We start from the raw sequence: 113,562 nt of genomic DNA on the forward strand, positions 1-113,562 counted from the left end.
GACCGACCTCAGTATCGGCACGAACGGCGGGTCGGGCACCGGCGGGCACATGGCAAGCACCCTGGGCGATCTCAATGTCGAGAGCTCTGGCACGGACGGCGTCGAGATCGGTTCGGCCGCGCAGGGCGCGGCCGATTTCCCGTACAAGTGGCATTGGCCGATCGGCGGCAACCCGCTCAGCAGCGGAGTCGGCACCGGTGGCGCGAGCGCGGGCGGTTCCGGCGGTCTCGGGTCCGGTGGCACTGGCGGCGGGACCGGCGGCACCGGCACGAGCGACGGCGCGAGTTCCTCGGGCAGCACCTCGCGGCCGTCGGGCACCGCCGTGCCGGTATGGGTCGACAACTGGCCGTCGTCGATGACGAGCAGCTCGTCGGCGAGCACCGCGGCGTCGGACACAACCACCTCGGCGGCGCCGTCGAGTGTGAGCCCGACGGCCGACAACACCGACGGCTCGTTCGACCAGACGGGCGCGGTCAATGCGGCGTTCTCCAAATTCAACAGCGCCATGTCCGACGCCGGTTCGGCGTTCGTCAAGGGCCAGCGGTCGAGCATCCCGGGCATTGGCGGCTACGCCGACGACATCGAAAAGACGGTCAACAACTGGCAGATCGTGGTCGCCGACGTCTACGAGGCCGTCAACGCGATCACCCGCGAGCAGAAGCGCCAGACGGCGGGGAAGTAGGCGACGTGGGCGTACATGCAACCGTCGAGCTCTACGGGTGCGATGACTCGTATTTCTGCCTGTCGGGCGCCGATGCTGGCGATCAAGGCGTGGTGCTGGGCACGAATCCGCAGGGCCTGTACGACGCACCGGTCAAGGTCGCGATGAAGCGCGGCGCGTTCGAGGTCGGCGGCAAACCGAGCAAGGTCGACCGCCCGTACCGCGAGCTCGACCTCGGCCTCGGCGCCTACTCCGACGAGGAGGACCCCGAGCTCTGGGCCGACATCGACTCGCGCCTGCGCATGGCGTTCGACTACGAGCTCGATCCATGGGACCCCGAGGCGAAACCGGCGCGGCTCGCGATCACCACCGCGCGAAGCGGTACCCGCTGGCTCGACGTGCTGCTCATGGAATCGCCGATTATGGCGATGGATACCGACCCATGGGACTACGGGCACTCGCTGCTGCCGGTCAAGCTCGTTGCGCCGCAACCAATGTGGTACGAGCCGGATTGGCTCGGCGACGACGAGCATCCGGCCGGATGGCAGACCGAGGGCGCCTCGTCCGGGTCGGGCGAGGTGTGGGTGTGCAACCCGACCGATCGGCCGATGGCGCACACGGTCGTCGTCACCGGGCAGGGCCGCGCGCACATTCCCGATGTGTCGTGGACGGGACCCAAGGGAGCCCGCGTGATCGGCGTCGACTTCCGTTCGGGCCGAGACGATTCCGACCGCGCAATCGTCACTATCCCAATCGGCGCGGTGCACGGGTCCGGCCTCGTCGCGCACGTCGACCGGATGCGTATCCCGTGGGAAGACTTCACCGGGACCAACGTCACCGGGTTGTTCGGCGGTAATCGCCTGCTCTACGTGATCCCGCCGTACACCCCGTGGACGGCGCTACCGGTCGCTGCGTCCGAGGTGACTTCGCCGACGTTCGGAATCCTGTTCCGTCAACCGCGGTTGTGGTCGCGGCCCTGGGGATTGGAGCGGTTCTAGCCATGGCCGCGATGACTGCTGACCTGCTCGCCGAGTGTGAGGCCATCTGGCAGGTAACCGAGGAACGCGAGCGCCAGCGGGCCGCGCAGCGTCTCGAGCCGCCCGAGGTCGGCATCTACGACGGCGAGATGCGCCCGCAGGGGTGGCTCGACGCCGCCTACCTCGGCGATTTCGAATGGGTCGACAACGACACCGGCGCGGGAATTACAGAGATCCCGTGGGACCACTATCTCGCGCAATGGATTTGGGACGAGCACGGGCGTATCAAGCGTGGCGAGAAGCGCGTCGTCGTGATCGTCGTCGAGTGCCGCAACGGCGCGCGGTGGTCCGGTCGCCTCGATTCAGTCTCGGCCGAGAAGCGTGAGGACGGCTCGAAAGTCCTTGTGGTCGAGTGGCTTTCAGATTACGAGACCGTCAAGTGGTACACCGTTTGGTCCAACCCGTTTTTGCCCTCGATCCTGCAATTCCCGCGGGTTTTCATGCTGGCGGGCGGGGCGCGCTGGTGCCTGCTTACCGCGCTCCACCTGCAAGTTATGCGGGAGCAACAAAATTGGTGGAATCTTCCGGATGATCCGATGGACCCGGGTTCGTGGGTACCGGCCGACGTCGCCGAGTGGTCGGTCGTCGTCAAGCCGCACTCGTTCGCTGACGACCTCGCCGACGGCATCCTGTGGTGCCTGCTCACGTCGCGGTTCAAGAGCTGGCACAACGTTGCCGCGCCGATCCTCGCAGACGCCGAGCTCTCGCTCACCTGGCGGCGGTACATGCCCGACCTCGGCGACGAGCAGCCGATACCCGGCATGGCCCTGCGTCCAGGCGCCCTCGTGATCGACATCGTCGACAAGAGCGGGTACTACAACCAGGGCACGAGCAACGGCGGCACATTGTGGGACGGGTTGATTCGCACCGTCGCGTCGTTCGTCGCTCCGTTCATCGACCCGGTTGTGCAAGAAATTGCCGACATCGACGAGCCGACGTACAAGATTCCGGGCCTGCTCGGCACGTCCAAGACCACGCCGTATGTGGTGTGGCTCGAGGGCGAAGAGACCGGGATTCAGTCGAGCAAGAACAAGCGGTGGCCGAGCAAGGGTGTCCAGGTCCTTGTCGGTGGCCACAGCGCCTACGGTGTGAACGAGGCCATCTCAGCATCGATTCAGCTATCTTTTGACCTCCTGTCGGCTGCATTGTTCGTTCCGGCGCTTGGGGGCACGGCGGACCGGCTGCTTTCCGTGCTGTACACCGACACCGTGCTCAGCTGGATGAACGTAAAGTCATTGGCTCGCAGTCAAACTGACGGATGGGTCGGATACTTCGAGTATTTCCAGGACGGTGCCGACCGCGCGTTCACCATCGAGAGTCTGCTTGTCCTGCGTGCTGGATTCTGGGCAACTCGAACGAAGTTCGCCGCCGAGGTAAACGTTGCTGATGGTTCGCCCTGGGTGATCGGCGATCAGGGCCGCGGGCACTGCTGGGTCGGCGACCGCGTCGGTTTCGGCATCCTCGGCGACCGCACCGGCCGGATTCATGTCGACCGGATCAAGTCGATTCGCTTGCGCTACAGCGACTCTGAGCCGCTGTCGTGGATACCGGTAATCGGCGACAACAGCGAAGACAAGGACCCGGCCGTGCGCGCCATCGAGCGGCTCGAGGGCGTGTTCTCCGCGCTGCACGACCTGGGCGTATTCAGCTGAAACATCCACCACGCCAACATGATTGGAGGGCTGACGTGTCGCAGCAGCTCGTCTATTTCCAGATCCGGCAGCAGGCGCCCGGCCTATGCCGCCCGTTCGTCGAGCTGCGCTCGGCCGTGCCGCCGCCGGTGTCGGCCACCGCTCGGTGCCTCGTCGGCGAGGTCGCGCAGTTCGACGAGTGCGAGGACGACGTCGAGGAGGACACGCAGGTGCCCGTCCGGTACCGCGGGCGCGTCATGGCCGCCCCGCTGCACGCGATTCGGCCGGTCCTGTGAGCGAGGAGACCGCGCCTCCGCAGGCACCCGGCGCGGACCTACCGCCGCCGCTGCGGCGCGCGTGCAAGGTGTGTGGCACTCGTCGGTGCCCGTGCGAGTGGTGCCATGTCGTATGCGGTCTCGATCATTCGCCGTGGCTCGCGGCCGGGACGTTCCCCACGATCGAGGTGTGCAACCCGAATTGCCCGGACGAGGCGTTCCTGCCGTTCCTGGTGGGCCTGCCCGGTATGCGCGGTGCGTCTATGGCCGTGCCGATTTCCGGCTTGAAATCGTGGTCGGTTCGCCTGTGGAACGGCGGCGCTCGCCGCGTCGCCGAGCAGCGCGAGTGGTACTGGCCGCCGAAGGCTGGCGAAATCAATCCGCTGTTCGCCGCAGGTGAGTGGAAGGACGAGCCACCGCCGCCTGACTGGACGACCGAGGTCGACGCGCAAGCGCTGGCGAGGGTGATGCGCGAGGAGATCGACCGCCAGCTCGAGCAGCGCGAGGCAGTCGCCGAGGCCGCCCGTCCCGCCGAGGTCGCGCGCGGTTACGTCACGCGCATAACCCGGTTCGACCCGACCGAGCACACGGTTACCGAGGTGCTCGCCCATCTGCGCACCGCGAGCGAGGCCGAGGTGCAGCGCGTGATCGCGATCGAGGCCGAGGCCAGCAAGCGCGCCGGAATTCTCAAGCGCTACAAGGAGGTATGAGTAATGCCTGATCCCGTATGGCTCCCCGACGTACTGCGTGCCGAAGGGCTCGAGGTGCGCGAGTTCCCCGGATGGCGCGACCGCGGGCACGGCGATTTCGGGTCGATTTGGGGTGTCGTCGCCCACCACACCGGCTCGTTCGGTGCGACCGCCGACAGCATCGCCAATCACCCGCAGCTCGGGTTGTGCTCGCAGCTCTACCTCGGCAGCGATGGCGTGTACACCGTCGTCGGCGCGGGCATCGCATGGCACGCGGGCTCGGGGTCATACCCCGGCCTGCCCGCCGACGCAGCGAACAACTACACCATCGGCATCGAGGCCGCCAACGACGGCGGGGGTGTGCCCGGTCGGCCGCATCGGGCGTCGTGGTCCGACGCGCAGTACGACGCCTATGTGCGCGGTGTTGGCGCGATCCTGCGCCATCTCGGGCACAACAGCTCGCGTGTGATCGCGCACCGCGAATGGGCGGGGGCCGCGCAAGGCAAGTGGGACCCCGGCGCAATCGACATGAACATTTTCCGCCGTGACGTGCAGGCGGTAATCGACCGTAAGCCCAACACAGGAGGTACCGACATGCCCAGCGCGAACGAGGTCGCCAAGGCCCTGCTCGAGACCCGACTACTCCGCCCGGACGGCACCGTGGGCGAGACCGTCGGCAACATCTTGTCGTGGGTCGACCAGCACGCCGCGCAGCTCGTCGTCGAGCAGCTCGGCCCCGGGTCCGAGGCGATCCGCGGCCCCGTCGTCAACCCGAAGCGGTGGGACATCCTCGGCGACCGGACGCAGGTCGAGGCGCTCGCCGCGCTGATCGAGGCCGCAGGAATCGGCCCCCGGTCGGTGAAGTGATGGGGCGCCACTCGGTGCCGGACGCGCCGACGCAGGTTCGGTTCCCGTGGCGTGCGGCGACGCGCACCGTGTTTCAGCTCGGCATCGGCGCCGCGGCGGCAATGCCGCAGCTCGTCGAATCGTCCGGCCTGCCCGATACCGCGTGGGGAATCGGCACGGCGCTGGCCGTGTCTGCGGCCGTTACCCGGGTGATGGCGATTCCGGGTGTCGACGCCGTTATCGACCGGTGGGCGCCGTGGCTATCCGCGACGGGGTTGAGGGAGTGAGCGCCCGTGGTCTACACGGTGAGAGGGGATGACGTGTTGAACGAGATGATCGTCGCGGCGGGCGGCGCGCTCGGCGTCGGCGGCCTCGGCGGCGCACTCGTCGCCGCCGTCGTCGGCCGCCGCGGGCGCAAGGTCGACGCCCTCGAGAAAATCGAGGGCATAGCGACCCGTCTCGCCGACAAGGCGACCGAGGCCGCAGACAAGCGGGTCGCACAGGTCGAGGCGCAGCTCGCCGCCTACGAGGTACGCGACCACGAGCGCGAGCAGCGGCGGCAGATGGCCGCCATGCTGCATACCCAGTGGGATAACGCCATCGCCGACCAGGTGCGCCAGCTCGGCGGGTCGGTTCCGCCGCCCCCTCCGCTCGAGGTGGTGTGAGGTGACACAACCCGACGGCGCGAATCCGAATGGTGCGCTCAACCCGACGCGGCCCGGCGCGTTCTATGACTGGCAGCACGAGACTGAGCAGTCAATCTACGACAAGTCCAAGGCGCCCATTGTGGGCACGACCGGCTCGGCAACCAGAGCCCAGCAAGACATAGCGGCGACCGACCGCAACGTCCTGCCTAGCGGTACCGGGTTATGGAATTCGTTCGTCCGCAACTCCGACGCGACCTTTCCTCGAATCCTGCTGACACCGACCGCGACAAGTACAGGGTCCGGTGGCTCGGGGGACAGCTCGCATAGTCATTCGATTTCATTCGACGACCCACCCGATTACCAACCGGCCGGGCACGGCAGCAACTACACCGAACTCGGGTTCGTCGAGTGCTCCAAAGATCGCAAGTACAGCCGGGTTACGTTCGGCACCGGCAACAGCGCTACCGCGTTCGGCATTCAAGCCATGTACGCCATGGCCTATCTGATGAACCCCAACACCGGCGACCTCACCCTCATGGCCGCCACTGGCGATATCAAGGCGTCGATCGCCTCGACGAACCGTGAGTACACGATCACCCTGCCTGGCAGCTTCGACGCACTCAAAAGCGAGATATGGGCCGTCGGTCTGTTGCAGGTGACCGCGGTCGGGCAGACGTGCAAGTCGGTCTTGGCTCGGTCGGTGTGGCCGATGGTTCCGCCGCCGGGTGTGCGTCCGTCTGCGCTCTACGCCTACGCGCCCTCGTCGACGGTGCCGCTGGCGACGATCGCGTACTCGTCGTTGACGTTCGACGCCGGGTTGATCCCCTACTACGCGCTGAGCTAGCTGAATCGGAGGTACGGCCATGGGCATGGGATGGCGAGCGATCCGGGACGATATCGAGCTCACCCGCGGCGATTTCATCATGTCGCGCACCAACACCGGCGGCGCGCTCCCGCCCGGCACTTCCGCGGAGATCGTTTGGGCCAACGGCCAAACCTGGCCCGCGACTGTCGACGGCGCAACCGTCGCGTGGCGGGTTGAGTCGACCGTCGTCGCGCTGGTCCCGGCGGGTACGGCGTTCGTCCTGTGGATTCACTATCCGAACCAAATCACGTCCACCACAGACGATTACGAATGGATCAAAGGCGTAGCCCGCCGCTGATGCGGAGACAGGAGAATCACCAATGTCATCTACAGCCGTCGTCAAGAACTCCATGGCTGACCACTGGGCCAGTCTCGGTGCAACCTACAGCCTGCACACCGCCGACCCGGGCGCGAACGGCACTGCCAACGAGGCCACCGGCGGCGGTTACGCGCGCCAGACGACCACATGGGGCGCTGCGGTCGCGGGCACCGTGACCGGCACTCAACTCGTTTTCAACGTGGTAGCGGGCAGTTATACCCATATGTGCCGCTGGAACGGAACGACGCTGCTCACCGTGCTGGACACCACCGACGCCGTCGTGTCGCCCGCCGGCGAGGTCAAGGTAACCCCGTCCTACACCTACAGCGGCACTGCCGACTGATGCCCCGCCCGTGGCCCGGTCCTGACGCCCGATGGATGCCGACGCCTCGGCCGGATTCCCGCACAACGGTTTTCCCCGTGCCGGACGCCCGCACTGTGAGGTTTCCACCCGCACCCAAGTTCGCGGTTCTGCTGCTCGCGCCTGCGACCGGCACCGGCTCAGCGAGCGCGGTGGTGGTGCTGATTCCGTGGCGCAATGCCCCGGCCATGGGTGCCGGGACTGGCACGGTCGCCGCTGCTGTGGTTGCTGTGGCCGAGGCTGGCGCTCGCGGTGCTGGCATTGCTGCGGGCGCGGTCATCAACACGGAAGTGAACGCCACCGCGAGCGGGGCAGGCCGAGCCGACGCAATACCGATTGCCTCATTAGCGGTCGCGGCGAACGCGGCCGGTGGTGCGCTCTCCGGTATCGCGGGCCGCCCGATCGCGGTCGTGGAAGCGCTCGCCGCGTCGACCGGCGCCGGTAGCGCGATCATTGTGCCGGGGGTACTGATCGCAGCACACGCGGCGGCGACAGCAACCGCGTCCGCCTCCGCTGTACCTCGGCCACTCGTGGCCGCCGCTGCGGCCGGTGCTGGAACCGCAGGTGCCGCCGTGGTCGTGTTCCGGCCCTCGGGTATGACCAAGAACGGCACACAGAATTGGGCCGTCGGCGCCGACGGCTGGCTCGACATCACCGACTGGACACCCAACACCGGTAGCTATCCCGGCTCGTCCATCTCCGCGAACCGCCTCGTCGTGCAGGGCACCAAAACCAACGCGGCACTATCGGCGAGTGTCGGATTCTCCGGGGCCTCGTTCCCCGCTGAACACCTGATACGCCTGGTCGACCAGAGCGGCACTGTCCTGGTCACGGGTGCGCCGGTGAGCGCATCGTCGGGCACCTGCACGGCCTCGCTCACAGGAGTGAACCTCGCGGGAATCACCGCGGTTGGCGTACAGATGTTCTGCTCCAGCAGCTTCGGAAACGGCTCAGTCTCCGCCGGTACGGCAACATCGCTGACCATCACCTGATAGAGGGGCTGCGGCGATCGCGAGCGACGCCTACGACCTGTAGCCGGACCGGAAACGACCGTGCCCCCGCCGAATCGGCGGGGGCACGTTTGGTCATTGTAGAGCTTGCGCCCCCTCAGCGACCGCCCAAACCCTGCTTTTGCAGCCATTTGTCAACCCACACGGTCGCCGCCTGCTTATCCAGCGTCGGCCAGTTCATTTGCATGAGCTGAACCACCACAAGCATTTTCGTATCATCGGCAGTAGACCGGGCCGATGCGGCAGCACCTGAGCTCTCAATGTTCTTCATATCCCGCATGATTCCCATGGCGGTCCTATCTATGGGTTGTGTCGAGGGTCGTTATGGCGGGCACGTTACCCCCGGCACCGCGGCCCGGCAGCCGGTTACACATGGGTAGTTCGGCGGATGGCTCGTGCGGCGTGACCACGTCACACGCCAGCGGTCTGCACGGTGAGGTCGTCGGCACCAGAGACGCGAACGCCCCGACCCTGTGAGGCCGGGGCGCTCTTGGAACGTCAGCCCGCGTCGTACTCGCCATAGCTTCGCGGGACAGGCGCGGCGGCAGCCAGTTCGTTTACCGCCTTCTGTAGAGAGACCGCCGCAGCGTGCTCGGCACCGAGCAGCGCGACGGTTTCCTCGTAGATTGGTTGGATCTTGTCTCGCAGTTCTCTGGACTTGCTCACGTCGATAGGGTCTGGCACCAGAGTTCCTTTCATCGATCCGACTCGTCTTGCGAGTCGGGCGCTTTGGTCGTTCTCTAGAGATCGCTCGGGGGCTGCCCAGATGAGCGCGCCGTACATCGGATGTCACCTGCCTTTTCGTTTCAGGTGGGACCGGTGGTCGACGCTCAGCATGGCGAAAAACGATCCCACGTGACCGATGGCCACCGCCTTGGCTTTGTCCATGCCAAACCCGGTCCGGCGCAGGACGTCAATCGCTGCGTTGAGTGTGGCCATGTAGCGCGCCTGATCGTCACGGTTGCCGAACTCGACCGCGCGCGTGAGGAGCAGGGTGTACTCGCCACCGAACTCCCTGGTCAGTTGTTCGATCAATGCGGCGGTTCGCGGTATGGGGATGTCGGAGGGGGCTTCTGGTCGGTGATCGGTCATCCCCACTCGTCCAGGTCCATGTTGGTCAGTCGTCCTTTGATGAAGGCCACTGTTTCGATCAGAGCGCGCTTGTGTCCGTCGGCACGGAGGGTGTTGTGGTCGATGTCGAGCCTGTTGAGCACCTTCTCCACATGCCGGTCAGCGAGCGCGCGGAACTCGATGTCAGTGTCCCGTGGCTTTGAGACGCCCAAGGGAAGGCATGGATCGAGAATGGTTCGCAGTGTCAGGTCGTAGTTGAAGCAGTGGTTTGCGACGAGGTCTTCAAGGTGCTCGATGCGATGCGGGTCGGCGGGTTGGCCTCGGTATTCCAACGCGGCTTCGTAGTAGGCGAGTGCGTCGGGCACGCTGCGGTCGATCAAGACGACGTCAGCTTTCGTCCACGCTTCGATTTCGTTGCTGATGCCGCGGGTGATGATCCACAGTGTCGAGGCCCAGGTGTGGTCGAACAGGATGGGTAGTCCGATGCTTTGCGCATGGATGCCAAGGTCGGCGACCATGGCGACCTCGATCCTGTCGCGGCGCAACTCGCTTGCGAGGCGTTTGAGCCAAGTCGTCTTACCGGTCGAATGGGTGCCGGTCAGCGCAATCGTGACCGGACGCATCACCTCGGGTCGGGTCTCGCTCACCACAGACCACCCTCCGGTTCCGCTTTGGGCACGAATTCTTTCGGCGCCGCTGCGCTGACGAGCCCGGTCCAGTCCAGGTCGCCGTCGTCGACGAGCTTGCACAGCAGTTGCCACGCTGCCCACGCGTCGTAGCCCGCACGGTGGTATCCCTGCGTGGTCACCGATGAGGTGTCAAGATTTCCGTGTTCGATGAGCTTGTCGAGGCTGTAGCTGGGCAGGCCGGGCCACACCACCTTTGCCAAGCGCAACGTGTCGAGGACCATCGGCGGATTCCAATAAGGCAGGTGCGAGGCAAGCACTCGCTGCTCCACCCCAGCGTTGTGCGCGACCAGTGTTCGCGCGGCAAGGGCAGCGTCCACATCTGGCGCGACCTCCTCCCACGATGGGGCATCCGAGACGTAGGCGTTCTTGATGCCGTGAACCTTGCGGGTGACGATTGGCGTGATCGGTTGCCGCGGCTTGATCAGCCACGCACGCATGTTGTCGACGCTGACCGTCTCCCCGGAGACGGACAGAATGGCAATCTCGATAATCTCTGGTGGCGTCTGCCCGTTGCCTTCGACATCAACGACGGCGATATCTTTGCCGCTGAGCGTGTTCGGGATCTCGGTCACAACGTCTCCTTGATCGTGGGCCAGCCGAGGTCTGCACGGCCGTGCCGGTTACGGTGGTGTGGCTTGCTTGCATCGTGAACCTGGTAGCCCAGGCTGTGTTGCATGAGGTAGCGCGGCTGTTCGGACAAGCCATCAACGACGACGGCGCGGTCGTTGATCTCGACCAAGCTCCCGCCAAGCTGTGCGGCGAGCGCGGCAACTCGCTCAGTATCGGGACGGTGCCAAGCGGTCGCGCAACGCTGGATCTGCGCGGACGGGCAGATGTCGCACAATTCGCGAATACCGTAGTGGCCGTTGTAGTCGGCGACACTGTGGGCGTACGTGATCGCACAGCTGGTCTTGCGGAATAGCGGCGATCCGGTCCCATGTTCGGTGGCCGCGGTCAGGATTCGCTTTTCGAGGTCTTCGGGGAACACCTTGCGACGAGTACCCTCCATGTACGGCTCGGGAAGCCCGTGCGCCTGGTAGTAGTCGCGGATCTGGTTCTTGTAGAACAAGCCCGTGAAGACTGTTGCGTGTGCGTGATAGCTCAGCTCGAACGCCCTCTGTAGGTGTTCGTCGGAGTCATTGAGCACAGGCACGATCGGCCGCCAGTACAGGATGACCCGGTACCGCTTCGCGTGTTCGAAGGCTGTGCGCAATGAGGTTGCGGCGATGTTCGAGTCGACCGGTTCGATGCGGTCGTCATCAATACCGGAGTGCGTGACCAGCACGGTAAGCCGAATATTGGTGTAGCTGTTGAGGATCGCGCAATCCTCCGGCTCGATGCGCCACCGGGTGATGACAAGGACATGATTGGTTAGCCCCCGCTGATCGAGTAGGCGCAGCATCTCGAAGGTGTGTGGTTTCACCGGCGGTAGCATCGGGTCGGTTGCTCGGTTGAACAGCTGTACCGGCGTGACGTGCGGCTGAAAGTAGCGGTGCTCGAACAGCGTTGTGGCCGCCTCAGCGTCGGTCATCAGCGCGCGCGGCACTTTCATCTCGAAATTGTCGAACACATGGCGGATGCAGTAGCCGCAGTCGAGCGGACAACCGACAATGTGGTTTACGCTCAGACCGGATTTGCGGTACTCGATCACCTCGCGTAGTTCGGGTCGCAGCCTTTCCTGCTGCGCGACAGTGAGGATCGGCAGTCTCCGACCGCCTACGGGTATGGGCACTAACTGGTCCTGATCGGCCATTCTGGCCACCTTCCAATAGGGGAAACTTCGGTCAGCGGTGTTCGGTCAGGTAAGTCCGACCGCGCACCTGACTCCCGCCGCCGATGCGCGGCAAGCCTTCGATTGATTGCGCGCTTCTTGTGGCACCGCGCGACACTGCACTCGCGGTGCTCCGGCTCCTCGGCTATCGCCTGCTCGACGGACAACGGCCGAATCGGCTTCTCATGTGATAGCCGTCGTTGAATGTCAGAGACAGTGACCTTCTTGGACCGCCGCTCCTCCAGCAGGTTGAGAACGACCCATGCGGACCCGAACAGGCTCGCCACCAAAGCGATTCCGCCCAGAAAGAACGCTAGGCCGATCAACATTGCAAATGCCATCGCTACTCCTGGACGACCGCACTGCGGGGACGCCATCGTCCAGGGTTCTGGGCAATCAGGTCGTTCCAGCGGCACGCCAGATCCGCCACTCGCTGCCAGGCCGCATGGACCGCACCGTCTGATGCACTTTCGGCGGTCATCAGGAGGTATTCGGCAGTTACGTACGCGGCTGCCACTTCGTCGATACATGCTCCAACCGACTGAGTCGGCGAACGTCTGTGCTTGCTTGCGGTTACGTGGGTTTCGGTCCAGCCGTCCACCAGAACGACGATCTGCACTCGGCGGCAGTCGATTTCAGCGGTTCGCTTCGGGCTGAGGTGACGTTCACGGTGCAGATTCGCGAAGTCCTTTGCCCACCGGGTAACGAGGTGGTCACCCGGCGACCCGCCAACCTCCCCACGGAATGCCGCTAGAAGTTGATGCCAATCGGGCAACGTCTCCTGGCCCGAGCCGGTCTCGGCGAGCGCCGCGCCGCGTCGGAGTCTGTTAGCCACCATGTCGGGCTCAGCACCTGACGGTGGATAGCGCAGACATGGCGGCTGAGTACTGCCCGCACCTCCACCCGTGTTCTTGATGCAGGGTGAGTACGAACCGGGCACGGTCAGGGTCCTCGATAACGGGCTTCGCGCTGCAATTGCGATGCTCGTTCGCCCATTGCTGTCTGTAGTCACGCATTGTCTGCATGGCGCGCCTTCCCCTTGATGGAGACCGGAGCCCGACACCGGAAATACCAGCCGACAAGATCACTGACGATGTGGTGAGCCGTATCCGCAATGAGGGAGCGGGTCCGGCGCCGGGCACCTCTAACCCTCCCGTCCAGCAGAACGTGACGGGAGTCACTGAGGGGCTACGCCCGGTGTACGCTCGGTGCACGCAATCCCGGCTAGCAGGGGCAAGGCCGATGAACACCGTGAACCAATGGACCGGCGTCGAAACCACGGCACTGCGCGAGGCGCTGCGTCAGACACAGGAAAAGTTCGCTGAGACGCTGAAGATGTCGCTTGGCGGCGTCAAAAAGTGGGAGCGACTGAAGTCCGCCAGCGTGCTATCTGCGTACTACGCAGCCAAGCTGGACCGACTCCTTGAAGAGACCCAGCGCGTCAATCCTGGCGCTGCCGCACGCTTCTGGTCGACCGTCCATACAACGCCTACTACCGTCGAGGGCGATGCACTCCTACAGTCGGGGGTGTCGGCTGAACTGGCCGCCGCGGACGATGATCAGGTTCTGGTATCGGTGCGGACACTCACGGGAGAGGTCGTACTCGTGTCGCTACCACGTCGCGCAGTCGTGCTGGGCATGGGAGCTGGCATGCTGGCCGCTGCCACTGGGGCATCAAACGTTCGTGCGATAGCGAATTCACGAATCGACCATGTCCAGCATTTCCGCGAACTCCGACTCTCCCTGATCGAGAGCGATAACCTGTTCGGCTCCGGCCGCGTCCTCCCACTGATGGAGGACAACGTGCGGGTTATGCGCGAGCTGCGGCGTGGCGGCATTGGCGACTCTGCCGGTCTGCTGCGAATGCAGATCCTCTACGCGGAAGGCTGCGCATGGTTGCATCAGGACGGCCGACGTTTCGACGAAGCGCAGTACTGGGGTGATCGCGCAGTGGAGTGGTCTCTTTCATCGGGGGACAATTACTTCCTCGCACTCAGCTTGATCCGAAAAGCACAGCTGGCTGACGACATGGGCAACGGACTCGATGCGGTCGAGTTGGCGGAGGCAGCCGAACGCGCCGCGCCCGCCGGAACCCGGTTCCCAACAGCAGCAGCGGTTTACGCTGGCCTCGGCTACGCCATGAGCGGTCAAAGGTCCAACAGCGAGCGAGCATTCGACCGAGCACGCACTATCGTCACCGACGCTGAATTCGATTCGACTTGGGGATTCTTCCTCGACATGTCCTACATCGACGTCCACCAGGCCCTCGGCCGGATGACGCTCGGTGACCACCGTGCCTCGACTAATCAGTACGCCGCCGCGATCGCTCGAATGCAATCCGGCTATCCCCGCGACCACGGCGTCTACCTGGCGCGAAAGGCTCTCGCGCACAATGCAGCCGGAGAGATCGAACCCGCGGCCGCAGATGGACTGGAAGCTCTACGTATCGGCGTCGAGACCGGTTCCGCTCGGATCATCCACGAGGTCAATCAACTCGCCGCGGCCATCGACATCACAAGCAAACAGCCAGGGGTCGGCGAATTCCGAGCCGCCCTTGAAACATGGAAGGAACACGCGTGACCCGACCGTACGTGTTGCTATCCGTCGCGGTCAGCGTCGACGGCTACATCGACGACACCACCCCCGAGCGGCTCCTACTGTCGAACGCAGCCGACTTCGATCGTGTGGACGAGGTCCGTGCCGAATCCGACGCCATCATGATCGGTGCCGAAACCCTGCGGCACGACAACCCTCGGTTGATCGTCAAGAGCGAAGTCCGCAACGCGGCCCGCGTTGCCGCAGGCAAACCACCGAACCCCCTGAAGGTCACTGTCACCGCAAGCGGGAATCTCGACCCAGAGTTCAAGTTCTGGCATCACGGTGTTGAGCAGAAGCCCGTCATCTACACGACTGACGCCGGTGCCGAGAAGCTTGCGCGGCCGTTCGCCGCGCTCGCGGACGTGGTTGCGCTCGGCGACGATGTCGACTTCACGGCGATGCTTGACGACCTCGGCGAGCGCGGCATTGGCAGGCTGATGGTTGAAGGCGGCTCCCACATCCACACAGCCTTTCTTTCCGCGGGCCTTGCAGACGAACTACACCTCGCGGTCGGCCCGACTGTGGTCGGAGATCCAGCCGCGCCGCGCTTCCTCAACCCGGCCACCTACCCCGGCGGATCAACGCGTCGAATGCGCTTGGTCGACGTCACCCAGATCGGTGACGTCGCGCTCCTGCGCTACATGCCCAAGGAGACCAGCAAGTGACCGAGCTCGATCACCACCACTGGATGAACCGAGCCATCGACCTAGCCGCACTTTGCCCCGTTGTGGAGGGCGCGTTCTCGGTGGGCGCGGTGATCGTGGTCGATGGCGAGGAGATCGCCACCGGGTACTCTCGCGAGTCCGACATGAAGGTGCACGCCGAGGAGTCCGCACTCGACAAGCTCGACGCAGACGATCCGCGACTGAAGCGCGCAACGATCTACAGCACGCTGGAACCGTGCTCAGAGCGCGCCACGAAAACCCGCCTGCCGTGCACGGACCGGATCTTGCAGGCCGGTATCCCGGAAGTGGTCATCGCGTGGCGTGAGCCGCCGACCTTCGTAGAGGACTGCATCGGAGTGGAAAAGCTTCAGCAGGAGGGTGTGACGGTGACCGAGCTTCCAGAGCTGGCGGACGCCGCAATGTCGATGAATCGACACCTCGACCTGTCGTAGCGCAGGACGGTTCGTAGCCGGGCTCTAGTCGGCTTCGATCCCACCGAGGCGCGGACAGTTGGCCCAGTAGGTCCCCGCCATCCACTCGTGCCATAGTTGGCACTGGCTCAAGAGGCCCTCGGCGGTGTAGCCCTCGAACAGCGGATTCCAGTCGTCATCTGAGTACGGATGTTCGGTCATGCCCTGTTGGACGCGCCATTCGACCTTGTCGGTTCCGGCGGCGGCGGGGTTGTCCGCAGCTGTCCCCGCTCCGCAGGACGCCTCTCATACCTTCGGGCGATCAGCTCGAAGCGCGGTGGTCCGACTGCCTGTACGTAGCCGATTACAGAGCCCGTCGCGCGGCCAGCATCTCGGCGTTCACCTGCTCGCTGACGGCCCGCGATGCGATGATAGTGATGCGTCGAACGTCGGCGTGTTCAGGCCACCAGAACGAGGATACGAAGTGACCAACACAGAGCCGACCGGATCCCTGCCGGAAGATTCGGCCACGCCGCCGACCGCCGCCTCCGGCAGCATCGATGAGAAGAAAGAAAGCCATGCCAACCTGGCGTTCGTAGCTGACGAGCCCATCTACACACTTCCCCGATAGCGGCAAAATCGGGTCCGCTAGCTCGATTTTGGTTTGGTCGGGCGGTCGCTTCGACTCAGAGTCTCTGACGTCCGCTTATCGAGCGATCACGCGGCAGAGGTTGGCGAGCGGTGGCGCGGTTCGCGGCGGGATGTCGTGACCACGGACGAAACGTGTGGAAATGCCACCGAATTGGGACTGGCAACGTCCGCCATGGCGTGAGACAAACCGGAAACGGCCAGGTCAGTCAGCCGGTGGTCCGCCACGACTTCCAAGACCCTACAAGGCGGGGCGCGCGTTCAGACCTGTGGACCGCGTCCACAAACGGGGCTATTCTCGGCTCAATCAATTCCGAGGAATCCCGAACTACCCCAAGGTTTCCCAAGGTCGCAGGCTGTGAGCTGGGGCGATACAACGGTTCAAGTCCCCCTTCGCCCACCGTTTCACTCGTGGAAGGCTCGTGCTCGCAAAGAGCGCGAGCCTTTCTCGTTTCACTCGTGTTGTGTGGGGGCGCGGCCCCCACGCCCCGCCCGGCGGGGCTTTGCCCCCCGGACCCCCCATGACGGGGCTGTGCTCCTCCAGGCGGGCTTCTCTGTCCTGGGGCTAGCCCATTGGTTGGCTGCCTATTCGGCTGACTGCCTATTTGGTGGCTGCACCGTTCTGTCTGCTTGCCGTGTGGCTCGCCTTCTCTGTCCCCTGGGTTGCCTGGGTGGATGGCTTTCTGGCGCTGCGGGTTTCCGGGTCAGGGTTTTGCGGCTATGCCGCCTAGTAGGGATTGGACTGCGCGGTCGGCTATTACGTGGGTGGGGGTGTCGCCTGGTTGGGCGGCTTCGGCGGCGACGTAGATGTGGGCGTTGAAGACGGCTTCGATCCAGGTGGCGGGGAGGGACTGGTCCAGGGCGCCGTCGGCTTGGGCGGCGGTGATGAGGGTGTTCAGGGATTGGTTGCCGACGGGGCGCCAGTGCGGGTTGCCGGTGAAGCGGTCGGGGTCGGCGTACAGGAAGATGAGCCGGTCGCCTACCTCTACGAAGGAACGAAGCAGGTAGATCAGGCGGTCGAAGGGGGTGGGGGCGTCGGTTGCGGCCTTGGCCGCTATGGCGTCGAGCACGGTCAGCGATTCGAGCAGGACGGCGTCGAGGAGATCTCGGCGTTCGGGGAAATAGCGGTGAAGGGTGCTGCGGCTGACGTTCGCGCGGTCGGCTATGTCGGCCAGCGGGGCGGTGTATTCGCGGGCCCAGATCGACAGTGCCGCAGCCAGAATCGCCGCTCGGGTGCGGTTTCGGACGCCGGTGGGAGCTGCCGTCGCGTCGGGTTGCCTCGCCATGTCGGGGACGGTAACACCAGGAAGCTCGTAGAAGCGCTAGACATTCAAAATGGTACATGACTGTGTTATTTTGATAACTCTAGTGTCCTATCCGGGGAGGGTTCGCGATGCAGCACACTGAGGTTTCGGAGGACAAGCGGTCGACTCGGCGATCGCGGCGTCGGATAGTCGCGAGTGTGCTGGGCGTTGTGCTCGTTGCCGCGCTGATCGCTTGGCTCGCGGTGCGGGACAACTCACCGGTCGGTCACTTCACCTCGGCCGCGGCATACGACGAATTCTTCGCCGCCTATCACCGGGCGTTCGCGGAATTACCGTCGCCGAGCGCGACGCTGGACCTGCGTACCGAATACGGCGTGGTCCGGATGTATCGGTTCGATGGCGCGAATCCGACAGCGCCCCCGCTGCTTTTGCTCCCGGGGCGGGCTGCGGCGGCACCGATGTGGGCCGACAACCTGGCCTCGCTGACCGCACTGCGAACGGTGTATCTGGTCGATCTGCTCGGCGAGCCGGGTGCGAGCGTGCAGAGCAAGCCGATCGGGGACGACGAGGCGCAGGCCGCGTGGCTACATCAGGCCATCGAGCAACTTCCCGATCGGGAAATAGTCCTCGTCGGACTATCCATCGGCGGCTGGACCGCTACCAATCTCGCTATCCGCCAACCACAGAAGATCGCCGGTGTCGTCGTTCTCGATCCGGTCATGACCTTCGCCTCGATGTCCTGGCGCGCCATTGTCCGGTCGATTCCGGCTTCGGTGCGCTGGTTTCCGAAGAGTTGGCGCGAAGACTTCAACAGTTGGGTGGCGGGCGGCGCGCCCGTCGAACAAGTGCCGACGGCGGACATGATCGAAGCGGGCATGCGCCATTACGCCCTTGCTTTACCCGCGCCGACGCGGTTCGACGATGCCGAACTGCGTCGTCCGGCAATGCCGTTCCTGGTGATCATGGCGGGGCGGTCGGTCATGCACGACAGCGCGAAGGCCGCCGACCATGCCCGGCACACTCTTCGTGACGGCACAATCCTCGTCTACGACAACGCATCCCACGCCCTCAACGGCGAATATCCCGAACGCATCGCCACCGACATCGCGACATTCCTGGCCCGCGTCGGCTGACCCAACGCCCGAAAAGGCCGCTGAGCCTGCGTAACACATCGGGCAATCCGGACTTCACTTGACGCGGAAATGATTCCGATGGGTAGTAAATTCGGGCGCCCGAGACAACGTCTACGTCGAATCGATCTGTTCACTCGCGTTTCCTCCGGTGTTTCGCGCTGGATTATTCAAATGTTCATCTACGCTTGCGGCGGCTCACACCGGAGTGGTCACTTCGCAAAAACCTGCATTAGCCAGGGATTTGGTGCTGCTGCTCTCGGTCAACGGCTTGTCATGCACCTTTCCCTCAGCTGAAGGATCAGGTATGAACATGTTCAAAACACGGCACCGCCGATATGGGCGGACAACGATGTTGGCCGCCAGTGCAGCGGCCGTGATTCAAGTGGCAGGCGCCGGCTTCGCCAGTGCGGATGATTATGTACCGATTCAGCCTGCCCTGACTCCGCCCGCAATGCCCGCGGACGATCAGGTGTTTTTGAATCCGCCGCGTGACGTGGTCGCGGCGAAGGAGCCGGGCGAGATCATCGCCGCTCGCGAAGTGCATCCCGCTTTCCAGTCGGTCATCCAGCCCGATGTCGACGCATGGCAGCTGTCGTACCGTTCGACGAATAGTCGGGATGAGCCGATCGCCGCGGTGACCACGGTCATGAAGCCGCGCGGTGCCAGCCCCTCGAACCTGCTCTCGGTCCAGATCCCGGAGGACGCCGTCGCGGCGCACTGCGCGCCGTCGTACACCAGCCAGCTGTTGGCGCTGCCGCCGAACTACGCGGGCACGATGGGCCCCAACTTCATGCTCCCGATGGCCCTTTACGCGGTCACCAAGGGATGGGCTGTCTCCATTCCCGACCACGAAGGATTGCTTTCCGCGTTCGCGGCGGGCCCATTGGCGGGCCGGATCACCCTCGATGGCATCAGGGCGACCGAAAACTTCAAGCCGATGGGACTTCCCGGACGGGACACGAAGGTTGGCCTGTGGGGTGACTCGGGTGGCTCCATCCCGACCGTGCACGCCGCCGAACTGCGCGCCACCTACGCCCCCGACGTCAATGTTGTCGGTGCGGTTTCCGGCTCTACCGCAGCAGATCTGCGCGACTTGGTCGACTACCAGAACAATGGGCCCGCCGCCGGAACGGTTTTCGCGGGCATCATCGGCCTGACGCGCGAATACCCCGAACTGCAGGCCTACATCGATCAGCACATGAACCCGTTGGGTCAGGGACTTCGGTCCGTACACAGCAATGTGTGCCAGGGTTGGTCGGTTTCGACCTTCCCCAATCTGAACATAAAGGGGCTCTTCGACGTTCCGGACGTGACGCGCGAGCCGCTGCCGAGCAAGTATTTGGACATGGTCAAGATGGGGAATGCAACTCCGGACCGACCTATGTATATCTTCCAGTCGATGGGTGACTGGATTATGCCCGCCTATGCGACCGACCGTCTGGTAGACACCTATTGCCAGAACGATGGGCGCATCACGTACAACCGCATCACCGTTGGCGAGTCCTACTCGCAGGCATTCCTGTCGGTGCCGGGAACGTACCAGTGGCTCCAGGAACGGTTCGACGGGGTCCCGGTGGCAAATGGCTGTATTAGGCAAGATGTCGCGGCAATCGCAAAGGATGATTCCCCCGAGATGTCGGAATGGGTATCCATCGTCGGTCCAGAGCTGACCGCGGCGGCAGCCAAGCCCTGATCGACGGGTGACAGCGCAATAGTAAGCGCCAGGCTGACACAGCCCGGCCGAGAGAAGGCCCGGTCCATCAGGACCGGGCCTTCTCGCTATCCAAGACCAGGGCAGGAGCGACTGGACTGCGTGCTGAGTGCGAGTGCGCAGTAGGCGACCGGCCGGAAGTGTCTTGACTCACAATGAGAACCTGTTCTAATTCTTGGCATGCGCAGATATGACGGCCGCCGTGTGGTGGTGACGGGAGCAGGCTCCGGCATCGGACAGGGCATCGCCCTCAGGCTGCTGGACGAGGGGGCCCAGCTGGTTGCCGCGGATATCGATGAGCCCGGTCTGGCGGCAACGGCCGAAAAGGCGGGCGATGCCGCCGATCGACTGCGGACGGTCGCGGTGAATATCGCGGATCCCGCCTCGGTCCGGACGGCCGCCGAGACGTCGCTGGAGTTCCTCGGTGGGCTCGACGTGCTGGTGAACGGCGCGGGCATCCTGCGTCCGGCGCGCACCCACGAGATGCCGCTCGACGCCTGGAATCAGGTGATCTCGGTGAACCTCACCGGCACCTTCTTGATGACGCAGGCCGTGCTGCCCGCGCTGGTGGAGTCCGGGCACGGGGTGGTGGTGAACATTTCCTCGACCGCGGCCTTCAGCGCCGCGCCGTATCTCGCGGCCTATGCGGCGTCCAAGGGCGGCGTCAACGCCTTCACCCACGCGATCGCGCTCGAATACGCCAAGCAGGGGCTGCGCGCGGTGAACATCGTGCCCGCGGGCATCACCAGCGGCATCACCACGAAATCGATTCTGGATCAGCCGGAGGGCTTCGATCCCAAACTGTTCTCCCGGATGACCGGCTGGCTCAACGGTGGCGCGCTCGGCAGTCCAGAGGACATCGCGGGCGTGGTCGCGATGGTCGCCTCGGACGACGGCCGCTACATGACCGGAACGGAGATCCGGATCGACGGCGGCGCGCTGATGTAAGCGAGCTAGGCGGGCGTGGCGATCAACAGATGATGCGGGATCGGTGGATTCGGGAGCTGCTGATGAGTGACGGCGCAGCCCGCCTTCTCCAGCGCGGCAAGGACGTCGGCGACCGGGCGGAGGGTGAAGCCGTAGGCCGTGAACGGCAGCTTCGCCATGGCATCCGGGTCGCCGATGCCGATCACCAGTCTGCCGCCGGGCCGGATGACGCGAGCGAGCTCCGCGCAGACGGCGTCCAGTTCCGGCACGAAGTAGAGGGTATTGACCGTGATCGCGGCGTCGAGGCTGTGGTCGGCCAGCGGCAGCGCGGTGAGCGAGCCCTCGGCCAGTCGCAAACGGCCAGCGGCGATTTCGCTCGGATGGCCGGAGCGGGCGCGGGCGAGCATGTCCGGCGAGATCTCGATGCCGTGCACGGTGCCGTCGGCGCCGACTCGATCCAGCAGCAGGGAAAGTCCGGCGCCGCCGCCGAATCCGAGGTCGGCGACGGTCTGGCCCGCGGCGATCGCGGCAGCGTCCACCGCGGCGGCGATGGCGCGCTTGTTGCCGCGGTTGAGGATGAAGGCCACGCCCTTGCCGAGCACACCGTGCGGATTGCCGAGCTGACCGGCCAGGGTGGACAACACACGGGCACGCAGATTCATGGCGTCATCGTAGGCGTCCGCCGACCGATATTTGGATCATCAACGTTTCGAATACTGTGCCGAGGGCGTTCGCTTCGGTTCGATCGGATGCAGTGTCACCGACCCGAAAGACCGCGATGCGCGTACCACTGATCCTCCTTGCCGCCTGTTCGATGGCGTTGCTGACCACCGGGCCCGCGACGGCGACCGGCCCGTGGGGTCCGCTGGCACCGCCCAACCCGCATCTCGGACCGCTCGGCACCGCGACGATGCACGGGGACGCGGGTTCGTCGGACGCCACCCCGCTCGCCGGACCCGGCGCGGGTCCCGTGTCGGTTTCCGCCTACCCGTTGGCTTCGGCGTGCCCGACCCTGCTGGAAGGGTCGGACAATCTGGTGGTCGCGCTGTGCACGGCGATCGTCGGTCAGACGCCGACGGTGCATCTGCTCGATCCCGCGGCTCCCGGTCCGGTCGGGCATTCGCTGGCCGCGCTTCAGCTCGCCAAGGGCAGTCTGCTGGGCGGCGTCTACGCGTATCTGGACAACAACGACCGGCTGGTCGTGGTAGACGGCGAGCACCGTTTGCTCCGCATCGGTCATGCGCGGGACGCGGCGGGCCGGTGGCGGCTCACCAGTGAGCAGGTCGCCGATCTGTCGGCGGTGATTCCAATGGCGGACAACGTGACCGGTCTGGTGCCGGACTGGTTCGGGAATGTCTGGTTCGCGACCGGCAAGGGAGTGGTCGGCCTGGTCGCGCCCGCCGGTGCGGTGGCGACAGTGACATTGCCGACCGGCGAGCAAGTGGCGAACAGTATTTCGGCGGCACCGAGCGGACGGATCGCGATCGCGACCACGCACGCACTGTACGAACTGCGGGCCGACTCGTCGGGGCGACCCGAGGTGCTCTGGCGCGCGGCCTACGAACGGGGCTCGGCGCGCAAACCCGGACAGCTCAGCTGGGGCACCGGATCCACACCCACCTATTTCGGTCCGAATACCGGCGCCGACTACCTGACCATCGTCGATAACGCCGATGGGCAGGTCAACGCGCTGGTATTCCGTTCGGGAACCGGACAATTGGTGTGCGCACAACCGGTCCTGACGAAGGGCGGTGCGGGCAGCGAGAATTCACCGATCGGCATCGGTCGGTCGCTGTTCGTCGCGAGCACCTACGGCTATCCGTATCCGGCCGTACCCGAAGGCGCGGGGCCCGCCGTCCCGCCGACCGCGCCGTTCACCGGCGGAATGACCCGGGTGGATGTGGCGGACAACGGTTGCCGCACCGTGTGGGAGAACACGGTGCGCAGCGCTGCCGTCCCGCACTTGTCCACAGCCGATGGTGCTGTGTACACCGTGACCCGGGTCGGACTCGACACCACCACACCGTTGGACGGTTACGCGTTCACCGTGCTCGATCCGGACACCGGAGCGGTGACCGCCAGCCGCCCACTGCCCGGCACCGTTGTCGATGATCCGCTGCAGATGTCGCCGTTGATCACGCACGGACGTCAGGTTATGCAGGGCACGGTCACCGGGGTGCTGCGCGTCGGCTGAGCCGGTTCCGAGTCTCGGTGGGGCCGCCGGTATCTCCTGCCGCTGTGCCCGGATGCCGCTGCCGCTCAGCCGGGTTCGAGGTTTATGCACATGCCGAGGGTTAACGATGTGCCTGTGGATAGATCTGTGTGCTGCTCGAGGATGGTCGACCGGGGACCACCCGCGATGTGGCGGCTCCTGGGCGCGATATTGCGGTGCACCAGGTTTGGCGGCAGGACGGCGAGGCTGTGGATGAGGCTGTGTGTTGTTTCGGGATGGCCCAGTGGTGTTCATTTTCGCTTTGCCTGCCTGAGCTCGAGCATTGCGGCCTGATCGACTCAGAAGAGCCTGGCTCGTGGCTGTGGATGACTGTCCGGGTCGGGCGGAAAACCAGCGGCGAAAACTGTTGACGCAGCGCTGGCATTGTGGATGACGCCGAGCAGCCAGGGTGTGCACATCGATCGGAGCGGTCGGCGGCAACCGGAGTGTCAACAGGGCCTGCCGACCCTGTCCACAGCGGTGGATTCGGCGCGACCCCCAGCCTGTGGACGAGCGGGAGCGTTGTGCGGTCGCGTGGCACGGCGGCCAACAGTTGTGCATCGTTGGCGGCCGAAGTTCGCGCCAGCCAGGGACCGCCGGGGAACGCTTGTCGCCGTGCCGATTTCGCCGCGTTCGCCGGTCCTCGTGCGGTGGGTGAGGCGAAGATCACATACCCACTCGAGGTTGCGGTCGAGGTGCTGAACGGCCCCTGTCGGCGCAGGTGGGTAGACACCTTTCGGCGCCTGGTTATTCCTGATCTTGACAAGACACATGCATGTCCACAGGTGGTTCAACCAGGTATGCATCGTGTTAATTACGCTGTAAACAAACCTAAGGTCGCTTTCTGTTCATCCACCGTCTAGCTATCGGCATTATCCGAGGCGAACCCGCAGGTCACCGGACGTGCAGCTCCGGCATCGAGCGGTCTATGTCGATGCCTTAGCTAATCGTGTGAAGAATGTTTGTACCGCGACGAAGTGGATATAGGCGGACCTGCGGATTCGCCCGATCGGTGACTCGCGACCGCATCGAAAGGGTCGCCGCAGAGGCAGCCACGAGTTAGCTGGAAGTGTGAAAAACTGTGTCCTCACCTTGGTTTGCTGGCATGCTGCTTTATACGCTTGACACGAGCGACAAGGGTTGCATCGGCATAACGATTGTGTAGAGTCAACGGCAACGCTGGCCGCAGCTGAGCTCGACTCGCTGCGGCCAGCGGAACTCAAATGGGGGACATCGAAACCGAGCCGTGACACGGCGTTGCTACCGATTGTCCGAACCCGCTTCGCTCAGCGTGTGCCCGAGGTTGTCTACCGCCCCGCGCCCGACCCGTCACCGGACTCATCCAGCGCACGCTCGGCCTTCGCCAGCACCGCCCGCCGACCCACCCCGAACACATAGACCAGGAACAACGCCTCGGCGGCGAACCCGATCGCGACGCGCACCGGAGCGGGCAGCGCGCTCGGCGTCACAAAACCCTCGATGCCGCCGCACACCAGCAGCACTCCGACCAACCCGAGCGCCACCGTCGCGGTCGCCCTGCCCTGTCGCGCCACCGCCGCCACCCGGCTGAGCCGACCCGGATCTATCAGCGTCCAACCGAGTTTCAGGCCCGCACCACCCGCCACGAAGATCGCGGTCAGCTCCAGCGTGCCGTGCGGCAAGATGAAACCGAAGAACGCATCGAGCCGCCCCGCGTCGGCCATCAACCCCGCCGAAACGCCGAGATTGAGCGCGTTCATGAACAGCAGATACACCGCGGGCAGGATCAGCACCCCGGTGAACAACGCGATCGCCGCCACCCACGCGTTGTTCGTCCACACCTGCGCGGCGAACGCGCCTTGGGGATGTTCGGAGTAGTAAGTCTCGAATGCGCCGCCACGCTGAGTCAGCGCGCGGGTGTCCTCCGGAATGCCGAGAACCGTACGCGCCGAATCGGACCGGTCCACCCATGTAGCCAACCCGGCGGACACCAGCAGGAACACCGCGGCCACACTGACCCACCACGGCCACGCCCGATACAGGGCGGCGGGAAAACTGTGGGTGACGAACCGGCCGATCTCCTGCCAGGTATCGGTCCTGGTACCGATCACCTTGCCGCGAGCCCTGGCCAGCAGTGCGCTCAAGCCGGCGATCAGTTCCGGATCGGGACTGTGCGATTGCAGCCGCGCCAACTGCTGCGACGTGCGCCGGTACAGCGTGACGAGTTCATCCGCCTCGGCCCCGGTGAGCCGCCCCCGCTTGGCCAGATAGTCGAGCCGCTCCCAGGTCCTTCGGTGTGCGTAGCTGTACGCGTCTACATCCATCGGTTGCCTCCCGCTACCACCGGTCGGAAGAATGCTATCGACATGGCTGAATTCACCACCGGCGAAGCGGTCGCCCTCGAGCTGCCGATCGCCCGGATCCCCACCAGAGCCACCGCGTTCCTCGTCGACGTGGTGGTGCAGTTCGTGCTGGCCTGCATCCTGCTCGTGCTCGCCGTCACCGTGCTGCTGCCCGCGGAGGCGGATTCGGCGTGGCTGCAGGTGGTCGTGCTGGTGAGCATCGTCGGGGTGCTGGTCGGTTATCCGGTGGCGTGCGAAACCGCTTGGCGGGGGCGCACATTGGGAAAGCTGCTGGTCGGTCTGCGGGTGGTGCGCGCCGACGGCGGCCCGATCGACTTCCGGCACGCGCTCACCCGCGGGCTGGCCGGCGCGATCGTCGACTTCTGGATGCTCGGCCTGTTCGGTGCCGTCGCGGTGCTCACCTCGCTGTGCTCACCGAACGCGCGCCGGATCGGTGACGTGCTCGCGGGCACCGTGGTCGTGCACGCGGAGCGGCCGCTGCCGGTCCCGCTGCTCGCGATCGCGCCGCCGTGGCTGGCGGGGTGGGCCGCGCCGCTGCAGCTGGCCATGCTGCCGGAGGAGCTGGCGCTCGCGGTGCGTCAGTATCTGAGCAGGTTCCGCACCCTTACACCCGCCGCGCAACACGAGTTGGGCGGCGCCCTCGTGGCCGCTGTGCGCGCGACTCCAGGTCCCCGTCCCGCAGGGGTACCCGCCGTTGCAGATTCTCGGTGCGGTTATCGCCGAGCGGCAACGCCGGGCGCTGCCGCCACCGATGTTCCCGGTCTTCCCGCCGGGACCGGCCCCGATTCCAGCGGGTCGGTAGTCGCTTACCGGTTGGCCGCGACGTAGTCGTCGATCTCGCGGAGGAAGCGGTCCAGGCGCGCGGGGGTGAGCCACGAGGCGCGGAACGAGTTCTTCGCCAGCGTCACCACCTGATCGATGTCGAGACCGGCGTGTTCGGCGAGCGCCACATAGTTCTGCGCCGCGTATGCGCCGAAGTACGCGGGATCGTCGCTGTTCACCGTCACGGTGAGCCCGCGATTCAACAGTCCGACGATCTCATCGGACTTCATCTGGCTGGTGACGAACGAATTCGAGACCGGACAGCAGGTCAGGCCGATCCCCTTGGCCTTGGCCAGCTCGACCAGCCGATCGTCCTCGACGATATTGGTGCCGTGATCGAGGCGGTCGACGCCGATATCCTCCAGCGCCTGCCTGATGTGTTCGATCGAGTTCGGTTGGTCGATATCGCAGTGCATCGTCAGCAAGAAGCCCTCGCGGCGGGCGCGGGCGAAGACGGCCGCGAACTTGCTCGGCGGGTTGCCGCGTTCGTCCGAGTCCAGCCCGACGCCGATGATCCAGTCGCGGTACGGCAGCGCCTCCAGCAGCGTCGCCATCGCGTACTCGGCGGAGTAGTCGCGCAGGAAACACAGGATCAGCTCGGCGGAGATCCCGAACTCCCGCCGCGCTCGCACGATCGCCGAGCGGTATCCGTCGAGCACGGTGCCGAACGCGACGCCGCGGCCCGTGTGCGCCTGCGGGTCGAAGAACATCTCCACATGCCGGATGCCCTGGTCGTGTGCCCGCGTCAGGTAGTCGAAGGCCAGCTCGTGAAAGTCCGCGGTCTCTTGCAGCACCTGCATGGCGGGGTAGTACACCTGCAGGAACGAGGTCAGATCGTGGAACTGATAGGTCTGCTTGACCTCATCCACGGTCTGCTCGGCCAGCTCCATCCCATTGCGCCGGGCCAACCGGAACTTCAACTCCGGCTCCAGCGTCCCCTCCAGATGCAGATGCAACTCGGCCTTCGGCAGCCCCCGGACGAACGCAGCAAGATCAGCCATGGCATCCATGATGCTCTCCTCGCGCCGGATGCGGGAGTCGGCTACATCGTGCCGGACTGTTTCAGTTCCAGGTATTCGTCGGCGAGGGCTTCGGGCAGGTGGGCGGGGGAGGCGGCGATGACGGCGATCCCCTTGCGGCGCAGGGATTCCTGAACCAGGGCGCGTTCGGCGAGGATGGTTTCGGCGACGGCGGCGGGGTACAGGTCGGCGCGGGTGGCGCGACGGGTGGCGGCCGCGGCGATATCGGGGTCGGTGACCGAGACGATCAGCACTCGGTGACGCTGGGCGAGGGTCGGCAGCACGGGCAGCAGGTTTTCCTCGACCGCGGCACCGTCGAGACTGGTGAACCAGACGACCAGGCTGCGGCGGCGGGTGCGCTGGATGGCGGCGCGCACCAGGCCCGCGCTGTCGGTGTCGACCAGGGCGGGTGTGATGCCCGCCAGTGCGTGCATCAGCTTTAGCTGCAAGCTCTTTCCGCTGATACCGCGGACCTCGGCGCGCGGGGACCGGTCATAGGCGAGCAGGTCGACCGAGTCACCCGCGGCGGCGGCCAGGCCGCCGAGCAGCAGCGCGGCCTCGATGCTCGCGTCCAGGCGGGTACCGTCACCGACCCGGCCCGCGCTGACCCGGCCGGTGTCCAGCAGCATCAGCATGTGCCGGTGGCGTTCCGGCCGCCAGGTGCGCACCAGCACGTCGGTGGCGCGGGCGGTGGCCCGCCAATCGATGGCGCGCACGTCGTCGCCCGCGACGTATTCGCGGAACGAATCGAACTCGGTGCCCTGCCCGCGCGAATTCGCCACGTTTCGGCCATCGAGCTGTTGCAGCCGTTTGACTTTCGAGCGCAGCAGCCGCTCACTCCGGAACGGTGGCAGCGCGCGCACTCGGGCCGGAACGTCGCGGCGTGTCTGTCTACCCGCCAGCCCGAGCGGACCGATCAATCGCACGGTCACCGGGCCCGCCGCCCGGTCGCCGCGATAAGTCGGGGTGAGCGTCGTACGAAAGCGGACCAGCGTGGCGGGCGGCAAATCCAAACGATGCGTGCGGTTTTCGGCGTGCGCGCTGTCCGGCCAGTCGTCCCACACAGTGCCACGCAGGACGCGGGAGCCGTTGTTCACCGCGACGAGCTCCACCTCGGTGCCGCGGCCGAGCCGGACCGTGGTCAACGGCTCCCTGGACAGCGTCAGATCGCGCGCCCGGCCGACCGCACCGAGGTCGAACAGCAGCGCGGCGGCCAGCGCACCCGTCGCGACCAGCACGCCGACCCAGGAGGGAACGACGAAGGTGACGAACAGCGCGAGCACGCCCGCCGTGGCGGCCAGCCGACCGGTGACGACCACGGACTACACCGGAACCGGGACCGACAGCAGCAGCGACGACATGACACCCTCGGTGGTCACGCCGTCCAGCTCCGCCTCCGGCCGCAGTTGCAGCCGATGCCGGAGTACCGCGACGGCAACAGATTTGACGTCGTCGGGGGTGACGAAACCGCGTCCGTTCAGCCAGGCGAACGCGCGCGAGGCCGCCATCAGCGCGGTGGCGCCGCGAGTGGACGCACCGTGCTGCACCGCGGGGGACATCCGGGTGGCCCGGCAGACGTCGACGGTGTACGCGAGCACTTCGGGGCTGATCGTCACCTGGCCGACCGCCACCCGTCCCGCCGCGATGTGCGCGGGGCCCGCCACCGGACGCAATCCGGCCGCCGCCAGATCGCGTGGGTCGAAGCCCGCGGCGTGCCGCTGCAGGATGCGGAATTCGTCGTCGCGACCGGGCAATTGGATGTCGACCTTGAACAGGAACCGGTCCAGCTGCGCCTCCGGCAGCGGATAGGTGCCCTCCTGCTCGATCGGGTTCTGGGTGGCGACCACGACGAACGGATCGGGTAGCGGACGCGGCTTGCCATCGACCGAAACCTGGCGCTCCTCCATCGATTCCAGCAGCGCCGACTGGGTCTTCGGTGGCGTGCGGTTGATTTCGTCGGCGAGCAGCAGGTTGGTGAACACCGGTCCGTGCCGGAAGGTGAACTCCGCGGAGTGCGGGTCGTAGATCTGCGAGCCGGTGACATCGCCCGGCATCAGGTCCGGGGTGAACTGCACCCTGGCATGGTCCAGATCCAGTGCCGTCGCCAACGCCCGCACCAGCAGCGTCTTCGCCACGCCGGGAACGCCTTCGAGCAGCACGTGCCCACGGCACAGCAGCGCGAGCACCAGGTACATGATCGCGTTGTCGTTGCCGACCACCGCCTTGCCGATCTCGGCGCGCAATGCCGCGAACGCGGCACCCGCCTGCTCTGCGGTGGGCGTGTGGTTGGTGTCCGTAGGGATGGTCATCCGACCTCCAATGTCATGCGGGAGTTCCCGCGCCCGGTCGGCCGGTCGGGCGCTACGCGATGATGGCTCATCCGACCTCCGCTTCGATCCACTCGAGTTGGGTAGCAACAAGTTCCAAGGTGTCCGCGTCGGGTACCGCACCGAACAGGGCGAGGCCGACCTGGTTCGGGTCGGCGCCGGTGCGGGCAACGACGGCGGCGACGAAATGGTCCGGTGGGGTGTCCGCGGTCATCCCGAGCGTCGGCCGGATGCGGCGCAGTGTCGCCGCGCGCAGCTTGCCCGCGACGTGCTCGTGGTCCTTCGAGCGTCGGTACAGTGCGGCCTGCCCGGCCAGCAGCTCGTTGGCCGCGACCTCCACCGGGCGGGGTTCGCGCACCAGCGCGCCGCGCCGCCGGGCCCGCCACCACACCACCAGGGCGGCGGCGATCAGGAATTGCAGTCCGCCGAAGAAGACCGGTGCGGGCAACCGCTCCCAGATCGGCTCGTCACCGGCGCCGAAGCCGGAGCCGCCGCCGGAGTCTCGTGGTGGCCTGGAGCGCGGCATATCCGGTGGTTCCTGGGGTGTCGGGGCGTTCGGCGCACCGCACGACCGCAGCGCCGCGTAGAGCAGGAGCAGCAGCACGACGGCACCGGCGAGGGCGGCCCAGAACTTGGGATCGCGCAACAGCTCCGGCAGCGGCGGCAGTCCTCGGCGGGAGCGCGGCGCCTGCTCTGTGGCGGTGATTTCCGTGTGTTCCGGTGCGGGTGGCGGGGCCGCCGCGGAGAACCGGTCGGCGTATTCGAGTCGGCGGTACTCGTCCTCGGTCGCCCGCCGCCCGCCGTAGACGACTTCGTCGAAACTGCGTGCGGCCGGGTCCAATTCAGACGCTTCGTCGAGCGGCAGCGCGGTTGTCACGTCGTCGGCGGTCTCCCGTGCCGTGCGGGACCGCCGCACCTCCAGCACGCCGCGCTGCTCCAGCCCACGCAGTACGGCACGGAACCGTTCGCGCAGTGCGTTGTCGAAATCCCGGCGCTGCGCGGCATTTTCGGCGGCCGCGCGATGGTCGGCCGCGGCACCGAGGCGCGGTGGACTCGGCGGCTCACCCGCGGTCCCGGCCGAGTTGTGTTGCGGCGCTTCGTCGTGTTCGCTCATCGCGCCTCGTGACCCGGGATGCGAATGTCCATGCCTTCTCGGCGGCAGCGTCGGTCGACATACGACACCACCCGGGTGGCCGACTCGACGACCTCACCGAACGCGGCGATCAACAGCACGCCGCCGGTGAGCAGCACGATCACCGCCCACCGCTGGGTTCCGGAGAAATCGCGCAGATACCAGGGAATCCCCAACAGCGGCACACACAACAGGACGAGCAGACAGCGCTGACCGAGCCACAGCCCCGCCGTCTGCCACTCCGCACCGGCGGCCAGCAGTTTCGAGCGCGCGACGGCCGCTCGATACGAGGCGCGTTCGGCGAACATCACCGGCACCGCGACGAATCGCTTGGCTCGCAGCCAGGCCAGCCAGATCACACCCAACGGAAAGGTGACGATGAGCAGACCGGACAACGCGAGCACGCCCACCCCGACGAGGGTGTAGAGCACCTGGAACACCAGCAAAGGCCCCGCCGCCGCGCCGAACCCGCGCAGCGCCGTGCGCCAGCCGATCGGAACGCCCGCCACACTCGCCAGCCCGATGGCGACGGTCGTACCGCGAAGCAAGAACCGCATCAGCCACACACAGGCCGCCGTCGACAGGATCGCCGCGTACGCGGTGCCCTGGTCCGAGCCGTCCGTCAGGTGCGAGATGCCCGCGGTGACCGTGACGACCACGACCTCCGCGACGACCAGCGTCGACAAGCTCAACCAGGCCAGCGCGAGCAGGTTTGCCTGGATCAATGCGAACGGCACATCCAGCAGTTCGCGGAAGGTCATCGGACGGATCGGCACCGTCGTTCCAGGGGACCCTGGTACCGGATCGTCTCCCGCCCCGACGGCACCGGCCGGGTCGGCGGCTGGTAGCACGGGCCGAGTGTAACCGGCGCTACCGGCCGGAGTCCGGCCGTGGACCGGCGGTCAGCGGTCGAGTAGGCGGTCCACCACCTGGCGGTAGCGGGCCGGGGCGATCTGCGGCAGACCGAGTAGGGCGCGCAGGTAAACGCCGTCACCGACAAGTTGGACGATGTCGGCCTGGACCGGGTCGGCGATCTCCTTGTCCAATCCGTCCGACCAGGAGCCCATCATGTCGACCAACGCCTGCTGTACCTCGTCGGTCTCGGTGTCGGTCGCGGCGTCGATGGTGCGCATGGTGGCCAGCATGGAACGGTAGAGCTCGAGTTCCACCGCGTCGGTGGCGTTGTCCGGATTCGGCGTCTGCAAGTACCACTCGGCGACCGACTGGCCGCGCTCGGTGGCATCGTTCAGTTGCTGATTCGCGCGTTCGGTCAGCCGCCGGACCAGCCCGGCGAGCAGCGCGTCCTTGCTCTTGAAGTGATAGAGCAGGCCGCCCTTGGAGACGCCCGCGTTGGCCGCGACATTCTCCAGCGTCACGTGCGACATGCCTTTTTCCAGGAGCAGGGATTCGAGCGCGTCCAGGATCCGGTCGCGGGTGTTTGCCGTCACCCGGATGAGTGTACCGGCTGGACGGTAAGGTCTGGTACTGTACCGTCTGGACGGTAAGAAGAATGCGACGGAAGTCGAGAAAGCCAATGACCACACAGACCGCGAAGAACCCCCGGACACCCGGGCTCGCAGCCGAGACCCCGCCGCGCGCCACCGCGCGCGAGTGGGCCGGTCTTGCCGTGCTCGCCCTTGCCCTGCTGCTGCTCGCCGTCGACGCGACGGTGCTCGACCTCGCCGTGCCCGCGATCAGCGCCGATCTGGCGCCGACCACGCCGCAGCTGCTGTGGATCATCGACGTGTACTCGTTCGTGCTGGCCGGTCTGCTGGTGATGATGGGCAACCTGGGCGACCGGATCGGCCGCCGCAGACTGCTGCTCATCGGCGCGGCCGGTTTCGGCGTCGCCTCGGTGCTCGCCGCGTGGGCCGTCTCGCCGGAAATGCTGATCGGCGCGCGGGTGCTGCAGGGTGTCGCCGGTGCGACCCTGATGCCCGCGACCCTCGGCCTGATCCGCTCGATGTTCCTCGATCCGCGCCAGCGGACCGTGGCCGTCGCGGTATGGAGCGCGATGGCCGGTGGCGGTGCCGCGGCGGGTCCGCTGCTCGGCGGCTGGCTGCTCGAGCACTACTGGTGGGGTTCGGTGTTCCTGGTGAACCTGCCGGTAATGCTGGTGCTGATCGCCTTGGGCCCGTTCCTCGTTCCGGAATCGCGTGACCCGAACCCGGGTCGATTCGACCTGCCGAGTGCGGGGCTGTCGATGCTCGCGCTGGTGCCGATCGTGTACGCGGTGAAGGAGTCGGCGGCACACGGACTCGGCGTGCGGCTGGCGGTGATCGCGGCGGTCGGCGTGATCGCGGGTGTGGTGTTCGTGCGCAGGCAGCGGACGCTGGCGAATCCGATGCTCGACCTGAAGTTGTTCGCGCTACCCAGGTTCCGCACCGCGGTGCTCACCAACCTGCTCGCGGTGTTCGCACTGGCCGGCGTGCTGTTCTTCGGTTCGCAATACCTGCAGCTGGTGCTCGGGCACTCGCCGCTGGAAGCCGGATTGCTGTTGCTGCCCGGTCTGGCCGCCAGCGTCGTCGCGGCGCTCGCCTCGGCGTGGCTGGTGCAGCGGGTGCGGCCCGGACTGGTGCTCGGTGGTGCACTGATCGTCGCCGCGTTCGGGTCGGCGTTGTTCCTCTGGCTCAGCCCGGACGGCGCGACCAGCACGACGCCGTTCATCCTCGGCTTCCTGTTCGTCGGCGCGGGTGTCGGTATCGCCCTGACGGTTTCGTCGGACCTGGTGATCAGTTCGGCGCCGGCCGAGCGGGCCGGTGCGGCGGCGGCGGTCTCGGAAACCGCCTATGAAACCGGCATCGCGCTCGGCGTCGCCGTCCTCGGCAGCGTGGTCATGGCGATCTTCCGTAATGGCATCGACCTGACCGGCGTGCCCGGCGACCAGGTCGGTGTCGCGACGGAATCCCTCGGCGCGGCTACGGGTTTCGCGCGACAACTACCGGAGACGGTGTCGGGCGCCTTCCTCACCTCGGTGCAGGAGTCGTTCGTCTCGGGCATCCACTTCGCGGCGGTCGGCACGGCGTCGATCCTGCTCATTGCCGCGGTAGTGGCGTTCCGATTGCGTACGGCCCGTCCGTAATCAGTGCCGCTCAGCGAACTCGCGCCCGCTCCGGTCACCGGAGCGGGCGCGAGTTCTGTTGTAGCGCGGGATGTCAAGTACGCGGCCGGGCGAGCTGGGTGGGGGCGAGGCGGCCGCGGAGGGTGACGGATTCGCCGAGCTGCCAATGGGCGGCCTCGGTGGCGTCCGCGGTGGCAATGGTATTGGCGGAGGCCAGCAATAGGTCGTCCTGCTTGGCGAGTTCGCACAGCCGGGCGGCCTCGTTGACCGCGTCGCCGATGACGGTGAACTCGTAGCGCTGCCTGGCGCCGACATTGCCCGCGACCACCCGGCCCGCGGCGACGCCGATCGCGGCGATGAAGTCGGTGGCGGTCGCGTCGAGTCGCCGCCGGATCGCCCTGGCGCAGGCCAGCGCCGCCCCCGACGCGTCGGGAAGGGCCGCGGGCGTGCCGAACACGGCCAGCGCGGCGTCGCCCTCGAACTTGTTGAGCAGTCCACCGTGCTCCTCGACCTCGTCCACCACGATGCCGAAGAAGCGGTTGAGGATGGCGACCATCTCGGCGGCGGGCAACGTCGCGGCCATGGTCGTCGATCCGACGATGTCGATGAACAGCGCCGCCGCCTCGGTTTCCACGCCGCCGAGCGTCGGATTCCCGGCCAGCGCCGCATCGGCGACGTCGCGCCCGACGTGCCTGCCGAACAGGTCCCTGATCTGCTCGCGCTCCCGCAGACCCTCCACCATGTGGTTGAAACCGCTTTGCAGCTCACCCAATTCGGTGCCGTCGTAGACGGTGATCGCCACGTCCAGGTCGCCGTCCTCGACCTGGCGCAGCGCGCGCCGTACGCCACGAATCGGTGCGATGATCGCCGACACCGTCTGCATCATCAGCAGCAGACCGAACACCAGGGTGGCACCGCCCAGCGACAACACACAGACCGCCAGCCGGGCCGTGCTGACCGAGGAGTCGACCAGCGCCCAGCCCGCCACGATCATCGAAAGGGTCACCGGCACACCGGCGCCCAGCATCCAGGCCACCATCGAACGGGAGAAGACACCCATCCCGCGCCGCCGCCGCGACGGGGCCGCGTCCAAGACTCGCGCGGTCACCGCCCGCAGGGCGAACTCGGCGATCAGGTACCCGTTCGCGCAGACCACGATGGCACTGAAACCGATGCCGAGCAGGATCTTGGGAATGAGTGCGGGCTCGACCAAGCCGTAGAGCGGCGTCAGCACGGCCGCGGCCCCGGACCACAGCACCGCCTGCTGCAACACCAGGTGCCGCGGCACCGCGGCGGCGGCGATCTGCTCCGCCTCGGTGGGCACCTGGTCCGGCTGAATCGCCCAGCGCAGGGTGCGCAGACCCCGCACCGTGCCCCACCACATGCCGACCAGCAACGCCAACGCCGCGTACAACGGCGTCGCGATGACGTCGAGCAGCAGCAGGTCGCGAGTGAACACCGTCGGCCCCGGCAGGACGAACCCGATGAGTGCGAAAGTGACGGCCATGCCGGTGAGGTTCGCGCCGACCAACGGCACGGTCAGCAACAGCTGGACCCGGATCCGCCGCATGCCCGAGGACTCGTCCACCGGTCCCAGCAGCCGCGACCCGAACGCTGCTGTCGACACGTCACTGTGGGCCATGAGATGTAAGCCTAGGCCGGGCCACCCGCGCAGAGCCGGTCCCGACGTCCAGGATCGACCCAGCGCCTCCAGCATCGGTCGTGCTCGGGCATCTGAATCGGCTCGTGCGGCCGGGGCGACCGAGCGGCGCACCGGTCGGGCGCGACCACGACGCACCGGGCACCGCGCGGCCCTGACCTGCGGATGTGTCTGCGAGACCGGGCGGCCCCGGCTCGATCGACTACCTCGAAGGGCCCGCACGGTCGGCAATCAGTTGCCGCGCGGCAGTTGGCGCTGACCCCGGCCGGGCAGTTCGGATTGCCGACGCCCGGTCAGTTCGTCGGGACCATCGGCGGCCGACAGCCCGGGCGGCTGGGCGCCCGACCCGTGCGGTAGGGCCGAGTAGCGCGGATCCTGCTGCTGATAGTCGGCGTCGACCACCGTCGCGGCCACGCGCTGGGCGTGCCATTCGTCGGGCGAGCCCGGCGGGCGGCGGTAGCCCGTCTGCCCCTGGTCGGGCGAGCCCTGGGTGTCGACGGTGACCTTGCGGGTGCGGCGCAGCGTGAAGGTGATCTCCTCGACCTCTTCGAACGCCTGCCGCGCCGTGCGCAGCGGGTGGGTGGCGTTGTCGATCGCGTTGGCCACGAACGACGGGACCAGCGGGCGGATCAATCGGGCCGCGGTGTCGGTGAACGGCACGGTGCCGATCAGCGGCAGTTCCAGGCCGCCGCCGGAGCTGGGAGCCGGCGCGCCGGTGCTCGGCGCGAGCGCGTGCGTGGTCACGGGGGCGGGCAGGTTCGGCGTCGCGAATCCTTCGGCAGACACGGTGCTGTCCTTTCGGTCGTCAGCCGTTCCGGCTGGCAGTTCGGGGCGGCGTGGCGGTTCGGTGATCCCGATTTCCAAGCCGCCGACGGCCGCGACGATCCTGGTGCGCTGCCGCTCCCGGTCGATGGCGGTGTCCGCCTCGACGGCGAGGCGAGCGGCGGTGAGTTGTTGTTCGGCGCGTAAGGCTTCCGCCTCGGCGCGCACCTCGGCCCGTTTGACGGCGATGGCGGCGTCGGCCTCACGTTCGGCCTGGTCCTGCACCTGCTGGGCGGCGATTCGCCGGTCGAACGAGGTCCGCCCGCGCCACCAGCGCAGCAGCAGTGGCAGCAGCGCGAGCGCGATCGAGGCGACGATCGTCAGGATGCGCAGCGGCAGCGCGCCGGAGTTGTGCGTGGTGTAGTCGTTCATGGCCTGCCAGCGCGCGCCGAGACCGCGGTCGGCGCCCGCGAAAGCCGCGGATTCGGCTGCGGCCACCGTCTTTTCCTCGTCGGCGATCCGTTGGTCCAGCCCGTCGGCCCGGCCCTGCGCCGCGGCCAGCTGCTTGCGGGCGTCATCGAGCAGGTCGTTGGCGGTCAGAGCTTCCGGTCCGCGCCCCGGCACGCCGGTGATCCGGGTCTGTGGGCACTCGGGGCTCGGGTTGAATTCGCAGCGGGCGATCACCAGCCAACGGTCGAGATCGGCCTGCGCCCCGGCGATCGACTGATCCAGTGCGGTCCGGTCGGCGCGGGCCCGGTCGAGATCCGCGCGGGCGGTGACGACCTGCGGCGCCGAGGCGACCGCGCGCTGGGCTCTTTCGTCGAGGGTCCGATCGACACTGCCGCCGAAGACGACGATGGCGGCCAGTTCGGCGAGCAACCCACCGGCCAGCACGGCAACGGCGATGCGGGCGAGCAGGCCGAGCCGGTCGGGCTCACCGCCGGGTCGTGCGGTCGCCAGCGCCCGCGCGACCGCACCCGCGAGCACCGCGACGAGCAGCGCCACCGCGACGACCGCGAGCAGCGCCCAGGTGCCGGTCGAGGCCAGGGCGAGCGCGGTGACCAGACCGGACACGGTCGCGAACAACAGCACTACCGCTCCGGTGACGGCGTATCCCGTGTGCTCGTGGCGGTAGGCGACTTCGCTGTGCAGACCTCCGCCGAGCCAGGTGAACAAGCCGGTGACGGTCATGGGAACTCACATCCTCTTGGTCCCAGTCGATTTCGCATGCTCGCCGAAACCGTCACGGTTTCGTTGTCACAGCGTGACAGGACCGAACCCGACACACCGAGTACGAGCGGGCGTATGTGGCCAGGCTCACAAAACCAGGCATGGCGTGCGGGTATGGGTGTCCGAACCCGCTTACTCTGACTCGATGATCCGTTTCCGCGGGAGTCATCTCAGGAGGTCAGGTCATGCGCCTTGGCATGCTGTTGGTCGTGTCGGCGGCACTGATCATGTCGCCGGTTAGCGCGAGCGCGGATCCCGGCAGCGACCAGCATCGGTCGTTGGATCGACTGGTCGCGCTGGTGCTCGAACGACTCGACACCGGCGACGCGGTGGCGGCGGCGAAGTGGGCGTCGGCCGCCGAAACCGGGACCGAGCCGACAATCGACGATCCGGCCCGGGAGGCCGTGGTCTACGACGCGATGGCCCGGCTCGGCGCCGGTCTCGACCTGCCGGAGAACTGGGTGCGGCAGGTGTTCGCAGGTCAGATCGAGGCCAACAAGACAGTGCAGCGCGGCTTGATCACCCGCTGGCGCTTCGACCCCGCGGCCGTGCCCAGCTCACCGCCGAATCTGGCGTCGGTGCGTCCGGTGATCGACCGGGTGAATGTCGAGATCGTCGACCAGCTGGCCGCCAGGCGAGCCGAGCTGACCGCGCCGGATTGCGCGGAAAGGGTGGCGCGCAGTGTCTTCGGTGTATTCACCGCCGGTAATACCGACGCCTTGCATCAACTGGCGCTCGTGCGAGCCGCAGCCGCGCTGTGTGCGCCACGCTGAACGCGATGTGCTCTCGCTGAACGCTGTGTGCTCCCCGCTGAACGATTTCCGCGCCGCTGCTTAACCCTTTCTTAAGCGCGGACTTCACACTGAATGTCTCGTCCGGCGGCGAATATTCGGTGAAAGGCGCGCCGCCCCGCAATAAGTCGCACCTATTCCGCCCTGACGGTGTATAGATTTCGGCCGTCAGAATGTGTCGAATACCACTCGGGCCAGTTTGCTGAATATGTGCTGAAGAACACAGCGGACAAAAGAATCCGGATGGTCGGATCACAGCTCGGGCTCGTCAGAAGGCTGTCGGAAATCTCTCGAACAGGCCACGCCGGAGTTAGCCGCCGTCGGCTGGTTTGCCGGGTGCTGAGCCTGGGAAACCATCTTCGATGCAGGTGAGGGCGGTTTCTTGACCGTTTCGTGAGGTTCGGCGCCGCTGTCGCGTGTTGGCTACCAATGGGTCACATCCGGCGTCGCGTGCTCGATCGCGCGGTGCCCGCTGCCTTACACTGGACGACGCGCACACGTGGAGGACCGAATGAAGAAGCCCAGCTAGACCCAGTTATTAGTGCAGCCTAAGTTGGTTGGGCCCCGGACCTGACTTATCGTTTGCTCTTACGCCGGACACAGAATGATCGGCACCCTCGCCCGCTCGGGCAGCTCCTGGACCGGTGCTCAGCGTAGCTGGCGAGAACCCGCACGGAGGTAAGGATCTCGTTAGAGATCTGTTACCGACGAGCACCCACTACGTCACTGAAGCGGGTGAAACAACTGGAGACGTGACTGCACGCCGAAGACCATCAGCGCGGCTGGTTTCGGAACGTACGGGCGCAGTCTTGTACGGAGGCATTCGAACGAAAGGCAGTTCTTCTTTTTCTTCGAACGCCACTTCTTGAAGGCAGAGGCATGACGCAACTTCCTGGCCACAGGTCACCTGGACCGATCGGGCTCTACGACCCGGCGAACGAACACGACGCCTGCGGCGTCGCCTTCGTCGTCGACATGCACGGCCGCCGCAGCCGCGACATCGTCGACAAGGCTATTACGGCTCTGTTGAACCTGGAGCACCGTGGGGCCGCGGGTGCCGAACCCAACAGTGGTGACGGCGCCGGCATCCTGATCCAGCTTCCGGACCGGTTCTTCCGCGCCATCGTGGACTTCGAGTTGCCGCCGGAAGGCTCCTACGCCTCCGGTATCGCCTTCCTGCCGCAGGCCCGTCGCGAGGCCGCTCGCGCCGCCTACGGCGTGGAGAAGATCGTCAAGGAAGAGGGCCTCGAGGTCTACGGCTGGCGTGATGTGCCGATCGACGAGTCGTCGCTCGGCGCGCTGGCCCGCGATGCCATGCCGACGTTCCGGCAGATCTTCATCGGCTCTCCGAGGGGTGCGGCCGAGGAACTGTCCGGAATGGACCTGGAGCGCCGCGCTTACGTCATCCGCAAGCGGGTCGAACACGAGCTCGGCAAGGCGGGCCCCGGCGAGGGCACGGTCGGCAAGGAGTCGGTGTACTTCCCGAGCCTGTCCGGCCAGACCTTCGTCTACAAGGGCATGTTCACCACGCCCCAGCTGCGCGCGTTCTACCTGGACCTGCAGGACGGCCGGGTGGAGTCCGCTCTCGGCATCGTGCACTCGCGCTTCTCCACCAACACCTTCCCGTCCTGGCCGCTGGCGCATCCGTTCCGCCGGGTCGCACACAACGGTGAGATCAACACCGTCACCGGCAACGAGAACTGGATGCGGGCGCGCGAGGCGCTGCTGCGTTCGGACATCTTCGGCACCGACTCCGCGGGCAACAACCGGCTGGAGAAGATCTTCCCGGTCTGTACCCCGGGGGCGAGCGATACCGCGCGCTTCGACGAGGTGCTGGAACTGCTGCACCTGGGTGGGCGCAGCTTGCCGCACGCGGTGCTGATGATGATCCCCGAGGCGTGGGAACGCAACGAGACGATGGATCAGCGGCGTCGCGCCTTCTACGAGTACCACTCGATGCTGATGGAGCCGTGGGACGGCCCCGCGTCGGTGTGCTTCTCCGACGGCACCGTCGTCGGCGCCGTGCTCGACCGCAACGGCCTGCGCCCCAGCCGCATCTGGATCACCGACGACGGCCTCGTCGTGATGGCGTCCGAGGTCGGCGTGCTCGACATCGACCCGTCCAAGGTGGTCCGCAAGGTTCGACTACAACCCGGTCGCATGTTCCTGGTCGACACCTCGCAGGGCCGCATCGTCGGCGATGACGAGCTGAAGACCCAACTTGCGGCCGAGCACCCGTACCAGGAATGGCTGGACGCGGGTGTGACCAAGCTCGAGGACCTGCCCGACCGCCCGCACGTGCACATGTCGCACGACCGGGTGCTGATCCGCCAGCAGATCTTCGGATACACCAACGAAGAACTGAACCTGCTGATCTCGCCGATGGCCAAGACCGGCGGCGAAGCGCTCGGCTCGATGGGTACCGACACCCCGATCGCGGTGCTCTCGTCTCGGCCCCGGCTGCTGTTCGACTACTTCTCCCAGCTGTTCGCGCAGGTCACCAACCCGCCGTTGGACGCGATCCGGGAAGAGGTGGTGACCAGCCTGCGCCGGGCCATCGGCCCCGAGGCCGACCTGATGCACCCCGGCCCCGAGTCGTGTAAGCAGATCGCGATCGAATCGCCGATCATCGACAACGACCAGCTGGCCAAGCTGGTGCACATCAACGACGACGGCTCGCAGCCCGAGCTGCGTTCGGTGATCGTGCGCGGCCTGTACCCGGTCGCGAAGGGTGGCAAGGGACTTCGCAAGGCGCTCAAGGCGATCAACACCCAGGTGTCGGCCGCCATCGACGGCGGCGCGCGGATTGTCGTGCTGTCCGATCGTGAGTCCAACGAGAAGCTGGCGCCGATCCCGTCGCTGCTGCTGACCGCGTCGGTGCACCATCACCTCGTCCGTGAGCGCACCCGCACCATGGTCGGCCTGGTCGTCGAGGCCGGTGACGCCCGCGAGGTGCACCACATGGCCATGCTGGTCGGCTTCGGCGCGGCCGCGATCAACCCGTACATGGCCTTCGAGACCATCGAGGACATGCTGGAGCGCGGCGCGCTCGAAATGCCGGGCAGCACCGGCGATCACGCCGAGGACTTCCGCAAGGCGGTCGCCAACTACAACAAGGCCGCCAGCAAGGGCGTGCTGAAGGTGATGTCCAAGATGGGCATCTCCACGCTGGCCTCCTACACCGGCGCGCAGCTGTTCCAGGTGATCGGCCTGTCCCAGGAGCTGGCCGACGAGTACTTCACCGGCCTGCGCTCGCACCTGGACGGCATCGGCCTCGAGGAGATCGCCGCCGACGTCGCCGAGCGGCACCGGGTCGCGTTCCTGGAGAACCGCAACGAGCGCGCGCATCGCGAGCTCGAGGTGGGCGGCGAATACCAGTGGCGGCGCGAGGGTGAGTACCACCTGTTCAACCCGGACACCGTGTTCAAGCTGCAGCACGCCACCCGCACCGGTCAGTACTCCATCTTCAAGGAGTACACCAAGATGGTCGACGACCAGACCGAGCGGCTCGCCTCGCTGCGCGGCCTGTTCAAGTTCAAGAAGGAGCGCGCGTCGATCCCGATCGACGAGGTCGAGCCCGCCTCGGAGATCGTGAAGCGATTCTCCACCGGCGCGATGAGCTACGGCTCCATCTCGGCCGAGGCGCACGAGACGCTCGCCATCGCGATGAACCGCCTCGGCGGCCGGTCGAACTCGGGTGAGGGCGGCGAATCCCCGGCGCGCTTCGAGCCGGAGGAGAACGGCGACTGGCGGCGCAGCGCGATCAAGCAGGTGGCCTCCGGCCGCTTCGGCGTGACCGCGCACTACCTGACCAACTGCACCGATATCCAGATCAAGATGGCGCAGGGCGCGAAGCCCGGTGAGGGCGGCCAGCTGCCGGCGCACAAGGTGTACCCGTGGGTCGCCGAGGTGCGGCACTCGACGCCGGGTGTCGGCCTGATCTCGCCGCCGCCGCACCACGACATCTACTCCATCGAGGATCTGGCGCAGCTGATCCACGACCTGAAGAACGCGAACCCGCAGGCGCGGATTCACGTGAAACTTGTTGCGGAGCCCGGTGTCGGCACGGTCGCGGCCGGTGTGTCCAAGGCGCACGCGGACGTGGTGCTGATCTCCGGTCACGACGGCGGCACCGGCGCGTCGCCGCTGACCTCGCTCAAGCACGCGGGTGGTCCGTGGGAGCTCGGCCTGGCCGAGACCCAGCAGACGTTGCTGCTCAACGGACTTCGTGACCGCATCGTCGTGCAGGTGGACGGTCAGATGAAGACCGGCCGCGACGTGATGGTCGCCGCGCTGCTCGGCGCCGAGGAATTCGGTTTCGCCACCGCGCCTTTGGTGGTTTCGGGCTGCATCATGATGCGGGTCTGCCACCTCGACACCTGCCCCGTCGGTGTCGCGACGCAGAACCCGGTACTGCGCGAACGCTTCACCGGCAAGCCGGAATTCGTCGAGAACTTCATGCTGTTCATCGCCGAAGAGGTCCGGGAACTGCTGGCGCAGTTGGGTTTCCGCACGCTGGACGAGGCCATCGGCCGGGTCGATCTGCTCGACACCACCAAGGCCAAGCAGCACTGGAAGGCCAGCAAGCTGGACCTGTCGCCGATCCTCGACGATGTCGAGACCGCGTTCATGTACCAGGACCGGCGCTGCACCAAGACGCAGGATCACGGCCTGGACAAGGCACTGGACCAGCAGCTGATCACGCAGAGCCGGGACGCGCTCGAGCGGGGCCAGGCGGTGAAGTTCGAAACCAAGATCACGAACGTGAACCGCACCGTCGGCACCATGCTCGGCCACGAGGTGACCAAGCTCTACGGTGGCGCGGGCCTGCCCGACGACACCATCGACATCACCTTCACCGGCTCGGCGGGCAACAGCTTCGGCGCCTTCGTGCCCGCGGGCATCACGCTGCGGGTGCAGGGTGACGCGAACGACTATGTCGGCAAGGGACTTTCCGGCGGCCACCTGGTGGTGCGTCCGTCGCTGAACGCACCGGCCGAGTTCGTGGCGGAAGAGAACATCATCGCGGGCAACGTGATCCTGTTCGGCGCCACCAACGGCAAGGCGTTCATCCGCGGCGTGGTCGGCGAGCGCTTCGCCGTCCGTAACTCGGGTGCCCTCGCGGTGGTCGAGGGGGTCGGCGACCACGGTCTGGAGTACATGACCGGTGGCCGGGTCGTCATCCTCGGCGAGACCGGCCGTAACTTCGGTGCCGGCATGTCCGGCGGTGTCGCGTTCGTCTACAACCCGAACGGCACCTTCGAGGCCAAGCTCAACCCCGAGCAGGCCGATGCCGTCGAGCAGCTGTCCGGTGACGACTTCACCTGGCTGCGCGACATCATCACCCAGCACCGTGATCAGACGGGTTCCGCTGTCGCCGAACGCATTCTGGGCGATTGGTCGCAGCAGGTGAACCACTTCGTCAAGGTCATGCCGCGCGAATACAAGAAGGTTTTGCTCGCCATCTCCGAAGCTGAGAAGAGCGGCAAGGACGTGGACGAGGCGATTATGGAGGCCGCTCGTGGCTGACCCACAGGGATTTTTGAAGCACACCACGCGAGAGCTGCCGACCCGTCGGCCGGTTCCGCTGCGGCTGATGGACTGGAAAGAGGTCTATGAGCAGGGGTATCCGAAGGAGACCCTGCAGCGACAGGCCAGCCGCTGCATGGACTGCGGTATTCCGTTCTGCCACAACGGCTGCCCGCTGGGCAACCTGATCCCCGAGTGGAACGACCTGGTGTACAAGGGGCAGTGGCGCGAAGGCATCGACCGGCTGCACGCCACCAACAACTTCCCGGAGTTCACCGGGCGGTTGTGCCCGGCACCGTGTGAGGCGTCCTGCGTCCTCGGCATCAACCAGGACCCGGTGACCATCAAGCAGGTCGAGGTCGACCTGATCGAGAACGCCTTCGACGAGGGTTGGGTGACCCCGGTCTACCCGACCCGCCTGACCGGCAAGCGGGTCGCCGTCGTCGGCTCCGGTCCCGCCGGACTCGCCGCGGCACAGCAGCTCACCCGGGCCGGTCACACCGTCACCGTGTTCGAGCGGGCCGACCGCATCGGCGGGCTGCTGCGCTACGGCATCCCGGAATTCAAGATGGAGAAGCGTTTCATCGACCGCCGTCTCGCGCAGATGGAGGCCGAGGGCACCATCTTCAAGACCGGTGTGAACGTCGGTGTCGACATCTCCGCCGAGCAGCTGCGCGAAACCTACGACGCGGTCGTGCTGTCCGGCGGCGCCACCCTGGCGCGTGACCTGCCGATCCCCGGCCGCGAACTCGACGGCATCCACCAGGCCATGGAGTTCCTGCCGTGGGCCAACCGGGTGCAGCTCGGCGACGACGTCACCGATGAGAACGGCCTGCCGCCCATCCATGCCAAGGGCAAGAAGGTCATCATCATCGGCGGCGGCGACACCGGTGCCGACTGCCTCGGCACCTCGCACCGGCAGGGCGCCGCGAGCGTCCACCAGTTCGAGATCATGCCGCGCCCACCGGCCGAGCGTGCCGCCTCTACGCCGTGGCCGACCTACCCGCTCATGTACCGGGTGTCCTCGGCGCACGAAGAAGGCGGCGAGCGGGTGTTCTCGGTGAACACCGAGCGTTTCATCGGCGCGGACGGCAAGGTCACCGGCCTGCAGGCGCACGAGGTCAAGATGGTCAACGGCCGCTTCGAGAAGGTGGACGGCACCGACTTCACCCTCGAGGCCGACCTCGTCCTGCTCGCCATGGGCTTCACCGGACCGGAAAAGCCCGGCCTGCTCGAAGATCTCGGCGTCGGCTACGACCAGCGCGGCAATGTCCAGCGCGACAAGAACTGGGCGACCAACATCCCCGGCGTCTTCGTCGCGGGCGACATGGGCCGCGGCCAATCCCTCATCGTCTGGGCCATCGCCGAAGGCCGCGCCGCGGCCGCCGCGGTGGACCGCTTCCTGGAAGGTGAAACGGCGCTGCCCGCGCCCATCACCCCCACCATGGTCGCGCAACGATGAGCTGAACCCCTCTCTTACCGGAGCGGAAAAGGCGCCTGTGGACAGCTGTCCACAGGCGCCTTTGTTCTGGGTGGATTGCCGTGGGGTTGCACGCATTTCGGCGACGGGTCGGAGGGCCGGATCGGCCGGTGTGCGGGGTCGGTGCCGGGTTGTGGTGTGGACCTGCGTCTTTGGGCAAATTGACGGAAATCGGACAACGTCGGAGTTTCGAATGGCGCGGCGGCGTCTGTACCTTTATTGTGATCCCGTCGTGCTGCTGATCTTGGGATGCGGGTGGTGATCGGAGCCGTCACGTCGGTGGGTGGTCGGTGTTAACCCAGCGTGCACTGGAAGGTCATCCGTCAGGTTCAGCATTGGGGCGCAACTTGTCGAGGACGTACTCGCGAGAGGCATGGTTTTGGACTGGAGCGGTATGCAGGTGAAGAAGGTTGTCGCGGCTCTCGGTGCGTCCGCGACGGTGCTGTCCGGCTTGATGTTCGGCAGCGGCTCGGTGAGTGCCGAGCCGGGTTGCCCGAGCCTGTACGTGGTGGCGATCCCCGGTACCTGGGAGACCGGCAAGGACAAGAAGCCGCAGCCCGGCATGCTGGCCGGCGTCACCAACAATCTGCCCCGGTCGGCCGATGTCGACTACGTGACCTACGCCGCGACCGCGTTCCCCTGGGAAGGTGAGGTCTACGGCAACTCGAAGAAGGAAGCCGTCGACAAGGCGCGCGGCCTGATCTCGGACATGGCGCACTCCTGCGGCGCGACGAAGATCGCGCTCGTCGGCTACAGCCAGGGCGCCGACGCGGCCGGTGACCTTGCCGCCGAAATCGGCACCGGCCTCAGTGTCGTTGCGCCGGACCGGATCGCCGGTGTCGGCCTCATCTCCGACCCGCGTCGTTCCCCGACCGACGTCCAGGTCGGCGCCCCGGCTCCCGGCGCGGGCGCCGGTGGCCCCCGGGTCGGCGGCTTCGGCTGGATCAGCGACCGCACCCGCAGCATCTGCGCGGTGGACGACCTGTACTGCGCGACCGCGCCGGACGACTTCGTCACCCGGTTCGCCGGATTCCTGGCGCAGGCCTCGGACGCGAACCCGGCCAACATGTGGCGCTACCAGATCGAAGCCGGAAACATCATGAACGACCTGTTCGCGCATGGTGGCGTGCCCACGCTGCAGGCGCAGCTGACCGAGTCGGCGAACGAGCAGCGGGCCAAGGACCTGGAGCGGTTCTACAAGTCGCAGGCACATACCCTGTACGGCAGCTACCCGGTGGGTGGCGGCCAGACCGCCGTCTCCTGGATGCACAACTGGATCGCGGGCATGGCCTGATCCACAGTCGAACGAATCGAAGGCCCACTCCCGTTCCGGGAGTGGGCCTTCGGTCATTGATCAGCCACTAGGGCGAGCGGTCAGCTGCTGCCCGCGGAACCGGTGGACGGCCGGCCCTGGTGGAAGAAGTGGGCACCGGGATCGTCCCGGTAGATCCGCGGCCCGTCGCCGCGATGGTCCGGACCCTCGCGGTACTGGATCCGCGGTCCGTCGTGCCCTTGGCCGCCGGGCAGCCAGTTCGCACCGCCGGGTGGATGTGCGCTGATGTCGGCGGTCGCCTGGGTCAGCGGAACAGCGTCGGTAGTCGTCGCGGAAGCGGTCGCGGCGAGCGCGCCGAGCGGCAGCGCGATCAACGCTCCTGCCACGGCAACCCTGCTGAGCCGACGCCGCGTCGACGTCGATGTTCTGGAGAGCAACACGGAATTCCTTTCTCTCGAACCGTGAACCACGGGGGTGGCGGCTCACCGGCTCCATAGAAGGTTCCGTCGCTGGGACGGCGGTGCGACGTCCCTGCCAATCGGCTGTGAATGGCCGCTCAGGATTTGATATTGCGCGGCAACAGATCCCAGACGTGCCCGTTCTCGTTGACCGTCGCGGCGGTCCGCCTTCCGGTGCGGGAGAACAGGATTCGGGTGATCGAGCAGTAGTCGATCGGGAAGGTCAGCGGCCGTTCCAGCCCCAGTATTTCCTGCAGCAGCACGTTGACCACGCCGCCGTGCGTGAACGCGACCACCGTATCGGCCGGGTCGGTGCCCGCCGCGATCTCGGTGACGGCGTCGAGCACCCGGGACTTGAACGCCTTGCCGTCGATCTGCGGCGGAAAATGCCCCGCCTTGATCCGCTCGTAGACATCCTGGAACTCCACCTTGGCGTCCTCGATCGGGATGTAGGCGGGCAGGTCGCGATCGTATTCGGCGAGGTCGTCGATGATGTCCACGCCGAGGCCGAGCTTGGTGGCGGTCGGCGCCGCGGTCTCGCGCGCGCGGCGCTGCGGGCTGCTCACCACGCGGGCGATCCGATGCTGGCTCAGGGCCGCGGGCACCCGCTCGGCCTGTTCGAGTCCCACGGGAGCGAGTTCGGGGTCGGCGGGCCCGTCGGAGTTCATGATCCGGACCGGCTGGGCATGGCGAACGAGAATCAGCTGCACATGCCCACTCTGCCGCATCGACGGCGAAGCCTCGATCCGGGCAGAACAGACCGCGCGCCGCCGCCCCCGCCAGCCGGAGCTATGCCTTCCGGAGGACCTAGGGCGAGCTTCCGGCGCACTCCCGTGGCAGCTCGAAGAAGGTGGTGAACTGCTCGGCGGCGGCGGTGTCACCGGTGATCTCGGTGAATCCCGCCGTGATCGCATCGGCCATGGAACGTCCGTCGTAGACCACCGCGACGAAGGCGGCCACGGTGGTGTGGATGGCGGTCGGCGCGTTGCCACTGGCGCCACGCGTGATGGTGAGGACGCCGTCGGCGACGACCGCGTGGAATTCGTCGGTGCCGGAATCGGGTCCGGTGAAGTGCAGGTCGTAATCGGCCCGCACGCCCGCGGCCCGCTCCGGCTTGAAGTGGGTGCGCAGCGAGACGATGAGCGCGTCGGTGCTCACCTCGGCGCAGCGGTGCGTGTTGGGGGTGCGCGCACCCCAGCGGCTGAGCGCGATCACCACGGTGTCCAGTTCCTTGCCCCACTCGGTGAGGTCGTAGACCGCGGTGCTGACCGGCGGCGGCAGCTTGCGCTTGACCACCACCCCGGCCTGCACCAGTTCGTCGAGTCGCTGGGAGAGCACATTCGGGCTGATCGCGGGCAGTCCGGCGCGCAGATCGGTGAAGCGCTTGGGGCCGAGCAGCAGTTCGCGCACCACGAGCAGGGTCCACCGCTCGCCGACCAGATCGAGCGCGCGGGCGGCACCACACGCGTCGTGATAGCTGCGCTTGTTGCGGTGCTCCGGAGCAACAGTCATGAAATACATCATATCAGCAGATACTGCAACTGAATTAACTAGTTGTCTTTTAGGACTAAACACTGCTAGCGTGCCTCAGTAACGATCTTTGGGTGGAAGGCATGGCTAGTGGCTGAAGCAAGAGAACGAGCGAGCGAGGCGACGGCGTCCATCCCGGATCGCAGTCGCTGGCTCGCGTTGTATGTGTTGTGTGGCGGCATGCTGATGATCGTGCTGGACGCCACGATCGTGAATGTCGCGCTCGCGGATATCCAGCAGGACCTCGGGTTCACCTCGGCCGGCCTGGCCTGGGTGGTGAACGGATACCTGATCTCGTTCGGTGGCCTGCTGATGCTGGCGGGCCGGCTCGGTGACCTGATCGGTCGCCGCACGATGTTCCTGTCCGGCCTGGTGGTCTTCACCGTGGCGTCGGTGCTGTGTGGTCTGGCGATCAACGAGGTCACCCTCATCGCGGCCCGGTTCCTGCAGGGCGTCGGCGGCGCGATGACCTCCGCGGTCATCCTCGGCATGATCTTCGCGATGTTCCCGGACCCGCGTGAGCAGGCGAAGGCGATCGGCCGCTACGCGTTCGTCGCGTCGGCGGGCGGTGCGATCGGGCTGTTGCTCGGCGGGCTGCTCACCGCGCTGGACTGGCGGCTGATCTTCCTGGTCAACTTGCCGATCGGGGTCCTGGTCGGTTTCGGCGCGCTGAAGATCCTCGACAAGGATCAGGGTGCGGGCTTGAAGGACGGCGCGGATGTGCCCGGCGCCGTGCTCATCACGGCCGCGCTGATGCTCGGCGTGTACACCATCGTCAAGCCCGCCGCCGAGTACGGCTGGACCGATCCGGTCACGCTCGGCCTCGGGGTGGTCTCGCTGGCGCTGCTCGCCGGGTTCGTCGCCCGGGAAGCGACGGCGAAGACGCCGTTGATGCCGTTGAAGATCTTCCGGTCCCGGAACCTGTCCGGCGCCAACGTGATCCAGGTGGTGACCGTGGCGGGCATGTTCGGCATGTTCTTCATGGGCTCGCTGTACCTGAAGCAGGTGCTCGGCTATGAGCCGATGCAGCTGGGTCTGGCGTTCTTCCCGGTCGCCGCGATCATGGGTCTGCTGTCGGTGCGTTACTCCGAGGGGCTGGTGATGAAGTTCGGCCCGCGCAAGGTGCTCATCCCCGGCCTGTCGCTGATCCTGGCCGCGCTGCTCTGGTTGACCCAGGCGCCGGTGGACGGCACCTACTGGTTGCACATCTTCGGTCCGATGGTGCTGTTCGGAACCGGTGCGGGACTTGCCTTCCCGGCGCTGATGAACCTGGCGATGTCGGGCGTGGAGCCGGACGAAGCGGGTCTGGCGTCCGGCCTGGCCAACACCACCATGCAGGTGGGTGGCGCGCTCGGGCTGGCCGTCCTCGCCACCTTGTCGGCGAGCAAGACGGCCGACCTGATGGCGGCGGGCACCCCGGCGAACGAGGCACTGACCAGCGGGTTCCAGCTCGCGTTCTGGATCGGTGCGGCACTGGTGGTGGCCGCGCTGGCGGCGGCGGTCGTCATCCTGAAGTCGGTGCCCGCGGGTGGGCACGGCACGGGTGGTCCCGACCTCGACGACGAGCTGTTGCTCGAGGCGGAAGTGGCGTCCGAGCGCACCGCCATCTGACGGATAGCCCGAACAAGCGAATGGCCCGGCTCGCGCGAAGCGAGCCGGGCCATTCTCCGCTCAGGGGGTGAAAGGTGGCGGCGGCTGCTGCCCATACGGGGGCTGCTCGCCGTAGGGCGGCTGGTTGGGCGGTTGCTGGTTCGACTGCTTCTTCTTCCGCCGCAGCAGGTAGATGCCGCCGACGATCGCCGCGACGACCAGCAGACAGCAGATGCCGCCGACGATCAGCGCGCCGCTGCTCCTGCGTTTCTTCTTGGCCGACAACTCGAGTGCGGAAGCCCACACGTCCGAGCTCGCCCATACGCTGTGGTCCAGCAGGCTCGCGCTGGTCAGCAGGTCAAGGTACATTTCCGAACCCCATCTCGTGTCTCGGTCTCCTCCCGGGCCGAATACCACTCACCGCCCGGCCGAATCACCGGCCGGTCAACCCGAGTATCCGGCCGCCCGGACCGAATAACCCAGCGTAGCTGCCCGATTCGTCCCGAGTGATCTCTTCGCGAACGTCGGCTCGGCTAGCGCGGTTTCACCAAGGGGAAGGGCAACGTCTCGCGGATGCTGCGGCCGGTGATCAACATGACCACCCGGTCCACGCCCATGCCGAGCCCGCCGGTCGGTGGCATCGCGTGCTCCAAGGCCTGCAAAAAGTCCTCGTCGAGCTCCATCGCCTCCGGGTCACCGTTGGCCGCGAGCAGCGATTGTTCGGTGAGCCTGCGCCGCTGCTCGACCGGATCGGTGAGTTCGCTGTAGGCGGTGCCGAGTTCGACGCCCCAGGCGACCAGGTCCCAGCGTTCCGTCACGCCCGCGATCGAGCGGTGCGCCCGGGTCAGCGGCGACACCGAGGTGGGGAAGTTGATGTAGAAAGTCGGTTCCTCCGTGCGGGCTTCGACCAGGTGCTCGTACATTTCCAGCACCACCTGACCCTCGTCCCAGCCGTGCTGGTAGGGCACCTCGGCCTTTTCGCACAACTCGCGCAGGTGGTCCAGGTCGGTCTCCGGCGTGATCTCGGTGCCGAGCGCCTCGGACACCGCGCCGTGCACCGTCTGCACCGCCCACTCACCGGAGATGTCCACCTGCTCATAGGAACCGTCACCGGTCGGCCGCAACGCGACCATCGCGCCGTTGGCCGCGACCGCGGCTTCCTGGATGAGCTGACGGCAGACGTGCATCATCCGCTCGTAGTCGCTGTGCGCCTCGTACGCCTCGAGAATGGTGAACTCGGGATTGTGGCTGAAGTCGACGCCCTCGTTGCGGAAGGTCCGGCCGATCTCGAACACCTTCTCCATGCCGCCGACGCAGAGCCGCTTGAGATACAGCTCGGGCGCGATCCGCAGATACAGATCCAGGTCGTAGGCGTTGATGTGGGTGCGGAACGGAGTGGCGTTGGCGCCGCCGTGCACCTGCTGCAGGATCGGCGTCTCCACCTCCAGATATCCCCAGGCGTTCAATGAATCTCGCAGCGAGCGGACCACCGCGCTGCGCTTGGCCAGCACCTCGCGCGTCTCGGCGTTGATCGCCATGTCGACGTAGCGTTGCCGCACTCGCGCCTCGGGATCGGACAGGCCTTTCCACTTGTCCGGCAGCGGGTGCAGGCACTTGCCGAGCATCCGCCAGTCCGCCGCGAGCAGCGAGAGCTCGCCGCGCCTGCTGCGGCCGATCTGACCACTGACCTCGATCAGGTCACCGAGGTCGAAGAACTCGGTGAACTCGGCACTGCGGTCGGCGCCGACCCGGTCGCGATCGATGACCAGCTGGATGTCGTCGGTCCAGTCCCGCACCACGGCGAAGATCACCCCGCCGTAGTCGCGGATGCGCAGCAACCGGCCGCAGACCCGGACCGTGGTGCCGCGCGGCGACTGCCTGGCCCCCGCGACGGTGTGCGTCGGCGGGTAGGCGACCGGATACGCCTCGACGCCGGAATCGGTGAGCCGGGCCAGCTTGTCCATCCGCACCCGCACCTGCTCGGGGCGGCGCGGCAGCTGTTCGGTGCCCTCGACATGACCGAAATCGGGCGGACTGCCGTCGGCGTGCAGCCCGGTCATCGATGCGGGCACCGCGCTGTGCACACCGGTGTGCGTGATCGTGTCCGGTTCCTTGCCGAATCGCGGTAGGAAGCCCTCCGCGAGCGCGCTGGCCACCGCGGCCCTCGGTAGCTGCCTGCGCTCCTCGAACAGGAAAAACCTTGGCACCCAATGCGGCTGGTACTTCACGTTGGAGCGATACAGCGCTTCCAGCTGCCACCAGCGCGAAAAGAACAGCAGCACACCGCGCCACAGCCGCAGCACCGGACCGGCGCCGATCCGCGCGCCCTCCTCGAACACCGAGCGGAACACCGCGAAGTTCAGCGAGACCTTGGTGATGCCGTACTGCTCGGAGTTGAGCGCGAGCTGCGAAATCATCAGCTCCATCACGCCGTTCGGCCCGTGCGGATCGCGCCGCATCAACTCCAGCGAGACACCGGTGCGGCCCCACGGCACCAGCGACAGCATGCCGAGCACCCGGTCCTGTCCGTTCACCGCCTCGACCAGCAGGCAGTCCGCGTCCAGCGGATCGCCGAGCCGGCCGAGCGCCATCGAGAAGCCGCGTTCGGTCTCGGTGTCGCGCCAGGCGTCCGCGCGGGCGATCACCTGCTGGAATTCCTCGGCCGGGATGTCGCGGTGCCGCCGGATCCGGACGGTGATGCCGTGCTTGCGCAACCGGTTCGCGGCCTGCCGGACCGGTTTCATCTCGGGGCCCGCCAGCGAGAACGTCCTGGTGTCCAGAATGGCCTCGTCACCGAGCCGGATCGCGGAAAGTCCGGCCCTGCGGTACGCGGTCGCGCCGACTTCGCTGGCACCCATCACCGCGGGGGCCCAGCCGAATTGGTCGGCCAGCCGCAACCATGCGTCGATCGCCTGCGGCCACGCCTCGCGGATGCCGATCGGGTCACCGCTGGCCAGGCAGACGCCTAGTTCCACCCGGTAGGTGACCGCCGCCTTACCGCTCGGTGCGAACACCACCGCCTTGTCGCGCCGGGTCGCGAAGTAGCCGAGCGAGTCCTCTAGGTCGGAACGTTCCAGCAGGCCGCGGATGGCGGATTCGTCGGTGCCCGTCATCGCGTTCGCGGCCCGCTGTGACCGCAGCAGGATGATCACCGCGGCCAGCAGCGCGATGGCGCCGAACAGGCCGAGCAGGAAGTTGACGAACGGGCGCGGATGACCGTCGAAGTGTTCGTTGTCGACCAGGATCGCGGCGGTCACCCGATAGATCGCCCAGCCGGGCCGCTGCGCGCCGCTCGGCAGCGTGCCGGGGAACAACTCGACCAGACCCCAGCCGAGCAGACAGCCGATGGTCAGGCCGCCGACCAGGACGCCGAGCGCCTTCCAGCCCGCGCCGCGGCGCACCTTGGTGTAGAACTCCCGCCACGCGGCGATGAGCACACCGATCACCGCCAGCTGGACGATCATCGCCACCAATGCGTTGACATTGCCGGTATCCGCGAAATCCAGCGCGTTGGCCAGTGCGTACAAGGACAGATAGCCGAGCAGCAGCCACCAGGCGATGCGCTTGCGGCTGGCGAGCGCGCCGGCCAGCAGGCCGATGATCAGCGCCCACATCAGGTTCGTGTCCGGCGCGTCGAAGTAGTAGCTGTCGATGTAGCGGCGTGGCACCTGGGTCAAATAGCGCAGGGCCGGCGAAAGGCTCCAGAGGAAGCACGCCAACGCGGAAACCCCGAGCACCAGACCCGCGATGTGCGGGACCTCGGTCAGTCGTCCATGCCCCCGATGCGGGACGGGCGGGGTCGGTCTGTCCGCGGGCGGTTCGATCAGGTGTTGCCGGGCTTGCGTGGTGGTCACTGAACCAGTGTGTACGGTGCCGCCGTCCCGGTGCTCGAAGACCACCCGGGCATGTCGGTTCTCGGCGCGTCGCACACGCGTGTCAGTGTTTCATCGGTGACGCGCGCGGGGGGCTGGCGTTTGCCGATTCCGGGTGCAAGGTAAGGATGTATCCCATGGCAGAACCAGTCGATGTACCGATCGATGACGACGTCATCCGGCTCGGTCAGTTCCTGAAACTGGCCAACTTGATCGAATCCGGTTCGGAGGCCAAGACTGTCATTGCCTCCGGTCTGGTACGGGTGAACGACGAGGTGGAGCTGCGGCGCGGGCGGCAGCTGCAGGTCGGCGACGTCGTCACCCTCGCCGGTCACCAGGCCAGAGTGTCGGTCTGATCGGCTGATTCAGTCCTCGGCGCGCACCACGACACCGTCGTGGTCGCTGTAGAGCATGTCGCCCGGTACGAAGGTGACGCCACCGAACTCGACTGGTACGTCGCGGTCGCCCGCACCGGTCTGGGTGCTCTTGCGCGGATTGGTACCAAGGGCCTTGATGCCGATGTCGAGGGTGCGCAGGATCGCCGAGTCGCGCACCGCGCCATTGACGATCACCCCCGCCCAACCGTTGTCCACGCCGCGTCCGGCGATGATGTCGCCGACCAGCGCGGTGTGCACGCTCGCACCGCCATCGACGACCAGCACCTTGCCGTTGCCCGGCTCGCCGAGCGTCTGCTTGACCAGCAGATTGTCCTGGAAGCAGCGGATGGTGGTGATCCGGCCCGCGAACGCCGCCCGGCCACCGAACTGGATGAACTGCGTGTCGCAGCTGCGGATCTCGGGGCCGATCTCGTCGGCCAGGTCGGCAGTGGCAACAAAATCCTGTGCTTCGGTCACTGTGTTGATTTTGCCGTGCCTGCGGCCCGGCGTGTTCGCGGCCCCCGGAGTCTCGCGTCCGAGCGGCCGAGACTCGCGCCTGCGGCGCATGCGCTTCGTCCACTCGGACGCGAGACGGGCCGCGAACGGCGCTCGCAAAACTCGCGCGTGGTGGTTGCTTTGGGTATGCGCGTCGCGTTTGAGCACTACCTATCGATGCCCGTAGTGCAGTTCGTACATGTCCCGATCGTGTTCGGAGAACTTGGCCTGGTCGACCAGCGCCGGATTCAAACCGTGCTGGGCGAGCCGGAAGCGGCGCCAGACGTAGCTGAGCGCCACGGTGAAGATGACCAGCGGGACGATCATCATCACGATCAAGCCGATCTTCAGCGGCAGCGGGCCGGGAAACAGCAATACCAGCGCGAAGAACGGAATGACAGGACCGAGGAACCGGACGAGATATCGCTCCATGGCCCCGTGTCCGACGAGGTCGTGGGTGACCCACTCGTGCAGCTCCTCGGGGAGCTCGCAGCCCAGATCGAGCATCCCCCACGACACCGATCAATGAACGGGCTCATCCGATTCGGCCGCGCGGCTGGCGTGGAAGGCCGCGATCTGGGTGATCAGATTGTGCGTGGTGTGCTGGACCGCGATCTTCACGAACGGCTCGATGGTCTTGCCGAGCGCGCGTCCGGCCAGGCCGCCGCCCACCCGGAAGTCGACGATCGCGTCGACGGTGCACGAGGCGGCGCCCTTGGGATGGAACAGGAAGGTCGACTCGACCTCGAAGCCCTTGATCGACTTCACCGCGATGGCGGCGTTCTCTACCCAGCGCACCACCTCGATGCGCGACTTCAGCGAGGCGGGCCCGAGCTTGATGTGGCCGTCGAACGCGGCGCCGACACCGACCGTCTGCTCGCCGACCGGGGTGAAGGACTGGATCCCGTGCAGGAAGCGCGGCAGATTCTGGTAGTCGTTCACGTAGGCGAACGCGGACTCCGCCGACGCGGCACAATCCTCGACGATCTTCACTTCGGTCATGCGAAAACAGTAACCGGTTTCGATCTAGGTCGCCTGGTCAGGCGTGTGCCGCCGACGCTGTTCCCGTCACGCGGTGACGGCGAGAGTGGCGGCCAGGCCGAAGGCCAGCGCCATCACGACCACCTCGATGGTCGCGCGGCGCAGTGATGCCTCTGCGGTCATCCGGTGGTCCGCGGCCCGGTGCACCCAGCTGCGTCGCCACCACCAGCCCAGCGCCAGCAAGCCGACCAGCACAACGGTTTTCGCGAGCAGGATGCGGCCGTAGCCGGTGCCGACGAACGGCGTGATGCCGCCGACCCGCACCACTCCGTTGAGCAATCCGGTCACCGCCACCGTGACGACCAGCGGCAACGCCACCGCCGAATACCTGGGCAACACCGCGGCCCACTCGCCGCGGGTGCGCACCACCAGTGCGAGCGCGACCAGCAGCCCGAACCAGACCGCCGCCGCCAGCGCATGCACCGCGGCGAGCACGGAACCGAACGCCTGCTGTGACATGTGCCCGGTGATCGTCCGCAGTGCCAGCGCGACCGCGGCGAACACGAGCACCAGGTCGGCCGAGGCGATATCGGGCCGCCGGAAGGCCACCGCCGAATAGCAGGCGACCGCGCCGACGCCGACCAGGATGGCGATCCCGACCTGCCCGCCGCTGATATCCACCAGATAGCTGCCGAACTGTCCGGCACCCAACTCGGTGACCGGCACGCCCACCACCTCGGCCGCCTCGAACACCAGCACCGCGAACTCGGTGCCACACCAGAATCCGGCGAGCACCGCGAGCAACCGCCACGGCGGTACCAGCCGTTCCCGCAGCCGGGGCAGTGCCGCGAGTCCGAGGACCGTCGCGCCGACGCCGTCCGCGATCACTCGGACGGTCGCCTCGGCGGCGAAGCGCGCGGGCAGGGCCAGCGTCCAGGCGAGCAGCACCCCGAGCAGCCCGGCCGGGACGATCAGCAGCACCGACCACGGTGCGCGCGCGGTACCCCGGCGCGCACCGCCCCGGCCGCCGATCGTCGCGCCCGTCACGACTTCGGTTTCCGGCTCCTGCCGCCGAACAGGGCGAACGCCAGCCCGCCACCGAAGAGCACGACGGCACCGACGATGAAGACCCACAACGGAACTCCGCCGGAGCTGTCCTCCTCGGAACTACCGTTCTTGGCCGTCGGCTTGGGCCCCGCGACGCCGTTGCCCGGCTTGCTCAGCGTGAAATGCCGGGTGCCGCTGACCGGATGGCCATCGGCGGAAGTCACCCGGTAGGCGACCGTGTACTGGCCGACCGGTCCGAGCTCGCCGAGCTCGACGCTGACCGTCTTGCCGTCGACCACCGGCGCGCCCTTCGACCACAGGTTGCCGTCCGGGCCGACCACGGTGAGCGAGGGGAAATTGGGCTGCAGATCCTCGTTGAAGGTGATGCTTGCCCGCGCCGGTCCCGCCTCGATCGTCGCGCCATCGTCCGGCACGCTGGCGGTCGGCGCGGAGTGCGCGGCGGCGGTACCCGTTGCGGCGAACCCGAATCCGACCAAGAACAGCCCCGCGACCAGCGCGGTGAGCAGGCGCCGGGTCATGACTGCCGCGCCCGGATCACATTGCCGAGGCCGAGCGCGACGCCGAGCAGGCCGAGCGCGAGGCCGATGCCGCCGAGCCAGCGTGCGGTGTTGTCGGTGTCATCGCTGGACTTCTCGGCGGACTCGTTGCCGACCTTGTGGGCGTCGGCGGGGTCGGCCTTGCCCTCGGCCAGGGTGAGCGACGGTGCCGGATGTTCGGGTTCCGCACCGTCTTTGCCTGCGGGCTGATCCCAGCTGACGACCTTGCCGTCGCTGTAGGTCTGCTTGGCCGGGAAGCTGACCGTCTCCTGCTTGGGCAGCGGGCCGAGCGAGACCGCGAAACGTTGGAACTGGCCGGGACCGACACCGGGGTTGCCCGGCTCGGCGGTCCAGGTGATCGTGGTGATCTCCGACTTGTCGTTCCGGTCTACCTTGGCCGACCAGCCCGGAATCGGCTCGGTCCGTGCGCTTTTCAGGTTGGGCACGGTGACGGTGAGGGCGGTGGTGCTCGCGGTGTCGGATTCGGTGGGGACGCGGAAGGTGGCGACCGAGTATTTGCCCTGCTGGGCGCCCGGCGCGTCGACGCTGACGTGTGCGGCTGCGCTGCCGCAGGCGATCAGCCCGAGGGTGGCGGCGGCCGCGGCCGTGCCGGTGGCGCGCGAAATCGAACGGTGCATGGGAAAGGCTTTCTGTCCGAAGGGGAGTGGTGCGGCGGGTCAGGCGGGCACCGGCGGCGCGCGCGGCCCGATCGCGCCGTTCGGCGGACAGCGGTACTGCGGGAGACCAGGATTGGGCCACTGCGTCGACCCGACGACGCGCGGCGGATGCGGTGCCGCGAGCACCGCGCGGACAGCGCCGGACGCCACGGCATACAGCCGTTCGGCAACCGAGATCAGTGCCGCGCAGGTGAGGGTGGCGACGACGTGCGCGACCAGCATCCAGCCGGTAGGCAGCGCCGAGGTCGGTGCGGCCGTGGCATGTTCGTGCCCGAGCGGACCGGACAGCGCGCTATGACCGGCCAGCTGGCCGAACGCGAGTAAGCCGAGGACCGAACCACGCCCGGCGGCAACCACATTCGCCGCGCAACCGGCCGACGCGGCGACCAACAGCAGCAGCGTCAGCTCCGCGGAACCGGGCAGGCCACCGCCCGCGGCACCGTGCGCGGCGACGGCGAGCGCCCCCACCAGCACGCCGACCAGGCCACCGCGCAGGTGGCCGGTACTCGGCGAGGGGGGCATCACGCGAAGAGGTCAGCGCACGCCGAGGCGCGCCAGGACGTCCGCCTCGACCCCGGACAGCTCCTCCGAGATCGACGCGTGCACGGCGCGGCGGCGGGGTGCGGGCATCTGCTCCGCGGTCTGCACCGCGGCGGCGAGGCTGGACAAGCGGGCCTGGGTGGCGGTGACGAACTTCTGCGTCTCGCCCTTGTCCTTGCCGTCCTGCGCTCCGACCTTGGCAAGGGCCGCTTCGGTATTCGCGATCCTGGCCTGCAGCTTGGCGCCATGGCCGCTGAAGTCGCCGAGCTGCTCGATACCGATGCCGAGCTGCTGGGCCTTGCGGGTGTCGAGCTGTGCGCGCAGGTAGGTCGCACCGCGGTAGGCCAGCGGCGCGAGCACCGGGATCAGCACTCGGGCCACGCCGAGATACTTCTTCACCTGGCCCGCGCTGAACAGGTCACGCTCGGCCTTGGCGGCCAGCTTGAGCGCGGCCTTCTCCTCCGCCTGCAAAGCCGAGATCTGCGCCTTGGCCACCTTGCGCTGGGTGCGGGCCGCCGCGCGGCGGGCCTTGCGGTCGTTCTTGGCGACCAACTTGGCCTCCAAAGCGGCCTTGTGCTTGAGAGCTTTCGCCTCGGCCCGGCGGCTCGGGCGCCGCTTGCGCTTCGTGAACAACCCCATCGAAGGCCCTCCGTCATGCTGGTTTGCCATGGCAGTACGACGCCGGGGAAAGCCCGTCCGCCCATGTCACACGGTTTGTCCTTACCCTATCGGGTGGACCGTGACACCAGCGAGCGAACCCGGCCGTGCCCACGGGGTTCGTGGGTTTGTCGGGGGGAGGGACCATACTGCATAGCGTGGATTCGGGCATCGGTGACCGGGAAGGTCGCAAGCACAACGGCATGGCCGTCGAACGGCCGGCCGGCGTCGCGGATGCGCCGACCCCTTTCATCGATGCCAGGGCGTTGATCGGTTGCCGTCATCGGCTGCACCTGGACGCGGCCCATCCGGGGGCGTTGCTCGGCGTCACCGAGGATCCCGGGGTGCGGCAGCGCCGGGAGGCGGCCACCGCGCACCGGCTGCGGGTGCGCGACGCGTTGATCGCGGCGGATCCGGACGGCTGGGTGGTGATCGATCCCACGCTGCGCGCGGCCGAACGGGCCGAGGCCACCATGCGGGCGTGTGCGGCTGGCGTGCAACACATCTGGGGCGGCCTGCTGCCACAGGAACCGGAAACCGGCAGGCGCGGCGGCTCGGAGATCCTGCTGTGCGACCTCGATCGCGGCGGGTACATCCCGGTGATCGTGGTGAACCACAAGGTGACCGACCCGCGCCACCCGGAACCCGCCGACTTCCACCCGACCACCTCGGACCCGTTCCACTGGAACCCCAAACCGGACCGCCATCGCAAGCTGCGTCAGCAACCGCGCGACCAGCAGCGCCTCGCGCACCTGTACCGGATGCTGCAGCGCCACGGCATGGCGAGCCCGGCGCTGGTCGGCGGCGTGATCGGCTATCACTTCGACTGCATCCTGGTGCACGACCTCGGGCCGGTGCTCGCCGACTACGACCAGCGCTACGCCGACCGGGTCGCAGTGGTCCGCGGCGAGCTGCCGACGGTGCCGTCGAAGGTGCCCGAATGCCGGCAGTGCCCGTGGTGGACCCGCGGCATCGAAGGACCCAGCTGTGAAGCCTGGCTCATCGAGCACCGCGACGTCAGCCTGGTCGCGCCCGGTTCGCGGGCCGACGTGCTGCGCAGGCACGGCGTGCAGACCATCGACGATCTGGCCGAATGGGCGGGCGACGACCCCGACGACTGGCAGCACGGGCCGTTCGACGAGGCCGTGGTCACCGCGCGGGCCTGGATCGCGGGCGCGCCGCTGGTCCGCCGGGTGACGCCGGTCCAGGTGCAGCGGGCCGACGTCGAGGTGGACGTGGATCTGGAGAGTTTCCAGGAATACGGCGCCTACCTGTGGGGCACGCTGCTCGACGGGGTGTACCGCCCGTTCGTCACCTGGGATCCGCTGCCCACCGAGGACGAGGGCCGCTCCTTCGGCGAGTTCTGGACCTGGCTGATGACGATTCGGGCCGAGGCCGCCGCGAGCGGGAAAACCTTTGCCGCCTACTGCTATTCGCGCACCGCCGAGGACAAGTGGCTGTACGAGTCGGCGCGCCGGTTCGCCGGGCGGCCCGGGGTGCCGACGGTCGATCAGGTGCGCGCGTTCGTCGACGGGCCGCAATGGGTGGACATGTTCCAGGCCGTCTCCGATCAGTTCATCTGCCCGAACGGCAAGGGACTCAAGAAGATCGCCCCGGTGGCCGGCTTCGCCTGGCGCGACGCCGAGGCGGGCGGCGAGGCGTCGATGAGCTGGTATCGGCTGGCCGTCGGCTACGAGGGCGCGCCCGATATGTCGCAGCGCACCCGGTTGCTGGAGTACAACGAGGACGACGTGCGGGCCACCCAGGTGCTGCGTGACTGGATGTCGGACCGGGCCGACGTCGAGGTTCCTGGCCTCGCCGATTTCGGGCGACGTACTATCGCGTCGTGACAGAGCACGTCGAACAACTCGAGTTTCAGGCAGAGACGCATCAGCTGCTCGAGCTGATGATCCATTCGGTCTACTCCAACAAGGACACCTTCCTGCGGGAGCTGATCTCGAACTCCTCCGACGCGCTGGACAAGCTGCGGCTGGAGTCCTTCCGGGACAAGGATCTGCATGTCGACACGTCCGACCTCCACATCGAGCTGGAAGTCGACAAGGACAACCGGATCCTGACCGTGCGGGACAACGGCATCGGCATGTCCCGTGCCGAGGTGGTGGACCTGATCGGCACCCTCGCCAAATCCGGCACCGCCGAGCTGCGCAAGAAGCTGAACGAGGCCAAGTCCGAGGCGGCCGCCGAGGAACTGATCGGCCAGTTCGGCATCGGTTTCTACTCGACCTTCATGGTCGCCGACAAGGTCACCCTGACCACCCGGCGCGCGGGCGAGACCGAGGGCACCCGCTGGGAATCGGCCGCGGGCAGCTCCACCTACACCATCGAAACCCTGGACCAGGCGCCGCAGGGCACCGCGGTCTCGCTGCACCTCAAGCCCGCCGACGAGGAGGACCACCTCTTCGACTACACCCAGGAGTGGAAGCTCCGGGAGATCGTCAAGAAGTACTCCGACTTCATCGCCTGGCCGATCCGCATGCAGGTCGAGCGGACGGTCACCGAGGGGGAGGGCGAGGACAAGAAGGAAAAGACCGTCCTCGAGGAGCAGACCCTCAACTCCATGAAGGCGCTGTGGACCCGCCCCAAGAGCGAGGTCAGCGACGAGGAGTACAAGGAGTTCTACAAGCACGTCAGCCACGCCTGGGACGATCCGCTGGAGATCATCCCGCTGAAGGCGGAGGGCACCTTCGAATACCAGGCGCTGCTGTTCCTGCCCTCGCAGGCGCCGTTCGATCTGTTCACTCGCGAGCACAAGCGCGGCGTGCAGCTCTACGTCAAGCGGGTGTTCATCATGGACAACTGCGAAGAGCTGATGCCGGAGTACCTGCGCTTCGTCAAGGGTGTGGTGGACGCGCAGGACCTGTCGCTCAACGTGTCCCGCGAGATCCTGCAGCAGGACCGGCAGATCCAGATGATCCGCAAGCGGCTGGTCAAAAAGGTGCTGTCGACGATCAAGGACCTGCAGGGCGCCGAGGACCAGCAGAAGTACCAGACCTTCTGGAAGGAATTCGGCCGCGTCCTCAAGGAGGGCCTGCTCGGCGACTTCGACAACCGCGAGACCATCCTGCAGGTTTCCTCGTTCGCGTCGACGCACTCCGAGACCGAGCTGACCACGCTCGCCCAGTACGTGGAGCGCATGCCGGACGGTCAGGACGCCATCTACTACATGACCGGCGAGTCCCGCCAGCAGGTCGAAAGCTCGCCGCACATGGAGGCTTTCAAAGCCAAGGGCCGCGAGGTGCTGATCCTCACCGATCCGGTGGACGAGATGTGGGTCGGCTCGGTGCCCGAGTTCGACGGCAAGCCGTTCAAGTCCATCGCCAAGGGCGAGGTCGACCTGGAGTCCGAGGAGGAGAAGAAGGCCTCCGAGGCGCTGCGCGAACAGCAGGACAAGGACTTCGCCGAGCTGCTGACCTGGCTCGGCAAGACACTGGACGAGAGCGTCAAAGAGGTGCGCCTGACCAACCGGCTCACCACCTCGCCTGCCTGCCTGGTCGGTGACGTCTTCGACTTCACCCCGATGCTGGAGCGGATGTACCGGGCCTCCGGCCAGGTGATGCCGGAAACCAAGCGGATTCTCGAGCTCAACCCGACCCATCCGCTGGTCACCGGTTTGCGCGACGCCTACGACACGCGTAAGGAAGACGCCGACGCGGGCAAGGTGCCCGAGCTCACCGAGACCGCCGAGTTGCTCTACGGCACAGCGGTCTTGGCCGAGGGCGGCGAGCTGAAGGATCCGGCGCGTTTCGCGCACATCCTGACCGATCGGCTCACCCGCACGCTCTGAGGTTCGGATCGAAGGCCACCCATTCAGCGATGAGTGGGTGGCCTTCGGTCTTCGCTACCTTCTGGCATGCGCTGCGAATGTCTTCGCGCACAGCGTTATTCGTCGGAGTTGGTGGTCCGGTGGGGTCGGAAGCGGTTACATTTGGGCGATCGAAAGGATCGCCAGCTTATGTCCGGAAACCCCCTTGCCGTCGCCGAGCCGTGGGATCTCGTCGCCGACGGTTACGCCGAATTCGCGCCCGCGATCATGCGGCCGTTCTCCGATCGCGCCCTCGAATTCGCCTCGCTGACAGCGTCTTCCCAGGTCATCGATGTCGCGGCGGGGACGGGCATACTGAGTTTGCTGGCCGCGCCGCAGGTGGCGCAGGTGCAGGCCATCGACTTCTCCGGTCCGATGATCGAGCGGCTCACCACCGCGGCGAAGGCCGCCGGGTTGACCAATATCGAGGCGCGCGTCGGGGACGGGCAAGCCCTGCCGTTCGACAGCGACCGGTTCGATGCCGGTTTCTCCATGTTCGGGCTGATGTTCTTCCCGGAGCGGATCAAGGGTTTCGCCGAGCTGTTCCGGGTGCTGCGCCCCGGCGGCACGGCCGTGGTGTCCAGCTGGGCGCCGGTCGCCGAATCACCGCTGATGCGGATGATGTTCGGGGCCCTCCGCGCCGCCGACCCGAGTAGCCAAGAGCCGCAACCCAATTACCTCAGCTTGGAGAATCCGGAGGTCTTCCAGACCGAGATGCGCCGAGTCGGCTTCGAAGCCGTGTCCATCCAACGTCATTCGACCTCCGTCGCCTTCGGCAGCGCGGAGCAGATGTGGGAAACCATGGTGCGCAGCAGCGCACCCCTGGTGCTCATGCGTCGTAGTGTCGGCGAGCAGATTTGGGGCGAGCGCGTCGCCGTGATGAAGGCCTACCTCGCCGAGCACTACCGTCCGAACCATCCACTGTCGACGACAGCCTTCCTGGGCATCGGACACAAACCGCAGGCCTGAACGCACTGCGCCCCGTCGAACCGGTGTGTGCGGTTGACGGGGCGCGGTGCGGGTGGAGTTGTGGTCAGCGCGGGGCCATACGGAGCGCGCCGTCCATGCGGATGGTCTCGCCGTTGAGGTAATCGTGCTCGACGATGTACTGCGACAGCTGGGCGTACTCGTCGGGGCGGCCGAGACGGGACGGGAACGGCACGCCCGCCTCGAGGCCCTTGCGGTACTCCTCGGTGACACCGGCCAGCATCGGGGTGTCGATGATGCCGGGGGCGATGGTGTTGACGCGGATGCCGAACTGGGCGAGATCGCGCGCGGCGGGCACGGTCATGCCGTGTACGCCACCCTTGGAGGCCGAGTACGCGATCTGGCCGATCTGGCCCTCGAACGCGGCGACCGAGGCGGTGTTGATGATGACGCCGCGCTGGCCGTACTCGTCCACGGCGTCGGTCTTGGCGATCGCGTCGGCGGCCAGGCGCATGACGTTGAAGGTGCCGAGCAGGTTCACGGTGATGACGGTGCGGAACAGCTCCAGGTCGTGCGGGCCGTTCTTGGACAGGATGCGACCGGCCCAGCCGACACCGGCGCAGTTGACCACGATGCGCAGCGGCGCGCCCGACTCGACGACCTTCGCGACGGCGGCGCTGACCTCGTCATTGCTGGTGACATCGGCCGGGATGAGGGTGACCCCGGCGGGCACGTTGTCGCCCGCGCGCTCGATCGACTGCGGCACATCCAGTCCGAAGACAGTGGCCCCCAGCTCGGCGAAACGCTTGGCGGTGGCGGCGCCGAGGCCGGATGCGCCTCCGGTGACAATGGCGGCGGAACCCGAAATCTCCACGATGGTCCTCTCGTTCGTGACAGCCAGTTGGCCCTTTGTCAATTGCACCCTAACGGGTACAACCCCCGAACCCCATGAGGCCTCCCTCTCACTGCGGAGAGAACCACCGCCCCGCCCGCCCTACGGCTACCGGAGCAGTGCGTGAGTATTTGCGAACGAATGTGTTCTTGGGTGGTACCGTCGCTGCATGAAGCTGTTTTCCGGGGCGTCGGTGGCTGGGCGGAAGGTGTTGATCACCGGGGCGGCTCGGGGGATCGGGGCGGCGTTGGCTCGGCAATTGCACGAGGGTGGGGCTCGGGTTGCGTTGCTGGGGTTGGAGGAGGAGTTGCTGGGGGAGGTGGCGCGCGATTGTGGGGATGCGCCTTGGCGGTACTGCGATGTGGGGGATGCGGCGCAGGTGGATCGAGTGGTCGAGATGTTGGTGGCGGAGCTCGGCGGGCTCGATGTGGTGGTGGCGAACGCGGGGGTGGCGCGGCAGTTGCCATTGATCGGGGGCGATCCGGCGGTGATGGAGGAGACGCTCGCGGTCAATGTGCTCGGCGTCTACTACACGTTGCGCGCGGCCGGACCGCACATCAGTCACTCGAACGGTTATGCGCTGGTGGTCTCTTCGCTTGCCGCCGCGGTGAATTTGCCACTGGTCGGCGCTTACAGTGCGTCGAAGGCGGCGGTGGAGGTGCTCGGCCACACCTTGCGCATCGAGCTGAAACACACCGGCGCCAAGGTCGGCGTCGCGTACTTCGCTGAACTCGACACCGACATGACCTCGCGCGGGTTCGGTACCGCCGCGGCCCGCGCGATCATCGGCCGCGCCACCGTATCCGGTGTCGCGCCGCTCGGGCCCGCCATCGACTCGGTGGAAAAGGCCATTGCCCGGCGCCGCCGTCAGGTCGTCTCGCCCTGGTGGGTGGCCGTCGTGCTGCCGTTCCGGCCGATCGCTCAGCGGGTGATCGGCTTCGCGTTGCGCCGAGGCGTACGGCGCGCCTTGGAGATCGCACGGAGTGAAGAGGCACCCTTTACAACAGACCAGCCGACCCGACCCCGCAAAATGGAGCGGCCAGCTTAGCGAAGGCGGAGCTACGCCTGAGCCCGACCGAGTACCGGAGTCATCGAATGACCGAATCGGCGACCAGCGCACGCCAACTCCCGCGTGGTAGGCACGGCCTGCCGCGCGAGCAAGTGGTCGCCTCGCAGCGCGAGCGCATCCTGATCGCGATGGCCGATGCGATGGTGGAGAACGGTTATGTCGGAACGTCGGTCGCGGCGATCCTGAAACGCGCCGGGGTGTCGAGGGAGACCTTCTACGAGCAATTCCGTTCCAAGGAGGCCTGTTTCGAGGCCGCCTACGAGCGGGCCGTGCAGAACCTGCTCGGCCGCATCGCGGATGCCTCCGGCGACGCGGCGCGGCACCCCGAGGGTCCCGAGCTGGACAGCATGGCCAGGATGGACCGGATCTTCCAGGCCTATCTCCAGCACCTCGTCGACGATCCGGCCAGCGCACGGCTGTTCCTGGTCGAGGTGTACGCGGTGGGGTCGGCGGCCATCGCGCGCCGGGCGCAACTGCAAGAACTGTTCGTCGGCCTGATCGCCGACGTGCTCGGTGCGAAGTCGGACGAGCAGCGCTTCGCCTGCCAGACCCTGGCGGCCGCGATCAGCGCCATGGTGACCGGCCGGATCGCGGCAGATGATCTGGAGGGTCTGCTCGCGCTGCGGGCACCGCTGCTGAATCTGGTGCGCCGGGGCGGGGAACTGTACGGAGATGCGCTGACCGACCCGGCCTGATCGTGGTGGCACCCGATCAGGCGAATAGAACCCGCTCACCTGGATCGAAGCTCACAGCGGCGGTCCGTGGATCAGTTGTCGGCCGCGGGACGAGCGCGTGGTGCTGGTCGAATTCATCGGTGCTCGTAAGGGCGTCGTCGCGGAGCCGGGCCCAACGACGCTGCCGCGCGGGCTACTGCCGAGCTCCAGGCTCCGAACCAGCAGCCGCGACCGACGACGGCCGGTCCGGTGCTCCGAGGGACTGTACTTCCGGCCGCCCGGCCCGGAGCGCGCGGATGAGCAGCAGTGCCGCCCCACCCAGGGCAGGTGCGACGGTGCCGAGCGCCGCCACAACCGGCCCACTCAGCGTAGGTGCGGCGGTCGACAGCAGCGTTGCGGCGCCGAAGTAGAGGAACAGCAGGCCCGACCCGATGCCGATGGCCCGTTCCGGCAGGTGCTTGCCGACCAGGATGCCGATGCCGATGGCCAGCGCGTCGGCGATCACCATGCCGATCGTCGAGCCCACCCACACGCCGACCCAGTTGTAGTCGGTGGCCAGCGCGGCGGTCGCGAACATGGTCCGGTCACCGAGTTCGGCGAGCAGGAAGGCGGACAGCACCACGAAGAACGGCGCGGTGCTCGCGCGCAATGTTTTCGGTGCGGGGTCTTCGTCGTCCGCGCCGAAGTGCTCGCGCAGTGTCCATAGTCCGACGGCCAGGAAGGTGAGTGCGGCGACCAGCGAGATGGTCCGAGTCGGGAGTGCGGAGCCGAGGAAATAGCCGACACCGACCGAGATCAGATGCACCGCGGCGGTGGCGGTCGCGATGCCGCCGAGCACCACCCACCACCGGTAGCGCAGCGCGAACGTCAACGCCATCAGCTGGGATTTGTCGCCCAGCTCGGCGAGGAAGACGATGCCGATACTCAGCAAAACAGTGGCGATCATGATGTGTGCGGCTCCCGGGTCTCCGGCCTGCCGGTCGGAGTCTGGGTATGCCTCCGGCCGGCAACGAAATAGTTGTCTCGGCCGAAGGTCTCGCCCACCGGATCGCTCCGGTTCACACAGCCGGACCCGGGCCCTGGTGGGGCGGATCAGTATGTCGACTGCGCAATTGGGGGCTACTCCCCTTCGCTGCGACCGACTCTACCTGGCCCGCGCTCGGTGTGCCAACCGAGTGTTGTCGAAATCGCAATGCGCACAATAAGTTTGGCGATCCACGCAGAGAGTTTCGGGTACCCTCACGCGGCGAGCAGCATGGCCAGAACCGCGGTGTCGGGGTCGCTGATCGGGTCCAGGCCCACCCGGCTGACCAGCGAGGTGACCGTGCCGTCGGATTCCGCCTCGGCCCACGCGGCCCGGTGCTCCAGACCGAGATGTGGCACGCCGGGCAGCAGCACGCACCCGGATGCGGCACCCGCGCATTCCGGCAGCGACGGCCGGGTTTCCGAGGGTGGATGCAGCATCAGTAGAGCTGCGGGCACATGTTCGGCAAACCGACCGGGCGCGAGCGCGTCGTCGCCGAGCACGGTTCCCTCGGCCAGCACCAAGCCGACCGTGCCGGGTTCGGGATCGTCCGGCAGCTCTTCGCGCACCCCGAACACCGTCGAGGTGGACAGCAGTCCGGGCAGCGTGGCCACCCGGACGGCGAGCACCAGCACCTGCGCCCATTCCTTGGTGGTGTCCGGCCAACGGCCGGAGATGACGAAGCCGCGCAGCGAGCCGCGGGCATGGAACGGCGTGATGCCGATCGGTCCATTCGTCCGCATCGTGCCTCCCGTGGGTTAACCGGGGGCGGTGTTGCCCGTCCTCGAACTGTGGATTCCGAGAATGAACCACGAATCACCTGGCACACAAGTACCAAAGAGTGCCAGTCGGTCGGCGGAAATGGGCTGATTATCGGTTGTTCCTGCCCACAGGCCCGCAGCGGATCGTCGGGCGGACGGCCCGAGACCGGTTTGCGGCCCGGGCGTGTCCCGACCGAGTCGGGATATCGAGCACGAGCCGTAGATATGCGACGGGCCCGCGCCCCCGAACCGCCGAATCGCGGAAGGGGAGCGCGGGCCCGTTCAGCCCTGGGGAGCTCAGCCGAAGATCAGGCCCTTGCCCTGGCCGACGGCGCGCTGGAAGCGATCCTGCACGTCTTCCCAGTTGACGACATTCCAGAACGCCGTGACGTAATCCGCCTTGACGTTCTTGTACTGCAGGTAGAAGGCATGCTCCCACATGTCGACCTGCAGCAGCGGGATGATGCCCAGCGGGACGTTGGCCTGCTGGTCGTACAGCTGGAAGGTCAGCAGCTTCTGGCCGAGGGTGTCGTAGCCGAGCACCGCCCAGCCGGAGCCCTGCAGGCCGTTGGCCGCGGCGGTGAACTGGGCGCGGAACTTGTCGAACGAACCGAACTGGTCGTCGATCGCCGCGGCGAGGTCGCCGACCGGCTTGTCGCCACCGTTGGGGGACAGGTTCTTCCACCAGATGGAGTGGTTGACGTGCCCACCGAGGTGGAAGGCCAGGTTCTTCTCGTACAGGAAAATGGCGCCGTGGTCGCCGCTCTCGCGCGCGGCTTCCAGCTTCTCGAGTGCGGTGTTCGCGCCTGCGACGTAAGCGGCGTGGTGCTTGGAATGATGCAGCTCGTTGATCTGCCCGGAGATGTGGGGCTCCAGGGCGCTGTAGTCGTAATCCAGATCTGGCAGCGTGTACTCAGCCACGATGTCCCTTCCTATGTCGGGCTGTGTGCGCCCGTCTCGAGCACACCCAACCATCATTCGTACACCCGCTCGGTTCCAACCGGGCCTGATGCCCCCGCATTCCGGCGCGGGCGCTCACCCTGGTGGGTGGTGCGCCGTCGCACCAACTTTCCTCGGCACCGGCGCGAACCTCACGCGTAGCATCGAACCATGTCGTGGTACGACGAACTAGTGGGGCGGTTGCGTCTCCCCGAGCCCGTCATGGTTGCGCGGGATCGAGCGCTACCCGGCCGGGCAGAACCGATCCTGGTTCCGGATACCCACTACGTCAACGGCCATTCGATCCATCCCCCTTTCCCCGAACGCATGCGGGTCGCGGTGCTGGCGATGGGCTGTTTCTGGGGCGCGGAGCAGGAATTCTGGCAGCTCGACGGCGTCTACACGACCGCGGTCGGGTATGTCGGTGGCTACACGCCGAACCCGACCTACGAAGAGGTGTGTAGCGGCCAGACCGGCCACACCGAATCCGTGCTGATCGTCTTCGATCCCGCCGTGATCGACTACCCGGGCGTGCTGCGGCACTTCTGGGAGAACCACGACCCGACCCAGGGCATGCGGCAGGGCAACGACCGGGGGACCCAGTACCGCTCGGCCATCTTCACCCTCGACGCCGAGCAGGCCGAGATCGCCCGCCGCACCGCGACCGCGTACGGCCAGCGGCTCGCCGAGGCCGGGTACGGCGAGATCACCACCGAAATCACCGGGCTGCCCGATCTTTCGGCGTTCTACTACGCCGAGGGTTATCACCAGCAGTACCTGGCCAAGAACCCCGGTGGCTACTGTCCGGTACATGCGACCGGGGTTAGCTGCCCGGTCGGCTTGGGCGCCTGACACAGAAATACCGCACATCCGGGAGGGCCCGGGCTGTGCGGTATCGGTGTCCGTGCTCAGAGTGGTGGTGCGACCCCGGGCCGAGTTGCCCGCGGATCGCCGGCGTCGTGCGCCGCCCACCAGCGCGCCCCGCCCGCGATGAACTCCGTCAGCGAGATCTCCCGCCCCTTCGAGTCGTGAATGAGCACGTTGTCGAACCAGACGCGAACGTCGAGTTCGCGCGGGTCGATGCCCTCTTCCTGGGAGAACTCCAGTACGTGCGCGCAGATGTGCTCGTCGAACTCGGTGTCGAAGCTGAGCAGCTCGCTCCACAGTGCCCAGCCGCTGTCATCGATATCGACGAACTCCCAGCCGTGTAGCCGGCCGCCGCCGAAGCTGCGGATCGCCTCGTCGAGGCCGTCCAGTTGCAGGGGCAGGACCTGCGGCTCGATATCGTCCCAGTTCTGCATGCGCAGGGACGCCGCGACGCGGCCGACCCCGGTGAAGGTGACCTGGACCCGGCGGTCCTCGGTGGGCGTTCCGTTCTCCGGAAGCGTCAGCACCTCCAGGTCGAGTCGTAGTTGCCCGGCCGCCGCGTCGACCTCCAGACCGAGGCACGTGGCCTCGGACAGGGCGACATTGAGGCCGGCCGTATCCATTCCGTCGAGTAGCCCCCTGCTCACGTTCATGGGCACAGGCTACCGACAGCTACCGGTGGAGCCCAGTATTTCAGTTTTTCGCTAGTGTTCTCGTTTTATATGGAACCGATTGGGACCCAGCGCCGTCCAAGTAGGTATCGGAACCCGCTACCACCGCGAGTTTCGAGGTCGGCGGCGAATGACCGCTCCGGGATGGATGGAGGGGAGTCCCGGATCGGTCGTTCGCGCCGCATGATCACGCCGGAAATCTGCCTGCGGCCTGTTAGCTAGCCTTAAAACGGGTGCGGGGCACGGGATGCCGTTAGCGGGTGGGTAACTTTGATAGTCAAACCCTGAAAATGGTGCGCTGTCCGATAGCTGCAGCCTGTGGATGAAGTTGTGGATTATGTGGATAACTCTGTCGGAGATATGCACATGCCGACCCTGAGCGGGGCGTCGATCAGGGTTCCGGGACGCAGAACATACCTGAAGTACCGGCTCGATGTCGAGCCGCCGAAGCCAGGACCACCGGCCGGAACTGCACCCCACCCCGGCGCCCATGGCAGGATCGAAACTGTGACGAGCCCCCATGTTCCTTCGGTCCCGGTGGACGCGGTGCCGAGCGAATTCGACAGCAGCGAGCCGACCACGGCCGACACCGCGCGGGCGATCCTGCTCGACGTGCGCGAGGACGACGAATGGCAGCTCGGACACGCGCCGGGCGCGATGCACATCCCGATGGTCGACGTGCCCGCCCGGGTGGACGAGCTGGACTACGACGTCGATCTGTACGTCATCTGCCGGCAAGGCGGCCGTTCCCTCCAGGTGGTCGAATACCTTACGCACATCGGCTTCGACGCGATTCAGGTCCGCGGTGGCATGGTTGCGTGGCAGCAGGCGGGACGCCCGCTGATCGCGGACGGCAGCCAGCAGGCGAAGATCTACTAGCGAACGCCGCAAAGGAGGCACGGTGAGCACGGTCGTACAACCTTGTGCGCGTTGTGGCGCGCGCTGGGCCGTGCAGTCGAGCCCGATGCACTGGTGCCCGCGCTGCCGTGGCGTATTGCTGTCGCCCGCGCCCATCGACGCCCCCGCCGAACGGCGCAACTACTGCTGGGTGGCGCGGCGGCCCGACCATCGTGCGCGCAGGTCCCCGGTCGGCCCGCGGCCTGCCGTCGGCCGCGAAACTCCGCGCTACACCCAGATTCCGCGCTGGGGACTGCTCGACCCGCCGCCCCGACCCGCCGCCGAGGCTCCTCGTCCGCTCGGCAGACTGACCAACTGGACGTCCAGGCTGCTGATCGCCACCGCCGCGGTTTTCGCGGTCGCCGCCGTAGCCGAGTTACTGCGCTATCTGCTCCTGCTGCGCAACCGCACGCGGCTGATCCATCCCGCCGTGCTGATCGGCTCCGACGCACTGGTCGTCGGAGCCGCGCTGCTCGCCCTGTTGCTGGCGCTGGTGACCGCGCTGGCGGTGGTCGGCTGGCTGATCGAGACGCGCCGGGTCGCTTTCCGGAAGATCGGTCGCGATGATCCGCGATCGGTGCGGGCACTCGTGCTCGGTTCTCTGGTGCCGGTGGTCAACCTGGTGTGGCCCGGGGTGTTCCTGACCGAGATCGTCGCCGACCGCGGTGATCCGCGGGCGCTGCGGGCGATCCGGATCTGGTGGGGCGCCTGGGTGTTCGGCGGCGTGGTCGCGGTGGCCGCGCTGCTGTGGCGGACCGCGGATTCGTTGCAGGTCAAGGCCGACGGGGTGCTGTTCACCGCGTTCACCGACCTGGTCGCCGCCGCGGTCGCGCTGCTCACCCTCGCCATGATGCGCGCGATCGAAGAGCGAGACGTGCTCGGCCGCGGCAGGATCGCGCGGCGCTGGTTGATCGCCGTCGATCCGCCCGTGCCGGTGATCGAGCCGGTGCAGCCCGGTGGTCGGGCGGCGCGCGCGGATAGCGAGCAGGCGCGGACCACGGATGATTCCAACGGTGCAGTGGACCGTGAGCACGAGGAGGTTATGGCCAAGTGAGCCAGGGCAGTCGCGCACCGTTCGTCGTGGCGCACCGAGGTGCTTCGGCGGCGCGCCCCGAACACACGCTCGCCGCATATGAATTGGCGCTACAGGAGGGCGCGGACGGTGTCGAATGCGACGTCCGGCTGACCAGGGACGGGCACCTGGTGTGCGTGCACGACCGCACCGTCGACCGGACGTCCTCCGGCACCGGGCTGGTCAGCGAGATGACGCTGGACGAACTCGAGGACCTCGACTTCGGCGCGGACGGCGAGCACGCCAAAGTGCTCACCCTCAGCGAACTGATCACGCTGGTGCTCGACTGGCGCAGCCGACCGACCAAGCTGTTCATCGAGACCAAACATCCGGTCCGCTACGGCGCGCTGGTGGAGAACAAGCTGCTCGCCGAACTGCAGCGGTTCGGCATCGCCACTCCCGCCTCGGCCGACCACTCCCGTGCGGTGGTCATGTCTTTCGCGGCCACCGCGGTCTGGCGGATCCGCCGCGCCGCGCCGCTGCTGCCGACGGTGCTGCTCGGTGAATCATCGCGATACCTCGGTGGCGGCGCCGCGACAACGGTCGGTGCCACCGCTGTCGGTCCGTCGGTGAAGACTCTGCGCGATCATCCCGAACTGGTCGACAAGGCGGCCGCCGCGGGCCGCGCCACCTACTGCTGGACCGTGGACGATCCCGACGACGTACGCCTGTGCGCCGACCTCGGCGTCAGCTGGGTCGCCACGAATCACCCGGGCCGCACCAAGGCGCTGCTCGACGCCGCCTGAGTTCGCGCTCGGTCACCTTGCCTCGCAGTAGCCTTCGGCCGGGTTCGGCGCCGTGGCGCGCGGTGTGCCGCCGAGCACACCATGTAGGTTGACCCCCCGTGGGTAAGAGCAAGCGCAATAGTCCTAAGCCCGGAGGGAACCGGGCACAGCGTCTCGCCGAGCGGAAGGCGGCGCTGGAGCAGGCGGCCCAATCCGTTTCGCGTCCCTTCGAGGGGCTGGCCGCGGAGTGCGATCTGGTCGCGCTGCGCGAATTCGTGCCGTCGGCCACCGCAGAGCTGAAGCTGGCGCCCGGTGTCGCGGCCGAGCGCCAGGTCGTGCTCGCGACGGTGCTTCCGGGGGCGGTGGCCGCGCTGGTGCGGGCGGGCGATCAGCCGAGTGGCTTCGTCGGCGCGCAGATGCAGTTCCAGGGCGCCGACCCGGGCGCCGACCTCGCCGCCGCCATTCTGTGGACGCAGTCCGCCGAACCCGGCGACTCGCTGTCCTCGGTGGAGAGCGTGGCGGGCGGCCCCCGGCTGGCCGACGTGATCGATGCGGGCGCGGAGCTGGATCTCACGGTGCATCAGGACTTCGACTGGTGGGTGCCCGAGGGCGTGCAACCCGACCCGCAGGTCGCGGCGACCATCGAGCAGGCCAAGCAGGCGATCATGCCCTCGGCGCGGCTCGCGCTCGGACCGGATTCGGTCGGCGCCGCGTGGTGGGTGGACGCGGGCGAGAAGGCGCACATCCGTTGGGTCCGTCCGGAAAACGAGGACGACCTGATGCTGGCGCTGGCCCGCCTGCACGCCGCCGGTGGCCTGCACCTCGGCGAGGGTTCCCGGTTCGCGGGCTCGTTCCGCACGCACGGTGTGCTGGTCCCGGTCTTCGACCTGGATCCGGAACAGCACGCCGAGGAGTGGACCCAGCCCGCCAAGGAGTTCGGCGTCCGGCTGGCCGAGGCGCTCGCCTCGGACGCGCCGTTGACCGCCGACGAGCGTCGCTCGCGGGACGGCCTTCGGTCGCGTCAGGTGACCCTGCGCTGAGCGCAGAATTCCCCGGATGGATTTCGCGAAAAATACTTCTCACGAATCCCGGCTCGGCTAGGTTCTCTGCGACACCACAGCTGGTGCGGGTGAGGGCAGTCTCACCCACCGTCGAGGGAAGAGGAAACCGTGACCGATCTGCTCGCGATGCTTACATCACTGTTCAGCTCGATGAGTGCCAAGTAAGCGCACTTCCATAAACGGCAGCAGGCCCAGCTCATCACAGAGCTGGGCCTGTTTGCTGCCATCGGCAAGGTCGATCAGATGGATCCGCCCGCTGTCGACGGGGCACCGGAAGTATCGCTGGGACCACTCATTTCCCGGGCGATGAACTCTTCCAGATCGAACAGGTTGGAACCGGCGCGATCGGCAATGGTGAGCAGGGTGGTCATGTTGGCGACCTCCTCGACCTGCTCCTTCAGGAACCACTGCATGAACTGTTCGCCCAGGTAGTCGCCTTCTTCGCGGGCGGTGCTGGCCAGCTGGATGATCTGGTCGGTGACCGTCTTCTCCTGGGCGAGGGCGAGTGCGATCGGCTCGCGCACATTCTCGAACTTGGATTTTGCCGCGTCGATGCCGGAAAGTTCGACACTGATATCCCGGTCGAGGAAGTACTGCACGATCATCATCGCGTGGTTACGTTCTTCGACCGCCTGCGCATAGAAACGCTTGGCCAACTGGGGCAGGTCCGCATTGTCGAACCACACCGCGATGGCGATGTATTGATGCTCGGCATTGAATTCATGCCTGATCTGATCGTGGAGCAGGCTGTGGAATTTGCTGCGTGGGGACTCCGGATGGCTGGACATAAAGGTGACATTAGCGCTGGTCAAGGCGCCTGTCATCCAAGTGCAACCTTATTGAGGCTAGTATTGCCTAATTAATTCTTCGCCGCCCCAGCCATTCTCGGGGTTGCGTTGTCGATGCGCCGCGGGGCGCGAAGTTCCCGCGCGAGGAAGTCCTCGACGTCGAACAGGTTGCCTGCCGAGCGCTCGATCACGGCCAGCACGGTGGTCATCCGGGCGACGTCTTCGACCTGTTCCTTCAGGAACCATTGGATGAAGCGCTCGCCGAGGTAGTCGTTCGATTCGCGGGCCGCGCGCGCGAGACCGGTGATCTGCTTGCTCCGGTTCTGCTCGGTCTCCAGCAGGAAAGCTATTGCGGCACGGGGAGATTCGAAGGTCGACTGGATTTCGTCCAACCCGGCGATCTGCACGTCGAGGTCGCGGTCGAGCAGATACTGGACCATCCGTAAGGCGTGTCCGCGCTGCTCGCCCGACTTGTCGTAGCAGTGTTTCGCCAACTGCGGCAACCGATTCGAGTCGAAGTACACGGCGGCCGCCAGATACTGCTGGGCGGCGGTGAATCCGTGACGAATCTGTGCGCGCAGCAGACGGGGGAACGGCTGAGCATCGGTGTCCGGCATGTGACCGACGCTACCTCGTCAGCAGGTCCTCCGGAATCGGTCGGTCCGAAGCGAGTGCGTCGAAGAACTGGCTTGCCTTGTTCTTGTCCCACACCAGCACGTTGCCGCTGGCGGTGTCGTCGAATCCGCCGATCGGCACCGTTGTCGCCACCGTGTCACCGCGCAGCGCCCAGCCGAGCTGCGCCAGATGCCAGATGTGGTCGCCCTTGTCGACCTTCAGCGATTTCACCGTTCCGGTAGCCAGCGGCCACAGCTTGAACGGGTTCACCAAAGTCGCGGTGCTGGTCGCTTTCTTCACCAGGGCGGCCATGAAGATGCGCTGATTGTTCACCCGATCCAGGTCGGCGAGCGCGGTCGCGCGGGTGCGGACGAAGCCGAGCGCCTCGGGTCCACTCAGCTTCTGGCAGCCTGCGGGCAGGTTGATCCCGGCCAGCGGATCGTCGATGGGAGCCGGCAGACAGACATCGATGCCGCCGAGCGCGTCGACGACACCGGCGAAACCGCTGAAGCCGATCTGCGCGTAATGGTCGATGTGTACGCCGGTCGCGATCTCGACGGTCTGCACCAGCAGTTGCGGCCCGCCGATGGCGAACGCGGCGTTGAGCTTGTCCCTGCCGTTGCCGGGAATGCTGACGTACGAGTCGCGCGGCAGGCTGACCAGCGTGGTCTTACCCGATTTCGGGACGTGCACCAGCATGATCGTGTCGGTGCGTTCGGGACCGACCTCGCCGCCGGTGGCGAGTTCCTGTTCCTGCTCCGGAGTCAGTCCCGCGCGGCCGTCCGAACCGACGAGCAGCCAGTTGGTGCCCGGCGTATCGCCGATGCGTTCGGCGTAATTCGCCAGCGCGGGGATGCGGCTCAGCGAGCGATCGAGTTGGATGACCGCACCGACCGCGGCCAGCACGAGTACCAGTAGCAAGACCAGGAACCAGCGGAAATAGTGGCGCTTGCGGCGCGGCCGCGGGGCACGGGCCGGACGTTCGCCGCGCGGGGGACCGGGCGGCGGCGGAGGTGGGGCACCCCGCGACGGTCGTCGCTGCTGAGGTGGCGGGCCCTCGCGATAGGGGACCGGCTGTTGCGTCGGCGCGTGGGTCTGCCGTGGTTTGTCGAGCGGTGGCGGCCTGCGCGCGGCGACGTTTTCCGGCGGGACCTGCGAGTACGCGAGCGGGGGCTGTGGGCCGCGACGGCGCAGCACCTGAGTCGGCTCGATGTACGGCGACTGGGGGTCACCGGGCGGCCCGGCCCGGTGCGGCCCGGGACGCTGCATCGGCGGCGGGCCGGGCGGCGGCACCCGGCGCATGCGCGCGCGGTGCTGGGGGTCGTCGCCATTCATCACTGAGACTCTACTTATCAGTCGTCGTTCGGGGTGCTCCTGCGACGGATCCGTCACGGTCCGTCATCCCCATTTGCCATGCGTACGCCGAATGCCGTGCGCGCCGGTCGGTGCCCATCCGTCGGAGCACTCTCTATGAATTCGCCTGTGCTGCGGCGCTGTTATCGCGCGGCGGGGAACAGTTGTGTCACGGGGATTTGCCGGTGGTCGCCTATCGGCTATCAGTGCAGGTGAGCGGCTGTACCCACGCGTCGATGTGTTTGTCGACACTGCCTTGTTGGGGCACCGCCGATATGCCTAGGGGTGACAGATCGCCTGCCGCCAGGGTGCGTGCAGGCACTGGTCGCGTCACCGGCCGATATCACCGGCAAGGGCCGGTTTCGCTGGGGCGGTCAGTCGACTGCTACCCCTTTGGGGATAGGAGTTACGGAAGCCAGGACACGTGTCCGCGCAGGGCGGTATATCCGAGGTAAGCGACCGTGTCGATGGTGGCGTGGGCGAGGATCAGCGGCCACAGTTTGTTCGTGCGCTGCCAGTAGCGGCCGAAGATCAAGCCCATCACCAGGTTTCCGAGACCGCCCCCGAGCCCCTGGTAGAGGTGGTAGCTTCCGCGCAGCAGAGCCGACGCGACCAGCGACGAGTTCTCCGACCAGCCGAGCTTGCGCAGCCGGGTGATCAGGTACGCGACCACGATGATTTCCTCGGCCACCGCGTTCGCGCAGGCGGACAGGATCAGGGCGGGCAACCGCCACCAGTGGTCGCCGAGCGACGCGGGCACGATCGTCACGCTCACCCCCATGGCGTGTGCGATCAGGTACAGACCGAGACCCGGCAGGCCGATGATCGCCGCGAGAATCAGTCCGGGCAGAACGTCCGCCCGCCAGCCGAGTCGCGCCGCGAGGCCGATCAGCCGTGGTCCGATTCCGCTGCGCCACAACAGATACAGACCGAGCGCCGCCCATCCGACCAGCCTCGCCACACTGAGCAACTGGAACAGCAGATCGATGGTGGACTGCGTCGACCGTGACGGATTCAGCGCGACCGTGCGCCCGCCCACCCCACCCGGCGCCAGCGCACTCTCCACCAACGACAGCGCCGCATTGAGCCCGCTCAACCCGAACGTGACCGCCAGCACGACCGCGATCTCGAGCTTGATCCCGAACCGCTCCCGCTCCGTCACCTCGGCCTCGCCCCGCTCAGCCCCGGACTCACCACGCATGCGCTCGAATCTATTGCCCCTGCTCGTCTCCACCACGCGCACCACCCGCGGAGTGCTGAAAATCCGCCGTGCCCCTCAGGTGTGGCGCGGGCCGTTCATCTGCGGTGACATCATCGCCGGAGCGGGAACCACCAGTTCTGGAGCGTGTCAGATGCGGCGTAGGCCGTTGAGGAAGGGGCATCCGGCCAGCAGGCGCACTGCGCGGCTGAGGGATTCGATGTCGTCGGCGGGGGTGTTGAACGGGAGGCGGAAGTCGTGGTCGCCGTCGCGGCCTTCGATGCGCAGGGTGAGGCCGTAGCGGTCGATGGCGAGCGGGTGCACGATGCCGTGCTGGAGGCGCGGCGGCAGGTGGCGGGCCAATTGCGCGACGACGTCCGCGTGGTCCGCATCCATGTGCTGCAACCAGGCGGATTCCAAGGTGCAGAACGGATCCGGCTGAGCCGACCGCAGTTCGTCGATGCTCACCGATTCGGCGCCGGTCGAGTCGGCGACCACCGCGGAGTTGATCACCAGCCGCAGCAGGGTCGCCGTGTGCCCCACGTCGAGCAGGGCGGGATCCGGATTCTCCTTGGCGACCTCGCCGGCCAGCGCCCGCTGCGCCTGTGCCGGTACCGCCCGCACCCAGCCGCGCAGCCACACCAACGCGCGCACCGGTTCGCGCAACGGCAGCGGCGCGTGGTCGGTGAGCTCCAGGACCGCCGGTGCGCCCGCGTCCGGGGAATTCCCGGTCACGATCGCCGCCACCGACGTGGTCGGCACCGCGATCACCGCGTCACCGCACTGGCGCACGTGATGCACCGAGACGGGCGTCGGATCGATGCCGGGCAGCGCGAGCACCGCCTGTTCCGCGTGCGCGCACGCACTGCGCACCCGCTCAGCGGTGGACGGTGCGACGGTCGGTGTCGGACGCGGCATACAAACCTCCGTGGTCGGGCTGTGTTCGCCTCGCTCGGCGCTCAATTAGGTTACCCTAAGCTAAGTGACGAGAAGAACATGCGCAAGCGTTCACGCCACCTTGAACCTGAGAATTCGCCGCCCGTTGCACGGCTGAACTCCACACCACCTCCGGTTGTTACGGTGGATCGGTGGCGCACGGAGCGGAACCGGCCGGAGAACCGGTACTCATAACGTTGACGACCCCCGCCCGGCGCAGCATCGTCGATGGCCTCCTGCGCCCCCCAACCAGCGATTCCGCGACGATCCTCGACGCCGACGCGCCGGACCAGCACATCGCAGACTTCCTCGCAGGCATCGTCCACGCCGACACCGGTTTCGTCGCCCGCACCTCCTCAGGCGAGCGCGCCCTGGCCATCGTCGCCGCCACCGCCGCCGCCCTCTGCGGCGAAGACATCCACACCGCCCTCACCACCCCCGACATCGCCTTCCTGAACTCCCTGAAACCGCCTGCGATAGAAGCACTCCGCACCGTCCTCCTCGCGATCGAAACCGAGAACATGGACGAACTGACTCGTGGTTTGAGCCCACTAGCCCACAGCTAGCCCGAGTGGCACACCATGGCGACTTCCGGCCGACGCCGCCACCGTGCGGTACTTACGGCCGCCCCCGTGGGGGTTGGTGGCTGCCAGCGGCCGAGTGAGTTCGGGCCGCGCCAAAGCGCCAGTCGGCTAGGCGATGCCGCCGCCGGGTACAGGTTCGTCAGCGGGCCGAAAGCAAACTGCGGCCGCTGAAAAGTAGGGTGGAGCGGGGGAGGCGGGTGAATACCGGGGGCGCCGGTCGCGGACGCAAGTAAGGTCGTAACCGTGCCGCGAATCGCGTACTTCGGGCCCTCCGGAACCTTCACCGAGATGGCCCTTGCCGAACTCGAATCCTCGGGGGCCTTCGAAGGGGCCGTCGAGCGAGTTGCCGCGCCCAGTCAAGGTGCGGCGCTCGAACTGATCCGGTCCGGAGACGTCGAGGGGGCGGTGGTGCCGATCGAGAGTTCGGTCGAGGGCTCGATCTCCGCGACCCTCGATTCCCTTGCCGTCGGCCAGCGCCTGCAGATCGTGGCGGAGACCGAACTGGAGGTGACCTTCACGATTCTGGGTCGCCCCGGCACCAGCCTGGCCGATGTGCGCACGCTGGCCGCCTACCCGGTGGCCGCCGCCCAGGTGCGGGAGTGGGTGTCGCGGGAACTGCCGCACGTGCAGCCCTACACCTCGGCGTCGAATGCCGCGGCGGCCGAGGATGTGGCGGCCGGCAAGGCCGATGCCGCGGTTTCCACGGCGTTGGCCGGTGCGCGGCTCGGGCTGGCGGTGTTGGCCTCCGGTGTGGCCGACCACGAGCAGGCGATCACCCGTTTCGTGCTGGTCACTCGACCGCGCGTGGCACCACCGGCGACCGGTGCGGATCGCACGTCGATCGTGCTGGAGTTGCCGAACGAGCCGGGCTCCCTGATGCGCGCCTTCGCCGAGTTCGCTACCCGCGGCATCGATTTGACCAGGATCGAATCCCGGCCCACCCGCACGGGCATGGGCACGTATCGCTTCTATCTCGACTGCGTGGGGCACATCGACGACACCGCGGTCGCCGAGGCGCTCAAGGCATTGCATCGCACCGCTAGGATTCGCTTCCTCGGCTCGTGGCCCGCGACCTCGGCGACCGGCACGCCCCCGCCATCGGACGAAGCCGCCGCGGAGTGGCTGACCCAGCTTCGAAAGGGGGTAGCGGACCTGTGACCGAGGGAAAAATCGGCCCGGGCAAGTTGGTTCTCGTCCGGCACGGGGAGACCGAAGGCAACGTCGCGAAACTCCTCGACACCCAAGTTCCTGGCTTGCCGCTCACCGAACGCGGTGCGGCACAAGCGAAGACGTTCGGCGAAACGCTGATCAACCCGCCGCGGGTCCTGTTCTGCTCAGCCGCGCTGCGGGCCCGGCAGACCGCCTCCTACATCGAGGCCGCAACCGGCGTGCCCGCCACCGTGCTCGATAACCTGCACGAGGTGCAGGTCGGCGACCTGGAAGGCCAGCACAGCGAAGCGGCCCACGCCTACTTCCAGCGGGTCTACCGGGCCTGGCACAACGGCGACCTGGACCAGCGGATCCCCGGCGGCGAATCCGGCCAAGACGTGCTCGACCGTTTCCTGCCCGTCATCGAAGAACTCCGCGACACCTACCTCGCCCCCGAGTCGAGCACCGGCGACGTCCTGCTGGTCAACCACGGCGCCGCCATGCGCCTCGTCTCCCGCTTCCTCGCCGACGTGCTCCCGCCCTTCACCACCAACAACCACCTCGACAACACCGAAACCATCGAACTGGTCCCCCTCCCCGACGGCACCTGGGACTGCACCCGCTGGGGCCGCTTCACCCCACCCTTCGGCTACGACGTAGCCCCCACCTCCGACGACCCCATGGGCTAGCACCCAACCCATCCCGCCCCACCACACAACACTCTGAGCTGGCAATCAATCCCCGACAATGCTGGGCACGTCGGGTGCCGGGCCCGGCTGTGTCCCGCGCAACTCGGCAACCGAAGTGACGGTTTCTAGCTGTAACTCCTCGGTGGGGCCGAGGCCGTTGCTAAACCTGTTCAGGCTTACGCGGAAACTCTTCCCGCTCCGGCAAACCACTGATCAAGTCCTGCAACGCCGTTCGCAACCGCGCCGTCGTTCCGGTGCTGAGGGACGTCCACTTCACGCCGTCGTCGGACTTGCTGGCGGTGGCGATGAAGCGTCCCGCACGCGTGTTGAACACGGCGATGTGGTTGTCGGTGACGTCGCGGGTGCCGTCGCCGTACACCACGCCGACGATCTCGGCGTGTGAGTGGATCTGCACCATGGCCGAGGCAAGGGTTTGCGCGTCGCGCGGTGGGGTGCCGACCTTGGCCAGCCGGGTGGCGGTGGCGGCCGCGTCACCGGTGTCGTCGAAGATCGGGACCAGTTGCTCGGTCGGCGCGTTCATGCCGGTCAGGTCGAGTGGTTCGGCTGGGCCGAGTGCCGCGATCAACGGGCCGGGCAGGTCGTCCTCGGCTTCGTCGATCACGTAGGACTGCGGCCCGCGCAGGGCGACGGTGACAAGATCGTCGCCCTTCGCGAGACACATGCGGCTCGCGTGACCGTCCACGAACAGCCGTAGTGCGACCACCCAGTGTGGTCGGTACAGCGCGCGCAGGCGGTCTTCGAGTTCCTGATGGACCACATCACCGATCAGCAGTTCCCGATCGATGAGTGACTGAGCGGCCACGGCCATCGCGGCATCGTGATCGGTCACGTTGTCGTATTGCCCGCGTGCGTCCAGCACGACGGGCACCTCGTCGATCTCCAGCTTCTCCAAGAGAAACTGCATCTCGTCGAGCGACAGCACAACCGACGCGAGCATCGACGGGCCGCGGCCCGCACCCAGCACCGTCACTTAGCCGTCCCGATGGGGTCCGCGCCGATCACACCGTCGGCGGCGTAGCGGCCGTCGTTGAAGTGCTCGGTCGAGCGCAGGTAGTCCTGACTCTTGTGCTCGGACTCGTCGTCTTCGTCGCGAATCTGGTTGCCCAGCAACGGACTACCCGGCGTGCTGGTGCCACGCACCGGTGCCGCACCGGACTGGTTGACCGAGACGTTCTCCACGACCGGAGCGGCGGCGGGTGCGCCGCCCGGCGTCCCGGCGCCCCAGCCGTCGGGAAGTTTGAGCGAGCCGTTGCCGACCGACACCGAGGCGCCGGGGCCGAACGACGCGGACCGCGTTGCCGCCGACGCGGCCGCTGACGCGAGGCCCGCACCGCCGACCATGGCAGCCGGTGCGGCACTGGTGATTCCGGGTGCCGCCGCGGAGGTGACGGCCGCGACCGCCTGCGAACCGATGGTGCCCACCGTGGACACACCGGTGGTCGCCACCGAACCCGCGATATTCGCCGCCTGCGTCGCGGCGCCGACCACGGCGGGGTTGTTCACGAACGCACCTGCCGCCGCAATCGCGGACTGCACCGGATCGGCGTTGGCGCTCTGGAACGTCTGGTCGGCCTGACCCGCATCAGCGGTGCCCGCGCCTTTGGCGATCGTGGGCGGGTTGACGAACTCGCCGGGCGTCAACACCATCGCGCTGGTCGCCGCCTCGTAGGTCTCCATGGTCAGCGCGGCGCGCAGGTCGAGCGCGGCCTTGGCCGCCTCGGCGATTTCCGAGGTGCCGTTCAGCACGCCGCCGGTCGAGTGCGCCGCGACCCGCGCCGCATTCACGGCCGCGATCTCCGGGAGGCTCGGCATGGCCAGCGAGGCAACGGTGTACGCGATCGCGTTGGACGCCGCCTTGGAACCCATGGTGGCCGCCATCACGCCCTGCTGCTCGGCCCAGCCGATGAACCCGGTGAGCTTGGACAGCGCCGAGATGCCGTTGATGCCCTGCATGCCGACACCCAGCTCCGCCATGACGCGGGCAACGGTCGCGGTGGCGTCGACCCAGGCCGCGGTCAGCCCGCCCCACGCGGTGGCGGCGGCCGAGATCGGCACGGCGTGCGCGCCCGAGTTCAGCGCGATGGAATTTCCCTCTGCCAGACGGGGCAGCCAGAACACCCCGGTGATTCCTGCGGTCATGCTTTCTCCCCTTGCTTGTTTTTTGCTATGCCCGCAGGCGTTAAACGATTGTCGAGCCGACGGCGTTGATGCCGGTAGCCCGGACGACATCCTCCCCGACGTGGGTGATGAGTTGGCTGCGCAGCGTTGCGGCGGCGTGGTGCAGTTCCAGGATCCCCTGAGCAACCGCCTGGTCGTGCGTCATGGCGGCCCTGTTGAGATGGTTCGCGGCATGCAACGAAACCTCATCGATGCCGGACGGAACGACGTGCGTCGCGGGTGCGGTCACCGCGGCGGCGGCGGCGAGCCGTTCGGCGAGTAGATCCAGCTCGGCGGCAGCAGCAAGGACGACTTCGGGTTGTACTAGGACGTGGCCAACCATGACTCGACTCCTTCTAGTGGCGGCTATGGGGCGGAACCACGAGAATTCCCCCTTCGAGTGATAGGACGCGACAGCCAGGCCATCGGTTCCATCGAATCCCCAAGTTTCTTCCGGTCTCACCCCAACTGCAACCGCACTCATACAGCTGGAGTAAAGACTAGCCCCATCCCAGCTGATGTAGACGGTCTTCGTCAATCCCGAAATAGTGTGCGATCTCATGGATCACGGTGATTGCCACCTCTTCCACCACTTCGCTCTCGTCCGCGCAGATGGCGAGGATGGCATCGCGATAGATCGTCACGGTGTCCGGCAGCGCCCCGCCGTAGTGGCTGTCGCGTTCGGTTAGTGCGATTCCGTGATACAGCCCGAGCAAATGTGGATCTTTCGGATTGCTCGGTTCGATCAGCACCACGACATTATCGATGGCCTGCGCCAGCTCCGGCGGAATCTGATCGAGCGCATCGCCGACCAATTCCTCGAACCGGTCCTCGGACATGGAGACCGACATCGTCGCGGTCTACCTCGGCTGGGGCTGCGGCGGCAGCGGCGCCGCACCGGGCAGCGGAGTCGGTGTCGAACGACCGGTGTTCGGCGGCGGCACCGGCGCCTGGCCGTTGATCAGGATGTCGCCCCGTGCGGAACCGGTGATCGGCGCGAACCCTTCCCGGTCCGCCCCCTTTCCGATCATGCAGTCCAGTTTGCGGCTACCCGCCAGCCAGCTTCGCGCGTCCAGATAGTCGAAGAACAGCGTCAGCGTCTTGTTACGCACCACGTCCGGCCCGCCGAGATAATCCGCCGCGGTCCGCGCGCATTCTTCCTCGACGAACTTGTCCTGCTCCTCCTTCGCGGGCGGCCCGCCCTGGAACCGCTGGCTCAGGTCGATGGTGGACACGATCTCGACCGCGTGCGCCTGCGCGCAATCCACCGGGTCGGTGGGCAGGTTCTGGTTGATGCCGAGGCACACACCGGGCCCGTACACCTTCGACTGATCATGTTCGGCGGCGCTGCCCACCGAGGGCGGCGTGCCCGCGCTCGCCGCGTACTGCAATCCGCAGCGCAGGGTGCGGTCGCCGTGCTGCCACCCATCGGGGCTCGGATACATCAACCCGACGATGTAGCGCCCACGCGGATCGAACTTTCCGCCCAGGTACTGCTGCACCGCGGGGACGCAGTGCTCTTCCTTCAGCTCGGTGAGCCGCAGCGAGTCGGGGAACCGGGACCCGGGCCCGAATTCCTTGCCCGGGTACTTGCTCATGTCGACATCCGCCGCGACCTCGAACATGTGCTTGCTGTCGCAACGCACTTTGACCAGATCGGAGTGATCCGGTTTGGACCAGCTCAGACAGTCACCCTTGACCGCGGTGCCGAATTCCTTGTCGACCACCGGCGCACTCGGCGAGCCGGGATTGTGCGCCTCGAGTTTCTTGTCGGTTTCGAACCCGGTCACGAACAGCGTCACCAAGGCGGCGATCACCGCGCCCGCGGCCACCAGCAATAGCCCCCAGCGCAGGGTCGGCGCGGGCAGGGCCGTGTCGCCGGTGAATACGCCTCGAACCGTGTCGTACACACGCCGCACCGAACCGGTGCGCGACGGCATACCGCGCTTGGGTAGCCGGCTCGACGGCTCGGGCTTGGGTGCACGATTGGAGGGGGACATCGCGATCCATCATGGCAGCCTCCGAGCCGCGGTGCCACGACCCGTTCCGACCTGCCGTTTTCGCCGGGACCGTGCGGCTAACCGCGGAACGCCGAGAGGAAGATGCCGGGGATCCGGACCGGATTGCGGCTCGCGTAGAACTCGGTCAGCTTGCGTGCGGTCGTCGCCGCGGCGGCATTGCCGACGAACCACGGCGGCTTCGGCGACAATGCCGGCTCGCCGTGCAGCACCGAGCGCGGCGCGGGCCGGAACGGTCCGTGCACCACCGTGCGCTCCACATCGGCGAGCAGGAAAGCGTTGTGCACCACGCCGATTCCGCTCTGCACGTCGTCGAGGGTGTGGCCGGGGAACGCGCCCCACGCGGCGCGCGGGGCCAGGAAGGCGAGTCCGGTCCACGCGTTCACCGCGATCGCGCCGTAGCGCAGCCGCTCTATGGCGCGGTCGAAGGCGATGCCGAGCCTGCGGATGGTTTTCGGATGGGCGAGCACATTGGCGCCGAGCGTTCCGGTGAGTTCGGCGTTCGCGAAATCGACCGCTCGCTGCAGGAACTCGCCCCCTTCGTAGGGCAGTTCGAGCACCCCGAGCACCGGCGAGAAGTACTCGGTACGCAACAACGGTGTATCGGTGAGCGGCAGCTGCTCGATCAGCACCCGCCCCGCGCCGACCTGGTCGGCATCGGGATAGGCCGCCAGCGCGTCCGCGACCCGCGATTCGCTGCCCGGGTAGTACGCGGCCCGTCGCGGCGCGTTCGTGAGCGCCGTGCGCAGCTCGGCAAAAAACTTGTCCTTGCGATCCCATTCCTTGCTCACCACCACCACCTGCGCGGCGATGCAGTTGTAGCCGCCGTTGTGCAGCCGCTGGGTCGCCACGTGCTCGGCCTGGAAGCGCAGGTCCGCGTCGGACCAGTCGCCGGGCACCACAATGGTCGGCGACACACCGCCGAGCTCGCTGGTGATCGGCTTGCTCAGCAGCGGGCGCTTGTCTTTCTTCCGTTCCAGTCCCTCCGGCCCCGGCCCCCAGACGATCGTGTCGTGGGTGTGCGCGCTGCCGGTCATGTGCACATGCGCGACGTCGGGATGGTGCACCAGGTAGCGGCCCGTGTCCGCGCCACCCGTCACGATCCGCAGCACGCCGAGCCGGCACAACGGCGCGAACACCATCTCGAACACCGTGAACAGCGGATCGGTGATCGGGTTCAGCTTCAGCACGACGACCCGGTTGTGCGCATACAGCTCGTACAGCAGGTCCAACGGTGGAATCGAGGTGATATTGCCCGCCCCGAGCACCACGCCGATCCCGCCGGTCGCGCTCGGATCGAGCTGAGCGAGCCCGGCCCGGCGCCGCGCGGTATCGGCGTCGATGCCGGGACGCAACCACACCTCGCCGTGAAAACCGTTGAGCAGCAGCCGGTCATAGGTGTCCACCGGCAGGATCGGCACCGCGACGCGATTGCCGGGCGCCTCCTTCATCGCGACACCGTCGAGTGGGCTGCGCCCGTTCTCCAACGCGGTCAACGTCGCGGCAAGCGCGGTCGTGGCCTGCAGCACGGCCAGCGGCCCGGACATCCATTCCTCGCCGACCAGCGGCGAGTCCTCGTCCAGTCCCTTGATGGTCTGCGCGGCCCGCACCCAGTCGCCGGCGAAGCGGCCGGTTCGGGTGTGGATGTCGTCGAGTAGCTCGCGGCGGCGGCGCAGCGGGGTCTGGGCCCACACCTTCTCGCCCGCGGTCAGCTCGGCCAGTGCGTCGTCGATAGCTGATTCGTCGAAAGTCGTACCCACACGCCAACTATGCGCGCGCTGGCGGCCGCGTGGCCCGCATCCTGGGATATCGGCGTGAAACGGCAATGCCCCGCGGCGTGAAACGGCAATACCCCGCGGCGCGAGCGGCAGGCCCGGCGGTGGCAGCCTGCGTAACCACGGAGGGACCCGGGAGTGCCGCAGGTCAGACCCAGCCCACTAGGCTGAGTGCCCATGATCGACCTCCGATTCCTGCGGGACAACCCCGAGGCGGTCCGCGCCTCGCAGCGCGCCCGTGGCGAAGACCCCGCCCTCGTCGACGCCCTGCTAGAGGCGGACGCGGCCCGCCGCGCGGCGGTGGCCACCGCCGACAACCTGCGCGCCGAGCACAAGGCGATGGGCAAGCTGATCGGTAGGGCGAGCAAAGACGAGCGCTCCGCGCTGCTCGCGCAGGCGCAGGAGATGTCGGTCAAGGTCAAGGAGGCCGAGGCCGCGCAGAGCGCCGCCGACGCCGACCTGGACGCCGCGCACCGCGCCATCTCGAACGTGGTGCAGGACGGCGCGCCCGCAGGCGGCGAGGCCGACTATGTCGTGCTGGAAACCATCGGCACGCCACCGGAATTCGACTTCGAGCCGAAGGACCACCTGGAACTCGGTGAGTCGCTCGGCCTGATCGACATGGAACGCGGAGCGAAGGTCTCGGGCGCCCGCTTCTACTTCATGACCGGTTACGGCGCACTGCTGCAGCTCGGTCTGCTGCAGCTGGCGGCGCAGAAAGCGGTGGCCAACGGCTTCACCATGATGATTCCGCCGGTGCTGGTGCGCCCGGAGATCATGGCGGGCACCGGCTTCCTGGGCCAGCACGCCTCGGAGGTCTATCGCCTCGCCGAGGAAGACCTGTACCTGGTCGGTACCTCGGAGGTGCCGCTGGCCGGTTACCACTCGGACGAGATCCTCGACCTGAGCAACGGCCCGAAGCGGTACGCGGGCTGGTCGTCGTGCTTCCGGCGCGAGGCGGGCAGCTACGGCAAGGACACCCGCGGCATCATCCGGGTGCACCAGTTCGACAAGGTCGAGATGTTCGTCTTCACTACGCCCGAGCAGGCCGACGCCGAACACAAGCGGCTGCTGGGCTGGGAGCAGGACATGCTCGCGGCCATCGAGGTGCCGTATCGGGTCATCGACGTCGCCGCGGGCGATCTCGGCAGCTCGGCCGCGCGCAAGTTCGACTGCGAGGCCTGGGTGCCGACCCAGCAGACCTACCGGGAACTCACCTCGACCTCGAACTGCACCACCTTCCAGGCCCGCCGCCTCGCCGTGCGCTACCGCGACGAGAACGGAAAGCCCCAGATCGCAGCCACTTTGAACGGCACGCTGGCGACCACCCGCTGGATCGTGGCGATTCTGGAGAACCATCAGCAGGCCGACGGGTCCGTGCGCGTGCCCCCCGCGCTGGTGCCGTTCGTCGGTACCGAGGTCCTGACACCGCCGCAGTAGGCCCGGCATTTTTCGTCCGGCACCGCATCCGGCGGTGGGCGGACATCCGCGCGTCCGAAGCACCCGGGGTTCGCCTGTGGACAGGGTGCGGTGCTGCCCGCGAATGTCGAATGTGGGCACCCGTGGCCAAGTCGCGTTGGCAACCCGAATGTTTCGCGCTGGTGAATAGCTAACGGTTCGCCATGCCGGATTCACGGGATGTGGCAACCGCCGGGAATTGTTGTGTCTAGGCTATTCCCCGTGCGAGGAATCGGGGCGCGCGGCGATACCCGAACCCGGGTGCGGGCGGCATCGGCGCTGGCGACAGCTATGGTCATGGCTCGGACCACCGGGGCGTTCTACGTCATGGGTGGTGTGCTGGGTCTGCTGATTACTGCGATCGCCCCGGGCGACGAAGGTAATCGGCCACTGGTCGGCACGGCTGCGGCGATTGCGCTGACGCTCGGGCTCACCCTGCTCGCCTGGGGGCCACGACTGCCGCACTCCGTGCACCACGGGTACGTTGCCATCGCGACGGTGCTGGTGACGATCGCGGTCTACGCCTTCCCGAACACCGTCGGCGCCATCAGCCTCGCGGCGTTCTATGTGTTCGTCGCCTGTGACGCCGCATTGTTCTTCGCCTGGTCGCAGGCCGCGGCGCACATCACCTTCGCCATGGCGCTGTGCATGTGGGTGCTCCCCGCGCGGCCCGTGCATCCCGCGTTGCCGTGGTGGTCCGGGCTGATCCCGGCCGGCGTGACCTTCGGTGTCGGCGTTGTCGTCGGCATCCTGACCAGGATGGCGTCCGAAGCCGACATCGACGTGCTGACCGGGCTTTTGAACCGGCGCGGCTTCGATCGCGCGCTCAATTCCGCGATCGAGCAGGCGACCCGCACCGGCCAGGGACTCGCGCTGGTGCTGGTCGATCTCGACCGCTTCCAGAAGATCAACGATCACCTCGGCCACCGCGCGGGCGACGCCGTGCTGCAGCGGGTGGCCGACACCTGGTCGAAACTGCTTGGGCCGGACCAGCGGCTGGCCCGCTACGGCGGCGACGCGTTCGCGATGCTGTTGCCGAACACCACAGAGCAGGCCGCCATTTTGCTGACCGAGCAGCTACGCGCCGCGGTCACCACCGGCTGTTCGGCGGGCGTGACCTCATGGCAGCCAGGCGAATCCGGCTCGCTGCTGGTGAGTCGCGCGGACGTCGGCCTGTACCGGGCCAAGCAGGCCGGACGCAACCGGACGGTGCTCGAGTCGTCGCGGCAACTCCCGCTTGCGGTGGAGTTGCGCGAGGCCATCGACCGCGGCCTGCTCGACGTGCACTACCAGCCGATCGTCAGCCTCAGCGAGGGCGGCGGCAAGGCGGTGGGGGTCGAGGCGCTGCTGCGCTGGTCGTCGAGTGCGCAGCCGGACGTCACCACCGAGGGACTGATCCGGGTCGCCGAGGAATACGACCTCATCTCCGATCTGGACGAGCTGGTGTTGCGGCGGGCCTGTGCCGACGCGGCCCGGCTGCAGGACACCTTCGCCCAACTCGACCTGACGCTGAACGTCAACGTCAGCGGCTTGGAACTGGCCGAAGCGGGCTACGCCGACCGGGTCGCGAACATCCTCGCCAGCACCGGCTGGCCGGCCGAACAACTGGTACTCGAGGTGACCGAGAGCGAACTGGCCGCCGAATCGCACACCGCCATCGCGAACCTGCACACGCTGCGCGACCGAGGCGTGCGCATCGCCATCGACGACTTCGGCACCGGCTACTCCTCGCTCAGCAGGCTGGCCACGCTGCCGAGCGACATCCTCAAGGTCGACCAGTCCTTCGTCGCCGCGATCCGCTCCGACTCCCCGGCACCGCCGCTGCTCGGCGTGATCGCGGCGTTGAGCAGCGCGCTCGACCTCCAAGTGATCGCCGAGGGCGTGGAAACCGAGTACCAGGCCGCGGTGCTCACCGAGCTCGGCTTCGCCCTCGCCCAGGGTTACCACTACAGCGACTCGCACCCGGTCGCGGACCTGATCAGCGACCTCAACGAGAACCACGGCCGGGTCGGCCCAGGCGCCGCGGACCGGGAGCTCGACGACGGAGATTCCAGGCACGCCGCAAACGGCTGGCTGCCGCTCGGATAAACGCTTGACGCGGCCCGCGCGGCTGCGCATGCTGATCCACATGCGCTTGCTCATCTACGCCTATTGATCTGTCAGACGGCTGTTCACCCGGCTGACGGGTAACACCGGCACAGTTCACTCGCTGCGGTCCCTCACGGTTCGCGCGGTGCTCTTCAAGAGCATCGGCGACCTGATTCCGTTCTACGGGCTCTACTCCCTGCTGTTCGCCGATCACGGGCTGAGCACCGGGCAGATTTCGTCGCTGTTCGCGATCTGGTCGACGACCGCGTTCCTGCTCGAGGTGCCGTCCGGGGCGTGGGCGGACACGGTGTCGCGGCGCGCTCTGCTGATTCTCAGTGGTGTTCTGCTGACGGGCGGGTTCGCGCTGTGGACGCTTGTCCCGACCTATCTCGGCTTCGCCCTCGGATTCGTACTGTGGGGTACGGCAGGCGCTTTGGTGTCCGGCACGTTCGAGGCGCTGCTTTACGACGACCTTGTCGCCCGCGGTGAGCGGGCAGCCTACGCCCGCATCCTCGGCTACACCCGGGCCGCGTCGGAAACCGCCATCGTCGTCGGCATCGTTGCCGGTACGCCGCTGTACCTCTGGGGTGGGTACGCGCTGATCGGTTGGGCCAGTGTGGGTTTCGCCGCTTTGCACACGGTGATCGCGATGTCGCTGCCCAGTGCGCCGAAGGCTGTGTCCGCCGTCGACATCGAAGAGTTGGAAGACGGTGCGGGGGAGGGTGATTCGGTCCTGCCGATGGGGCCCGAAGCTGCCGGAGTCAGCACCTCGGCCATGTCGCGAGAAGCCGTCTCGGTGTGTGACGACGCCGACGACACCGCACTATCCGCCGGTTTCCATGGCCAGTTGAGGGACCACTCCGGCCCGGCGGCCACGTCCGGCCCGGTCGCGCGATACCTCAGCATGTTGAAAACCGGTGTTGCGGAATCGATTCGAGTGCGCGCGGTACGCAATGGGGTGTTGCTCGGTGCGTTGCTGTTCGGCATCACGGCCTTCGACGAATACTTCGCGCTGCTCGCCGAGTCGGTAGGCGTGGCGACGGCGGTGGTGCCGCTGCTCGTCGGCCTGACCGTGCTCGGCTCCCTGGCGGGCTCGGTGCTGGCCGGGCGCACCGAGAGCATGTCCGGTCGCACCATGGCGATCGCCGTCGGCATCGGCGCGATCCTGTTCCTCAGCGGTGCCCTGATCGCAGGTCTAGCCGCACACCGTCCCAGCGCCGTCTACGTGCTCACCACCCTCGGATTCACCGCGATCGGCATCTCCTACGGAATCGTCTACAACGCTGGCGTAGTCGCCGGAGCCCGCCTCCAGGACGCGATCGAGGGCCCCGCCCGAGCCACCGTCACCTCGGTATCCGGCCTACTCGGCGAGGTCGTCTCCCTAGCCGTATTCGCCTTCGCCGCCCTCGCCACCCTCTGGTGTTCGATGCCCACCCTCCTCGCCCTACTAGGCGCCACCATGCTCCCAATCGCCCTATTAACCCCATCTTGGCTACCCCCCAGAGCCACCGATCCAATGGACCAGAAGTAACAACGCCCCGCCCACCCCCGACCAAACCACCCCAGCCCCCGATCCCCACCGCCCAAACCAACCCAACCGTCCCACCGGCCGACCCAGCCGTCCCACCGGCCGAACGGGACACCATGGAGCCACTTCTCGGCCGATGCCGCAGTGATGTCCCGTTGGCGCGGCCAGGGCGGCTGGGTCGTTTGCCGAGCGGGACATGGCGGAGGCGTTTCTCGGCCGATGCCGCAGTGTTGTCCCGTTGGCACGCGCCGGGCGGCTGGGTCGCTCGCCGAGCGGGACTTGACGGAGTCGGTTCTCGGCCAACGCCGCAGCGACGTCCGTTAGCCGTGGGCTCCGTAAATCGCCTCCATGTCGTGGAACGGCCAGGGGGTCGGGTCATTTGTCGAGCGGGTCATGGCGGAGGCGTTTCTCGGTCGATGTCGCAGTGTTGTCCCGTTGGCGCGGCCACGGCGGCTGGGTCGCTTGTCGAATGGGACATGGCGGAGCCGTTTCTCGGCCAACGCCGCAGTGATGTCCCGTTCGCACGCCCAGGGTGGCTGGGTCGTTTGTCGAATGGGACATGGCGGAGGCGTTTCTCGGCCGATGTCGCAGTGTTGTCCCGTTGGCACGCCCAGGGTGGCTGGGTTGCTCGTCGGGCGGGGCATGGTGGTGGGGTTACTCGGCTGATGTCTTGGTCTTGTCCCGTTCGAGGGGCGGGGCGGGGTTAGGCGAGGGGGGTGCCGATGAGATGGCTTGCGGTGAGTAGGAATTGGTCGGTGGAGCGGTTGATGAGGGTGCTGCGGGTGATGGGGAGGGTGCCTGTCAGCCAGCTGTTGGTGGTTTCCCAGAGGCCGCCGAGGAGGTGGGTTGCGGCGAATTCGGCTTGGTCACCGGCACTTTCGACGAGGTCGGCACCCACCTCGTCGGCGCATACCGCCATCATGATGCCCGCGAAGGAGCGCATCACTTCGGCTCGGCGCATCAGCAGCGCGGGGTTCAGTTGCGCTTCGACGGTGACGATGCGTGCCTTGCGTGGGTCGTCGGCGATCAGGTCGACGGCGGCGGCGATGGCGGCCCTGGTCTTGGCGCGGATGTCGGCGGGTGTCGTGACGAACGCGGTGACCACCGCCTGGCCGATCTCGTCGACGATCCGATCGAACAACTCGCTGAACACCGTGTCGAGGTCGCCGAAGCTCTCGTAGTAGTACCGCTCGGACAGCTTGGCCTCGGTGCACAGCCCGGAGACGGTCAGCTTGGCGAAACCCGAGGTGCCGATGATTTCCTGCGCGGCGTCGAGGAGCGCGGCGCGACGGCGCGCTCTGCGCTGCTCGATCGGTACGCCGCCGTAGGACCGCGAGGTGGTAGCCATCCGAGCCATTCTGGCATACATCCTTGCCAGATATCTGATTTTGTGGGACGGTCTTGTCAGAATGTGCTCGACGTCGAGCCGACCGCGAACCTCGATCCGATGGGCGAAGTGCAATGGCGCATGACAACCAGAAACTCCCCACTCCGCAGTTGTTCACGGAGTTCCCCTTCAAGTACGCCGTGCCGGTGCTGGCACCGGGCGACCTGAGCTGCACCGCCGCGCAGCGCGATTCGTTCCGCCGGTTCACCCGGGTCGGTGATCCGCTCGCGGACGAGATGGTCGCGATGTTCAAGCGACTCCCCGTCGGCGAGGGCCGCCGCATGTTCGAGATCGCGGTCGAACGCGGCATCGACGCCGTACCCGACGCACCGCCGGAGCTGACCGCGTTCTTCGAGCAGGTGGAGGCGGACCCGTACTGGCTGGACCGCGCCAAGATCGACCGCGGCGCCCGCGTCGTCGGCCGCACCAGCGTCTGGGGTGGCATCGCGATGGGCATGTTCGCCCTGATGGGCGGCTATCTCGCCGCTCGGGCGGACAAGACCCTGGTCGGCACCGGCGACCTCGACGCGATGGCCCCGCGCAGGCTCGCCGAAACCACCCAGTGGTGGTTGGACGTGACGACACCCGGCGGCCTGGATCGCAATGCCGTCGGCTACAAGAGCGTGCTGCGGGTGCGGTTGATGCACGCACTGGTGCGGGCAGGCATGAACCGGCGCCCCGACTGGGACTACGAGGCCTGGGACCATCCGGTCAACCAAGTGCTCACTGTCGGCACCCTCGGCCTGTTCTCGATGGCGAATCTCGTTGGCGCGCAAGCGCTGGGCCTGCAGTTCTCGGCCAAGGAGAAGGACGCGGTGTTCCAGCTCTGGCGCTACGTCGGGTTCCTGCTCGGCGTCGACCCGGAGATCCTGCCGACCTGCGAGACCGACACCTGGCGCGCCTTCTGGATCCTCGCCGACACCGAATTCATCCCCGACGCGGACTCCCAGCGCCTGGCCCAAGCCCTCATCCCCGCCGCGGGCGGCCTGTTCGTCGGCGACGACACCGCGCCGCAGCGCGCGATTCGCCGGGTGATCACCAGCTACCTGGTCGCGTACAGCCGAATCATTCTCGGTCCGAGCAACGCGGACTTCCTCGGCCTCCCCGACAGCCGGTTCTTCCAGAGCGCGGTCATGGCCACCGCCGTGGTCAACGGCGTCCTCGAGCTACCGCGCCGAATCCTCCCCGGCGCCACCCGCTTCCACGAGAACCTCGGTGCCCGCATCCGCACCCGCCTGGTCCGCGGCTCCATCGCCCGCAACGGCGGCGACCGCACCTACGCCCGCCACGACACCTACGCCACCCGCCCCGCCCTCCGCGCAGGCTGACCCGACCCTGCATCGGATGCGCACACCCATTCCCGCTGCCGCACACCCCATGTACTTGGTGTGCAGCTGACACAACGGGTGTGCGGGTTGCCCCCGCGGCGGACGGGTGCTGCGGGCTGTCCACAAGGCGAGGGTGCGCACCGTTCCCCGCTGCGGCACATCCCGTGTACCGAGTGTGGAGACGACACAGCGGCCGAAGGCTGCGGCGGGGCGGCGGCCGTGCAAACTCTGCTTGCGAGACTCGCGTCGGACGCGGCGCGCGAGCGGTGGTGCGAGATCGCGACGGTACGGTGCCGGGTGTGGACGTGCGGGCGAGGTGGGGGCTGGTGTTCGGGTTCGGCATCGGTGCCGGGGTGGCGGTGCAGGGCCGGATCAATGGCGCGCTCGGAGCCCGGCTGCATGATGGAATCGCCGCCGCCACCATCAGTTTCGGCTCCGGTCTGCTGATCCTTGTTATCGCGTTCTTGCTGAGCAGCCGCCTTCGGGATGGCGTGGTACGGGTGCGAAGCGCGTTGGCTGCGGGCGCGCTCCGCCCGTGGCATCTGCTCGGCGGGCTGTGTGGTGCCTTTTTCGTCGCCTGCCAGGGGTTGACCGTTGTCGCGATCGGCGTCACCGCCTTCACCGTCGCCACGGTCGCGGGTCAACTGCTGAGCAGCTTGGTGGTCGATCGACTCGGCTTGGCCCCCAATGGCCGCACACCGGTTACCGCGCTGCGGTTGGGCGGTGCCACTCTCGCCGTGCTCGCAGTGCTGCTCGCCGGAGCGGGACGTTCGGACGCACCGGCCGGCGCCCTGTCGGTGCCCGACTCGCTGCGCGGCGCGCCGACCGCGCTGCTCATCATCCTGCCCGCCCTGGCAGGCATCGGCCTGGCCTGGCAGCAGGCGGTCAACGGTCGCGTCGGCGCGGTGGGCGGCTCCCTGTCCGCCACCCTGGTGAACTTCTGCGTCGGCCTCGCCGCACTGCTCCTGGTGGAGGCCGCCGTACTGATCGGCACCGGCTGGCCCGCCGAATTCCCCACGCAGCCTTGGCTCTACCTCGGCGGCCTGATCGGCGTCGCCTTCATCGCCCTCGCCGCCATCACCGTCCGCTGGATCGGCGTACTCCTACTCGGCCTCACCTCAGTAGCAGGCCAACTCCTGATGTCCATCGCCCTGGACATCGCCGCCCCCACCAGCGCGGGCTTGTCCGCCCCCGCGGTAGCGGGCAGCATCCTGACCCTCGCCGCCGTCGCGATAGCCACTCGCTCACGCGCCTGACCAGCACCTGCTCGCCGCCCCCGGACCGGCCGCGCCCCATCGAGCCGCGGCATAAGGTGTGCCAAGCAGTGTCGAAGGACCGCATGCGGGCGACGGTCGGCCGCGCTCGCCCGCCCTGGATGTAGTTCTGTCGATTCGCATTTCGGGGGTTCGGGCGTATGGGATCGTGCGCTCATGCTGATCGAATACGGGGTGTGGATTTCGCGGCTGGTGGTCGGCGTGCTGTTCGGATTGTCGGCGTGGGGGAAGTTGGCGGATCCGATCGGGACGCGGAAAGCGTTGGGGGAGTTCGGGGTTCCGATTCGGTGGGTGCCGGTGGTGGGGTGGGGGTTGCCGCTGCTCGAGGCTGTTGTCGGCGTTGCCGTACTGGCGCCGTGGACGGCCCTGCCGGGGGCGCTACTGGCGATGCTGCTGTTGGTCGTGTTCACGGCGGCGGTGGTGCGGTTGTTGCGACGAGGGGAACGCCCGGCTTGTTCGTGTTTCGGTGCGATGAGTGCGACGCCGATCGGGACGTGGACGGTGGTGCGCAATGGAATCTTGCTCGTCCTCGCGGCATCGGTCGCGTGGGGTGCGGTTGCTTACCCGCAGGTGCCGGGCGTGCTGCCCACCGACGACGCGGTCTGGTCGGTGGTGGCGGCCGTGCTGGTCGCACTGCTGGTATGGGTGCGGGGCGAGGTGCGTGCGCTGCGCAGGCGGGTCGACGAACAAGCACTGTCCACGCTCGGCGCGGAGGGCTTGCCGGTCGGCGCGGTCGCCCCGGAATTCGAATTGTTCGATGCCGCGGGCGGCAGCACGAGTTTGGCGTCGCTGTTGGCACAAGGACGGCAGGTGCTGTTGGTCTTCGTCCATCCGGGGTGCGAGTTGTGTGCCGCTCTGGCGCGCGAATTGCCCCGGTGGCAGGAGCGCACCGCGCAGGTGTTGCGGATTGTCGTGGTCGGCAACGGTGACGCCGCCGAGCACGCCGAATGGGGACGTGAGCAGCGGCTCGGTGATATCCCGGTGCTGGTGCAACAGGGCAACGAGGCGGCCTTGCGCTACCGTGTTCGCGGCACCCCGTCGGCGGTGCTCATCGATGCCGAGGGCCGGATCGCCGCTCCGGTCGCCAGAGGGGCGATCGCCGCCCGCGAGCTGATCGTGCGGGCGAAAACGGTTGTCCGGCGCTGATTACCTACGGAACCCGGATTCTGGTACGCAACTCGACCACGGTTACCTCGAGCCGGGCCGCTTCTCTCCCACGATACGGGGCGGTCTGCTAATTATGTTGCCGCACAATCGATTTCGCCAGAAATAATACATAGCCACTGGCTATCATCGAATGGCAAGGCTCTATCAGGTCGATCCATCGAGGTGAAATATCATGGCTGACTTCGCATTCACGGATTACTCCGGCAAGGAATTCGTTGTCAGATTGACCAACGAATCGCGGATCGCGGAAGCGCGCCGGATCCTATCCGGCGAGGAACAGATGTCGATCCACGTCATGGGTCGCATCCGCAAGCAGGTCGCCGACTACAACCCGGGCTGGAGTTTCCATCTGGACCCGGAAACCATCACCTTCTTCACCATGGCCATCGAGGTCTGCGACGCGAGCATCACCTACGTCGAGGACCATCTCGACGAAGCGTGTGGCGCATTCCTGCCCGGTTGCTTCTGGTGCCCGTGGTCGTCCCGGCTCACCCGGGAGGTAACGGCCTGACCACTGGAGATAGGGGAGAGAAACACCGGGTCGGTGCCGAACATGCACCGGCCCGGCCGATGGTCAGGCCAGCTTGCGGGCGCGCAGTTCATGCCCCTTGGACGTTTTGCAGCGGCCGGATTCCAGATCCCACTGCCAACCGTGCAGATTGCAGGTGAGGGTGTTTCCCTCCACCACACCGAATTTCGACAAGTCCGCCTTGAGGTGCGGGCAGCGGCGCTGCACCTCCCACCCCGACAATTCGGTCGACGCGGAATCGTCGTGCGCCTCGGCGAACCATCCGTCGGCGTACGCGATCCGCTCATCGGTGAGGCATTTGAAGAACGTGTAGAGGAATTCGTTGTAACCGCCGATCCGCCACGCCTGGAAACGGGTGGACAGGAAGATCGTGTTCACCCAGTCGGGTTCGTTGTCCCGCAGCACGGTGCGCACCAATTCGGGCGCGATCCGGAAACCGTAGCGGTACTTGCCTTCTCCCTCGATGGGCCCGCGCACCACCCGCTTGGGGAAGTCGAGCACCACGGTCTCCTCGCCGAGTACCAGGCCGACCGGGTAGCCGATGCCGTCGCAGATCAGATCGCTCTGCGCCATGATCGGCTCGAACAGCGCCTTCAGCGGTTCCAGCAGCGGCTCGTCACCCGTTGCCCAGGAGGCCTTTTCGGCCGCCAGCACCGGCGCCATCCGCTGCGCCATCCGCTCGATGTACTCGGCCTTGTTGTCGTAGATCAAGCCCGGCTCGAATGGATGGGTCAGCGTCAGTTCACCACCACGCAGGTCGGCGACCGAACCGGGGATCATCAGGATCCCGCCCTCGTTGCCGTGGATCTTCATCTGTTCCAGGAACACCATCTGGTCCGGGAAGATGTTGCCCTCGTCGCCGTGATCGTCGTTGAGGTAGCGCAGCTCGTCGTCGAGGAACACCGGCGGTCCCGCCGACGGCACCACCCAGGTGGCCCCGACCTGCTCGATATAACTACGGCACCGGTCCATCCCGCGCTGCCGCTTCTGCTTACCGAAGTTCGACTTGGTCCGGCTCGGGATGTCATAGACCATCGGGTACCAGATCGCGCCCGAGTACTGCAGCAGATGGATGTCGATGTGGCCGAACGCGTCGTGCAGCACATCCATGTCCACCGGGCGGGCGTCGTTCATGTTGAAACAGGTGGTCTCCCCGTCGGAGACGACCAGGCCGGAGTCGCCGATCGGCCCGTCGGCGGGCGCGCGTAACGCGATGATCATGATGTCGAGCTCGGCGCCCCGACCGGTGATGGTGTGCTTGACCGAGTCCTCGGTCTCGAAGAACTTGTGGAAACCGAGCTGCTCCAGCTCCCGCTTCAGATCCGGCACCGGGTAGTCCGGCAGCAGCACCGTCGCGTCCTTGTTGACGTGCTCGGCCAGGTTCACCGCGTCGAAGTGGTCGCGGTGCAGGTGCGAGACGTACAGGAAGTCGCAATTGCCCAGCTCGTCCCAGTCCAGCTGGGTGTTGTCGGGGAACGGGAACCACGAACCGAAGTACGCGGGGTTCACCCAGGGATCGCAAAGGATCGTCCCGGCCGCGGTGCGGATGTGGAATCCGGCGTGTCCGACGCTGGTGATCTGCACGAGCTGCTCCTCCTGACCGTTACCAGCCATCCAGGGTAGTTGTTAGGCGGAAACGTCGCCGATGCAGTAGCCCTGTGCCCCGGCGGTCAGGGTGAAGGTGCGGGTCTGGGTCACTCCCGACGAGTTGGTCACCGGGACCTTGACCGCGACGTAGTCCGCGCGCAACCGTTCGGAACGGATTTCCTGATCGGCGAATGCGGTGGCACCGGTCAGCTTGCCCGGGTTGTTGGCGAGTGGGGCGGGGATCGCCTTGCCGGTGCCGGTGGGATCCCAGGTCGCCGGCGACGGCTTGCAGACCAGGGGGTAGGTGCCTTCTTTGTCGGCCGCATCGAGTGGCGTGCCGACGAACCTGGCCAGGTAGCGGCGCACGGTGTGTCTGGCGTCGGCCTCGTTGTACTCGATCTCGGCGCCCGCCGACGCTACTCGGGGGCACGCGTAGCCGGTGTCCAGGGCGGTGCGCTCGACAGCGACCGTGGTGGTCCGGCTCTTCCAGGTGACGCTGTCCTGCGTGGCGGTGCCCGGCTGGGCGAGGGTGGCCAGAATGGCTTGTTCGTCGCTGTACATCTCGGCCACGTTCCGCGGCGCGATGGTCCAGCACTTGGCCTGGAGTTGAGTGATGGTGCTGGTCTTCAGGTCGTCGGCCCAGCGCTGCACGGCGGCGGGCAGCTCGGCGACGACGCCGGTCGGGGGTGCGGCGGCCGACGACGTCGCACTGTCCGGAGTGGTCGGGACAGCGGCGGGTGGCGTCTTGATCGCGGCCGTGGCCCGCACCGGTTCGTCGTTCGGGATGCCGACCGCGGAGTCGCAACCGGCGAGGGCGAAAGCGCCGATCACGGCAACGCCGCCGATCAGTGCGCGCCGGGCCGATCGCGTACCACGAATCGTCTGTTCGTCCGAGTCCGGCGTTGTCCGGCCGAGCTCTGCTGCCCGATGACGATCCCGCGGCGTTTTCCGGTCGCGGCCACGCGGTTTCGGACGGGGGCGTTCCACTTCGACGAGCCTCTTCTCTACAGCGTTGGGCGGTCCGATCGGGCCGTCCCGCGCCCGGTGTGGCGCACAAACCGGCGGCGCACTGCCGGATGGGACAGTCAGCGACTACGCTAGCGGAATTGTGGAACCCGTCTACCGGACGATCATCGGCCTGGCCCGAGCCGTCTTCTTCGTCGAAGGTCTGAAGTTCACCGTCAAGGGCGATGAACATATCCCCGCGCGGGGTGGTGCCGTCATCGCGGTCAACCACACCGGGTATATGGACTTCACCTATGCGGGTCTACCGGTGCGCACCCCCAAGCGCTACATCCGGTTCATGGCCAAGAAGGAAGTCTTCGACGACAAGATTTCTGGCCCGATCATGCGCGCGCTCAAGCACATTCCGGTCGACCGGAGTGCGGGCGCCGACTCCTACCGGGCGGCGGTCGAGTACCTGCGGCGCGGTGAGCTCGTCGGCGTGTACCCCGAGGCGACCATCAGTCGCAGCTTCGAGATCAAGGAATTCAAATCCGGCGCGGCGCGCATGGCGATCGAGGCGGACGTGCCGATCATCCCGATCGTCATCTGGGGCGCGCAACGCGTGTGGACCAAGGGTTTCCCGAAGCGTCTGGGTCGCACCAACACTCCGATCTCCATCGCGGTCGGCGAGCCGATCCAGCCGTTCGAACCACCGTCGGAGTTGACCGCCAAGCTGCGCTCGACCATGCAGGAAATGCTGCTGGACTTGCAGCAGGACTACGTGCACGAGCCAGGCGCGTATTGGGTACCGGCCCGCCTCGGTGGCAGCGCTCCTACCCTGGAGGAGGCCGACGCGCTCGACGCCGCCGAGGCCGCGGAAAAGGCCGCGCGAAAGAAGACGGCCACGTAGTAGCGGAGAGTTCGAATGGCGCGGGAACCGGTTTACGACATTCTCACCGGCTTGGTCCGCACCATTTTCCTGGTGCAAGGACTGCGGATCGATATCGCGGGCCAGCACCGGATCCCGCGCTCCGGCGGCGCGGTGCTGGCCGTGAACCACACCGCGTACCTGGACTTCATGGAGGTCGGACTGGTCGGGCGCAGGTCCGGTCGCAATGTCCGATACATGATGAAGGCCGAGCTCGAGCACGGCATCGTCGGCTTTCTGATGAAGCACTGCAAGGCAATCGGGGTGGATCGCACCGCGGGTGCCGAATCCTATAGTCGCGCGGTGCGAGCGCTGCGCGACGGCGAACTCGTCGTTGTCTATCCCGAAGCGACCATCAGCCGCAGCTTCGAGCTGAAGGAATTCAAGTCGGGTGCCGCCCGCATGGCGATCGAGGCCGGTGTGCCGATCATTCCCGTGGTTATCTGGGGCGCCCACCGCGTCTGGACCAAGGACATCCCGAAAAAGCTCGGCCGCCACAAGTTCCCGATCAACATCCGCATCGGCGAACCCATCCCACCCGCCGAACCCCCTGACGCCCTCACCGCCACCCTGCGCACCCATATGAGCGACCTCCTCGCCCAGGCCCAGCAGGACTACCCCATGGAACCCGGCGCCCGCTGGGTCCCCGCCCGCCTCGGCGGCACCGCGCCCACTCTCGCCGAAGCCGCCATCCTGGAACAGGAAGAGCTGGCCCGGCGCCGAGCCAAACGCCAGCACCCCTAGGCACGCACCGTCACTCAGCCGTGAGTGGCACATGGCTGCGGCATCGGCCCGAGATGGTTCCGCCGTGGTGTGCCACTCCGGAGCTAGAGGCGGTCCAGTGGGCGGCAGGGAGTTGGGGTGGGGAGGTTGCCGCGCAGGAAGGAAGTCGGCGGGACGCCCATGAGGGTGCGGAAGTCGGCGGTCATGTGGGATTGATCGAAATAGCCGTTGTCGGCGGCGAGTTGGGCGAGTGAAAGTGGGGGAGTCGCTGTTCGGGCGTGCTGCCTTGTGCTGTCGCGTTGGCCCGATGCGGTGGTTTCGGCTTGGGACAGGACTCGCCGCACCCGATCTATCCGCGCGAAGTGCTTGGGAGAGACGCCGACTCCCGCCGTGAACAGGTTACGGAGTTGGCGTTCGCTGACGGCGAGGTCGGCGGCCAGGCTGTGGATGGAGCGGTCAGCGGCGTCCGACGAAATCGCGACCACTGCCGAGCGGAGCAGGTCGCGCTGGGCACGTTGCGTCGCGTCCTCGGAAATACGGTGTGGCAGCACGTTTTCCAGGAAGGGGAAGACCTCGTCGGGCTCGAGGTCCGCTAGCTCATCGGCGAGATCGGCCACCGCACCGGGTAGTTCGGCGAGGCGGACCACGCGATCGGTGAGCACGGACGCGGGAACGCCGAGCAATGGCCGGGCGGAGCCGGGGGCCAGACGCAGCCGGGTGCATCCCGCGGGTTTGCTCGGATGAGCGTAGAACGCCTTGGTCTGCGGGCCGATGACGAGTGCGTCGTGTGCACCCGGTACTTCGGCGCGCAGCACGATCGTGATTTCGGCCTGTGGCAGGTGGGTGAATGATTCGGACAGGTCACGCACGGTCGGTACCCATCCGAGTTCGGTGAGCCAGGGCCGCAATGATTCCGGCGCGGGTACCGTCGCTTCGACGAGATCGGCGGTCACTACTGGCGCCGGACGCAGCATGGTGGTCACCGGATCCACAGTAAGCATGTCGCGCGCCGAGAGGTGTGCCGGAATTTCCTAGAGAACCCGGTCGTCCGGACGGCAGCGTGGTGCTCATGATTCTGATCACCGGTGCCACGGGCACCATCGGCAGCGAAATCGTCCGGCAGTTGGCGGCGCGCGGCGAGCAGGTCCACGCCGTCACGCGAGACCCGGCAACGGCGCGGCTGCCCGCCGGTGTCGAGGTGGTCCGCGGCGACTTCCTCGACACCGCATCGATGGCAGCCGCGCTGGTCGGTACCGAAGCCGCGTTCATCGTCGGCGTCCTCGGCCCGGAATACATCGACGCCGACCGCGCACTGATCACCACCGCCCGCGACGCCGGAGTCCGCCGCATCGTGAAACTCTCGGCCATCGGCACCGGCGACACCGCCCTCGGCCGCGTCGGGACCTGGCACCTGCCCGGCGAGCAAGCGGCCCGGGAGAGCGGCGTCGAATGGACCATCCTGCGCCCGAGCTCCTTCGCCTCCAACACGCTGAGCTGGGCCGAGGCGATCCGCACCGGTCAGCCCGTGCCCAGCATGACCGGCACCGGCAAACAGGGCGTCGTCGACCCACGCGACGTCGCCGCGGCCGCCGTCGAGTCGCTGCTCGCACCCGCCCACGCAGGCCACATCTACACCCTCACCGGCCCCGAACTGCTCACCAGCGCAGACCAAGCCGCCACCCTGTCCACCGTGCTCGACCGCAAGGTGGACGTAATCGACGTGCCGGACCACGCCGCCCGAGAACACATGCGCGCCGCAGGCATGTCCCCCGATTTCATCGACGGTGCCCTAGCCGGTCAGGCCTACGTTCGAGCAGGCGGCAACGCCATCCTCACCGACGACCTCCCCGAAATCCTCGCCCGCCCACCCCACACCTACGCCGAATGGGCCACCGACCACGCCTCCGCCTTTCTCGAAGCACCGACGCATGCCGCCCGCGGCCGGATAACCCTGGCCTAGTCCTTCACTACCACCGGCGCGGTCGTCACCAGTGGCTACCTGATCAGGCTCGGAATGGCGAACGGGACGGCACCGTGGGGTGCCGTCCCGGTCGGATGTTTCGGTGACTACTGGGCGGTGGAGCGGAAGGTGCGTAGGCGCAGGCTGTTGCTGACGACGAAGACCGAGGAGAAGGCCATGGCGGCGCCGGCGAGCATCGGGTTCAGCAGGCCTGCCATGGCCAGGGGGATGGCGGCCACGTTGTAGGCGAAGGCCCAGAACAGGTTGCCCTTGATGGTGCTCGAGGTCTTGCGGGACAGACGGATCGCGTCGACGGCGGCGCGGAGGTCGCCGCGGACGAGGGTGAGGTCGCTTGCCTCGATGGCGACGTCGGTGCCGGTGCCCATGGCCAAGCCCAGGTCGGCCTGGGCCAGGGCGGCGGCGTCGTTGACGCCGTCGCCGACCATCGCGACGACCTTGCCCTCGGCTTGTAGCCGCTTGACGGTGTCGACCTTGTCCTGCGGCAGCACCTCCGCGATCACCGCATCGATGCCGACCTGCGCGGCGATGGCCTCGGCGGCGGCCCGATTGTCACCGGTCAGCATGATCGGCGTCAGGCCGAGCGCCCGCAACTGCGAAATCGCCTCAGCGGAAGTAGTTTTCACCGCATCCGCGACGACGAGCACGCCGCGCGCCTTGCCGTCCCAGCCCACCGCCACCGCGGTCTTACCCGCGGCCTCGGCGGCCTGCATGGCCCGCTCCAGATCGGCGTCGAGCTGCTGTGCCCAATCCGCGAGCAGACTGGCCCGTCCGACGATCACCGCGTGCCCGTCCACCACGCCCTGCACACCGAGGCCCTCGATATTCGCGAACTCCTCCACGGTTCGCAGCGCACTAACCTCCCTGGCCCCCTTGGCGATCGCCTGCGCGATCGGGTGTTCGGACGAATCCTCCAGCGCCCCAGCGAGAGCGAGCACCTGGCCAGCGTCTTCGCCCTCGGCCGCGACGACATCCAGCAACGTCATCCGACCGGTGGTGACGGTGCCCGTCTTGTCGAGCACCACGGTGTCTACCCGCCTGGTCGATTCCAATACTTCCGGCCCCTTGATCAGGATGCCGAGCTGCGCACCGCGACCGGTGCCCACCATCAACGCGGTCGGCGTGGCCAGCCCGAGGGCGCACGGGCAGGCGATGATCAGCACCGCGACCGCCGCGGTGAAGGCAGCGGCGACGGAACCACCGGTGCCGAGCCAGAATCCGAGCGTCGCGACCGACAGCGCGATCACGATCGGCACGAAGAACCCGGAGATCTGATCGGCCAGCCGCTGCGCCCGCGCCTTACCGGTTTGCGCGTCCTCGACGAGTTTCGCCATCTGCGCAAGCTGGGTGTCGGAGCCGATCCGGTTGGCGCGCACCACTATCCGGCCGCCGACGTTCACGGTCGCGCCGACCACCGCGTCGTCCGGCCCGACCTCGACCGGCACGGATTCGCCGGTCAACATCGAGGCATCGACCGCCGACGACCCTTCCACCACGACACCGTCGGTGGCGATCTTCTCGCCGGGACGAACCACGAACCGATCGCCGACGGCCAACTGCTCCACCGGTATCCGCTGCTCGGTGCCGTCGCGCAGCACCGAAACCTCCTTGGCGCCGAGCTCGAGCAGCGCCCGCAGCGCCGCACCGGCCCGCCGCTTGGACCGCGCCTCGAAGAAGCGCCCGGCCAGGATGAATGTGGTGACGCCCGCCGCGGCCTCCAGGTAGATGCTGCCCGCGCCGTCCATCCGGGAGATGGTGAACTCGAACGGGTGCGTCATGCCAGGTGTCCCGGCGGTGCCCCAGAACAGCGCGTACAGCGACCAGCCCAGTGCCGCAAGGGTTCCCATCGACACCAGCGTGTCCATGGTCGCCGTCCCGTGGCGCAGGTTGGTCCACGCCGCCCGGTGGAACGGCAGCGCGCCCCACACCACGACCGGCGCGGCCAGCGTCAGCGACAACCACTGCCAGTTGATGAACTGCAGCGCGGGGATCATCGCCATCGCGATCACCGGCACGGTCAGCACCAGCGAGACCAGCAGCCGCGTCCGCAGTGCGGCCGTCGGATCCGCTTCGGCGACAGTGCTTTCCGTGGCCTCGGCTGTCGGTGCGGGCAGTGTCGCGCTGTACCCGGCCTGTTCGACCGTGGCGATCAAAACCTCCGGCGAGACGTCATCGGTGATATCGACGCGTGCCTTCTCGGTCGCGTAGTTCACGGTCGCGGTGACACCGTCGAGCTTGTTCAGCTTCTTCTCGATGCGATTGGCGCAGGACGCGCAGGTCATGCCGCCGATCACCAATTCGACCTGCCCGGTGCCAGGTGATTGTGTCCTGGTGGTCATCGTGTGCTCCGTTCTGTGCGGCACGGTAGATCGGGTAACCGCGGGCGCGATGGCGGTGGCCCGCTATGGCTCTCAGTGGCCGTGTGCCGGTGCGGGTGTGGCGCCGCCGTGTCCGTTGTGTGCCGGTTCGGGCGTGGGTGCCCCGTCGTGCGTCGCCGCGGGTTCGGCAGCCGCTGTGCCCGGGCCGACGGTCAGCGTGAATTCGGCTGTGCGGACCACTCCTTCGTGCTGGAAGTCGAGGAACAGCCGGTAGTCGCCCGCGCTCGGCGCGGTCACATAGAAGGTGATGCCCGGTCCTGCCGGGGTGCTGCCGTCGCCGGGGTGGCCGTCCGGGTGGACGTGCAGGTAAGCGAGGTCGGCGGTGCGGAGCGCGACGAGGTGACCGTAGGCCGCGAGATACGGCTGGAGGTCGGTGACCGGCTTGCCGTCCCGGCTCACCGACAGGATGACCTTCGAGGCTTGACCAGGGGTGACGGTGCCGTCGAGGGTGACGGTGTACCCGCCGACCGTGCTGGTGGTCGCCGCGACCGGCAGTGGCTGTGGGTCGTAGTTGCCCGCGACCCGCAGATCGGCGCCGAGCGTCAGGTTGTCGCCACCCGCCGGACTGAAGTCCGCGAACACCCGGTAGTCACCCGCCCGGGTGAGATCCAGTGGGACGCTCCAGGTTCCGTTTGCGTCGAGGGTGGGGTGCACGTGCTGGAAGGCGACCATGTCGCGCCGGACCACGATCAGGTGCAGGTCTTTGTCGTGGTTGCGCTGGTAGCGGGTGAGCGGCGCGCCCTCGGCATCCAGGATGCGGAAGCGCAGCGGGACGTTCGGTGCCGCGGTGGTGAGTGCGGTATCGAGCCGCAGGGTGTAGCCGCCGTCGGTGGCCATTGTTCCTCCAAGTACCTCTTCGGGACGGGGCCCGCCCGGTGCGGCGAATCCGTCCTCGTGTGCGTTCGAATCGTGTGCGGTGGGCGCGGCGGGTGCCGGACCGAGCACCGCTCCGGTCGCGAGAGCGATCCCGAAGACGGCGGCCAGACCGAGGGCGAACCCGGCGAATTTCGTGGATGCGTTCATCGGATGCTCCGTTTCCGAGTTGCTGTGCGTCAGTCGGCGACCGAGTAACCGGCTCGGACGATCGCGGTGGCGATCGCGTCGGGCTGGAGTCGGGTCGCACTGTCGACGGTGACCGTGCCGTCGGCGAGATCGACGGCGACGGCCGTGACGCCGGGTACCCGGCCGATCTCGTCGCGGACCGAGTTGGCGCAGCATCCGCAGGTCATTCCGGTGACGGTGACAGTGGCGGTGGTGGTGGCTGCGGTACTCATCTGGTCTCTCCTTCTGCTGAACTTGTTCTTACCATACCCCCCTAGGGTACTTTGTCAATCCGTACCGGCCGCGGAATCTTTTGCCGGGACCCGCATAATGACCGCCGTGAACCCGGCACCGACGAGGGCGATGACCGACGCACCAAGGAAGGCTGCGGAGAAACCGCTGGTCAGCTCTGATGCATCGCCTACCCGATCGCCACCGAACGCGGCAGCGACGGCGGTCATCGCGGCCAGACCGATGGCCGAACCGACCTGATATCCGACATTGACGATGCCTGCGGCGAGCCCGCCCTCTTCCGGCCGCGCCGCCGAGATAGCGGTACCCAGTGAGGGTATGAAAGCCAGTGCCATGCCGCCCGCCGCAACGAGCGAAGCAGGCAGTACGTCGACCCAGAAGTTGCCGGTCGGCCGTACCAGCGACATCATTGCCAGCCCGAGGGCAAGCACTACCAGTCCGGTCACGATCATCGGCTTGGCGCCGAAGCGCTGCATCGCCCGTGGGGCGAACACCACCATGCCGAGCATGATCAGGATGGTCATCGGCAGCAGCGCCGCACCCGATGGGAACGCGCTGTAGCCGAGCACCTGCTGCAGGTAGAGGTTCAAGAAGAACCACATCGGGACCCAGGCCGCGCCGAGCAGCAGCTGTGCCGCGTTGGCGGCGGCCAGGTTCGGCGCCCGGAAGATGCCCAACCGCATCAGCGGATCGCTCCGTCGTGACTGGGTGAATACGAACCCGATGAGCAGTGCTGCCGCGGTCGCCAGGACCGTCAGGGTCTGCCCCGAGGTCCAGCCGACCTCGGGTGCCCGGACGATGCCGTACACGGCCGCGGCGAGCCCGGCGGTGACGGTGACCGCACCGAGCCAGTCGACCGATCCGGCACGGACCGGGGATTTAGGCATCAGCGCGGGCACGGCGATCAAAGCCAGTACCGCGATCGGCACATTGATATAGAAGACCCACGGCCAGCTGAGGTACTCGGTGATGACGCCGCCGAGGAAGACGCCCGCGGTGCCGCCGGCGGGTGCCGCGGCTCCGTATACCGCCAGCGCCTTCGTCAATTCCTGTGGCGAGGAGCCGAACAGCAGCATGAGCAGGGTGAGGGCCGAGGGAGCGATCAGCGCCGCACCGCCACCTTGAATCGCCCGGCCCGCGAGCTCGATGCCGACATTGCCTGCGGCGCCCGCGATGACCGACCCGGCCAGCAGCACCGCCCAGCCTGCCGCGAATACCCGGCGGGCGCCCAATAGGTCGGACAGTCGCCCGCCGAGCAGCAGCAACCCGCCGAATGCCACCACATAGGCGTTGAACACCCAGGTCAGATTCTCTTGGGAGAAGCCGAGTTCGGCCTGCATCTTCGGCAGCGCGACCCCGATGATCGAGGTGTCCATGATGACCATGAACTGGGCTGCGGCAATCACCCCCAGTGCCAACCACTTTCGGGTGGCTGACCGCGTTTGCGTAGTCATGACATTTTCCGTCCTTTCCAGACCGGTGTAACAGTGCTCGGTACCGTACCCCCCTAGGGTATCTGGATGTCAAGGGTTGGCACCGAGCACATTCACCGCTAGGGCCGACGGGTCAGGCGGGCGCGGGCGCGTTCTGAACGGCGTGCGCGAACCGCAGCACCCGCTCGACCTGCACCTTGGCCGCGGCGCGTGCGACCTCGTCGACGGGGTAGGTCCCGTTTCGCGTGCAATGCGAAGTGCCGTAAGGGTTTCCGTCCGTGAACTTGTCGGGATGGGTGTAGCCGGGTGGGACGATGACGCCGCCGAGGTGGATGAAGGTGTTGGTCAGCGCGAGCAGGGTCGACTCATGTCCACCGTGTGCGGTGCCAGCCGAGGTGAATCCGCTGTAGACCTTGTCCGCGAGCAGGCCCTGACTCCATGGCCCGCTCAGGGTGTCGAGGAACTGCTTGAGCTGGGCGGCGATATTGCCGAATCGGGTCGGCGATCCCATGATCACCGCATCGGCCCAGATGAGATCGTCGTGGGTGGCCAGGGGTAGATGTGCGGTCGCCGCGATATTGGCTGCCCACGCCGGGTTGGCATCGATCGCCGATTGTGGTGCCAGCTCGGCGACCCGGCGCACGCGCACCTGATTGCCCGCCTGCTCGGCGATGTCGGCCATGAGGTCGGCGAGTTCGGCGATCGTTCCGGTCGCGGAGTAGTAGACGATGGTGAGGTTCACAGACATGTTCGCTCCCGCTTGGCAAGGGTGTTGGCTCGGACAAGGCGTGAACATATAGTCAATATTAGTGACCGTCAAGATTAGTGACTAAATGAGGTGTGCCTGGGTGAGACGACATGAGCGCAAGGAAAGTGACCCGGACCTGGGGATTCTCTCGGGGAGACTGCTGGTGTCGTTGCAGCAGGAGGTGTACGACACGCTGGCGAGCCAGGGCCACCAGCGGTTCCGACCCAAGCATGGCGCGGTGCTGGCCTACCTCGACGAGGAGGGCAGCCGGGCGGCCGATCTCGCCAAGCGTTCCGGCCAGCACAAACAGGTCATCAGCACACTGGTGGACGAGCTCATCGAACTCGGTTACGTCCGCCGCGAACCCGACCCGGACGACCGCCGCGCAAAGCTCATCGTCCCGACCGAACTCGGCTTGGACCAGATGAAGCGCTCGGACGCCCTCTTCGTGGACATGGAACGCCGCCTGTCCGACGCACTCGGTGCCCGGGTTTACGCGGACTTCAAGAGCACGTTCCGTCGAATCGTCGCCCTCCGCCGCGAGGCCGACTGACCCTATTCCGTCGAGCGGGACCTGAGTGCGCCGAAGTCCGAGTGGCCGCACAGTCAGGTCCCGTTCGAACGGCGTCCTGGGTCTGCCGGGCGGTCAGGCGGGGTGGAGGTTGCGGGCGGTGGGGGAGGTGTCCGTTGTTGTGGGGTCGGGGTGGGTGCCGAAGAGGCGGTCGGCGGTGCCTGCGGTGGTGACGGTGAACCAGTAGTGTTCGTTCTTGTAGTGGTGGTGGCGGTGGTTGCGCCAGATCGCGCGGTAGAGCGAGTGCTTCGGCTTGTAGTCGGTGTGGATCAGGTAGTGGGTCCACTCGTAGGTGAGGCCGAGGACGGTGATGGTGAGGAGGAAGGTGAGGCCTAGGCCGGGGCGTGGGAAAGCGAAGGCGGCCAGAGCGATCAGGAGGACCACGAGTACCGACAAGGTCTTGGTCGGGATGAAGATCAGCGGGATGTTGCGTGGGTCCACGTGGTGTTCCCGGTGTTTGCGGGCCAGTTCGCTGTCGATCGGAATCGGGCCGAGTCGGCGTGGCCGCCAATGCAATACGGTCACATGCACGATCCACTCGAAGACCGGGAACGCCGCGAGCATCACCGCGGGCACCAGCGCGTCGGTGGATTGCCAGTCGCCGACCAGGATTCGGCCGATCAGGGCCGCGACCAAGGTGACGCCGATGAGCCAGGGCGAGGGATGGCGGAGGAACTCGCGGAAGGCCGCGTCGAGGGTGAGCCCACGGCGCATCGGCTCGTCCCTGCGCGCTCGGGTTTTCGCTGAATCATGCTGGGGGGACTCGGGTTTCGTCATGGTGGTTCCTAGATGAAGCGTGATCAGTGTCCGTCGAGGACGTCGATCAGAGCGGTGGTCGCCGGCTCGAGCAAGGCCCGAGCGGTATCGGCGGCCTCTTGCGGCCGGCCCGCCACAATGGCGGCGGCCAGTTCCCGGTAGGCATCGACATTGCCCACCTCGGCGGACATGATCGGGGCCAGCGCCGTGAGTGCGGGCTCATATGCGGCGCGCAGCATGTTGAACATCAGCCGGAAGACGATCGAGTCGGCCGCGTCGACGACGTGATCCCAGAACTCCATCGCATGCCGCTGTTGCGCCACCGGATCCTGTTCTGCGGCAAGCGCTTCGACACTCGCCGCCAATGTCGCGCCGACCGCAGCCGAATCCGTCGCACCCAGCCGGACGGCAGCCAGTTCGGCCACCTTCGGGCCGTTGTGCAGCCGCGCCTCCAAAATGCTGCGCGCCACACCCGGATCCAACTCTCCGGCCTGCACCAGCAATCGCGGCAAAACCTCTAGCCCCGCCCCGCGTCGGTAATCCAGCACGGTCGTCGCGTCCCCCTGCCGCACCGCGACCAGCCCAGCCGCCGCCAGCCGCTGCAACGCCTCCCGCACCGCGGGCCGCGACACCCCCAGCGCCTCCGCCAACTGCCGCTCACTCGGCAACGCCACCCCCGGCGCCAGTTCCCCACTCAGTACATCCGCCGCGATCTGCTCGAAAACATCGCCAGACACCGACCGCTTGACCACAGGTTGCAACGCCATGCTCCCACTCTGCGCCAGAATAGGTAAGGAGGTCAAGTGGTCAGACCAATTTGGACGACGGACCCGCCGATGTGAGGCAGCTCGCGAAGCCACCAGCGGGCTCGCTACATGCGAGGTCAGCTGGGGTCGGAACCGCGAATCGCCGAAAGCCACAGTGCGGTGGCGGCGGCGACCGACGTGGCGGCGAGGAAGGTGGTGAAGTCGCCGCCATCGACATAAACCCACATGAGGGCAGCGAAGGGCGCGGCAACGGTGGACTGGGCGTCGAGCAGCAGGCGTCGGCGCAGGCGGGTCGCGGCCGTGGTGAGCGCAGGGGCTTCCGGATCGGGACGGGACGGATTATCGATGAGCCGCCCCGGCG

111 protein-coding genes (2 of these 111 cut by a window edge) are annotated in these 113,562 nt (G+C 67.2%); 52 read left to right on the forward strand and 59 right to left on the reverse strand.

Annotated elements, in window-relative coordinates:
- The 12 genes from ACFK0J_RS00720 to ACFK0J_RS00775 all read left to right on the forward strand — a co-directional run.
- A protein-coding gene (locus ACFK0J_RS00720; protein WP_378735533.1) for a hypothetical protein crosses the window boundary here: on the forward strand, positions 1-682 show its 3' portion. Its footprint begins 2,753 nt before the window's first position; the window shows 682 of its 3,435 coding nt (coding positions 2,754-3,435); its start codon lies beyond the left edge, outside the window; it ends in the stop codon at positions 680-682.
- Positions 683-687: 5 nt separating this feature from the next.
- Entirely contained in the window at positions 688-1,659 is a 972-nt protein-coding gene (locus ACFK0J_RS00725) for a hypothetical protein (RefSeq protein WP_378735535.1), read from the forward strand.
- Positions 1,626-3,350 carry a phage tail protein gene (locus ACFK0J_RS00730; RefSeq protein ID WP_378735537.1) on the forward strand — a complete coding sequence of 575 codons (1,725 nt, stop codon included), beginning with the start codon at positions 1,626-1,628 and terminating at the stop codon, positions 3,348-3,350. Before ACFK0J_RS00725 ends, ACFK0J_RS00730 begins: the two co-directional genes overlap by 34 nt.
- Before the next feature lie 35 nt (positions 3,351-3,385).
- Positions 3,386-3,625 carry a hypothetical protein gene (locus tag ACFK0J_RS00735; RefSeq protein ID WP_378735539.1) on the forward strand — a complete coding sequence of 80 codons (240 nt, stop codon included), beginning with the start codon at positions 3,386-3,388 and terminating at the stop codon, positions 3,623-3,625.
- A gap of 68 nt (positions 3,626-3,693) precedes the next feature.
- Positions 3,694-4,314, forward strand: coding sequence for a DUF2744 domain-containing protein (locus tag ACFK0J_RS00740; protein ID WP_378743366.1), 621 nt, complete (start codon positions 3,694-3,696; stop codon positions 4,312-4,314).
- Positions 4,315-4,317: 3 nt separating this feature from the next.
- Positions 4,318-5,160, forward strand: coding sequence for an N-acetylmuramoyl-L-alanine amidase (locus ACFK0J_RS00745; protein WP_378735541.1), 843 nt, complete (start codon positions 4,318-4,320; stop codon positions 5,158-5,160).
- On the forward strand, positions 5,160-5,426 hold the full coding sequence (locus tag ACFK0J_RS00750) for a hypothetical protein (RefSeq protein ID WP_378735543.1): 267 nt from the start codon (positions 5,160-5,162) through the stop codon (positions 5,424-5,426). Before ACFK0J_RS00745 ends, ACFK0J_RS00750 begins: the two co-directional genes overlap by 1 nt.
- 33 nt (positions 5,427-5,459) lie before the next feature.
- Positions 5,460-5,804, forward strand: coding sequence for a hypothetical protein (locus ACFK0J_RS00755; RefSeq protein WP_378735545.1), 345 nt, complete (start codon positions 5,460-5,462; stop codon positions 5,802-5,804).
- A gap of 1 nt (position 5,805) precedes the next feature.
- Positions 5,806-6,630 carry a hypothetical protein gene (locus ACFK0J_RS00760; RefSeq protein ID WP_378735547.1) on the forward strand — a complete coding sequence of 275 codons (825 nt, stop codon included), beginning with the start codon at positions 5,806-5,808 and terminating at the stop codon, positions 6,628-6,630.
- A gap of 25 nt (positions 6,631-6,655) precedes the next feature.
- Positions 6,656-6,949, forward strand: coding sequence for a hypothetical protein (locus ACFK0J_RS00765; RefSeq protein ID WP_378735549.1), 294 nt, complete (start codon positions 6,656-6,658; stop codon positions 6,947-6,949).
- Between the two features lie 22 nt (positions 6,950-6,971).
- The gene (locus tag ACFK0J_RS00770; RefSeq protein WP_378735551.1) at positions 6,972-7,313 is read left to right on the forward strand and encodes a hypothetical protein; all 342 of its coding nucleotides are present in this window, start codon (positions 6,972-6,974) and stop codon (positions 7,311-7,313) included.
- Positions 7,314-7,408: 95 nt separating this feature from the next.
- Positions 7,409-8,323, forward strand: a complete 915-nt coding sequence (locus tag ACFK0J_RS00775; protein WP_378735553.1) for a hypothetical protein — start codon at positions 7,409-7,411, stop codon at positions 8,321-8,323.
- Positions 8,324-8,438: 115 nt separating this feature from the next.
- Here ACFK0J_RS00775 and ACFK0J_RS00780 read toward each other — a convergent pair whose 3' ends face one another.
- From ACFK0J_RS00780 to ACFK0J_RS00805, 6 genes are all read right to left on the reverse strand, one after another.
- Positions 8,439-8,612 carry a hypothetical protein gene (locus tag ACFK0J_RS00780; RefSeq protein WP_378735554.1) on the reverse strand — a complete coding sequence of 58 codons (174 nt, stop codon included), beginning with the start codon at positions 8,610-8,612 and terminating at the stop codon, positions 8,439-8,441.
- A 227-nt stretch (positions 8,613-8,839) separates the two neighbouring features.
- A complete protein-coding gene (locus tag ACFK0J_RS00785) occupies positions 8,840-9,025 on the reverse strand; it encodes a hypothetical protein (protein WP_378735556.1) in 186 nt (61 codons plus the stop codon).
- 105 nt (positions 9,026-9,130) lie between these two features.
- A complete protein-coding gene (locus ACFK0J_RS00790) occupies positions 9,131-9,433 on the reverse strand; it encodes a hypothetical protein (protein ID WP_378735558.1) in 303 nt (100 codons plus the stop codon).
- On the reverse strand, positions 9,430-10,059 hold the full coding sequence (locus ACFK0J_RS00795; RefSeq protein WP_378735560.1) for an AAA family ATPase: 630 nt from the start codon (positions 10,057-10,059) through the stop codon (positions 9,430-9,432). Before ACFK0J_RS00795 ends, ACFK0J_RS00790 begins: the two co-directional genes overlap by 4 nt.
- Positions 10,056-10,673, reverse strand: coding sequence for an exonuclease domain-containing protein (locus ACFK0J_RS00800; RefSeq protein WP_378735562.1), 618 nt, complete (start codon positions 10,671-10,673; stop codon positions 10,056-10,058). The genes ACFK0J_RS00795 and ACFK0J_RS00800 overlap by 4 nt, the downstream gene beginning before the upstream one ends.
- Positions 10,670-11,752 carry a radical SAM protein gene (locus ACFK0J_RS00805; protein ID WP_378735564.1) on the reverse strand — a complete coding sequence of 361 codons (1,083 nt, stop codon included), beginning with the start codon at positions 11,750-11,752 and terminating at the stop codon, positions 10,670-10,672. The genes ACFK0J_RS00800 and ACFK0J_RS00805 overlap by 4 nt, the downstream gene beginning before the upstream one ends.
- Before the next feature lie 1,362 nt (positions 11,753-13,114).
- Between ACFK0J_RS00805 and ACFK0J_RS00810 the strand changes: the two genes are divergently transcribed.
- Genes ACFK0J_RS00810 through ACFK0J_RS00820 form a run of 3 tightly spaced genes read left to right on the forward strand, consistent with a single transcriptional unit; the run spans position 13,115 to position 15,587 of the window.
- Complete coding sequence (locus tag ACFK0J_RS00810; protein ID WP_378735566.1) at positions 13,115-14,452, forward strand: hypothetical protein; 1,338 nt, start codon at positions 13,115-13,117, stop codon at positions 14,450-14,452.
- Entirely contained in the window at positions 14,449-15,135 is a 687-nt protein-coding gene (locus ACFK0J_RS00815) for a RibD family protein (protein WP_378735568.1), read from the forward strand. The genes ACFK0J_RS00810 and ACFK0J_RS00815 overlap by 4 nt, the downstream gene beginning before the upstream one ends.
- Positions 15,132-15,587 (forward strand): deaminase, encoded by a 456-nt coding sequence (locus tag ACFK0J_RS00820; protein WP_378735570.1) that lies wholly within the window; start codon positions 15,132-15,134, stop codon positions 15,585-15,587. The genes ACFK0J_RS00815 and ACFK0J_RS00820 overlap by 4 nt, the downstream gene beginning before the upstream one ends.
- Before the next feature lie 24 nt (positions 15,588-15,611).
- Here ACFK0J_RS00820 and ACFK0J_RS00825 read toward each other — a convergent pair whose 3' ends face one another.
- Positions 15,612-15,767 carry a hypothetical protein gene (locus ACFK0J_RS00825; RefSeq protein ID WP_378735572.1) on the reverse strand — a complete coding sequence of 52 codons (156 nt, stop codon included), beginning with the start codon at positions 15,765-15,767 and terminating at the stop codon, positions 15,612-15,614.
- A 262-nt stretch (positions 15,768-16,029) separates the two neighbouring features.
- Here ACFK0J_RS00825 and ACFK0J_RS00830 point away from each other — a divergent pair, with 262 nt between their 5' ends.
- Positions 16,030-16,176 carry a hypothetical protein gene (locus ACFK0J_RS00830; protein ID WP_378735574.1) on the forward strand — a complete coding sequence of 49 codons (147 nt, stop codon included), beginning with the start codon at positions 16,030-16,032 and terminating at the stop codon, positions 16,174-16,176.
- A 721-nt stretch (positions 16,177-16,897) separates the two neighbouring features.
- Here ACFK0J_RS00830 and ACFK0J_RS00835 read toward each other — a convergent pair.
- A complete protein-coding gene (locus ACFK0J_RS00835) occupies positions 16,898-17,479 on the reverse strand; it encodes a TetR/AcrR family transcriptional regulator (protein ID WP_378735576.1) in 582 nt (193 codons plus the stop codon).
- Between the two features lie 176 nt (positions 17,480-17,655).
- Here ACFK0J_RS00835 and ACFK0J_RS00840 point away from each other — a divergent pair, with 176 nt between their 5' ends.
- The 3 genes from ACFK0J_RS00840 (at position 17,656) to ACFK0J_RS00850 (ending at position 21,250) form a co-directional block, all read left to right on the forward strand.
- Positions 17,656-18,591, forward strand: a complete 936-nt coding sequence (locus ACFK0J_RS00840) for an alpha/beta fold hydrolase (RefSeq protein WP_378735578.1) — start codon at positions 17,656-17,658, stop codon at positions 18,589-18,591.
- A gap of 244 nt (positions 18,592-18,835) precedes the next feature.
- Positions 18,836-20,284, forward strand: coding sequence for a lipase family protein (locus ACFK0J_RS00845; RefSeq protein WP_378735580.1), 1,449 nt, complete (start codon positions 18,836-18,838; stop codon positions 20,282-20,284).
- 198 nt (positions 20,285-20,482) lie between these two features.
- Positions 20,483-21,250 carry an SDR family NAD(P)-dependent oxidoreductase gene (locus ACFK0J_RS00850; protein ID WP_378735582.1) on the forward strand — a complete coding sequence of 256 codons (768 nt, stop codon included), beginning with the start codon at positions 20,483-20,485 and terminating at the stop codon, positions 21,248-21,250.
- 5 nt (positions 21,251-21,255) lie between these two features.
- Here the strand turns inward: ACFK0J_RS00850 and ACFK0J_RS00855 are convergent, their stop codons facing one another.
- Positions 21,256-21,891: a class I SAM-dependent methyltransferase gene (locus ACFK0J_RS00855; protein ID WP_378735584.1), complete on the reverse strand. Its 636-nt coding sequence runs from the start codon at positions 21,889-21,891 to the stop codon at positions 21,256-21,258.
- Between the two features lie 116 nt (positions 21,892-22,007).
- Here ACFK0J_RS00855 and ACFK0J_RS00860 point away from each other — a divergent pair, with 116 nt between their 5' ends.
- A complete protein-coding gene (locus tag ACFK0J_RS00860; protein WP_378735586.1) occupies positions 22,008-23,423 on the forward strand; it encodes a hypothetical protein in 1,416 nt (471 codons plus the stop codon).
- Between the two features lie 1,325 nt (positions 23,424-24,748).
- On the opposite strand, the gene ACFK0J_RS00865 is transcribed toward ACFK0J_RS00860, so the two are convergent.
- On the reverse strand, positions 24,749-25,744 hold the full coding sequence (locus ACFK0J_RS00865) for a stage II sporulation protein M (RefSeq protein ID WP_378735588.1): 996 nt from the start codon (positions 25,742-25,744) through the stop codon (positions 24,749-24,751).
- A gap of 42 nt (positions 25,745-25,786) precedes the next feature.
- On the opposite strand from ACFK0J_RS00865, the gene ACFK0J_RS00870 reads away from it, so the two are divergent.
- Positions 25,787-26,611: an RDD family protein gene (locus ACFK0J_RS00870; protein ID WP_378735590.1), complete on the forward strand. Its 825-nt coding sequence runs from the start codon at positions 25,787-25,789 to the stop codon at positions 26,609-26,611.
- Here the strand turns inward: ACFK0J_RS00870 and add are convergent.
- The 6 genes from add to ACFK0J_RS00900 form a co-directional block, all read right to left on the reverse strand.
- The gene (gene add, locus ACFK0J_RS00875) at positions 26,590-27,606 is read right to left on the reverse strand and encodes an adenosine deaminase (protein ID WP_378735592.1); all 1,017 of its coding nucleotides are present in this window, start codon (positions 27,604-27,606) and stop codon (positions 26,590-26,592) included. The two genes, ACFK0J_RS00870 and add, sit on opposite strands and share 22 nt — an antisense overlap.
- A gap of 41 nt (positions 27,607-27,647) precedes the next feature.
- Positions 27,648-28,943 carry a DUF58 domain-containing protein gene (locus ACFK0J_RS00880; protein ID WP_378735594.1) on the reverse strand — a complete coding sequence of 432 codons (1,296 nt, stop codon included), beginning with the start codon at positions 28,941-28,943 and terminating at the stop codon, positions 27,648-27,650.
- Between the two features lie 3 nt (positions 28,944-28,946).
- Positions 28,947-29,933 carry an AAA family ATPase gene (locus tag ACFK0J_RS00885; protein WP_378735596.1) on the reverse strand — a complete coding sequence of 329 codons (987 nt, stop codon included), beginning with the start codon at positions 29,931-29,933 and terminating at the stop codon, positions 28,947-28,949.
- 67 nt (positions 29,934-30,000) lie between these two features.
- Positions 30,001-31,065, reverse strand: coding sequence for a DUF4129 domain-containing protein (locus tag ACFK0J_RS00890; RefSeq protein ID WP_378735598.1), 1,065 nt, complete (start codon positions 31,063-31,065; stop codon positions 30,001-30,003).
- On the reverse strand, positions 31,062-31,934 hold the full coding sequence (locus tag ACFK0J_RS00895) for a hypothetical protein (RefSeq protein WP_378735600.1): 873 nt from the start codon (positions 31,932-31,934) through the stop codon (positions 31,062-31,064). Before ACFK0J_RS00895 ends, ACFK0J_RS00890 begins: the two co-directional genes overlap by 4 nt.
- A gap of 51 nt (positions 31,935-31,985) precedes the next feature.
- Positions 31,986-32,531, reverse strand: a complete 546-nt coding sequence (locus ACFK0J_RS00900; protein WP_378735602.1) for a TetR/AcrR family transcriptional regulator — start codon at positions 32,529-32,531, stop codon at positions 31,986-31,988.
- Positions 32,532-32,617: 86 nt separating this feature from the next.
- On the opposite strand from ACFK0J_RS00900, the gene ACFK0J_RS00905 reads away from it, so the two are divergent.
- Complete coding sequence (locus ACFK0J_RS00905; protein WP_378735604.1) at positions 32,618-34,165, forward strand: MFS transporter; 1,548 nt, start codon at positions 32,618-32,620, stop codon at positions 34,163-34,165.
- A gap of 73 nt (positions 34,166-34,238) precedes the next feature.
- Here ACFK0J_RS00905 and ACFK0J_RS00910 read toward each other — a convergent pair whose 3' ends face one another.
- Positions 34,239-35,786, reverse strand: a complete 1,548-nt coding sequence (locus tag ACFK0J_RS00910) for an adenylate/guanylate cyclase domain-containing protein (protein WP_378735606.1) — start codon at positions 35,784-35,786, stop codon at positions 34,239-34,241.
- A 249-nt stretch (positions 35,787-36,035) separates the two neighbouring features.
- Positions 36,036-37,757 (reverse strand): DUF4407 domain-containing protein, encoded by a 1,722-nt coding sequence (locus tag ACFK0J_RS00915; protein WP_378735608.1) that lies wholly within the window; start codon positions 37,755-37,757, stop codon positions 36,036-36,038.
- 224 nt (positions 37,758-37,981) lie between these two features.
- Between ACFK0J_RS00915 and aroQ the strand changes: the two genes are divergently transcribed.
- The 4 genes from aroQ to ACFK0J_RS00935 all read left to right on the forward strand — a co-directional run bounded on the left by aroQ (position 37,982) and on the right by ACFK0J_RS00935 (position 46,890).
- Positions 37,982-38,569, forward strand: a complete 588-nt coding sequence (gene aroQ, locus ACFK0J_RS00920; RefSeq protein ID WP_378735610.1) for a gamma subclass chorismate mutase AroQ — start codon at positions 37,982-37,984, stop codon at positions 38,567-38,569.
- Between the two features lie 897 nt (positions 38,570-39,466).
- Complete coding sequence (gene gltB, locus ACFK0J_RS00925) at positions 39,467-44,116, forward strand: glutamate synthase large subunit (RefSeq protein WP_378735612.1); 4,650 nt, start codon at positions 39,467-39,469, stop codon at positions 44,114-44,116.
- Positions 44,109-45,578 (forward strand): glutamate synthase subunit beta, encoded by a 1,470-nt coding sequence (locus ACFK0J_RS00930; protein WP_378735614.1) that lies wholly within the window; start codon positions 44,109-44,111, stop codon positions 45,576-45,578. Before gltB ends, ACFK0J_RS00930 begins: the two co-directional genes overlap by 8 nt.
- A gap of 391 nt (positions 45,579-45,969) precedes the next feature.
- Positions 45,970-46,890, forward strand: coding sequence for a cutinase family protein (locus tag ACFK0J_RS00935; protein WP_378735616.1), 921 nt, complete (start codon positions 45,970-45,972; stop codon positions 46,888-46,890).
- Positions 46,891-46,970: 80 nt separating this feature from the next.
- On the opposite strand, the gene ACFK0J_RS00940 is transcribed toward ACFK0J_RS00935, so the two are convergent.
- The 3 genes from ACFK0J_RS00940 to ACFK0J_RS00950 all read right to left on the reverse strand — a co-directional run bounded on the left by ACFK0J_RS00940 (position 46,971) and on the right by ACFK0J_RS00950 (position 48,839).
- Positions 46,971-47,255: a hypothetical protein gene (locus tag ACFK0J_RS00940; protein ID WP_378735619.1), complete on the reverse strand. Its 285-nt coding sequence runs from the start codon at positions 47,253-47,255 to the stop codon at positions 46,971-46,973.
- Positions 47,256-47,425: 170 nt separating this feature from the next.
- The gene (locus tag ACFK0J_RS00945; protein WP_378735621.1) at positions 47,426-48,037 is read right to left on the reverse strand and encodes a histidine phosphatase family protein; all 612 of its coding nucleotides are present in this window, start codon (positions 48,035-48,037) and stop codon (positions 47,426-47,428) included.
- Between the two features lie 97 nt (positions 48,038-48,134).
- Complete coding sequence (locus ACFK0J_RS00950; protein WP_378735623.1) at positions 48,135-48,839, reverse strand: winged helix-turn-helix transcriptional regulator; 705 nt, start codon at positions 48,837-48,839, stop codon at positions 48,135-48,137.
- A 108-nt stretch (positions 48,840-48,947) separates the two neighbouring features.
- Between ACFK0J_RS00950 and ACFK0J_RS00955 the strand changes: the two genes are divergently transcribed.
- The gene (locus ACFK0J_RS00955) at positions 48,948-50,468 is read left to right on the forward strand and encodes an MFS transporter (RefSeq protein WP_378735625.1); all 1,521 of its coding nucleotides are present in this window, start codon (positions 48,948-48,950) and stop codon (positions 50,466-50,468) included.
- Positions 50,469-50,528: 60 nt separating this feature from the next.
- On the opposite strand, the gene ACFK0J_RS00960 is transcribed toward ACFK0J_RS00955, so the two are convergent.
- Positions 50,529-50,816, reverse strand: coding sequence for a hypothetical protein (locus ACFK0J_RS00960; protein ID WP_378735627.1), 288 nt, complete (start codon positions 50,814-50,816; stop codon positions 50,529-50,531).
- 164 nt (positions 50,817-50,980) lie between these two features.
- Positions 50,981-54,301: a bifunctional lysylphosphatidylglycerol synthetase/lysine--tRNA ligase LysX gene (gene lysX, locus ACFK0J_RS00965; protein ID WP_378735629.1), complete on the reverse strand. Its 3,321-nt coding sequence runs from the start codon at positions 54,299-54,301 to the stop codon at positions 50,981-50,983.
- Positions 54,302-54,456: 155 nt separating this feature from the next.
- On the opposite strand from lysX, the gene ACFK0J_RS00970 reads away from it, so the two are divergent.
- Positions 54,457-54,675: an RNA-binding S4 domain-containing protein gene (locus ACFK0J_RS00970; RefSeq protein WP_218472546.1), complete on the forward strand. Its 219-nt coding sequence runs from the start codon at positions 54,457-54,459 to the stop codon at positions 54,673-54,675.
- Between the two features lie 9 nt (positions 54,676-54,684).
- Here the strand turns inward: ACFK0J_RS00970 and rraA are convergent, their stop codons facing one another.
- The 8 genes from rraA to ACFK0J_RS01010 form a co-directional block, all read right to left on the reverse strand.
- A complete protein-coding gene (gene rraA / locus ACFK0J_RS00975; RefSeq protein WP_378735631.1) occupies positions 54,685-55,173 on the reverse strand; it encodes a ribonuclease E activity regulator RraA in 489 nt (162 codons plus the stop codon).
- Between the two features lie 189 nt (positions 55,174-55,362).
- On the reverse strand, positions 55,363-55,710 hold the full coding sequence (locus ACFK0J_RS00980) for a DUF5313 family protein (RefSeq protein ID WP_378735633.1): 348 nt from the start codon (positions 55,708-55,710) through the stop codon (positions 55,363-55,365).
- Positions 55,711-55,713: 3 nt separating this feature from the next.
- Positions 55,714-56,193 (reverse strand): SRPBCC family protein, encoded by a 480-nt coding sequence (locus ACFK0J_RS00985; protein WP_378735635.1) that lies wholly within the window; start codon positions 56,191-56,193, stop codon positions 55,714-55,716.
- Positions 56,194-56,259: 66 nt separating this feature from the next.
- On the reverse strand, positions 56,260-57,219 hold the full coding sequence (locus ACFK0J_RS00990; protein ID WP_378735637.1) for a copper resistance D family protein: 960 nt from the start codon (positions 57,217-57,219) through the stop codon (positions 56,260-56,262).
- A complete protein-coding gene (locus ACFK0J_RS00995) occupies positions 57,216-57,758 on the reverse strand; it encodes a copper resistance protein CopC (RefSeq protein ID WP_378735639.1) in 543 nt (180 codons plus the stop codon). Before ACFK0J_RS00995 ends, ACFK0J_RS00990 begins: the two co-directional genes overlap by 4 nt.
- On the reverse strand, positions 57,755-58,414 hold the full coding sequence (locus ACFK0J_RS01000) for a YcnI family protein (RefSeq protein WP_378735641.1): 660 nt from the start codon (positions 58,412-58,414) through the stop codon (positions 57,755-57,757). Before ACFK0J_RS01000 ends, ACFK0J_RS00995 begins: the two co-directional genes overlap by 4 nt.
- A gap of 39 nt (positions 58,415-58,453) precedes the next feature.
- A complete protein-coding gene (locus ACFK0J_RS01005) occupies positions 58,454-58,975 on the reverse strand; it encodes a hypothetical protein (protein ID WP_378743368.1) in 522 nt (173 codons plus the stop codon).
- 12 nt (positions 58,976-58,987) lie between these two features.
- Positions 58,988-59,632 (reverse strand): DUF6474 family protein, encoded by a 645-nt coding sequence (locus ACFK0J_RS01010; RefSeq protein WP_378735643.1) that lies wholly within the window; start codon positions 59,630-59,632, stop codon positions 58,988-58,990.
- Positions 59,633-59,853: 221 nt separating this feature from the next.
- Here ACFK0J_RS01010 and ACFK0J_RS01015 point away from each other — a divergent pair, with 221 nt between their 5' ends.
- The 3 genes from ACFK0J_RS01015 to ACFK0J_RS01025 all read left to right on the forward strand — a co-directional run bounded on the left by ACFK0J_RS01015 (position 59,854) and on the right by ACFK0J_RS01025 (position 64,442).
- A complete protein-coding gene (locus tag ACFK0J_RS01015) occupies positions 59,854-61,500 on the forward strand; it encodes a TM0106 family RecB-like putative nuclease (RefSeq protein ID WP_378743370.1) in 1,647 nt (548 codons plus the stop codon).
- Complete coding sequence (htpG, locus tag ACFK0J_RS01020) at positions 61,497-63,455, forward strand: molecular chaperone HtpG (protein WP_378735645.1); 1,959 nt, start codon at positions 61,497-61,499, stop codon at positions 63,453-63,455. Before ACFK0J_RS01015 ends, htpG begins: the two co-directional genes overlap by 4 nt.
- 168 nt (positions 63,456-63,623) lie before the next feature.
- Positions 63,624-64,442, forward strand: a complete 819-nt coding sequence (locus ACFK0J_RS01025; protein ID WP_378735647.1) for a class I SAM-dependent methyltransferase — start codon at positions 63,624-63,626, stop codon at positions 64,440-64,442.
- A 64-nt stretch (positions 64,443-64,506) separates the two neighbouring features.
- Here the strand turns inward: ACFK0J_RS01025 and ACFK0J_RS01030 are convergent, their stop codons facing one another.
- Positions 64,507-65,274, reverse strand: coding sequence for an SDR family NAD(P)-dependent oxidoreductase (locus tag ACFK0J_RS01030; RefSeq protein WP_218472558.1), 768 nt, complete (start codon positions 65,272-65,274; stop codon positions 64,507-64,509).
- 187 nt (positions 65,275-65,461) lie between these two features.
- Between ACFK0J_RS01030 and ACFK0J_RS01035 the strand changes: the two genes are divergently transcribed.
- Entirely contained in the window at positions 65,462-66,340 is an 879-nt protein-coding gene (locus ACFK0J_RS01035) for an SDR family NAD(P)-dependent oxidoreductase (protein WP_378735649.1), read from the forward strand.
- Between the two features lie 47 nt (positions 66,341-66,387).
- Complete coding sequence (locus ACFK0J_RS01040; RefSeq protein WP_378735651.1) at positions 66,388-67,056, forward strand: TetR/AcrR family transcriptional regulator; 669 nt, start codon at positions 66,388-66,390, stop codon at positions 67,054-67,056.
- 172 nt (positions 67,057-67,228) lie between these two features.
- Here ACFK0J_RS01040 and ACFK0J_RS01045 read toward each other — a convergent pair whose 3' ends face one another.
- The 3 genes from ACFK0J_RS01045 to ACFK0J_RS01055 all read right to left on the reverse strand — a co-directional run bounded on the left by ACFK0J_RS01045 (position 67,229) and on the right by ACFK0J_RS01055 (position 69,741).
- Positions 67,229-67,981 (reverse strand): TMEM165/GDT1 family protein, encoded by a 753-nt coding sequence (locus tag ACFK0J_RS01045; protein ID WP_378735653.1) that lies wholly within the window; start codon positions 67,979-67,981, stop codon positions 67,229-67,231.
- Positions 67,982-68,274: 293 nt separating this feature from the next.
- Complete coding sequence (locus tag ACFK0J_RS01050) at positions 68,275-68,802, reverse strand: peptidase (protein WP_378735656.1); 528 nt, start codon at positions 68,800-68,802, stop codon at positions 68,275-68,277.
- A 315-nt stretch (positions 68,803-69,117) separates the two neighbouring features.
- Entirely contained in the window at positions 69,118-69,741 is a 624-nt protein-coding gene (locus ACFK0J_RS01055) for a superoxide dismutase (RefSeq protein ID WP_218472564.1), read from the reverse strand.
- Between the two features lie 189 nt (positions 69,742-69,930).
- Here ACFK0J_RS01055 and msrA point away from each other — a divergent pair, with 189 nt between their 5' ends.
- On the forward strand, positions 69,931-70,611 hold the full coding sequence (msrA, locus tag ACFK0J_RS01060) for a peptide-methionine (S)-S-oxide reductase MsrA (RefSeq protein ID WP_378735658.1): 681 nt from the start codon (positions 69,931-69,933) through the stop codon (positions 70,609-70,611).
- A 56-nt stretch (positions 70,612-70,667) separates the two neighbouring features.
- Here the strand turns inward: msrA and ACFK0J_RS01065 are convergent, their stop codons facing one another.
- A complete protein-coding gene (locus ACFK0J_RS01065) occupies positions 70,668-71,279 on the reverse strand; it encodes a hypothetical protein (RefSeq protein WP_378735660.1) in 612 nt (203 codons plus the stop codon).
- Positions 71,280-71,804: 525 nt separating this feature from the next.
- Here ACFK0J_RS01065 and ACFK0J_RS01070 point away from each other — a divergent pair.
- The 4 genes from ACFK0J_RS01070 to ACFK0J_RS01085 all read left to right on the forward strand — a co-directional run bounded on the left by ACFK0J_RS01070 (position 71,805) and on the right by ACFK0J_RS01085 (position 75,031).
- On the forward strand, positions 71,805-72,176 hold the full coding sequence (locus tag ACFK0J_RS01070) for a rhodanese-like domain-containing protein (RefSeq protein ID WP_378735662.1): 372 nt from the start codon (positions 71,805-71,807) through the stop codon (positions 72,174-72,176).
- A 22-nt stretch (positions 72,177-72,198) separates the two neighbouring features.
- Positions 72,199-73,248, forward strand: a complete 1,050-nt coding sequence (locus ACFK0J_RS01075) for a DUF4328 domain-containing protein (protein ID WP_378735664.1) — start codon at positions 72,199-72,201, stop codon at positions 73,246-73,248.
- Complete coding sequence (locus tag ACFK0J_RS01080) at positions 73,245-74,012, forward strand: glycerophosphodiester phosphodiesterase (protein ID WP_378735666.1); 768 nt, start codon at positions 73,245-73,247, stop codon at positions 74,010-74,012. Before ACFK0J_RS01075 ends, ACFK0J_RS01080 begins: the two co-directional genes overlap by 4 nt.
- Positions 74,013-74,110: 98 nt before the next feature.
- Positions 74,111-75,031: a DUF5926 family protein gene (locus ACFK0J_RS01085; RefSeq protein WP_378735668.1), complete on the forward strand. Its 921-nt coding sequence runs from the start codon at positions 74,111-74,113 to the stop codon at positions 75,029-75,031.
- A 260-nt stretch (positions 75,032-75,291) separates the two neighbouring features.
- On the opposite strand, the gene ACFK0J_RS01090 is transcribed toward ACFK0J_RS01085, so the two are convergent.
- From ACFK0J_RS01090 to ACFK0J_RS01110, 5 genes are all read right to left on the reverse strand, one after another.
- Positions 75,292-75,840 carry a ferritin gene (locus tag ACFK0J_RS01090; protein ID WP_378735670.1) on the reverse strand — a complete coding sequence of 183 codons (549 nt, stop codon included), beginning with the start codon at positions 75,838-75,840 and terminating at the stop codon, positions 75,292-75,294.
- Positions 75,841-75,911: 71 nt separating this feature from the next.
- Positions 75,912-76,457: a ferritin gene (locus tag ACFK0J_RS01095; protein WP_378735672.1), complete on the reverse strand. Its 546-nt coding sequence runs from the start codon at positions 76,455-76,457 to the stop codon at positions 75,912-75,914.
- A 10-nt stretch (positions 76,458-76,467) separates the two neighbouring features.
- Positions 76,468-77,790, reverse strand: a complete 1,323-nt coding sequence (locus ACFK0J_RS01100) for an LCP family protein (RefSeq protein WP_378735674.1) — start codon at positions 77,788-77,790, stop codon at positions 76,468-76,470.
- A 424-nt stretch (positions 77,791-78,214) separates the two neighbouring features.
- Positions 78,215-79,009 carry a CPBP family intramembrane glutamic endopeptidase gene (locus tag ACFK0J_RS01105; protein WP_378735676.1) on the reverse strand — a complete coding sequence of 265 codons (795 nt, stop codon included), beginning with the start codon at positions 79,007-79,009 and terminating at the stop codon, positions 78,215-78,217.
- 147 nt (positions 79,010-79,156) lie between these two features.
- On the reverse strand, positions 79,157-79,924 hold the full coding sequence (locus ACFK0J_RS01110) for a DUF2470 domain-containing protein (protein ID WP_378735678.1): 768 nt from the start codon (positions 79,922-79,924) through the stop codon (positions 79,157-79,159).
- Positions 79,925-80,094: 170 nt separating this feature from the next.
- Here ACFK0J_RS01110 and ACFK0J_RS01115 point away from each other — a divergent pair, with 170 nt between their 5' ends.
- The 3 genes from ACFK0J_RS01115 (at position 80,095) to ACFK0J_RS01125 (ending at position 82,364) form a co-directional block, all read left to right on the forward strand.
- Positions 80,095-80,508: a hypothetical protein gene (locus ACFK0J_RS01115; RefSeq protein ID WP_378735680.1), complete on the forward strand. Its 414-nt coding sequence runs from the start codon at positions 80,095-80,097 to the stop codon at positions 80,506-80,508.
- Positions 80,509-80,769: 261 nt separating this feature from the next.
- Positions 80,770-81,684, forward strand: coding sequence for a prephenate dehydratase (gene pheA, locus ACFK0J_RS01120; protein WP_378735682.1), 915 nt, complete (start codon positions 80,770-80,772; stop codon positions 81,682-81,684).
- On the forward strand, positions 81,681-82,364 hold the full coding sequence (locus tag ACFK0J_RS01125) for a histidine phosphatase family protein (RefSeq protein WP_378735684.1): 684 nt from the start codon (positions 81,681-81,683) through the stop codon (positions 82,362-82,364). The genes pheA and ACFK0J_RS01125 overlap by 4 nt, the downstream gene beginning before the upstream one ends.
- Before the next feature lie 160 nt (positions 82,365-82,524).
- On the opposite strand, the gene ACFK0J_RS01130 is transcribed toward ACFK0J_RS01125, so the two are convergent.
- From ACFK0J_RS01130 to ACFK0J_RS01155, 6 genes are all read right to left on the reverse strand, one after another.
- Positions 82,525-83,355, reverse strand: coding sequence for an ESX secretion-associated protein EspG (locus ACFK0J_RS01130; protein ID WP_378735686.1), 831 nt, complete (start codon positions 83,353-83,355; stop codon positions 82,525-82,527).
- Positions 83,352-84,524, reverse strand: a complete 1,173-nt coding sequence (locus ACFK0J_RS01135; RefSeq protein ID WP_378735688.1) for a PPE domain-containing protein — start codon at positions 84,522-84,524, stop codon at positions 83,352-83,354. The genes ACFK0J_RS01130 and ACFK0J_RS01135 overlap by 4 nt, the downstream gene beginning before the upstream one ends.
- Before the next feature lie 40 nt (positions 84,525-84,564).
- Positions 84,565-84,885: a PE domain-containing protein gene (locus ACFK0J_RS01140; protein WP_218472579.1), complete on the reverse strand. Its 321-nt coding sequence runs from the start codon at positions 84,883-84,885 to the stop codon at positions 84,565-84,567.
- Positions 84,886-85,042: 157 nt separating this feature from the next.
- The gene (locus ACFK0J_RS01145) at positions 85,043-85,393 is read right to left on the reverse strand and encodes a metallopeptidase family protein (RefSeq protein WP_378735690.1); all 351 of its coding nucleotides are present in this window, start codon (positions 85,391-85,393) and stop codon (positions 85,043-85,045) included.
- Positions 85,394-85,402: 9 nt separating this feature from the next.
- Positions 85,403-86,542, reverse strand: coding sequence for a septum formation family protein (locus ACFK0J_RS01150; RefSeq protein WP_378735692.1), 1,140 nt, complete (start codon positions 86,540-86,542; stop codon positions 85,403-85,405).
- 77 nt (positions 86,543-86,619) lie between these two features.
- Positions 86,620-88,320: an aldehyde dehydrogenase family protein gene (locus tag ACFK0J_RS01155; protein ID WP_378735694.1), complete on the reverse strand. Its 1,701-nt coding sequence runs from the start codon at positions 88,318-88,320 to the stop codon at positions 86,620-86,622.
- Between the two features lie 192 nt (positions 88,321-88,512).
- On the opposite strand from ACFK0J_RS01155, the gene serS reads away from it, so the two are divergent.
- The 3 genes from serS (at position 88,513) to ACFK0J_RS01170 (ending at position 93,412) form a co-directional block, all read left to right on the forward strand.
- Positions 88,513-89,775 (forward strand): serine--tRNA ligase, encoded by a 1,263-nt coding sequence (serS, locus tag ACFK0J_RS01160; RefSeq protein WP_378735696.1) that lies wholly within the window; start codon positions 88,513-88,515, stop codon positions 89,773-89,775.
- A 240-nt stretch (positions 89,776-90,015) separates the two neighbouring features.
- Complete coding sequence (locus ACFK0J_RS01165) at positions 90,016-91,881, forward strand: putative bifunctional diguanylate cyclase/phosphodiesterase (RefSeq protein ID WP_378735698.1); 1,866 nt, start codon at positions 90,016-90,018, stop codon at positions 91,879-91,881.
- A 145-nt stretch (positions 91,882-92,026) separates the two neighbouring features.
- Positions 92,027-93,412 (forward strand): MFS transporter, encoded by a 1,386-nt coding sequence (locus ACFK0J_RS01170; protein WP_378735700.1) that lies wholly within the window; start codon positions 92,027-92,029, stop codon positions 93,410-93,412.
- 700 nt (positions 93,413-94,112) lie between these two features.
- Here ACFK0J_RS01170 and ACFK0J_RS01175 read toward each other — a convergent pair.
- Complete coding sequence (locus tag ACFK0J_RS01175; RefSeq protein WP_378735702.1) at positions 94,113-94,757, reverse strand: TetR/AcrR family transcriptional regulator; 645 nt, start codon at positions 94,755-94,757, stop codon at positions 94,113-94,115.
- 113 nt (positions 94,758-94,870) lie between these two features.
- On the opposite strand from ACFK0J_RS01175, the gene ACFK0J_RS01180 reads away from it, so the two are divergent.
- The 4 genes from ACFK0J_RS01180 (at position 94,871) to ACFK0J_RS01195 (ending at position 99,076) form a co-directional block, all read left to right on the forward strand.
- Positions 94,871-96,124, forward strand: a complete 1,254-nt coding sequence (locus ACFK0J_RS01180; protein ID WP_378735705.1) for an oxygenase MpaB family protein — start codon at positions 94,871-94,873, stop codon at positions 96,122-96,124.
- Between the two features lie 299 nt (positions 96,125-96,423).
- Positions 96,424-97,380 (forward strand): DMT family transporter, encoded by a 957-nt coding sequence (locus ACFK0J_RS01185; RefSeq protein WP_378735707.1) that lies wholly within the window; start codon positions 96,424-96,426, stop codon positions 97,378-97,380.
- 174 nt (positions 97,381-97,554) lie between these two features.
- Positions 97,555-98,544: a MauE/DoxX family redox-associated membrane protein gene (locus ACFK0J_RS01190; protein ID WP_378735709.1), complete on the forward strand. Its 990-nt coding sequence runs from the start codon at positions 97,555-97,557 to the stop codon at positions 98,542-98,544.
- A 193-nt stretch (positions 98,545-98,737) separates the two neighbouring features.
- Complete coding sequence (locus ACFK0J_RS01195; RefSeq protein ID WP_378735711.1) at positions 98,738-99,076, forward strand: calmodulin; 339 nt, start codon at positions 98,738-98,740, stop codon at positions 99,074-99,076.
- Positions 99,077-99,139: 63 nt separating this feature from the next.
- On the opposite strand, the gene ACFK0J_RS01200 is transcribed toward ACFK0J_RS01195, so the two are convergent.
- On the reverse strand, positions 99,140-100,678 hold the full coding sequence (locus ACFK0J_RS01200; RefSeq protein WP_378735713.1) for a Rieske 2Fe-2S domain-containing protein: 1,539 nt from the start codon (positions 100,676-100,678) through the stop codon (positions 99,140-99,142).
- Positions 100,679-100,720: 42 nt separating this feature from the next.
- Positions 100,721-101,668: a hypothetical protein gene (locus ACFK0J_RS01205; protein ID WP_378735715.1), complete on the reverse strand. Its 948-nt coding sequence runs from the start codon at positions 101,666-101,668 to the stop codon at positions 100,721-100,723.
- A gap of 121 nt (positions 101,669-101,789) precedes the next feature.
- Between ACFK0J_RS01205 and ACFK0J_RS01210 the strand changes: the two genes are divergently transcribed.
- Both ACFK0J_RS01210 and ACFK0J_RS01215 read left to right on the forward strand, forming a co-directional pair.
- The gene (locus ACFK0J_RS01210; protein WP_378735716.1) at positions 101,790-102,536 is read left to right on the forward strand and encodes a lysophospholipid acyltransferase family protein; all 747 of its coding nucleotides are present in this window, start codon (positions 101,790-101,792) and stop codon (positions 102,534-102,536) included.
- Positions 102,537-102,551: 15 nt separating this feature from the next.
- Positions 102,552-103,298: a lysophospholipid acyltransferase family protein gene (locus ACFK0J_RS01215; RefSeq protein WP_378735717.1), complete on the forward strand. Its 747-nt coding sequence runs from the start codon at positions 102,552-102,554 to the stop codon at positions 103,296-103,298.
- A gap of 83 nt (positions 103,299-103,381) precedes the next feature.
- Here ACFK0J_RS01215 and ACFK0J_RS01220 read toward each other — a convergent pair whose 3' ends face one another.
- Positions 103,382-104,260, reverse strand: a complete 879-nt coding sequence (locus ACFK0J_RS01220; RefSeq protein WP_378735719.1) for a hypothetical protein — start codon at positions 104,258-104,260, stop codon at positions 103,382-103,384.
- Between the two features lie 86 nt (positions 104,261-104,346).
- On the opposite strand from ACFK0J_RS01220, the gene ACFK0J_RS01225 reads away from it, so the two are divergent.
- Positions 104,347-105,237 (forward strand): NAD(P)H-binding protein, encoded by an 891-nt coding sequence (locus ACFK0J_RS01225; RefSeq protein WP_378735721.1) that lies wholly within the window; start codon positions 104,347-104,349, stop codon positions 105,235-105,237.
- Between the two features lie 107 nt (positions 105,238-105,344).
- On the opposite strand, the gene ACFK0J_RS01230 is transcribed toward ACFK0J_RS01225, so the two are convergent.
- The 5 genes from ACFK0J_RS01230 to wrbA all read right to left on the reverse strand — a co-directional run bounded on the left by ACFK0J_RS01230 (position 105,345) and on the right by wrbA (position 111,107).
- Positions 105,345-107,594 carry a heavy metal translocating P-type ATPase gene (locus ACFK0J_RS01230; protein ID WP_378735723.1) on the reverse strand — a complete coding sequence of 750 codons (2,250 nt, stop codon included), beginning with the start codon at positions 107,592-107,594 and terminating at the stop codon, positions 105,345-105,347.
- Between the two features lie 72 nt (positions 107,595-107,666).
- Positions 107,667-108,656, reverse strand: coding sequence for a hypothetical protein (locus tag ACFK0J_RS01235; RefSeq protein ID WP_378735725.1), 990 nt, complete (start codon positions 108,654-108,656; stop codon positions 107,667-107,669).
- A gap of 29 nt (positions 108,657-108,685) precedes the next feature.
- Positions 108,686-108,907: a heavy-metal-associated domain-containing protein gene (locus ACFK0J_RS01240; RefSeq protein ID WP_378735727.1), complete on the reverse strand. Its 222-nt coding sequence runs from the start codon at positions 108,905-108,907 to the stop codon at positions 108,686-108,688.
- 54 nt (positions 108,908-108,961) lie between these two features.
- A complete protein-coding gene (locus ACFK0J_RS01245; protein ID WP_378735728.1) occupies positions 108,962-110,380 on the reverse strand; it encodes an MFS transporter in 1,419 nt (472 codons plus the stop codon).
- A 112-nt stretch (positions 110,381-110,492) separates the two neighbouring features.
- Positions 110,493-111,107 carry an NAD(P)H:quinone oxidoreductase gene (wrbA, locus tag ACFK0J_RS01250; protein WP_378735730.1) on the reverse strand — a complete coding sequence of 205 codons (615 nt, stop codon included), beginning with the start codon at positions 111,105-111,107 and terminating at the stop codon, positions 110,493-110,495.
- Positions 111,108-111,207: 100 nt separating this feature from the next.
- Here wrbA and ACFK0J_RS01255 point away from each other — a divergent pair, with 100 nt between their 5' ends.
- Positions 111,208-111,660 carry a MarR family winged helix-turn-helix transcriptional regulator gene (locus ACFK0J_RS01255; protein WP_378735732.1) on the forward strand — a complete coding sequence of 151 codons (453 nt, stop codon included), beginning with the start codon at positions 111,208-111,210 and terminating at the stop codon, positions 111,658-111,660.
- A gap of 93 nt (positions 111,661-111,753) precedes the next feature.
- Here the strand turns inward: ACFK0J_RS01255 and ACFK0J_RS01260 are convergent, their stop codons facing one another.
- The 3 genes from ACFK0J_RS01260 to ACFK0J_RS01270 form a co-directional block, all read right to left on the reverse strand.
- On the reverse strand, positions 111,754-112,392 hold the full coding sequence (locus ACFK0J_RS01260; RefSeq protein ID WP_378743372.1) for a sterol desaturase family protein: 639 nt from the start codon (positions 112,390-112,392) through the stop codon (positions 111,754-111,756).
- 86 nt (positions 112,393-112,478) lie between these two features.
- The gene (locus tag ACFK0J_RS01265; protein WP_378735734.1) at positions 112,479-113,201 is read right to left on the reverse strand and encodes a FadR/GntR family transcriptional regulator; all 723 of its coding nucleotides are present in this window, start codon (positions 113,199-113,201) and stop codon (positions 112,479-112,481) included.
- A gap of 116 nt (positions 113,202-113,317) precedes the next feature.
- Positions 113,318-113,562 carry the final stretch of a hypothetical protein gene (locus ACFK0J_RS01270; protein WP_378735736.1) on the reverse strand. Its footprint extends 418 nt past the window's final position, so 245 of the gene's 663 nt are visible here — the last part of the coding sequence; its start codon lies beyond the right edge, outside the window; it ends in the stop codon at positions 113,318-113,320.

Source organism: Nocardia brasiliensis, assembly GCF_042691675.1.
GTDB classification, from domain to species: Bacteria; Actinomycetota; Actinomycetes; order Mycobacteriales; family Mycobacteriaceae; genus Nocardia; species Nocardia brasiliensis_D.

Excerpts from the sequence above, each read along its gene's own strand:
- ACFK0J_RS00745 (WP_378735541.1), top strand. The coding sequence starts at position 4,318 with ATGCCTGATCCCGTATGGCTCCCCGACGTACTGCGTGCCGAAGGGCTC.
- ACFK0J_RS00750 (WP_378735543.1), top strand. The coding sequence starts at position 5,160 with ATGGGGCGCCACTCGGTGCCGGACGCGCCGACGCAGGTTCGGTTCCCG.
- ACFK0J_RS00765 (WP_378735549.1), top strand. The coding sequence starts at position 6,656 with ATGGGATGGCGAGCGATCCGGGACGATATCGAGCTCACCCGCGGCGAT.
- ACFK0J_RS00770 (WP_378735551.1), top strand. The coding sequence starts at position 6,972 with ATGTCATCTACAGCCGTCGTCAAGAACTCCATGGCTGACCACTGGGCC.
- ACFK0J_RS00780 (WP_378735554.1), bottom strand. The coding sequence starts at position 8,612 with ATGAAGAACATTGAGAGCTCAGGTGCTGCCGCATCGGCCCGGTCTACT.
- ACFK0J_RS00790 (WP_378735558.1), bottom strand. The coding sequence starts at position 9,433 with ATGACCGATCACCGACCAGAAGCCCCCTCCGACATCCCCATACCGCGA.
- ACFK0J_RS00810 (WP_378735566.1), top strand. The coding sequence starts at position 13,115 with ATGAACACCGTGAACCAATGGACCGGCGTCGAAACCACGGCACTGCGC.
- ACFK0J_RS00825 (WP_378735572.1), bottom strand. The coding sequence starts at position 15,767 with ATGACCGAACATCCGTACTCAGATGACGACTGGAATCCGCTGTTCGAG.
- ACFK0J_RS00835 (WP_378735576.1), bottom strand. The coding sequence starts at position 17,479 with ATGGCGAGGCAACCCGACGCGACGGCAGCTCCCACCGGCGTCCGAAAC.
- ACFK0J_RS00850 (WP_378735582.1), top strand. The coding sequence starts at position 20,483 with ATGCGCAGATATGACGGCCGCCGTGTGGTGGTGACGGGAGCAGGCTCC.
- ACFK0J_RS00855 (WP_378735584.1), bottom strand. The coding sequence starts at position 21,891 with ATGAATCTGCGTGCCCGTGTGTTGTCCACCCTGGCCGGTCAGCTCGGC.
- ACFK0J_RS00860 (WP_378735586.1), top strand. The coding sequence starts at position 22,008 with ATGCGCGTACCACTGATCCTCCTTGCCGCCTGTTCGATGGCGTTGCTG.
- ACFK0J_RS00865 (WP_378735588.1), bottom strand. The coding sequence starts at position 25,744 with ATGGATGTAGACGCGTACAGCTACGCACACCGAAGGACCTGGGAGCGG.
- ACFK0J_RS00870 (WP_378735590.1), top strand. The coding sequence starts at position 25,787 with ATGGCTGAATTCACCACCGGCGAAGCGGTCGCCCTCGAGCTGCCGATC.
- add (WP_378735592.1), bottom strand. The coding sequence starts at position 27,606 with ATGGCTGATCTTGCTGCGTTCGTCCGGGGGCTGCCGAAGGCCGAGTTG.
- ACFK0J_RS00885 (WP_378735596.1), bottom strand. The coding sequence starts at position 29,933 with ATGACCATCCCTACGGACACCAACCACACGCCCACCGCAGAGCAGGCG.
- ACFK0J_RS00890 (WP_378735598.1), bottom strand. The coding sequence starts at position 31,065 with ATGAGCGAACACGACGAAGCGCCGCAACACAACTCGGCCGGGACCGCG.
- ACFK0J_RS00905 (WP_378735604.1), top strand. The coding sequence starts at position 32,618 with ATGACCACACAGACCGCGAAGAACCCCCGGACACCCGGGCTCGCAGCC.
- ACFK0J_RS00910 (WP_378735606.1), bottom strand. The coding sequence starts at position 35,786 with ATGGCCCACAGTGACGTGTCGACAGCAGCGTTCGGGTCGCGGCTGCTG.
- ACFK0J_RS00915 (WP_378735608.1), bottom strand. The coding sequence starts at position 37,757 with ATGACCGTCACCGGCTTGTTCACCTGGCTCGGCGGAGGTCTGCACAGC.
- aroQ (WP_378735610.1), top strand. The coding sequence starts at position 37,982 with ATGCGCCTTGGCATGCTGTTGGTCGTGTCGGCGGCACTGATCATGTCG.
- gltB (WP_378735612.1), top strand. The coding sequence starts at position 39,467 with ATGACGCAACTTCCTGGCCACAGGTCACCTGGACCGATCGGGCTCTAC.
- ACFK0J_RS00935 (WP_378735616.1), top strand. The coding sequence starts at position 45,970 with ATGGTTTTGGACTGGAGCGGTATGCAGGTGAAGAAGGTTGTCGCGGCT.
- ACFK0J_RS00950 (WP_378735623.1), bottom strand. The coding sequence starts at position 48,839 with ATGACTGTTGCTCCGGAGCACCGCAACAAGCGCAGCTATCACGACGCG.
- ACFK0J_RS00960 (WP_378735627.1), bottom strand. The coding sequence starts at position 50,816 with ATGTACCTTGACCTGCTGACCAGCGCGAGCCTGCTGGACCACAGCGTA.
- ACFK0J_RS00970 (WP_218472546.1), top strand. The coding sequence starts at position 54,457 with ATGGCAGAACCAGTCGATGTACCGATCGATGACGACGTCATCCGGCTC.
- ACFK0J_RS00985 (WP_378735635.1), bottom strand. The coding sequence starts at position 56,193 with ATGACCGAAGTGAAGATCGTCGAGGATTGTGCCGCGTCGGCGGAGTCC.
- ACFK0J_RS00995 (WP_378735639.1), bottom strand. The coding sequence starts at position 57,758 with ATGACCCGGCGCCTGCTCACCGCGCTGGTCGCGGGGCTGTTCTTGGTC.
- ACFK0J_RS01000 (WP_378735641.1), bottom strand. The coding sequence starts at position 58,414 with ATGCACCGTTCGATTTCGCGCGCCACCGGCACGGCCGCGGCCGCCGCC.
- ACFK0J_RS01005 (WP_378743368.1), bottom strand. The coding sequence starts at position 58,975 with ATGCCCCCCTCGCCGAGTACCGGCCACCTGCGCGGTGGCCTGGTCGGC.
- ACFK0J_RS01010 (WP_378735643.1), bottom strand. The coding sequence starts at position 59,632 with ATGGGGTTGTTCACGAAGCGCAAGCGGCGCCCGAGCCGCCGGGCCGAG.
- ACFK0J_RS01015 (WP_378743370.1), top strand. The coding sequence starts at position 59,854 with ATGGCCGTCGAACGGCCGGCCGGCGTCGCGGATGCGCCGACCCCTTTC.
- ACFK0J_RS01025 (WP_378735647.1), top strand. The coding sequence starts at position 63,624 with ATGTCCGGAAACCCCCTTGCCGTCGCCGAGCCGTGGGATCTCGTCGCC.
- ACFK0J_RS01035 (WP_378735649.1), top strand. The coding sequence starts at position 65,462 with ATGAAGCTGTTTTCCGGGGCGTCGGTGGCTGGGCGGAAGGTGTTGATC.
- ACFK0J_RS01040 (WP_378735651.1), top strand. The coding sequence starts at position 66,388 with ATGACCGAATCGGCGACCAGCGCACGCCAACTCCCGCGTGGTAGGCAC.
- ACFK0J_RS01045 (WP_378735653.1), bottom strand. The coding sequence starts at position 67,981 with ATGATCGCCACTGTTTTGCTGAGTATCGGCATCGTCTTCCTCGCCGAG.
- ACFK0J_RS01050 (WP_378735656.1), bottom strand. The coding sequence starts at position 68,802 with ATGCGGACGAATGGACCGATCGGCATCACGCCGTTCCATGCCCGCGGC.
- msrA (WP_378735658.1), top strand. The coding sequence starts at position 69,931 with ATGTCGTGGTACGACGAACTAGTGGGGCGGTTGCGTCTCCCCGAGCCC.
- ACFK0J_RS01065 (WP_378735660.1), bottom strand. The coding sequence starts at position 71,279 with ATGAACGTGAGCAGGGGGCTACTCGACGGAATGGATACGGCCGGCCTC.
- ACFK0J_RS01090 (WP_378735670.1), bottom strand. The coding sequence starts at position 75,840 with ATGTCCAGCCATCCGGAGTCCCCACGCAGCAAATTCCACAGCCTGCTC.
- ACFK0J_RS01095 (WP_378735672.1), bottom strand. The coding sequence starts at position 76,457 with ATGCCGGACACCGATGCTCAGCCGTTCCCCCGTCTGCTGCGCGCACAG.
- ACFK0J_RS01100 (WP_378735674.1), bottom strand. The coding sequence starts at position 77,790 with ATGAATGGCGACGACCCCCAGCACCGCGCGCGCATGCGCCGGGTGCCG.
- ACFK0J_RS01105 (WP_378735676.1), bottom strand. The coding sequence starts at position 79,009 with ATGCGTGGTGAGTCCGGGGCTGAGCGGGGCGAGGCCGAGGTGACGGAG.
- ACFK0J_RS01110 (WP_378735678.1), bottom strand. The coding sequence starts at position 79,924 with ATGCCGCGTCCGACACCGACCGTCGCACCGTCCACCGCTGAGCGGGTG.
- ACFK0J_RS01135 (WP_378735688.1), bottom strand. The coding sequence starts at position 84,524 with ATGACCGCAGGAATCACCGGGGTGTTCTGGCTGCCCCGTCTGGCAGAG.
- ACFK0J_RS01140 (WP_218472579.1), bottom strand. The coding sequence starts at position 84,885 with ATGGTTGGCCACGTCCTAGTACAACCCGAAGTCGTCCTTGCTGCTGCC.
- ACFK0J_RS01145 (WP_378735690.1), bottom strand. The coding sequence starts at position 85,393 with ATGTCGGTCTCCATGTCCGAGGACCGGTTCGAGGAATTGGTCGGCGAT.
- ACFK0J_RS01150 (WP_378735692.1), bottom strand. The coding sequence starts at position 86,542 with ATGTCCCCCTCCAATCGTGCACCCAAGCCCGAGCCGTCGAGCCGGCTA.
- serS (WP_378735696.1), top strand. The coding sequence starts at position 88,513 with ATGATCGACCTCCGATTCCTGCGGGACAACCCCGAGGCGGTCCGCGCC.
- ACFK0J_RS01175 (WP_378735702.1), bottom strand. The coding sequence starts at position 94,757 with ATGGCTACCACCTCGCGGTCCTACGGCGGCGTACCGATCGAGCAGCGC.
- ACFK0J_RS01180 (WP_378735705.1), top strand. The coding sequence starts at position 94,871 with ATGGCGCATGACAACCAGAAACTCCCCACTCCGCAGTTGTTCACGGAG.
- ACFK0J_RS01190 (WP_378735709.1), top strand. The coding sequence starts at position 97,555 with ATGCTGATCGAATACGGGGTGTGGATTTCGCGGCTGGTGGTCGGCGTG.
- ACFK0J_RS01195 (WP_378735711.1), top strand. The coding sequence starts at position 98,738 with ATGGCTGACTTCGCATTCACGGATTACTCCGGCAAGGAATTCGTTGTC.
- ACFK0J_RS01215 (WP_378735717.1), top strand. The coding sequence starts at position 102,552 with ATGGCGCGGGAACCGGTTTACGACATTCTCACCGGCTTGGTCCGCACC.
- ACFK0J_RS01225 (WP_378735721.1), top strand. The coding sequence starts at position 104,347 with ATGATTCTGATCACCGGTGCCACGGGCACCATCGGCAGCGAAATCGTC.
- ACFK0J_RS01230 (WP_378735723.1), bottom strand. The coding sequence starts at position 107,594 with ATGACCACCAGGACACAATCACCTGGCACCGGGCAGGTCGAATTGGTG.
- ACFK0J_RS01235 (WP_378735725.1), bottom strand. The coding sequence starts at position 108,656 with ATGAACGCATCCACGAAATTCGCCGGGTTCGCCCTCGGTCTGGCCGCC.
- ACFK0J_RS01240 (WP_378735727.1), bottom strand. The coding sequence starts at position 108,907 with ATGAGTACCGCAGCCACCACCACCGCCACTGTCACCGTCACCGGAATG.
- ACFK0J_RS01245 (WP_378735728.1), bottom strand. The coding sequence starts at position 110,380 with ATGACTACGCAAACGCGGTCAGCCACCCGAAAGTGGTTGGCACTGGGG.
- wrbA (WP_378735730.1), bottom strand. The coding sequence starts at position 111,107 with ATGTCTGTGAACCTCACCATCGTCTACTACTCCGCGACCGGAACGATC.
- ACFK0J_RS01260 (WP_378743372.1), bottom strand. The coding sequence starts at position 112,392 with ATGCGCCGTGGGCTCACCCTCGACGCGGCCTTCCGCGAGTTCCTCCGC.
- ACFK0J_RS01265 (WP_378735734.1), bottom strand. The coding sequence starts at position 113,201 with ATGGCGTTGCAACCTGTGGTCAAGCGGTCGGTGTCTGGCGATGTTTTC.